This is a genomic window from Sinorhizobium sp. FG01, from assembly GCF_002531875.1.
Taxonomy (GTDB): Bacteria; Pseudomonadota; Alphaproteobacteria; order Rhizobiales; family Rhizobiaceae; genus Sinorhizobium; species Sinorhizobium fredii_C.
In genome coordinates, this window is record NZ_NWTB01000004.1 from 1 (window position 1) to 113,561 (window position 113,561).

The following is a 113,561-nucleotide window of genomic DNA, read 5'->3' on the forward strand; positions in this document are numbered from 1 at the left end:
GCCCAGGCCCAGCATGCGCTGCGCGAGATGGGCGACCAGCTGAAGGCGGCCGGCGTCGAGGTCAAATACGCCATCCACCCGGTCGCCGGCCGCATGCCCGGCCACATGAACGTGCTTCTCGCCGAGGCCAACGTCCCCTATGACGAGGTGTTCGAGCTCGAGGACATCAATTCGGAATTCGCCCAGGCCGACGTCGCCTATGTCATCGGCGCCAACGACGTCACCAATCCGGCGGCGCGCGACGACCAGACCTCGCCGATCTACGGCATGCCGATACTCGACGTCGACAAGGCCAAGACCTGCCTGTTCGTCAAGCGCTCGCTCGGCTCCGGCTATGCCGGCATCGACAATACGCTGTTCTACAAGGACGGCACGATGATGCTCTTGGGCGACGCCAAGAAGGTCACCGAGGAAATCGTCAAGGCCATCAATCACTGAGGCGTGACGCCGGCGCTTCGATGCCGAATGCCCGCCTCACTCAGGCGGGCATTCGCTTTTGTAGGACTGAAAGACCACGGCCCCGGTTCCGTTGCGAGGTAGGCGGCCGCATTCGAAGTCATGGGAGCCGGCGGCGGCGGCCTTCCGGCCGCTCCGGCGCTGCCTTGCTGGAGTCGGAGCCTCACATAGGTCCCCGCCGCCGCGGAAGCCTCATGCACCGTCGAGTTGCACGTTGGAGAGCTGCAGCCAGGGCGGGTTGTCGGCGTACATTTCGCGAATGAGCTGCTTGATCTCTTCGACCCGGCCTTTCGCGTCGTCGCGCCTGAAGCTCATGATGATCGGCGAGGTGGCGTTCTCGTCCTTTATGGTGCGATAGCACACGTCGTCGGGCCTTTGCCGCTGCGACGCCGCGGGAATGACGCACAGGCTCATTCCGGCCGCCACAATGCCCAATGCGGTCTGAATTTCGCGAACCTCTTCCACGCTGCCAGGCGAAATGCCCTGTTCGGACAACATGTTGAGGACCTCGTCGGCAAAGCTCGGGCGCGGAGCCGAGGGATAGACGATGAGCGGTTCCCCCTCCAGTTCGGCGAGCGCGATCGGCTCGGTCGATACCGATTTCGGATGCCCCTTCGGAAAGGCGACGACCAGTCGTTCCTCCCGCAGCGTCAGCCTCTCGACCTCCCTGTCGTTGAAGCGAACCCGGCCGAAGCCGAGATCGATCCGCCTCTCCTTGAGGGCCGTGACCTGCTCGGTCGACATCATTTCCCGGATTTCGATGTCGAGATCCGGCCAGCGCCGGCGCATGCGGCGGACCAGGTCCGGCATGCCGCCATAAAGGGTCGAGCCGACGCAGCCGATGACGTAACGCTCGCGTTTCGACAGGCCGATCTTGCGCGTCTGCTCGCGCATATGCTCGGTCCGGGCAATGATCTGTCCGGCCTGCTCGTAGAAGAAGCGACCGGCCTCGGTCAGATCGAGCGGCCGGCTCGACCGGTCGATCAGCAGAACGCCGAGTTCGTCTTCCAATTGCTGGATCTGCCGACTGAGAGGCGGCTGCGCGATATGCAGGATTCCCGCCGCACGCGAGAAGTTCCGCTCGCGCGCGACGGCAAGAAAATAGCGCAGCTGCCTCAGCTCCATAGCTATACCTTTCAGGTATCAAATCCAACTTATATAGTTTTGGACTGATTTTACAGTGGGCGCTAATTTCCTTGCGATCAAGGGAGGAAAGCCGGGTGTCTACCGAAATCCGCATCAGCGCGATCGAAACCATTATACTCGATCTGCCCACCATCCGGCCGCATCGCCTGTCGATGGTGACGATGAACCGGCAGAGCATGACCATCGTCCGCGTTCGCTGCTCCGACGGTTTCGAGGGGTTCGGGGAGGGGACGACGATCGGCGGTCTCGCCTATGGGCCGGAAAGCCCGGAAGGCATGAAGCTGACGATCGACGAATATATCGCGCCGCTGCTCATCGGCCGCGATGCGTCGCGCATCCAGGCTGCCATGGACGTCGTCGTCAAGGCGGTCAAGGGCAATCACTTCGCCAAATGCGCGGTGGAGGCGGCCCTGCTCGATTGCCACGCACGCCGCCTCGGTCTGCCGATGTCGGAACTGCTCGGCGGGCGGCGGCGCGACAGCCTGCCCATCGCCTGGACGCTGGCCTCCGGAGACACCGCCCGGGACATCGACGAGGCGCAAGCCATGCTCGACCGGCGGCGCCACAGGGATTTCAAGCTGAAGATCGGCGTCAAGTCGATCGAGGAAGACATCCATCACGTGGCCGCTATCCGCAAGGCGCTGCCGGACATGGCCTCCATCCGCGTCGACGTGAACATGGCGTGGCGCGAGCGGGAGGCGCGCAACGCGATCGCGGCTCTGGCCGACGCCGGCTGCGTGCTGGTCGAGCAGCCGGTAGAGGGGATCGGATCGCTCGCCCGCCTGCGGCGGACTTCACCGATCGCCATCATGGCGGACGAGGTTCTGGTCGGGCCAGAAAGTGCGCTGGAGGCGGCGACTGCAAGGGCTGCCGACGTGTTCTCGATCAAGATCGAGCAGGCGGGAGGATTGTTTGCCGCCGCCCGGGTGATCGCGATCGCGGAAGCCGCAGGCATCAGCATCTATGGCGGCACCATGCTGGAGGGGCCGATCGGCACGATCGCTGCCTCTCAGTTGATGGCAAGCGTCAAGGAGCTGGAATGGGGCACCGAGTTCTTCGGTCCCCTGCTTCTGACCGAGGAGATCCTGGAAGAGCCGCTTCGCTTCGAGAACTTCCAACTGCAATTGCCGAAAGGTCCCGGGCTCGGCGTGGCTCTTTCAATGGAAGCCGTCGATCGTTTCCGCAGGGACGGCAAGCACGCTTCGACCCTGCGCGTGGTGGGGTGAGATCATGCTGTTTCATGTCGAGATGACCGTCAGTCTGCCGCACGATCTGCCCTCGGGCGTCGCTGCGGAGCTCAAGGCCACGGAACGCGAGCGGGCACAGGAACTGCAGCGTTCCGGCAAATGGCGCCACCTGTGGCGCGTGGCCGGCCGCTACGCGAATGTGAGCATTTTCGATGTGAGCGGGCCGGGAGAACTGCACGAGGTCCTGGCCACCTTGCCGCTCTTTCCCTTCATGGACGTCAAGGTCGTGCCGCTCTGTCGGCACCCTTCGTCGATCCGCGAGGACGATACCTAGACCCTTCGTCGGCGGCACTCCCGGGGGGATGGAGCCGCTGCAGTTCAAGACAATCCAAGTGGAGGAACGAACATGAACGTGAAGATTTTCGACAGGCCTGACATTCGGGACTTTCTCAAGACCCTCAGCGGTCTCGACAAGGAAGGCGGCAATCCGCGCGTCAAAGAGATCGTTCATCGGATCATGTCGGACCTGTTCAAGGCCATCGACGATCTCGACATCACCCCCGACGAATACTGGACCGGCATCGCCTGGCTCAACGAGATCGGCGCGGCCGGCCAGGCCGGCCTGATCTCGCCCGGTCTCGGCCTCGACCACTTCCTCGACGAGCGTCTCGACGCCATCGACGAGGCGCTCGGGATCGACAATCCCACCCCGCGCACGATCGAGGGGCCGCTCTATGTCGCCGGCGCGCCGGTTTCGGAAGGCTTTGCGCGACTGGACGACGGCACCGATGCCGACGGTCACACGCTCATCGTGCACGGCACCGTCCATGATGCCGACGGCAAGCCGCTGCCGGGCGCGACCGTCGAAGTCTGGCACTGTGACACCCGCGGCTTCTACTCGCACTTCGATCCGACGGGAAAGCAGGCGCCGTTCAACATGCGCCGCACCATCGTCACCGACGAAAGCGGCCGCTACAAGTTCCAGAGCATCGTGCCGCACGGTTACGGCGTGCCGCCCGGCAGCCCGACGGAGCAGCTTCTTTCCGCGCTCGGCCGACACGGCCAGCGCCCGGCACATATCCACTTCTTCATCAGCGCCGACGGTCATCGCAAGCTGACGACCCAAATCAACATCGAAGGCGATCCGCTGGTCAACGACGATTTCGCCTATGCGACCCGTGAGGGGCTTGTGCCATCCGTTGTCGAAAGGACCGACGAGGTCAGCATCAGGGCGAACGGCTTGAACGGCCCGTTTGCGGAGATCAAGTTCGACATTCACCTGACGGCCCTGGTGAACGGTGTCGACAATCAGATAAACGAGCAGCGCAAGCGCGCGGCCGCATGAGGCTCGGCGGCCGAACGGCCGCCACGTGAGTAACCAACGTCACCACCGACATTGTTGCAAAGGCTGTGCCAAGGACAGCGCGCCCTTTGCGGGAGATAGGTCATGTCTGCGATCATCGACAAAGCCCGGGATCTCGATCATCTGCTCGCCACCGCCGTGCAGGACGACAAGGAGGCCGGCATTTTCCGTTGCCGCCGCGACATCTTCACCAATGAAGACCTGTTCGAGCTGGAGATGAAGCACATCTTCGAGAGCAACTGGGTGTACTTGGCACATGAGAGCCAGATCCCGGAAAACAACGACTACTACACGACCTATATGGGCCGTCAGCCGGTGGTCGTCACCCGCGACAAGAACGGCGAACTCAATGCGATCATCAATGCCTGCGCGCATCGCGGGGCAATGCTTTGCCGGCGCAAGCACGGCAACAAGGGCAGCTTCACCTGTCCCTTCCACGGCTGGACCTTTTCCAACACGGGCAAGCTGCTCAAGGTCAAGGACGAGAAGTCCACCCAATATCCGGAGCAGTTCGCCAAGGACGGCTCGCACGACCTGAAGCGCCTGCCCCGCTTCGAAAGCTATCGCGGCTTCCTATTCGGCAGCCTGAAGGAGGACGTCGCGTCGCTCGAGGCGTTCCTCGGCGAGACGAAGGTCATCATCGACCAGATCGTCGACCAGGCTTCGAACGGGCTCGAAGTGCTGCGAGGCAACTCGTCCTACATCTATGACGGCAATTGGAAGCTGCAGATGGAGAACGGCTGCGACGGCTATCACGTCAGCTCGGTCCACTGGAACTACGCCGCCACCATGGGCCGGCGCAAGGAGGAGGGCACGAAGGCGGTCGATGCCAACAGTTGGAGCCGATCCGTCGCCGGCGTCTACGGTTTCGAGAACGGCCATATCCTCTTGTGGACGAACACGATGAACCCGGAAGTGCGTCCGGTCTACGACCAACGCGACGAGATCAGGGCACGCGTCGGCGAGGTGAAGGCGGATTTCATCGTCAACCAGACGCGCAATCTCTGCATCTACCCCAATGTCTTCCTGATGGATCAGTTCTCGACGCAAATTCGCGTGACCCGGCCGATCAGCGTCGACAAGACCGAGATCAGCATCTTCTGCTTCGCGCCGAAAGGAGAAAGCGCTGCGGACCGAGCGCTGCGCATCCGGCAATACGAGGACTTCTTCAACGTGTCCGGAATGGGCACGGCCGACGATCTGGAAGAATTCCGCGCCTGCCAGGCCGGCTATGCCGGCACCGCCGCGCTCTGGAACGACCTGTCGCGGGGCGCACCGCTCTGGATCGACGGTCCTGATGAGAACGCGAAGCGAATGGGCATCGAGCCGCTCCTGTCCGGCGAGCGCAGCGAAGACGAGGGCCTGTTCGTGCGCCAGCACGAATATTGGGCCAAGGTGATGCGCGAGGCGCTGACGGCCGAGAAGAGCGGAGTCGTCGCATGAGCATTTTCTACGAAGCCATCTGCGCGTTTCTTTACCGGGAAGCCCGTCTGCTGGACGATCGCGAGTGGGACGAATGGCTGACCTGCTATGCGCCAGACGTGACCTACTGGATGCCGGCCTGGGACGACGACGATCAGATCACCGATGACCCGCAGTCGCAGATCTCGCTGATCTACTACCCGAACCGCGACGGTCTGGAAGACCGGGTGTTCCGCATCAAGACCGAGCGCTCCGGCGCCTCCACGCCGGAGCCGCGCACCAGCCACAGCGTGACCAATGTCGAAGTCTTGGAAGTCCGCGGTGATGAAGTCGACGTGCGCTACAACTTCCACACGTTGAATCATCGTTACAAGGTCACCGACCAGTTCTTCGGCACGATGTTCGTGACGCTGCGCAAGAGCGACGACGAGCTGCTGATCTCCAACAAGAAGATCGTGCTGAAGAACGACTACATCCGCCAGGTCATCGACGTCTATCACATCTGACGGGCGTTGCCGGCCGGCACAGGAATTGATGAGGAGGGTTCTATGGCCTGCTACAGAATTGCGTTGAACTTCGAGGACGGGGTGACCCGCTTCATCGAGTGCAAGGACGGCGAGAAGGTTCTCGATGCGGCCTTCCGCAACAAGATCAACCTGCCGATGGACTGTTCCGACGGCGTGTGCGGCACCTGCAAGTGTCGCGCCGAGAGCGGCAGCTACGACCTAGGCAACGATTTCATCGACGATGCGCTGACGGCGGAGGAGGCCAAAAGCGGGCTTGTGCTGACCTGCCAGATGAAGCCGGCTTCGGATTGCGTGATCGCGGTGCCGACGACATCCGTGGCCTGCAAGACCGGGCAGCAGAGATTCTCGGCCACAGTGGCGCGCGTCAGCCTGCACAACGACGCGGCGACCGTGCTGGAGCTTGAGGCGGAGGCCGCGCCTGCCTTCCTGCCTGGCCAGTATGTCAATATCGAGGTGCCGGGCAGCGGTCAGAGCCGCTCCTATTCGTTCAGCACAGCGCCCTGCGAAGGCCGCATCGGCTTCCTCATCAAGAAGATACCCGGCGGCCTGATGAGCAACTGGCTGGAGCGCGCCGAAGTCGGCGCGAAGCTGGAGCTGACAGGACCGGTGGGGAGCTTTTATCTCCGCCACGTCCAGAGGCCACTCTTGTTCCTGGCCGGCGGCACGGGGCTCGCGCCGTTCCTGTCGATGCTGGAAGTGCTCGCCCGCGAGAGTTCTGGGCAGAAGATCCACCTAATCTATGGCGTGACGCGCGATCTCGATTTGGTTCTCGTCGACGAAATCGAAGCCTATGCGGCGCGCCTGCCCAACTTCAGCTTCGCGACGGTGGTGGCCGAGGATTCCTCCGGCCACCCGCGCAAGGGCTGGGTGACACAGCATATGCCCACCGAGGTGCTGCACGGCGGCGACGTCGACGTCTATCTCTGCGGCCCGCCGCCGATGGTCGATGCTGTTCGCAGGCATTTCGACGACAGCGGCGTTAAGCCGAACAGTTTTCACTATGAGAAGTTCACGCCCAATGCGGTCGTGAAGGAGGCTGCGTGAGCAGGGTGCGCTTCGCGGATCGTTTTGCCGGCAAGGTGCTGGTGGTGACCGGCGCGGCGCAGGGCATTGGCCGCGCCGTGGCGATCCGCGCCGCGGAGGAGGGCGGACGGGTCGTCTTCGTCGATCGTGCCGATTTCGTCGCCGATGTGGCGACCGAGGCCCGCGACGCTGAAGCCGCGGCTTTCAGGACCGACCTAGAAACCTATGAAGGTGCGGCTGCCGCGATGCGCTTCGCCGAAGAACGCTTCGGCGGCATCGACATCCTCATCAACAATGTCGGCGGGGCGATCCGCATGCGCCCCTACGGTGAATTCGAGCCGCAGCAGATCGATGCCGAGATCCGCCGCTCGCTGATGCCGACGCTCTACTGCTGCCACGCCGTGCTGCCGCATCTCGTCGCGCGCGGCGGCGGCACCATCGTCAATGTGTCGTCGAATGCGACGCGCGGCATCCATCGGGTGCCCTATTCGGCGGCCAAGGGCGGGGTGAATGCAATCACCCAGTCGCTGGCGATGGAGTTGGCGGAGCGCAACATCCGCGTGGTCGCTACCGCCCCGGGCGGCACGGAAGCGCCGCCGCGGCGCGTTCCGCGCAATGCCGGCGGCGACACGGAGGCGGAGAAGGGCTGGATGGCCGAGGTCGTTCACCAGGTGAAGCAATCCAGCTTCGTGAAGCGCTACGGGACCATCGAGGAACAGGTGGCGCCGATCCTGTTCCTGGCCTCGGACGAGGCGTCCTACATCACCGGCAGCGTGCTGCCCGTGGCCGGGGGCGATACCGGCTGACATTTCAAGACTGACTGCGTAGCAACTCGGGGAGGAGCGATGATGCGCACTATCGATGTGAATGAAGCAATAGACAACAATCCGTTCGGGGGATTCCAGTGGCTGGTGGTGGGGCTCTGCGCCCTGCTGCTGATCGTCGACGGCTACGACGTCTTCGTCGCCGGCACCGTCCTGCCGACGCTGATGGACGAATGGGGTCTGAGCAAACCCCAGGCCGGCGCGCTGCAGGCCTGGGCGCTGTTCGGCATGATGTTCGGCGCCCTGTTCTTCGGGCCGCTGGCCGACAGGATCGGCCGGAAGAAGGGCATCGCGATCAGCTTTCTGCTGTTCACCGTCTCGACCCTTCTCACCGGCTTTGCAGGTTCGCCGGAACAGTTCAAGGTCTTCCGCTTCTTCGCCGGGCTCGGCTGCGGCGGGCTGATGCCGAATGCCGTGGCGCTGATGAACGAATATGCGCCGAAGCGCCTGCGCGGCACCATGGTGGCGCTGATGTTCTCCGGCTATTCGGTCGGCGGCATGGTCGCGGCGGGCCTCGGCATCGGTCTCATCCCGCAATTCGGCTGGAAGCCGATGTTCTTCGTCGCCGCGCTGCCGCTGGTGCTGTTGCCGGTCATCCTGTGGAAGCTGCCGGAATCGCTCGGCTTCCTCATTCGCCAGGGCGAGCAGGAAAAGACTAGACAAATCTATGCGAAGATCGTCCCGTCCGCGCGCCTCGTCAGTGAAGACAGGCTGGTCTTCTCCGAAGCCAAGGGCGCGTCTGCGTCGGTCGCCGAACTGTTCCGGCACCAGCGGACGCTGCGCACGCTGATGCTGTGGGTCGCCTTTTTCTGCTGCCTGTTGCTCGTCTATCTGCTCTCGTCCTGGCTGCCGAAAGTTCTCCAGGAAGCCGGCTATGCCGAAAAGGCGAGCCTGCTCAGCCTCTTCTCGCTCAACTTCGGCGGCATGGCGGGCGCGATCGCCGGCGGCTGGCTCGGCGACCGCTTCGGCCTGCCGAAAGTGGTGGTCGCCTTCTTCGTTGCAGCGACTGCCTCGATCGCGCTGATCGGCTTCAACCTGCCGGCGGGACTGCTGTTCCTGATGGTCTTTATTGCCGGCGCCACGACGATCGGCACGCAGATCCTGCTCTATGCCAGCGTCGCGCAGCTCTACAATCTCTCCGTCCGGTCGACCGGGTTGGGTTGGGCCTCGGGCGTGGGCCGCATCGGCGCCATCGTCGGCCCGACGCTCGGCGGCGTGCTCCTCGCGCAGCAACTTCCGCTCCAGCAGAACTTCCTGATTTTCGCCATCCCCGCGGCGGTCTCGGCGCTCGCCATGCTGGTCTTCGCGGTCAGCAACGCCCGCCGCGCCGGCACCGTCCAACTCGCTGCCGCGTAGGGCGGTGGTACGATGAGCGGTGGCCCGAGCCGCTCATTACGCTTCTGCCGACGGCCGATCGTAACCCGGCCGTCGGCGCCTTTCTCGCGGCGAGCACGGTCGACACTACGTCATAGGATGAGTGTTCGTCCGAATCGCCCGTAAGCCTCTTCAAAAAAACCGAAGCCCTCGAGCCGTGCCCTATCTAGATCTCGAAAGTCACCGCCTTCATTACCGTATCGACGGCGATACGGCCGCTTCCGGCAAGCCTTGGCTCATGTTCTGCAATTCGGTCGGTACCGACCTGCACATGTGGGCTGCGCAGGTGGCCGCGCTCTCGCACCAATATCGCCTGCTGCGTTACGATCGCCGCGGTCATGGCCTGTCTTCGGCACCGCCGCCGCCCTATGCACTGTCCGATCTTGGTCACGACGTCATCGCGCTGCTCGATGCGCTTGAGATAGAGCGGGCGCATTTCTGCGGCCTCTCCATCGGCGGTCTGACCGGACAGTGGCTGGCCATTCATGCCGGAGAACGGCTGGACAAGCTTGTTGTGTGCGCGACGTCCGCCAAGATCGGCACCGCGGAAAGCTGGGTCGCGCGCATTGCCGCCGTGCGGGAAAACGGCATTGGGGAGCTCGCCGCCGCCACCGCCGAGCGCTGGTTCACGCCGGAGTTCAGAACCGCTGAAGGCGGCACCGTCCGCGAGATGCGTGACACGTTCGCCGCGACCAAGGTCGACGGCTATATCGGCTGTTGCGCAGCTCTGGCCGGGGCGGATCTGCGGGAGGAAGTCGGCCGGATCGCAAACCCCGTGCTTGCCGTCTCCGGCGAAGACGATCCGGTGTGTCCGCCGGCCGATTTGGAGGGCATCGCCGTTGGTGTGCACTGGGGTCGCCACGTCTCATTGCCGGGCCGCCATATGGTCAATGTCGAGTCGGCTTCGACATTCAATGCTGCGCTTATCGAGTTTCTCGACAGCGATTGGTGACTCGGCGGCAAGGCGAACGGCTTGCGGTGTAACTGCACGATCATCATATTGCGGTCAATAAAGGCGAGCGCGAGGTTTCGACGATGGTCATTCTGACAATTCGGAATGTGCCCGATGAAGTGCATCGCGCCCTGCGCGTGCGGGCTGCGCTACACGGCCGCAGCACGGAGGCGGAAGTCCGCGACATTCTGGAAAGTGTCGTGAAGCCGGAGCAGCGCGTCCGCATGGGAGACATCCTCGCTGAGCTCAGCCGGCGGCAGGGGCTGACCAATGATGATTTCGCGGTACTCGACCAGCGTCGTGACGAGGCAGCAGAGCCAATAAGGTTCGAATGATCGTCTTGGATACGAATGTCGTTTCCGAGGCGATGAGACCAGAGCCCAACCCGGCCGTCCGTTCCTGGCTGAACGCGCAGGTCGCCGAAACCCTGTATTTGTCGAATGTAATGCTGGCCGAAATGCTGTTCGGCATCGCTGCGTTGCCGGACGGTCGGCGAAAGCAGCACTGACCGAAACGCTTGATGGCATGCTCGGCCTGTTCGGCGATCGCATATTGCCGTTCGACACCGGCGCTGCTCGGCACTACGCCGCCTTGGCTGTGAAAGCCAGAACGGCCGGCAAGGGGTTTCCGACCCCCGACGGATATATTGCCGCCATTGCCTCCTCTAACGGGTTCATCATAGCGACACGCGACATCGGCCCCTTTGAAGCGGCAGGGCTAACCGTTGTAAATCCTTGGAAATGCATAGTCCAAAGGCACTGAACCGCAGGCTCTTGCCCTCCTCTTTGGTCGAATCGGCGCAAGCGAGACATGGACTGGTCGGCTCGGGGCCTTAAGCTGCCATTGGCAGCGCACCTCTTTAGTCCGGGCAACGACCACGCAGCGATCTTCCGCCACTCGGCGCCGCTCCCGGCGACCGCGCTCCTACGTGGCGACCGTACAAGCTGTGGCCGAAATCCGCGCCGAAGGCTGCCTTTACGGTCAGCGTAGGGGGCTCGCCCGGCGGCTCGCCGCCATTCCGGCGAGCCAAGTCGCGCTCCAGTACCGCCTGCGCCCCTCGAAGACATGGCCCCGCACCGGCCGCCACCTCCCACCGCCAGCTCCCCCGACATGTCACAAAAAAATCCATAATCGCCGTTGCGGCGTGACATAACTTGCGCTATATATCTGACCGATCGGTCGGTTAATGAAAATTACCGATCCAGTGGGAGGAGTCACATGCCTGAGGCTTTCAGCCTGCGTCCTTTATGGACCCCAGCACCAGCCGACGCTTCGCGGGCCCGAAGCTCCGGGCGGCCTTCTGTGTTGATTCCCTGCCGGAGACGGCCGACAATATGGGCGAGGACTTCGGCGTCAGCTACGACGATCAGGATGCAGTCGCCGAACGCAACGAAGCGCGCGGGACCGCGGCACAAAGTGCGGGTTCGTCCGCTCAGCATAAGCGGCGCACGGCTGGTGACGACCGCCACCCATCAGCTTCACCGCCAGGGCGGTCGCGCGTGCGCTGTGCAGGATGTGCATCGGCGTCGGCCAGGCCTTTGCCATCATTCTCTGACGGAGGAGTAGGACCATGTATGCGCAAATGGTGAAAACCGACGCTGCCCGCGTCAAGGGTCTCGGCGAGATGGATGCGCAAGAGCGCGCCTTCCAGCAGCGCATCGATGCGGGCCAAAAGATCGAGCCGAAGGAATGGATGCCGGAAGGCTACCGTAAGACGCTCATCCGCCAGATCAGCCAGCACGCCCATTCCGAAATCGTCGGTCAGTTGCCGGAAGGCAACTGGATCACCCGTGCGCCGACGCTGGAGCGCAAGGCGATACTGCTTGCCAAGGTCCAGGATGAGGCCGGCCACGGCCTGTATCTCTACTGCGCCGCCGAGACGCTGGGGATCAGCCGCGATCAGATGTATGACCAGTTGCACAGCGGCAAGGCAAAATATTCCTCGATCTTCAACTATCCGACGCTCTCCTGGGCGGACATCGGTGCCATCGGCTGGCTGGTCGACGGCGCGGCGATCATGAACCAGGTGCCGCTGCAGCGCTGTTCCTACGGGCCCTATGCGCGCGCCATGGTGAGGATCTGCAAGGAGGAAAGCTTCCATCAGCGCCAAGGCTTCGACATTCTGGCGAAGATGGTGAAGGGCACGCGGGCCCAAAAAGCGATGGTTCAGGATGCGCTGGACCGCTGGTGGTGGCCGTCGCTGATGATGTTCGGCCCCTCCGACGATGCCTCCGTCCACTCGGCCCAGTCGATGGCCTGGAAGATCAAGCAGAACTCGAATGATGAGCTCCGTCAAAAGTTCGTCGATCAGACGGTGCCCCAGGCCGAGTATCTAGGACTCACCGTTCCAGATCCGGACCTCAAGTGGAACGACGAAAAGGGCGGCTACGATTTCGGCGAGCCGGACTGGAGCGAGTTCTTCGAGGTGATCGCCGGCAACGGCCCCTGCAATGCTGAACGCCTCGGGGCGCGCAGGAAGGCCTGGGAGGATGGCACCTGGTTCCGCGACGGCCTGACGGCGCATGCGGAGAAGGTCGCGGCTCGACGCGCCAAGTCGATCGCTGCCGAGTAGAGATAGGGAGAGAGCAGCATGTCCAGCGAATGGCCCCTCTGGGAGGTTTTCATCCGCGGCCAGCACGGGCTGAACCACCGACACGTGGGCAGCCTGCATGCGCCGGACGCGGAAATGGCAATCAACAACGCCCGCGACGTCTACACGCGCCGCAATGAGGGCGTCAGCATCTGGGTGGTGCGTTCGAGCGACATCGTCGCCAGCGCGCCCTCTGAAAAGGGGCCGCTTTTCGAGCCTTCGAATTCGAAGGTCTACCGCCATCCGACCTTCTTCGACATTCCCGACGAAGTGGGGCACATGTGATGGGTAGAGCAACCGTGACGGACACGGCCGTCGACCGCGCCGCACTTTTCGAGTTCCTGCTGCGCATGGGCGACAGCACCCTTGTCCTCGGCCATCGCCTTTCGGAATGGTGCGGCCACGGCCCGGCGCTCGAGGAAGACATCGCGCTCGCTAACACGGCGCTCGACTTTATCGGCCAGACGCAGTTGTGGCTGGGTCTCGCGAGCGAGGTCGAAGGCGAGGGCCGCAGCGCCGACGATCTCGCCTATCTCCGGGACGCGCGCGATTTCCGTAATCTGTTGCTTACAGAACGTCCGAACGGCGATTTCGGCAAGACGCTGATGCGCCAGTTCCTTTTCGACGCGTGGCACTACCTCTGTCTGAGGGCGCTGTTAGGCTCTTCCGATGCGCGCGTTGCCGCGATCGCCGAGAAGGCGTCCAAGGAGGTGGCCTACCATCTCCAGCGCAGCCGCGACCTCGTCATCCGGCTCGGTGACGGAACGGCGGAAAGCCATGCCCGCATGCAGGGAGCGCTTGATGATCTCTGGCCCTATACCGGCGAGATGTTCGTGAACGAAGCCTCCGACGCGGCCCTTGTCGCCGCCGGTGTGGCGCCCGAGCCCGCAAGCCTCAAGGCGGAATGGGATGCGCTGGTTGCGGAAGCGCTCTCAGAGGCGACGCTGAAGAAGCCCGCCGACGGCTATATGCACAGGGGCGGCAAGCGCGGCATTCATACAGAGCATCTCGGCTACGTGCTCGCCGAGCTGCAGTTCCTGCAGCGCGCCTATCCGGGCGCCACCTGGTAGGAGGCTTTGATGGCAACCGCGACGCTTCCGTCGATCAAGGATGTCTGGGACTGGCTTGCGCAAGTGCCCGACCCGGAGATTCCGGTCATTTCGGTTACGGATCTCGGCATCGTTCGTGATGTCGCCTGGGACGGCGGCACGGTGGTGGTGACGGTGACGCCGACCTATTCGGGCTGTCCCGCCACGACGGTGATCAACCTGGATATCGAACGGGCGCTCCATGAAAAGGGGCTCAAACGCGTCAGGCTCGAACGCCGGCTCTCGCCGGCCTGGACCACCGACTGGATCAGCGCCGAGGGCCGCGACAAGCTCAAGACCTATGGGATCGCGCCGCCGGTCGACGGTACGGCCGCGGACGGAACGCTGCTCAAGCGGATCGACCGTCTCTCCGGTCGCCCGAGTCTGACGGTCGGCTGTCCCCGCTGCGGATCCTCACGGACCGAAAAGGTCAGCCAGTTCGGGTCGACTCCGTGCAAGGCGAGCTATCGCTGCTCCGACTGCCTAGAACCCTTCGATTATTTCAAGTGCATCTGACGCGATCCAGAGTGAGGCCCGCTTAAATGGCACGTTTCCACCCCCTGCAAGTCACCGAAGTCCGGCGCGAAACGCGCGATGCCGTGGTCGTGACGCTCATGCCGCGGGAAGAAGACCGCGCCGCCTTCGATTTCACGCAAGGCCAGTACCTGACGTTTCGCCGGATGTTCGACGGCGAGGAGCTGCGCCGCTCCTATTCGATCTGCGCCGGAAAGGACGAAGGTGTGCTGAGGGTCGGCATCAAGCGCGTCGACGGCGGCTGCTTCTCCACCTGGGCGAACGAGGAGCTCAAGCGCGGCGAGATGCTGGAAGCGATGCCGCCGATGGGGGGCTTCTTCACGCCGATTGAGCCGGATGCGGCAAAACACTATCTCGGCTTTGCCGGCGGCAGCGGCATCACGCCGCTCCTCTCGATCATCAAGACGACGCTTGCGCGCGAGCCGCGGTCCCAGTTCACGCTGGTCTATGCCAACCGACACGTCAGCTCGATCATGTTTCGCGAGGAGCTCGAAGACCTCAAGAACCTCTATCTCGGGCGGTTTGCGGCATTGCATGTCCTCGAAAGCGAAGCCCAGGATATCGACCTTTTTACCGGACGGGTCGACGCGGAGAAATGCGAGGCGCTGTTCCGCAGCTGGATCGATCTGAAATCGGTCGACACCGTCTTCATCTGCGGCCCGGAACCGATGATGCTGGCGATCGCCGCGGCGCTGCGCGCGCACGGACTTGGCGACGAGCAGATCAAGTTCGAGCTGTTCGCGTCCTCGCAGCCCGGCCGTGCACGGCGCAAGGTCGCAAGTGCTGCCGGTGCCGACAGGCAATCGAGTTGCGAGGCGACCGTCACCCTCGATGGTACGACCCGCAACTTCAGCTTTCCGAAACAGGGGCAGAGCCTCCTCGAAGCCGCACTCGAAAACAGGCTGGATGCGCCATACGCCTGCAAGGCGGGCGTCTGTTCTACCTGCCGCGCCAAAGTGGTCGAGGGCGAGGTGGAGATGGAGACCAACCATGCGCTGGAGGACTACGAGGTCGAGCAGGGCTATGTGCTGACCTGCCAATGCTATCCGCTGAGCGACCGCATCGTCGTCAGCTACGACCAGTGATGCTCCCAGGGAGAAGTTCCATGTCCGATGAAACGATGCCGATCGAGGACTATCTTGCCCAGGGCGGCCTGCTCACCTCGCCGGACAACGTGCCGCCGCGCTATCGCGGCGAACTTCTCCGGCTGATGGCGAGCTTCGTCGACAGCGAACTCGCCGGTTCTGCCGGCTTCGCCGATGTCATCAACGATGCTCCGGGGATCAAGGAGCGCATCGCGGCGGCGCGGATCGTGTTGGAAAAGGCGGACCATGCGGGGCGGGTGCTCGAGATCATGGGCGATTTTGGTGCCGATACGGTGCGTTATGCGGTCCATCACCCGTGGTCGGCGCGGCTTCCCCGCAATGCCGATATCGGTGCGGAGCGCCGCGGCGGCGACATGCGGCTTTCGGTCCTCCACTACCCGCTCGAAGGCTGGATCGATGCGGTCGTCATGAACGTGCTGATGGGCAAGGCGGTCGTCATTCAGCTCGGCGAACTGGCGCGCGTCTCCTACCAGCCGCTTGCCGAAGTCCTCCGGGCGATTTTGCCGCGCGAAACCCGCCACGCCGAACTCGGCATCGACGGGCTGAAACGAATTGCCGAGACGGAGGAGGGGCGCCGTGCTGCCCGGGAAGCGGTCGCCTATTGGCGTCCGCGGGTTGCCGCGAGCTTCGGCCTTTCCGGCTCGACCCGCTACGACATGCTCGCCCGACTCGGGTTGCGCCACACGCCCAATGAGGCGCTGCTCGCCGCGTGGCAGAAGGCCACCGACGCCGAGCTTGCCGCGCTGAACCTGAACTGACGGAAGGAATATTCGATGAACATACTGGCAGATCGTGCCCGTCGGCTTGAAAGCTATGTCGGCGGCGCCTGGATGAGGGGTGCCAGCGACGGCGCGGCGCTGCTCGACGCCGCGACCGGCGCGCCGGTGGCGATGATCGATTCCACCGGCATCGACTTTGCCGCCGCACTCGCCTATGGGCGCGAAAAGGCCGGTCCGGCGCTCCGTCGCATGTCGTTCCATGAACGGGCGGCGATGCTGAAGGCGCTCGCTGAGGCGTTGATGGATCGAAAGGAGGAGTTCTACGCGCTCTCGACCCCCACCGGCGCCACCAGGACAGACAGCTGGATCGACATCGAGGGCGGCATCGGCACGCTGTTCTCCTATGCCTCCAAGGGCAAACGGGAATTGCCGAACACCCGGGTGCTGGTCGATGGTGAGGTCGAGACGCTGTCGCGAGACGGCACGTTTTCGGCCCGGCACATCCTGACGCCGCTCGAAGGCGTGGCGATCCACATCAACGCCTTCAACTTTCCCTGTTGGGGGATGCTCGAGAAGCTGGCGCCGACGCTGCTTGCAGGCATGCCTGCGATCGTGAAGCCGGCAAGCCAGACAGCCTATCTCACGGAGCTCGTGGTGCGGCGAATGGTGGAGACCGGATTGCTTCCGGAAGGAGCCGTGCAGCTCGTCTGCGGTTCGGTCGGCGATCTTCTCGATCACCTCGACGGACAGGACGTAGTCACCTTCACGGGCTCGGCCGCGACCGGGCGCAAGCTGAAGACGCATCCCGCGATCATCGAGAATTCCGTGCGCTTCACCATGGAGGCCGATAGTCTCAACGCGGCCGTTCTCGGTCTCGACGCAGGCCCCGGGACGGAGGAATTCGATCTCTTCGTCAAGGAGGTCGCTCGCGAGATGACCGCCAAGGCCGGGCAGAAATGCACCGCCATTCGCCGCGTCATCGCACCGCGTGCCCATTGCGATGCGCTTATCGCGGCACTGGGCGAACGACTTGCCAAGGTTCCGCTCGGCAACCCCGCTGCCGAGAGCGTGCGGATGGGGCCGCTCGCAAGCCTCGGGCAGCGCGAGGAGGTCAGGGCGCGCATCCGCGATCTTGCCGCCGATGCGGAGATCGTCGCCGGCGATCCCACGAACCCCCAGGTGGTTTCCGGCGACGCGGAAGCGGGCGCCTTTCTCAATCCGGTCCTGCTTTATTGCGGCAAGCCCGGCGCCGCGCGGGCCGTGCACGATGTCGAGGCTTTTGGTCCGGTCAGCACCGTCATGCCTTACGATACCGCGGAAGAAGCTGTGGATCTTGTGAAGCGCGGCAAGGGCAGCCTCGTCACCTCCGTCTTCACCAATGATCCTCGTATTGCAGAGGAGCTGGTGCTCGGCATCGCGTCATTCAATGGCCGGGTGATGATCGGCAACCGCTTGAGCGCCAAGACCTCGACCGGGCACGGTTCGCCGCTGCCGGGCCTCGTCCATGGCGGCCCGGGAAGGGCCGGCGGCGGCGAGGAGCTCGGCGGCATCCGGGGCGTCAAGCACTACATGCAGCGTACGGCCGTCCAGGGAGCACCGGGGCTGCTCTCGGCGGTCACCGGCCGATGGATCGAGGGTGCCCCGGTGCGCGCCGACGGCGAACATCCGTTCCGCAAGTCGCTTGCCGAGCTCCGGATCGGCGACCAGCTGGTGACGGCGACCCGCACGGTGACGCTCGAGGACATCGAGCATTTCGCCAATTTCACCGGCGACACCTTCTACGCCCACATGGACGAGGAGGCGGCGCGGGCGAATCCGTTCTTCGACGGACGCGTCGCGCATGGCTACCTGATCGTCTCCTTCGCCGCCGGGCTCTTCGTCGATCCGGCCCCCGGGCCGGTGCTCGCGAATTACGGCGTCGACAATTTGCGCCTCCTGACGCCGGTCTATCCCGGCGACACGCTGCAGGTCGCGCTCACCTGCAAGGAGATCAATCCCCGGATCAATGCCGAGCATGGCGAGGTCCGCTGGGACTGCCGCGTCACCAACCAGACGGGCGCGACCGTGGCGCAGTACGATGTACTGACGATGGTGGCGAAGACGAGAGGATAGCGACGTCGCGCCTACAGCGCCGCGCGTCTTATCAGAGGGGATGCGGTCCACGCACGAGGGCGCGAAAAGTCAGCGCACCGCCTTGACGCCCTCCAGGATCAGGGTCGTGGCGATCTCGGCATATTCGTCCCGGCTGATCGGGCCGTCGGGGCGGAACCACATATAGACCCAGTTCATCATGCCGAACAGCGACATCGTCACCGGCATCAGCAGTGGACGATCATTATTGAGATCCGGATTGATGTCGTTGAGCACGCTCGAGAAGCGCTTGACGATGCGTCGCTCGATGGCGCGAATCTCGGCCATCTGCTCGGGCGAGAGCGCGCTCGTGCCGTTCAGCTGCACCTTGTGCTGGTCGTCGGCGTCGCGATAGTTTTCGAGCACCTGGCGCACGAGCAGCCGCAACCGTTCCCCCGGAGCGAGATCCGGCCGGTCGGCAGCTTCTATGGCCGCGTCGAGCTCGGCAAGGTGCGTGCGAACGATATCGAAGATCAGCGCGTCCTTGCTCGGATAATAGTGATAAAGCAGTGCTTTCGAGACGTTGCTGTGAGCAGCGATCTGCGCCATCGAGGCCTTTTCCATCCCCATTTCGGCGAACACTGCGGCGGCGCTCGTCAGAATGCCGCGCTGCTTCTCCTCGAAATCGACTGCGCGTGTTCGTGCCATGTTGATCCTGCTCTCACTCTCTACCTGCTCAATCCCACGAATAAGGGAGAACCGTAAAGTCCTCCCGTCTCTATGGTCTACGCGTGCCGTCGCTCCTGTCATTCCTTCGGGCGGTTGTCGACGACCCTTTTTGCCTTTCCTTCCGAGCGGGCGATGCCGCCCGGATCATGTACCTCGATCCTGGTGCTGACACCGACGACGCTCTTGATGTGGTGGGCGAGTTCGCGCGCCGATCCGGCTCGCGCGGTTTCGTCCGCCGCCTCGATCGTGCATTCGACGTGGACGGTCATGTTGTCCATCCGGCCCGTGCGCGTCAGCTCGATCTGGAAGTGCGGCGCCAGGCCGCGGCATTTCAGGATCTGCTCCTCGATCTGGGTCGGGAAGACATTGACGCCGCGCAGGATCATCATGTCGTCCGAGCGGCCGGTGATCTTCTCGATGCGGCGCATCGAACGCGCCGTGCCGGGCAGCAACCGCGTCAGATCGCGGGTGCGGTATCGGATCATCGGCAGGCCTTCCTTGGTCAGCGTCGTGAAGACGAGTTCGCCCATCTCGCCGTCCGGCAGCACCTCGTCGGTCACCGGATCGATGATCTCGGGATAGAAATGGTCTTCCCAGATATGCAGTCCGTCCTTGGTCTCCACGCATTCGTTGGCAACGCCGGGCCCCATGACCTCCGAAAGGCCGTAAATGTCGACGGCATGCATGTCGAAGGCATGCTCGATCTCCTCGCGCATGGCATTCGTCCATGGCTCCGCGCCGAAGATGCCGACGGCGAGCGAACTCTCGCGCGGGTCCCGCCCTTGACGGCGGAACTCGTCGAGGATGGAGAGCATGTAGGAGGGGGTGACCATGATGATGCGCGGCTTAAAGTCCGCCATCAGCGTCACCTGCCGCTCGGTCATGCCGCCGGAGATCGGCACGACGGTGCAACCGAGCCTTTCCGCGCCGTAATGGGCCCCAAGCCCTCCGGTGAAGAGGCCGTAGCCATAGGCGACATGGACGATGTCGCCGGGCCTGCCGCCGGAGGCGCGGATCGAGCGCGCCACGACGTTCGCCCAGCTATCGATGTCCTTCAGCGTATAGCCGACGACAGTCGGCTTGCCGGTCGTTCCCGAAGAAGCGTGGATGCGGCAGAGCTTCTCGCGCGGAACGGCGAACATGCCGAAGGGATAGCTTTCGCGAAGGTCCTGCTTGGTGGTGAAGGGGAATTTTGCGAGATCGGCGAGCGTCTTCAGATCGGACGGATGGACGCCGGCCGCGTCGAAGCGCGCGCGGTAGAAGGGCGAGTTCTCATAGGCATGGGCGAGCGACCATTTCATCCGCTCCAATTGAAGCGCGGCGATCTCGTCGCGCGACGCGGTTTCGATCGGCTCGAGATCGCCGGGGCGGGGTGAAAGGTCTTCCATGAATCTCTCCTCCGGGAATTGTCCTCCCGCATGATACCCGCATTGCCATTGGCCCGCGGAATCATGCAGCTTTCAAAGTATGGCGGCGCTCACGCCTCCGGTGCGCCGTCTGCTTGCGGCAGGTGCGTGCCCTTGACGGTGCGCGAATGGCCGCGGAACTCGGCGATGTGTTCGCCGAGCTGGTTGGTGATGCGGATGTCGTAGATGCCGCCGCGGCCGCGCCGCGAAATCTCGCTGGCCGCCGCCGTCAGCCGGTCGCCCTCGAAGGCCGGCGCGATATAGGTGACCGAGCAGTGCTGGGCGACGGCGCGCTGGTTGTAGCTGTTGCAGGCAAAGGCAAAGGCGGAATCGGCGAGGGTGAAGATGTAGCCGCCGTGGCAGGTGCCGTGACCGTTGGTCATCTCCGACGTAATCGTCATCGAGATTGTTGCCGTACCCGGCGTAACGCGATCGAGCGCCATGCCGAGCCGCTGCGACGCCTGGTCGTCGTCCCACATGACACGGGCGCAGGCGCTGGCGAGCTCCTCGGCGTTCATTCTTGCCGCGTCCATCATCGCCCCTTGAACTCCGGCTTGCGCTTTTCCAGGAAGGCTGTCACGCCCTCGGCATAGTCGCCGCTGCGGCCCGCTTCGCGCTGCAGGTCGCGTTCGAGCTCGAGCTGCTCGTCGAAGGAATTGACGGCGGCAGCCTGGATCGCCCGCTTGGTCATGCCAAGCCCCTTGGTCGGGCCGGCGGCGAGACGGGCGGCAAGCGCCGAGGCCTCGTCCATCAGCGCCGCGTCGTCGACGGCGCGCCAGATAAGCCCCCAGTTCGCCGCCGTCTCCGCATCGAGCGGCTCTGCCGTCAGCGCCAGCGCCTTGGCGCGGGCCTCGCCGATCAGCCGCGGCAGGCTCCAGGTGCCGCCGGAGTCGGGCACCAGGCCGATCTTCGCAAAGGCCTGGACAAAGCGGGCCGAGCGGGCCGCAAGGGTGATGTCGCAGGCGAAAGCGATGTTGGCGCCGGCGCCGGCGGCTACGCCGTTGACGGCGCAGATGATGGGCTTTTCGAGGCTGCGGATCAGCCTGAGGAGCGGATTGTAAAAGGTCTCGATCGTGTGGCCGAGGTCGGGCGTACCGCCCTTGCGCGGGTCACGATCGCCGAGATCCTGGCCGGCGGAGAAGCCGCGCCCGGCGCCCGTCAGCAGCACGGCCCGCACCGTGTCATCCGAGTGAGCGCGCCCGAAACCAGCGCGCAGCGCCAGATGCATTTCCTCGTTGAAGGCGTTCAGCTTGTCGGGGCGGTTGAGCGTCAGGCGCAGCACGCCGGCGTCAAGCGCCGACAGGACGGTGTCGGATTCGGCCATGATTCCTCCCTGCCGCCAGCTGGATGGGCGGCCTGAAAAAAACACTTGCATAAACCGACCGGTCAGTCAATGATAATCCCAGCAGCAGGGAGGAATGGACATGAGCGACCTATTCGACCGGCACCGCACGGTGCTCGGCGCGGCCTTGCAGGCGGCGCAGGATCGCGGCTATTGGTCCGCCTTTCCGGAAATACCGAGCGGCAAGATCTATGGAGAGACCGCCAAGGACGGTGGCCTCTCCGCCTACCAGGCACGTCTCGGCAAGGCGTTCAACCTGCCCGGGCATCCCGGTGCAAAGAGGGTCGGCAAGGAAGTCTCGCCCTACGGACCGTCGCTCGGCATCACCTATCCGGCGGCCGACGCGGATGCCCTCATGGCCGCCTCCAAAGGCGCGGCAGCCGCATGGGGCAATGCCTCGCCGGAGGCGCGGGTCGGTGTCTGCCTGGAAATTCTGGCGCGCCTCAACCGCATGAGCTTTGAGATGGCCAATGCGGTGATGCACACGACGGGGCAGGCCTTCGCCATGGCCTTCCAGGCGGGCGGCCCGCATGCGCAGGATCGCGGCCTGGAAGCCGTCGCCTATGCCTGGGCCGAGATGACGCGCACGCCTCGGAGTGCGACCTGGGCGAAGCCGCAGGGCAAGGGTGAGCCGATCGTGCTTGAGAAGCACTGGCGCATCGTGCCGCGCGGCGTGTCGCTGGTGGTCGCTTGCCAGACCTTCCCGACCTGGAACAGCTATCCCGGCCTGTTCGCGAGCCTTGCGACCGGCAATACGGTGATCGTCAAGCCGCATCCGGGCGCCATCCTGCCGCTCGCTCTCACGGTCCTGGTGGCCCGCGAGGTCCTTGCCGAAGAAGGCCATCCCGCCGACGTGGTCCTGCTTGCGGCCGACGAGCCCGGCGCGGAAATCACCCGCGATCTTGTCGCGCACCCTGCGGTCGCCATCGTCGACTACACCGGCTCCAGTCTTTTCGGCGACTGGGTGCGCAACAATGCAGCGACGCGGCAGGTCTACTCCGAGGAGACCGGCGTCAACTCCATCGTGATCGGCGCGACCGACGACTTTGCCGACATGTGCGCCAATATCGCCTTCTCGCTGTCGCTCTATAGCGGCCAGATGTGCACCGCGCCGCAGAACATCTACATGCCGCGCGGCGGTATCAAAACCGATGAGGGGCCGAAGAGCTTCGAAGCGGTCGCGGCGGGCATTGCTGCGGCGGTCGACGCGCTCATCGCCGATCCGGCGCGCGCCGCCGGCGTCTGCGGCGCCATCGCCAATCCGGCAACGCTCGGGCGGATCGAGGCGGCGCGCAGTCTCGGCCGCATCGTCCGCGACTCTGCGCCGCTCCCGGGCGCCGAAGGCGCGCGCACTGCGACGCCGCTGATTCTCGCGGTGAACGCCGATCAAACATCCGCCCATGAGAAGGAGCGCTTCGGTCCGATTTCCTTCGTGGTGGCCGTGGAGAACGCCGCGGAGGGCGTCGCGCGCGCAGCAGATCTTGCCCGCAGCAAGGGCGCCATTACCGCAGCGTTCTACGATACCGACGAGGCACGCATTGCCGCGGCGGCCGACGCCTTTGCGGGGGCGGGCGTGAACCTGTCCGTCAATCTGACCGGCGGGATATTCGTCAACCAGAGCGCCGCGTTCAGTGATTTCCACGTCACCGGCGCCAACCCGGCCGGCAATGCCAGCCTGACGGACACGGCCTTCGTCGCCAACCGCTTCCGCGTCGTGATGTGGCGCCGTCCAGTGGCGGCATAGGCGGCGAACTTAAGCAATAGTCTTGACACCTGCACTCTGGGAGGAGATGCCGACATGAGACTGCACACCACGACTGCGCTAACAACGCTGGCGCTTGGCTTCAACCTCGCGGCTCCGGCGATGGCCGATATCCGCATCGGTGCGACGCTTTCGGAGACCGGCCCCGCCGCCTTCCTCGGCGATCCCGAGGCCAAGACGCTGAAGCTGCTCGTCGACGAGATCAATGCCGCGGGCGGCGTCAACGGCGAGAAGATCGAACTGATCGTCTATGACGATGGCGGCGACCCGAACAAGGCGCGTACCTTCGCCACCCGTCTCGTCGAAGACGATGAAGTCGTTGCCGTGATCGGCGGCACGACGACCGGTACCTCCATGGCAGTCCTGCAGGTCTTCGAGGATGCGGAGATTCCCTTCATTTCGCTTGCCGGCGCCATCGAGATCATCGATCCCGTCCGTCCCTTCACCTTCAAGACGCCCCACACCGATCGCATGGCCTGCGCCAAGATCTTCGAGGACATGAAGGCGCGCGGCCTGACCAAGATCGGCATGATTTCGGGTTCCGACGGTTTCGGCGCGTCGATGCACAAGCAGTGCCTCCAGATCGTCGGCGACTACGGCATCGAGGTCATCGCCGACGAGACCTACGGTCCGAGCGACGCCGACATGACGCCGCAGCTTACCAACATCAAGGGCAAGGAAGGCGTGCAGGCGGTCCTGAACGCCGGTTTCGGACAGGGGCCGGCGATCGTCACGCGCAACTATCAGCAGCTCGCAGTCGGCCTGCCGCTCTACCAGTCGCATGGTGTGGCCTCGGACGGCTTCATCGAGCTTGCCGGCGCGCCCGCCGCCGAGGGCATCCGCCTGCCTGGCACGGCGCTGCTGGTGGCGAAGCTGCTGCCCGAGAACGATCCGCAGCGCCCGGTCGTCACCGCCTACAAGGCGAGCTACGAGGCGGCGACCGGCAAGCCGGTCTCGACCTTTGGCGGCTATGCGCACGACGCGCTGCGCATCCTCGTCGATGCGATCAACCGGGCCGGCAAGGCGGAGCCGCAGGCGATCCGCGACGCGATCGAAGCCACATCCGGTCTCGTCGGCACCACCGGCGTCGTGACCATGTCGGAGGAGGACCATCTCGGCCTCGACCTCAGCGCCTTTCGGATGCTCGAGATCAAGGACGGCGGCTGGAAGCTCGTCGAATAGGTCGGCAATCGTGGGATACCGGACGCGCGGCGCGCGTCCGGTCGACAGATCGTCGCGTGCCGTAGCGGAGGCATCCATGCCCGAACTCATGCAATTCATCCTGTCCGGGGTGACCGTCGGCGCGGTCTATGCGCTGGTCGCCCTGGGCTTCACCATCATCTATAACGCCTCCGACGTCGTGAACTTTGCCCAAGGCGAATTCGTGATGCTCGGCGGCATGTTCACCGTCTTCTCCTTCGAAGCGGGGATCCCGCTGCCGCTCGCGGCGGCGATCGCCATCCTGGCGACGGCGGCGATCGGTGTGGCGCTGAACAAGCTCGCCATCGAGCCTGCGCGGGGCGCGCCGGTCGTCTCGCTGATCATCATCACCATCGGTGCGTCGATTCTCATCCGCGGTCTGACGCAGATCGCCTTCGACAAGCAGCTCCACCGCTTCCCGGCCTTCTCCGGCGACACGCCCATTCAGATCATGGGCGCGACGGTCCTGCCGCAGAGCGTCTGGGTGATCGCGGGGGCGCTGGCGGTCTTTGTCGGCCTGTGGCTGTTCTTCACCCGGACCCTCACCGGCCGGGCGGTTCTCGCCACCGCCAACAATCGCATTGCCGCGCAGCTCGTCGGCATCAACACCAGATACGTGATGACGCTCAGTTTCGCGCTGTCGGCGGCGATCGGCGCGCTTGCCGGCGTGCTCGTCACGCCGATTACGCTCACCGGCTACGACATCGGCATCGCCCTTGCCCTGAAAGGGTTCGCGGCAGCGATGCTGGGCGGGATGGGCAATCCCAAGGGTGCGCTGGTCGGAGGGCTGCTGCTCGGCGTCGTCGAGGCGCTGACCGCCGGCTATCTCAGCTCGCAATACAAGGATGCCGCCGCCTTCGTGATCATCCTCGCCGTGCTCTTTGCCATGCCTCAGGGGCTGTTCGGCCGGCAAGCAACGGATCGGGTGTAGCCATGCGGCTCTCGTCGAAGACAAACACTTTGCTCGCGCTCGCCGCACTGATTGCGCTGGCGCCGCTGTTCTTCCCGTCCTCCTACTATTTTCGGGTCGGCTCGCTGATCTTCGTCAACGGGCTGGCGGTGACCGGTCTCGTCGTTCTGATCGGCTATGCCGGCCAGATCAGCCTCGGCCACGCCGGCTTCGTCGGCATCGGCGCCTATGCCTGTGCCTTGGCGCCGGTTCATCTCGGGCTCAATCCGCTCGTTGCTGCCGGCCTCGGCGCCGCGCTGTCGGGCGCGATCGCCTGGCTGGTCGGCCGGCCGATCCTGCGGCTGAAGGGCTATTATCTGGCGGTGGCAAGCCTCGGTTTCGGCGCCCTGGTGTCGATGGTGCTCGCCAACGAGGCGGGGCTCACCGGCGGCCCGGACGGGATGACGGTGCCCGATCCGGGATTGCGGGCCCTGCTCAAGTCGGTCGGCATCGATCTCTCCAACGCCGCCTTCTGGTATGCCTTCTCAGCTGTCGTGCTCGTCATCGGCGCCTGGCTCGCTTTGAACCTCTATTATAGCCCCACCGGACGGGCCTTGCGCGCGCTCCATGGATCGGAGGTCGCGGCCCGGACGGTCGGCGTCGACGTGGCCCGGTCCAAGCTGCAGGCCTTCGTGATCTCGGCCGTTTATGCCTCGATCTCAGGCTCGCTGCTGGCGCTGCAGAACAAGTTCATCACGCCGGACGTGGCGGGCTACATGCATTCGATCGAACTCGTCACCATGACGGTGCTTGGCGGCGCCGGCTCGGTCATCGGCGCGATCAGCGGTGCGGTGATCCTGACGACGCTGCCGCAGGTCCTGACGGTCTTCCAGGAGTACGAGCAGGTGATGCTCGGTCTCGTCATGATGCTGGTGATGATCTTCATGCGTGATGGCCTGCTGCCGAGTCTTTCGCGCAACATCCGGGGGAGGGGTCAATGAATCTGCTTCAGGTCGAAGGGCTGGGCATCGAATTCGGCGGCTTGCGTGCCGTCCGCGATGTCAGTTTTTCCCTCAATGCCGGCGAGATCGTCTCGGTGATCGGCCCGAACGGCGCCGGCAAGACGACCCTCTTCAACATGGTCTCCGGCATCTACCGGCCCGGGCACGGTCGCGTGAAGCTTGCCGGCGAGGACGTGACCGGCATGGAGCCGCACCTGCTGGCGCGGCGGGGCCTTTCCCGCACCTTCCAGAACCTGCAGATATTCCAGGCGATGACGGTGCTGGAGAATGCAATTGCCGGGCATCATCTGCACGAAAAGGGGTCGGTGCTCGCCGATCTCTTCGGCCTGCCGTCATCCCGCCGCCGTGCCCGCGAGGCCGAGGCGAGCTCACGCAGGCTGCTCGACCAGGTTGGCCTCGGCCGTGCGGAGGCCCAGGAGGCCGGGTCGCTCTCCTATGGGGCGCTGAAGCGGCTCGAGATCGCTCGCGCGCTGGCGCTGAAACCGCGTGTCCTTCTCCTCGATGAGCCGGCCGCGGGCTGCAATGCCGTGGAGACGGAGGAGATCGATCGGCTGATCGCCGAAGTCGCGGCTGAAGGTGTCGCGATCCTGCTGGTGGAGCACGACATGAAGATGGTGATGCGCATCTCGAACCATATCGTCGTCCTGGACCACGGCGAAAAGATTGCCGAAGGTGAACCGGCGAAAGTGTCGCGCGATCCGCGCGTCATCGAAGCCTATCTCGGGCCGCAGGCGAGGGAGGCGGCCGATGCTCACCGTTGAGGGATTGCGCTCGCGCTACGGGCGCATCGAGGTCCTGCACGGCATCGATCTCGAAATCGGCTCGGGCGAGATCGTCGCGGTGGTCGGCGCCAACGGCGCCGGCAAGACGACGCTGCTGCGCTGTCTCTCCGGCATCCAGCCCGTCTCCGGCGGAGCGATCCACTTCCGAGGCGAGGCGTTGATGGCGGTTCCAGCCTATCGCCGCCTCGAGCGCGGTCTGGCACAATCGCCGGAAGGACGGCAGATCTTCACCAATCTGACGGTCGAGGAAAATCTCCGCCTCGGCGCCTACCTGTTCTCCGACGACCGGGTGGCGCGCGACATGGAGGATGCCTTCGCGATGTTCCCGGTCTTGAGAGAAAAGCGCAATCTCGCCGCCGGCGGCCTCTCGGGCGGGCAGCAGCAGATGCTGGCTATCGCGCGGGCGCTGATGGGGCGGCCGTCCTGCCTGCTGCTCGATGAGCCGAGCATGGGTCTCGCGCCAATCCTGGTGCGGCAGATCTTCGACGTCGTCAAAGGCCTGCGCGGGCTCGGCGTCACCGTGCTCCTCGTGGAGCAGAACGCCTTCGGTGCCCTGTCGATCGCCGACCGCGGCTATGTGATGGAGACCGGCCGCATCACCATGACCGGCCCGGCCGCCGAACTCATCGCCGACCAGCGTATCCGTGAAGCCTATCTAGGAATCTAAGCCATGGCCGTTAGCATTGAACACCGTGGCGAGATCGCCGTCGTCATCGTAGACAATCCTCCGGTCAACGCGCTGTCGCAGGTCGTGCGCCAGGCTCTTCTTGAGGCGGCGGAGGCGCTCGATGCCGATCCGTCGGTGAAGGCGGTGGTGCTCACCTGCGCCGGGCGCACCTTCATTGCCGGGGCCGATGTCGGTGAATTCGGCAAGCCGCCGATGCCGCCGCACCTGCCCGATCTCGTGTCGCGGATCGAGCGGGCGGCAAAGCCATGGCTCGCCGCCATCCACGGCAGCGCGCTTGGCGGCGGCTTCGAAGTCGCCCTCGGCTGCCGCTTCCGCGTCGCGGTTCCTTCGGCAAGTGTAGGCTTGCCGGAGGTCCGCCTCGGCATCGTGCCGGGCGCCGGCGGAACGGTGCGTCTGCCGCGGATCGCCGAGGTGGAGACGGCGGTCGACATGGTCACGACGGGGAAGCCGCTCGGGGCGCGCAAGGCCCACGAGGCCGGATTGCTCGACGCGTTGATCGAGGACGATCTCGTCGCCGGTGCCGCGGCCTTCGCCCGCGCTGTTCTCGACAGGCCGCTGCCCCCCGCGCTTTGCGATCGCCCCGTCGCGCCACCGCCTGCGGGTTTCTGGGAGGCAGCGGAAAGGACCGTTTCGGCCCGCGCCAAACGGGAAGATGCGCCTCTCAGAGCGCTGGCCTGTATGCGGCGCGCCGCCGAGACGGACTTCGACACGGCGATCGCCTTCGAGCGCGAAACGTTCCTGGCGCTGCGCGGCTCGGCGCAGGCCGCCGCACTCCGTCACGTTTTCTTCGCCGAGCGGGCAGCGACCCGGCCGCCGGAGCTTGCCGGTGTGGCGCCGCGCATGATCCGTTCGACGGCGGTGATCGGCGGCGGCACCATGGGCGCCGGCATTGCCGCGGCGCTGCGCGATTCCGGCCTGCCGGTCATCCTGATCGAGCGCGATGGTGCGGCAATCGAACGAGGGCTCGCCAGCTTGCGGGCGATCTTCGACGGCGCGGCAAAGCGCGGCCGCATTTCCGCTGACGTGGCAACCGAGCGGATGGCGGGCATCACCGCCACCACGGATTACGCGGCGCTCGCCGATGTCGATCTCGCTATCGAGGCGGTCTTCGAGGACATGGACGTGAAGCGGGACGTCTTTGCGCGTCTTGCCGACAGCTGCGGTGACGATGCCATCCTCGCGACGAACACCTCCTATCTCGATCCCGAGCGGATCGCCGAGGGCGTTCGCCGGCCGGAGCGCTTCCTGGGCCTGCATTTCTTCAGCCCGGCACATGTGATGAAGCTATTGGAAATCGTGCCGACCAAGGCGACGGCGCCGGAGGTGCTGGCGACCGGCTTCGCGCTGGCGCGGATGCTGAACAAGATCCCGGTGCGCGCCGGCATATGCGACGGGTTCATCGGCAACCGTATCCTGAAGGTCACCAGGGCGCAGGCCGAGCGACTGCTGCTCTCCGGCGCCACGCCCGCGGCCGTCGACGCCGCCATGCGTGCCTTCGGACTTCCCATGGGACCCTTCGAGGCGCAGGACCTTGGCGGGCTCGACATCGCGGCATTCCAGCGCAAGGCCGCGCGTGCGCGCGGCGAGACGCCCTTCGCGCCGATCGCCGATCGCCTTTGCGCGATCGAGCGCTTCGGCCAGAAGAGCGGCGGCGGCTGGTATGACTACGAGCCAGGCGACCGCACGCCGCGGCCTTCGGATGCGGTCGCGGCGGTCATCGCCGAGGAGGCGAAGGGCCGGCCTCGGCGGGACTGGAACGAGGACGCCATTGCCGACTGCATTCTCTGGCCGATGGTCAACGAGGGAGCACGCATCCTTGCGGACGGCACGGCGCTACGGCCGTCCGATATCGACCTGGTGAAGATCCACGGCTACGGCTTTCCGCGCTGGCGCGGCGGGCCGATGCACTGTGCAGAGGCCCATGGACTCGGTAACGTCGTCGATGCACTGCGCGCGCTTGCCGGCGAGGGGCTGGCCGAGCCGCCTTGCGACCTCTTGCTCGAGGCCGCCCGGCGCGGCGGGTTCCCGACGCCTCTCGTTGAGGCATTGTAGTCCAAAAATGTGCAGGTGGTCTGGGGGGAGCACGACCTCCATAGAACGGCGGGACGAGGAGGGAGTGCGCGGACGCCGGATCGGCATGGAATTTGCGTGATGAGGTCACAACAAACGCGTCGCGACGGAGGGGAGCATGCAGGCGCTTACAGTTCCGGTCTACAGGCCGTTGCCGGTCGAGATCTTGCAAGGCGAGATCCGAAATGTTTGCGGCGCCTTCGATCTGGAGCCGATGCGGGGCACAGGCCTAGTGGCCGGTGATGTCTCGCTGCGGCGCATGGAATACTTCGATGCCGCGGTCGTGGCGCTCGATGCCCGATATGTGCAGCGCGGCGTCCGATCGATCCGCCAGGATCCGGGCGAACATCTCTTTCTGCTGGTCCAGGACGAGGGCCATTGCAGCGTCACGCAGGGAGACCAGTCGCTCGAGCTCGCACCCGGAGACATGTTCCTCGTCGATTCCGTCGAACCCTCGTCCTTCGTTTACGAGGGAAGGCGCTCGAACCAGATCTCGGTGCATATGCCGCGCGACGAGATGCTGCATCGTTTTGGCCAGTCCTGCATGGGCGGCGTTGCGATCGACCGGCACGACCCTCTCTGGGTCGCCATGCGAGCGGTGCTGACGAAAATGCTGACCAGTCGCGATGTTCAGGTGCAGCTCCGGGAAGCCTTCCTGTGCCTGATGGGCGCCTATCTTCAGGCGGGCCGGACCGGCAGCCGCGGGTTCGAGACCCTGTTGTCGCGGGCACTCGCCTTGATCGACCGCCATCGCGAGGATCCCGGCTTCGGCCCGCGCGAGCTCGCCACACGGCTGAACGTCTCGGAGCGCATGCTGCAGCGGCACTTCCAAGCTCTGGGCGAGAGCCCGGGCCACCGGCTGCTCAATCGCCGCCTCGAGCTTGCGCATGCGCGGCTCTCCGGCCGCCTGCCGGAACAGGCGAAGGAAGGGGTCGCGGGCATTGCCTACGATTCCGGCTTCAACGACCTTTCCTATTTCTATCGCGAGTTCCGCAAGAGATACGGCACCACGCCGGGCGCGGTCGCCCGCCACTGACGGATTTGTCCAATCGAAGGGACGTTCCCGTCCAAGCGGGACATGCGTCGCCCTCCTAGTCTTCCATGATGGGCTTGCCGGCATGGCAGGACACAATGGGAGGACGAGGATCATGACGCAGCACTTTGCGACGGTAAACGGAAAGCCCGTCTCCGGAGGGGCGAGCTTTGCCGTCCTCAATCCGGCGACCGGCGGCGAGATCGGTCGCGCGCCGGACATGAATGCGACGGAGCTCAACGCGGCGGTCGCGGCCGCGCAGGCGGCATTTCCGGAATGGTCCGCCCGTAGCGACGAGGCTCTGCAGGCGGCCTGCGCCGCGGTGACCGCCAGGATCGAGGCGCAGGCCGACGAACTCGCGCGGATGGTCACGCTGGAGCAGGGCAAGCCGCTCAACGGCCTCGGGTCGCGCTGGGAAATCGGCGGGGCAATCGCCTGGGCCGGCTATACGACCGGTTTGTCGCTGCCGGTCAAAGTGCTGCAGGACAATGAACGGGGCCGCGTCGAACTGCACCGCAAGCCGCTCGGCGTCGTCGGTTCTATCACGCCCTGGAACTTCCCGGTGATGATCGCCATCTGGCACATCATGCCGGCACTGCGGACCGGCAACACGGTGGTGATCAAGCCGTCGCCGTATACGCCGCTTTCCACTCTGCGGCTCGTCGAGATCATCAACGAGGTGCTGCCGCCCGGTGTCGTCAATGTCGTCACCGGCGACGACAAGGCCTTCAACATCGGCGCGGCGATGTCGGCACATCGGGATATCCGCAAGATCGTCTTCACCGGCTCCTGCGCGACCGGGCAAAAGATCATGGCGTCGGCGGCGCCGACGATGAAGCGGCTGACGCTGGAGATGGGCGGCAACGATGCCGGCATCGTCCTTCCCGATGCCGATCCCGAAGAGATCGCCGAGGGCCTGTTCTGGGGCGCCTTCATCAACAATGGCCAGACCTGTGCGGCGATGAAGCGCCTTTATGTCCATGAATCGGTCCACGACGCCGTCTGCGATGCGCTCGTCGCCTTCGCCCGCAATATCGCCGTCGGGGACGGCATGGATGAGACCAGCATTCTTGGCCCGATCCAGAATCGCATGCAGTTCGACAAGGTGGCGGCGCTCGTCGCCGACGCGAAGACCCGTGGCAGGGTTCTGCTCGGCGGCGAGCGGGGCGCTGGGCTGTTCTTCCCGCCGACGATCATTGCCGGACTGAAGAACGGTGATCCGCTCGTCGACGAGGAGCAATTCGGTCCGGCTTTGCCCGTTGTTTCCTACAGCGACGTCGAGGATGCGATCGCCATGGCAAATGACAGTTCGAACGGGCTCGGAGGATCTGTCTGGTCGTCGGACATCGATGCCGCTCGCAACGTTGCCGGCCGAATGCAGTGCGGCTCGGTCTGGATCAACAAGCATGGGGCGATTCAGCCGAACGCTCCGTTCGGCGGCATCAAGGCATCCGGGCTCGGCGTGGAATTCGCAGAGGAGGGCCTGCAGGAATACACTGACATTCAGGTCGTTTTTGCCTGATCGCGAAGAAAAAACGAAAGACGAAGGGAACAAAGAGATGAAACATTTCAGAGGAGCAACGCTCGTCGCTCTGATCGCCTGCGCGGCAACGCCGGCGGCGATCGCCCATCCGCTCGATGGGCTGACGGCGGAGGAATACCAGAACATCAACCGGATCCTGCGGAACGAGAAGATCGTCGACGCCGAAACGCTTTTCCCGCTGATCGAGCTCAAGGAGCCCGCCAAGGCCGATGTGCTCTCCTGGAAGGAGGGTGACGCGCTCGACCGCAAGGCCATGGTGCAGTTCACCAGCCCGGATGGGTTCAAGGAGGCGGTCGTCAACATCACTCAGGGCAAGGTCGAGAGCACCGCGGCCATCAAGGGCCAGCCGATGGTCCTCTTCGCCGAGTTCATGAATGCGCTCGAAGGCGCGCTCGGCCATCCCGAGATGATTGCCGGTCTCGCCAAACGCGGGCTGAAACCGGAAGAGGCCTTTTGCCTGCCGTTGACGGCCGGCAACTTTTTCACCCAGGACTACGAGAACAGCCGGCTGATGAAGGTGCCCTGCTATCGGGTTCCGGAGGGGTCGAACTTCTATGCGAAGCCGATCGAGGGCCTTTTCGCCGTCTACGACATCGGCAAGAAGAGCGTGATCAAGGTCATCGATAGCGGAGCGGTCGATCTACCGAAGCACAATTGGGGCTATACCGAGGATGAGGTCGCCGCCCGCACGCCGCTGAGGCCGAAGACGAACAAGGTCGCCCTCACCCAGGAGGGCGGCCCCAACTACAAAATCAACGGCAGCCATCTGGAATGGGATATCTGGCGGCTCAATCTGAGAGTGGACAAGCGTCCGGGCCTCGTCGTTTCAAACCTAGACGTGAACGACGGCGACACCTGGCGGTCGGTGATCTATCAGGCGCACCTCTCGGAGGTATTCGTGCCCTATATGGACCCAACCGAAGGCTGGTACTGGCGCACCTACATGGACAGCGGGGAGTATGGTTTCGGCCTCTTCCTGAGCCCGTTGACCGCAGGGATCGACTGCCCGGACAATGCGACGTTTCTGCCTGCCACGATCGCCGATGACAAGGGCAATCCGCTCGTCATCCCGAACGCGATCTGCATCTTCGAACGCAGCATCGGCGATCCGGCCTGGCGGCACTTCGAGGTCTTCGCCCAGACGCCGGAAAAGCCGGTTCCGGCGGAAGGCCGGCCGGCGACGGAGCTCGTGGTCCGCACCGCATCGGAAGTCGGCAATTACGACTACCTCATCGACTACCGTTTGCAGCAGAATGGCCAGATCAACATCTACATCGGCGCGAGCGGCCTGGACGCGGTGAAGGGTGTCGCATCGACCTCGATGAAGGATCCGACGGCCAAGGCCGACACCGCCTATGGCACGCTGATCGCGCCCAATCTCGTCGCCGCCAACCACGACCACTATTTCAACTTCCGCATCGATTTCGACGTCGACCAGCCCGCCAATCACTTCTCGACCATGGACATCGTGCCGGCGGACGTCGAGCCGAACAGCCCGCGCAAGTCGATGTGGACGGTCAAGCACTCGATGCCGCATTCGGAAATGGAGGCGCGCTATAAGCTTTCGGCGGCCGAGCCGCGCTACTTCCATGTCTCTAACCCGAACCGCGAAGGCTATCTCGGCCACGAGCCGGGCTGGATGATTCACCACGGCAACGTTGCCTACGGCCCGTTCGATTATGCCAACGATCCGCCGATGAAGCGCAATGCCTATATCGAGGTACTCGGTCTGGAACACCGTCTACGATCAGGACCAGCGTTATGCCGGCGGCAAGTACGCGATGCAGAGCGACGGCAGCGATACGCTGGCGGAGTGGGTGAAGGCCGATCGTCCGCTGATGGGCAAGGACATCGTCACCTGGTTCTCGGCAGGCTTCCACCACATTCCGCGCATGGAAGACTGGCCGGTCATGTCGACCGAATGGAAGACCGTGCACATCATGCCGCACAACTTCTTCGCCCATAATCCGGCGCTCTCCATCCGGAAATGACCGCCTGTCGTCAAAGGCGCCTTGGGGGGCGCCTTTGATACTCTCGACCTCCAAGGTCGGCTGCCGACAAGCGCGACAGGAGTCCTATCTTCCGATGGAACGCTCCTGCATCTCTTCGCCTATAAAGCAATTGTAGGACTGTGCATATTCGGCAGGCTCCGGACGGGGCTGCCTGGCGCCGCTGACTTTCAGTCCCGAAATCTCGGCCGTGAGCTTGGCCAGAATAGCGGCTGAGAATTGGCTGGCCTCCGACACTTTCATCACGAACGCCCCTTCTCCGCCGACGACGCACTGCCTGTAATAGGCATCGAGATCCGGGATCGAGGCCGAATCCGGCGTGTCTCTCAACATGATCGCCAGCCCGTCGATGACGATCCCTTGGGCAACGGTGCTGTTGCGGGCAACCGGCGCCGGTACCCCGGCATTGTTGGGTCCATCGCCCGATATGTCGATGACGCGCCGGCTTCCCCGATAGGGGCTCAAGTGAACAAGCCTGCGCGCGAAGGCAAGCACATTGGAGATGGAGGTGAACGAGATCCGTCGGATCGGCTGGCGGCGCAAGGCCTCGGCAAACTGTGCCGCACTCTGCCGGTCCTCGATCAGCGTCCAGGGCAGCACCTGGACGGCCTTGCCGCCCCACTCAACATAGGTCACGGCAATCCTGCCGAGCCGCCCCGTCCCTATCGCCCTCATTATCTCTGGCCTGCGAAACGCCTCCACATAGCCCGTCCGTTGAAGCTGCAGTTCGTCCAATCCAATCGAATAGGATACGTCGACGGCGAGGACCAGTTGGAGGTCCACGGCAACAGGATCCTGTGTCGCGGCGGTGCTGGCGCCGAGAAGAAAAGCCGCAGCCAAATGCGTCCAACGTGGTCCCATGGAGCCGATCGCCATCTGGAGACGGGGACCCGCGCGAGGTGCCTCTGCAGCGCCGCGCGTCCTATCAGATGCCACAGTACGCGACAGTAGCGCAAATTGGACCTTGTTGGATGCTTCTCGTCCTCGTCCCTGTGCTTGTCACAGCGATGAAGCAGCGCCGCGTCTGCGGCGCGAAGGCTCTTTTCAGCCTTCGTGCTGATCGGCGCTGAAACCCGGTAGACGCGGCTCAGCCAAACCGCGGGGAACAGCACAGTAAAAAAGCGAGCCTCCGGCTGGAGAGGCTCGCTTGTTCGCTATTAGGCCCTTCGGAAACGCTAGCTGCGCGGCTTGAGGTTTTCCGGGTCGTAGAGCGGCTTGTAGCCGACACCTGCGACCTCGACCGGATAGGTCTCGGCGAAATATTCGACGTTCAGCTTGCGACCTTCCTGGCAATAGGCCCAGGGCAGATAGGCGAGCGCGATGTTCTTGCCGATCGTCGGGCCGTAGGCGATGGAGGTGGTGTAGGAGCGGCGGCCGAGTTCGTCGATCAGCACCTCACCGGTTTCCGGGTCCATGACCGGCAGGTTGCCGACCGGGTAGCGCTTGATGCCGTTCCTGTCGGTGTTCTCGGTCATGACGAGCGTGCAGAGCATGGCGGGCTGATGCTCGCGCGCCTTGTACTCCAGATGCTTCGCCTTGCCGCGGAAGTCCGCTTCCTTGACCTTCGGACGGGCAAGGTCGGCCTCGATGAGATTGTACTGGGTGAGAAGATCCGCGTTCTGCAGGCGCAGGCTCTTTTCCATGCGCCGCGAGTTCGCATAGGTCTCGACGCCGAAGGCCATGACGCCGGTGGTGCGCAGCGCATCCCAGACCGCCAGGCCGTCCTCATACTTCATGTGCAATTCCCAGCCTTGCTCGCCGACATAGGAGATGCGGAAGGCCGAAACCGGCTTGCCGGCGATCTCGATCGGCTTGATCGCGGCGAAGGGGAAGTTCTCAGGATCGAGGCCGGCCGGATCGGCAACCACCTTCTTCAGCGTCTGGCGGGCATTGGGGCCCCAGATGCCGATGGTGACGAACTTCTCCGAAACGTCGGTAATGGTGACGTCGAGGCCCCGGTCTTCCGCGACACGGCGCATGTAGTGGAAGTCGCGCGGGCCGGCATCGGCGCCGTTCACGAGACGGCAGCGGTCGGCCATGCGGAAGACCGTGAAGTCGGCCCTGACCATCCCCTCGTCATCGAGGAAGTGGGTGTAGATGCCCTTGCCGATATTGCTGTCTCCGCCGATCTTGGCGGCGCAAAGCCACTCGAGAAGCTCCACATGGTCCGGACCTTCGATGTCGACCATGTGGAAGTGCGAGAGGTTGACGATGCCGCAATCCTCGCTCATCGCCAGATGCTCGGCATTGGAGACGCGCCAGAAATGGCGGTTGTCCCACTCGTTCTCGCGCACTGGAACCCGGTTGCCGTATCTTTCCAGGAGGTGCTCGTTGGCGGCATAGCCGTGGGCGCGCTCCCAGCCGCCGAGCTCCATGAAGTAACCGCCGAGCTCCTTCTCGCGCTCGTAGAAGGGCGAGCGCTTGACGTTGCGGCCGCTCGCATAGGGCTCGCGCGTATGCACGGCCGGGAAATAGATCTTCTGTGCCGCCTCGAAGCAGCGGCCCTCGATGAATTTCTCCTCGAGCTGGTGCGGGTAGAAGCGTGCATAGTCGATCGAGGCATGGTCGATCTCGGTGCGCCCGTCCGTCATCCAGTCGGCGATCAGCTTGCCGTAGCCCGGTCCGTCCTTCACCCAGATGGCGACGCAATACCAGAGGCCGCGCACCTTCTGGCTCTCGCCGCAGGAGGGGCCGCCGGCGGCCGATACCTGCAGCAGGCCGTTGAAGGAGTGGCCCTCGTTATAGCCAAGCTCGCCGAGGATCGGCGTCAGTTCCATGGCGCGCTCGAGCGGTTCGATGATCTGCTCCATCTCGAGATCGCGCTGCGAGGGCGACAGGCGTGCCTCGTGCTTCTCGAGAATGTCGCGCGGATGGCAGAGGCGCGGATTGGTGGCCTCGTAGTAGCCCCACTCGATCTGGCCGCCTTCGGTGGTCTTCGGGTCGCCGGTGTCGCGCATATAGGCGGAGTTGCCCTGGTCGCGCAGCAGCGGGAAGCCGATTTCCTTGCCGGTGCCTTCGAATTCGTTATAGGGGCCGAAGAAGGTCAGCGGATGGTCGACCGGCATGACCGGCAGGTCTTCGCCGACCATTTCGGCGATCAGGCGACCCCAGATGCCGGCGCAGACGATGACATGGTCGGCCATGATCGTGCCGCGATGCGTGACCACGCCCTTGATGCGGCCGTTCTCGACGAGGAGCGACGTTGCCGGCGTATTGCCGAAGACCTGCAGCTTGCCGGACTTTTCCGCCGCATCGACCAGCTTGCCGGCAACCGTCTGCGAGCGCGGGACGACGAGGCCGGCATCCGGATCGAACATGCCGCCCATGACCTGATCTTCCTCGATCAACGGGAACATTTTCTTGATTTCGGCCGGCGAGACATAGTGCGCGCGAGTGCCGAAGGCCTTGGCAGAGGAAAGCTTGCGCTTGATCTCCTCCATCCAGATGTCGTCGCCGGTGCGTGCGACTTCCAGGCCGCCGATGCGGGCGTAGTGGCCCATCTTCTCGAAGAAGTCGATCGAATACTGCGTCGTCCAAACCGAGAGAAAGTCGTGGCTCGTCGTGTAGCAGAAGTCGGAGGCATGCGCCGTCGAGCCGATGTCGGTCGGGATGCCCGACTTGTCGATGCCGACGATATCGTCCCAGCCACGCTCGATCAGGTGATGGGCGATCGACGCGCCAACGATGCCACCCAGACCGATGATTACGACCTTCGCCCTTTGCGGAAACTCTGCCATTGCTTGCGACCCTAGTTGGTATGGAAGCCGGATATTAGATTTTGCAGCGACGCGAGTTGCGCCTGTCTACGACATAATCATCGTGCTGCACGACCAGAGCCATGCCGTAGCGAATGGCAACGCTGGTGGCTAGGGGGGATGCAGCCGCTCAGCTTGGTGCTCAAGTGGGCGGTTTGCGCCACAAGGCTGCCGTTCGTCTTCTGGAGTTGCAGCAATCCATTCGCGTCTTGCGTCCGGGAGTAACGATAATCTCCACCGGCGAGGGACTTTTTGGAACAAGTTTCCTTAGTAAATTTATAGACTATCTTATCATTCTCCCGAACTGCATTGTTCCTCAGCGACCAGACAGAGGTGGAAAATGATCACTCGCAGGCAGACCCTCGCGCTCATCGGCGCAACCGCCGCGGCCTTGAGCGCGCCGAACATCCGGCAGGCAAGGGCGGCAAAGGAGTTTCGTATCGGCTGGCAGAAAAACGGCGTGCTCGCCTTGGCGAAGCGTACCGGCGCGCTGGAGAAGCGGCTTGCTGAACGCGGCCTGACGGTGAGCTGGGCCGAGTTCACTTCGGGCCCGCCGCTCCTCGAGGCACTCGGCGCCGGCTCGCTCGACTTCGGTCCGACCGGCGACGTTCCGCCGCTTTTCGCCCAGGCTGCCGGGGCCAATCTTCTTTACGTCGGGAGCTACAAGGGCACGCCATCGGGCTCCGCCATCCTCGTGCCGAAGGATTCGCCGATCACTGCGCTCGAGGAGCTGAAGGGGAAGAAGATCGCTTTCAAGCGCGGTTCCAGCGCCCATAATTTCACAGTCAAGGCGCTGCGCAAAGTCGGCCTGACGACCGACGACATCGAAGCGGCCGATCTCGCCCCGCCAGACGCGGCGGCCGCCTTCAAGACCGGAGGTATCGACGCCTGGGCGATATGGGACCCCTATTTTGCCGTTGCCGAGGCGGATCCGCGGACACGGGTCCTGACCACGGCGGAAGGCATCGTCGACAACTGGAGCTTCTTCTTCGGCAATGGCGATTTCACCGCCTCCGAGCCGGAGGTCATCGCCGAGGTGATTGATGAACTGGCCAAGGTCGGAGCCTGGGCGCAGGCCAATCTCGATGAGACCGTTCCGGCGCTCGCGGAGATCACCGGCATTCCAACCGAGGTGACCCGAACGATCCTGACGCGAAAGGGGGCCGACCTCAGCAAGGTGGCGCCCCTGTCGGATGACGCGCTGACCTACCAGCAGGCGCTCGCGGACGAATTCCATGGCCTCGGCATCCTGCCGAAGACCCTGACGATCGCCGACGTCGCCTGGCGACCGAAGGCAAGCTGAAACGCCGCACGCTGAAAGGATCAGGCCATGACAAAGACAGACAAACCACTCGATTTCCTCTGGTTCATCCCGACCTCCGGCGATGGCGCCTATCTCGGCTCCGATGATCTGAGCCGCCCTGCGGACATCGGCTATTTTCGCGAGATCGCCACGGCGGCGGACCGGCTGGGTTACTCCGGCGTGCTCATTCCGACCGGGGTCGCCTGCGAGGAATCCTTCATCCTTGCAGCACACCTCGCGGCCTCCACGGAGAACCTGAAGTTTCTCGTGGCCATACGACCCGGCATCGCTTCGCCCGCCTACTACGCGCGGCTCGCCGCGACGCTCGACCGCGTCTCGAGGGGGCGGCTGCTCCTCAATATCGTCGCGGGCGGAAGTGCCAAGGAGCTTGCCGGCGACGGCATCTTCCTGCCGCATGACGAACGCTATGCGCATGCCGAGGAGTTCTTCCAGGTCTTCAACCAGCTCCTCGAGACAGGCAAGGCGCATCTCGACGGCAAATACATAAAGGCGCACGAAGCACAGCTTGGCTTCCCGTCGGTACAGCAGCCGCGCCCGCCGCTCTATTTCGGCGGATCGTCGGATGCCGCGATCGAATTCTCGACGGGCGTGGTCGACAAATACCTGACCTGGGGCGAGACGCCGGCACAGGTCGCGGAAAAGATTGCCACGGTCCGCAAGGCCGCGTTCGACAAGGGGCGGGAGGTGACCTTCGGCATTCGCCTGCACTTCATCGTCCGCGAGACCGACGAGGAGGCCTGGGCTGCCGCCGACCGGCTGATCTCCAAGCTCTCGGACGAGACGATTGCCGCTGCCCAGGAAGGATTTGCCCGGAACTCCGATTCCGTCGGCCAGGCTCGCATGCGGGCGCTGCACGGCGGCCGTCGAGACAGGCTCGAAGTGTCGCCCAACCTTTGGGCCGGCATCGGCCTCGTCCGCTCGGGCGCCGGGACCGCGCTTGTCGGCTCGCCAAAGACGGTGGCCGCCCGCCTCCGGGAATACCAGGAAATCGGCATCGATACGGTGATCGCCTCCGGTTATCCCCATCTCGAGGAGGTCTATCGGGTTTCCGAACTGCTCTTTCCGGAAATCGGCCTTGCTGGTCCGCGCAACCAGGTCCGCTCGTCCTTCGGAGAACAGCCGCTTTTCGCTGGCGGTGGCCATGGAGGCAATCTGCGAGTCGTCGCCGGCTCCTGATCCCGAACGGGAATCCGTGCGGGCCGCGCTCGCCAATCGAGAAGGAGAAGAATATGACCGCATACGACGTTGCAAGCGATCGCCCGCGGCAAAGACGGAGCTGGGTCTTGCCGGCCCTACCGGCGCGGCTGATCCGTCTGGAGGGGCTCTTGCCCTATGCCGTGCCGATCGTCCTGGTTCTGGTGTGGCAGTTATTTTCGTCGCTCGGCTGGATTTCGACGCGGATCATGCCGGCGCCGACGGATGTGGCAGCCGCCTTCGTCGAGCAATTGCTCTCCGGCGCGCTGCTTCATAACGTGGCAGTTTCGGGCGCGCGCGCCCTGGCCGGACTTATCGTCGGCGGGACGATCGGTCTGCTGCTTGGCATTGCGAACGGCGTCTCCAAGCTTTCCGAGCAATTGACGGACACCTCGCTGCAGATGCTCAGGACCATTCCGCATCTGGCCATGATCCCGCTGGTAATCCTCTGGTTCGGGATCGGCGAGGAATCGAAGCTGTTCCTCACGTCTTTGGGCGTGCTTTTTCCGATCTATCTCAACACCTTTCACGGCGTCAGGAACGTCGACCGCGAGCTGATCGAGATGGGCCGGATCTACGGAATGAGCGGCTGGACACTGTTCAGGAAGGTCATCCTGCCCGGCGCCCTGCCTTCGATATTCGTCGGACTACGTTATGCGCTCGGCATCATGTGGCTGACGCTCATCGTCTCGGAGTCGATCGCCGCATCATCCGGGATCGGCCACATGGCGAACCAGGCGCGAGAATTCATGATGACGGACGTGGTGGTTCTGTCACTGCTCATCTACGCGGCGCTTGGCAAGCTCGCCGACGTGATTGCGAGGGCCCTGGAGCGTAATGCCCTGTCCTGGAACCCGGTCTATCAGAAATAGGAGGCCAGCATGAGCGGCTATGTCAGCAGGTTCGAGGGGCGCCAAGGCACTGTCGAACCCTTGGGAGAACAGGGGCGAACGGTCTCCGCCGCAGCGACCGAAGCGGTCTCGATCGAGCTGCGGCGGGTCGAGCAATCCTTCGGTCAAAACCGGGTCCTTCGTGGCATCGACCTTGACGTCCTGGCCGGGCAGTTCCTGGCGATCGTCGGCAAGAGCGGCTGCGGCAAAAGTACCTTGTTGCGCCTGCTCGTCGGGCTGGACCGCCCGACCGCCGGCTCGCTTCGCTTCGCCGACCGATCGGGAAACACGGTGGAGGCCAATGCGCGCATCGTCTTCCAGGAGCCTCGGCTGCTTCCCTGGGCGAGGGTGGTCGACAATGTGGCGGTTGGCCTCGGCCAGGATATCGACAAGGATACGGCGCGCGTGAAAGCGCTAATGGCGCTGGACGACGTACAATTGACCGACAAGGCGGATCAATGGCCGGCGCGGCTCTCCGGCGGCCAGCGGCAACGGGTGGCGCTCGCTCGCTCGCTCGTCAGTCGCCCCGGTCTGCTGGTTTTCGACGAACCGCTCGGTGCGCTCGACGCATTGACGCGCATCACGATGCAGGAACTCGTCAGCCGGGTCTGGCGGGAGTTGGGATTCACGGCGGTCCTGGTGACCCATGATGTCAGCGAGGCGGTGCATCTGGCCGACCGGGTGATTGTCCTCGACGGCGGCAAGGTGGCGCTCGATCTCGAAATTCCGACGGAGCATCCGCGGCGCCATGGCGATCCGGGTCTCGCCGTGTTCGAGCGCCGCCTGCTGGACGCCATCCTCGGCTGACGACGCCCGGGCCTTGCCGCTACAGCGATCGGATCGTGATCGTCCGCGTCGTGGCGAAGCGCATCGCCAAGATTTTCTGGACGATCCTTTCCGCCTGGGCGGCGATCTCCGGCACCCCTGTGAGTTCGCCGAAGGCGCCGCGCGCCAGCGGTCCGGCGATGAACAGATCCTCCACCGGGTAGCCGTCCCGCGCCACGGCCCGGCTGTCTTGATCGCATGCGATGCCGAGACCGCGCGGGTCCTTCCTCAGGAGGCCGGAGCCTTTCAGATCGGCAAGACAGCTTTGGCGACCGATCACGTTGCCGTGGTCGGGTCCGGTCGCCGCGATGATCCATTGTGCAGCGTGGCGCACCACAATCCCATGTGGCTTCGTCGCAATATCGACGGCGATTTCAGCGTGGCCCGGGCGGACCGCGACGATCCGACCCGCACGGCTTCGCAGGCGTCCCGCCGCTCTTTCGCGCTCGACAAGTTCGGCGATCTGCGGCGACATGCGAAAGCGATGCGCTTCGAAGCGTCGGCGAAGGTGGCGCAGGATGCGGCGCTGTTCGACGAGCGGCAATGCCTGCCAGATGGTTTGGCCCTGGTGACGCAAGGCGTCGAAGACGCTCTGCCAGGGCAGGCCGGCTTCGGTCACCTCTTCAAGGGCGAAGCGCACCCGCTCGAGAAGCGAAAGGGCGGTGTTCGGGAGACCGATAAGGAAGTCGCCATGCGGCGCGAAATCGCCGGATGCCTGTGGCTGCGGCAGCTGTCCCGTTCGTGAAAGGAGCGTCACCTCCGAGCGATGGCCTTGCGCGTGCAAGGCACCCACGGCGTCGAGCGCCGTCAGGCCGGCACCGACGACGAGGACCTTATCGTCCTGTCCTATCGGCCGGAGGGCGCCGGACCGCAAAGGGTCCGGTATGAAGCGAGCGTCGCAGCCAAGATGGTAGGAAAGCACGTCCGGCGGCGTCGGCGGCGGATGGCCGGTCGCGATCACGACGATATCGGCCTGCACCGCTGCGCCGCCATTTCCCTCGATCTGCCAGCGGCCGTGCCGGCGGCAGATTCGCTCAGCGCGCTCGCGGACATGCCTGACGCTTCCCCTGTCGAGGAAGGGCTGAATCTGCTCGGCCATGAACGCTGCGAAATCGGCCCGGCGCGCATAGATCCCGCCATCTGCCACGGCATCGGGGTCCAGATCGAAACGCCCGGAGCCCGACAGCCATTGGACGAAGGCTTGCGGGTCGCCGGGCACGGCGCGCATACGGTGAGCCGCGACGTTTAGGCGGAGCGAGGGATCATCGGTATCATAGGCCAAGCCGGCGCCGAGGCCGGCGCGGGGCTCGAAGACGATGATGTCGTCAGGCCCGTATTGACCATTCACGGCAAGAAGGCGGGCAAGGCTTGCTCCGGTGAAGCCTCCGCCGATGATTGCTACTCTGCTGGTGGTCGGAGCCGGCGCGATGTCCTTCGGCAATGGCAGCGTTATTCTCAGCATTCCGATCTCCCTTCGGTTGGAGCGGCGGCCTTGAAGTGCCTCGTACGAGAGGATAGTTATATTTTCTATAAAATATATAGACTAAAGAACCGGATGTCTACCGGGGGCGCGCCGTCGCTGTTACCAATCGGGAAATCGTGGATCTGCCGAATAGAGGAGCGGAAAAATGTCGGTTCAGCCTTCAGTACGAGCCTTCGAGATCGAGGAGAACGCCAGCCGGTCCACGAATCGGCCGGCCGATGCCGACAGTCTGAAGGCGGCATTGCGCGCCTTGGGCGGCGGCGTCAGCATCATAACCGCGGGAGAAGGGGAGGCGCGGACCGGGGCGACCGTCACCTCGGCCACCGCCCTCTCGGTCGAGCCGCCGCGTATGCTCGTCTCCCTCAATCGTGCGTCATCGACGTGGCCGGTCGTCGAGCGGTTCGGTCATTTCTGCGTCAACATCGTCGGCGAACAGCACGAGTTCCTCGCCAACCAGTTCGCCGGCCGTGGCGGGCTCAAGGGGCCGGACCGCTACCGTGGCGGCGAATGGACCCGCCTTGCCAGCGGCGCGCCGGTGCTTCAGGATGCGGTGGCGGCGATCGACTGCGAGGTGGAAGAGGCAATCGAAAGGCACAGCCACGCAATCGTGCTCGGCCGTGTAGTCGGCATCCGTATTGGCGGGGGTGAAACCCTAATCTATCGGGAGGGCCGGTACTTTGCACTGTCCCGATAGGGCATTCGTCGAGCGATGTGGCCGAGCACTTGTAATGCACAGTTTACATCGAAATTATTGACGAACGAGCAGAATGCGGCGACACTGCGCGCCGACCCATGAAGGGCTCAACGGGAGGAACGCCGAAATGCCGCTCGGTATTGTGAACTTCTCCTTCGACCTGTTCGCACCTTGGCGCGAGCAGTTTCGTATCCGCTCCGAAAGCGCACCGAGGAAAGCTGCCGACGAGACAAGGACCGACACGGTCGACCGCAGCGACGAGGAGCAGGAGCGCCGCCAGGCCCTGTTCTGGGGACTGTTCCCGGTTCTCTGAGGCGGAATGGCGAGCAATGTATGCGGCCTCTGTGCAGATCGCAGTCCGGCCAATGGAATGGAGCCTCGCCGCGAGCCATCATCCTACGATGCCGCGCCTAATGTCGGACGCGCCGCCTTTGCGATCGACCCGCCGGTTCCAGCTGAGCCCGCATCAGTAAGGATGCACGAGATGGGGTCCATTACACATCTGCATGAGCGTCTTCGGCCGGTGCCGCTTCGCATAGCGTCCGACGAGGAGGTATTGACGGCGGCCGGCGAGCTCGTGGCGCTTGGCGCCGAGGCTCCCGCCATTGTCCTGGCGGACGCGCTGGTGCGCTCCGGCCTGCTCGCGATCTCCATCCCCTCCGATTTCGACGGTGCGGACGTTTCGAACGGGCTGATAGCCGACGCCGTGTCGAAGATCGCCGAAGTGCAACCCGCTGCGGCCGGTGCCCTCGTTCATCATTATCGCGCCCTAGAATTGGTTCGTAACGCCGGCAGCGAAGAGCAGCGGCGCAGCATCTATTCGCATGTGGCGTCCGGTGAGAGGCTGTCGGCCGCAGCCCCGAGCGATCAGGGCACGCCACGCTACGTGCCCGATGGCATCGGCTTCAAGTTGACCGATGCGCTCGAGGCCGCCTGTCTCGGCGAACCGGATTGGTTCGCCGTCCTGGCACTGAACGACGCCGAGGCGTCGAGCCTGTTGCTCGTCCAGCGTGGCCGCACGGAAACCCGTGTCGTGCACACCGGCGAGCCGGCACTTTATCGGCTCGGCGAGGCGCATGTGCCGGCCGACGCGGTGCTTGCCCTCAATCGCGATGCGCTTCTGCTTGCCCGATCGCTCGGAACGATCCTGCAGGCCGCGGTCGTCCTTGGCGAGAAGCGCCGGCAACTGGCCGGCAATCTGAACATGTGGCGCGACGGCCGGCCTTCCAGCGACCGGCCCTGGGACGAACGGATCGGGCGGTTCCAAGTTGAGATCGAGACCTTAGCGGCGTTGATCGACCGAGCTTCGACCGCCCTCGACCTCGCGCAGGTGAACTCCACGCCCGCCGCAGTCGCGGCCGTGGGTAGGCTAGCGACGACGATCGAAATCGCCTTTCCGTTGGAAGTCACGCGCGGCACCGGGCACCTGCTTGCGGAGCTCGGGCGCATGCTGTTCACCTGAGTGAACGCGGGATCACTCGCCGGCGATGAGCGCTTCCTCGACCGTCTTCGTCCGGTCCTTTGAGACGAACTGCGCAAGCGTCATGTTGTCGAGGATGGTGGCGATTGCGTCGCGAACCTCCGTCATCGACAGGCGAACCTGACAGCCGACCGGATCGTTGCAATCGTCGCAGGCCTCGAAGGCCGTTCTGCTCGCACAGCGGATCGGGGCAAGCGGACCGTCAAGCGCGCGGATGACCTGGCCGATCATGATCTCCGTGGCGGGCTTCGACAGCGAATAGCCGCCGTTGGGGCCCTTCTTCGAGCGCAGGATGCCGGTGTTGCGCAGTTCCAGGAGGATGGTGTCGAGGAACTTCTTCGGAATATTGTTGCGCGTCGCAATCTCCGTCACGAACGCGGTTTCTCCAGGACCAAGGCGCGCCAGATCAACAAGCGCCTTCAATCCGTACTTGCCTTTTTTCGTAAGCATCGTGGCACTCGGATGGTGTCGATCGCGCACGCGCCGGATGGCGCGCGGGCACGTCCATTATTTCTCACTAAGTAAATAGTTTTTGGTGAATTAATCTGCAAGCCAGTTTCACTGAAACTGCTACTCCACGGCGATGAATTTTAGGTCACTCCCGTAAGAATCCTTGATTTGACCTGTGTCGCAGGCGGCGTGTGCAAAAAAAGCGGATATTGCGCCCTCATTTGCTCGCCTCGACTGTCAGGGCCCTGTGCCGAAGAAGGCGAGGCGGGTGAACAGGACGTAGTTCGACTCCGACGCCATCAGCGCCACGAAGACCAGGACCAAGAGCGGCGGCAGCAGGATGGCATAGGTGAGCGCGAGCCGCTCCCAGGCCATGTGCATGAACACCGCCACGATCAATCCGGCCTTCAGCATCATGAAGATCAGGATCAGCGACCAGCGGAGATAGCCCTGCAGGCCGAAATAATCGACCAGGTAGGAAAAGGCGCTGAGCACGAAGAGCAGGCCCCAGACCAGCAGGTAGAGCTTGATCGGGTGCTGCTGCTGTTCCGTATGTGCCGTATGTTGCGCGGCTTGAGCCTCTGCATGCGCCATGGTGCCCTCCTCACCAGAGATAGAAGAACGCGAAGATGAAGACCCAGACGAGGTCGACGAAGTGCCAGTAGAGGCCGGTGATCTCGACGATCTCGTAGCGGCCCTTGCGGCTGGTGAAGAAGCCGGGCCGCTCCGTGTCGAAATCGCCGCGCCAGACCTTGCGGGCGACGATCAGCAGGAAGATCACGCCGAAGGTGACATGGGTGCCGTGGAAGCCGGTGATCATGAAGAAGGAGGAGCCGAACTGCGCCGCTCCCCAGGGGTTGCCCCAGGGCCGCACGCCTTCGGCGATCAGTTTCGACCACTCGAATGCCTGCATGCCGACGAAAGTGGCGCCGAACAGGGCGGTCACCAGCATGAGAATTGCGGTCTTCCTGCGGTCGCGGCGATAACCGCAATTGACCGCCATCGCCATGGTGCCGCTCGAGGAGATCAGCACGAAGGTCATGATCGCGATCAGGATCAGCGGCATATGCGTTCCGCCGATCTCCAGCGCGAAGACTTCGCTCGGGTTCGGCCAGGGGACGGTGGTGGACATGCGCGCCGCCATATAAGCGAGCAGGAAGCAGCCGAAGACGAAGGTGTCGCTGAGGAGGAAGATCCACATCATGGCCTTCCCCCAGGAGACGTTCTTGAACGTCCGCTGGTCCGAGGCCCAGTCCGACGCCAGCCCGGCCAGGCCGGCCGGGCGGGGAAGCGTTTCTGCGGCGGGGGTCTTGATCGGGGCAGACATTGTCAGCGGTTCCTATGTCAGGAGTTGGCGGCAGAAATCGACGACGTCGCTGGCCCAGCCGGAAAAGAGGCCGAAGAGCACCAGCCAGACGAACAGCATGAAATGCCAGTAGATGGCGCAGAGCTCGACTGTCAGGCGTATTCTGCGGTCGAGCGGTCCGCCCCAGGCGCGGACAGTGAGCCGGCCGAGCGCGGCAAGTCCGCCGACGATGTGCAGGCCGTGCATGCCGGTCAGCAGGTAGAAGAAGCTGTTGGCGGGATTTCCGGCCAGGAAATAGCCGGCAGCCGTCAGTTCGCGCCAGGCGAATAGCTGTCCGACGAGGAAAGCGAGGCCGGCGGCCAGCGCTGCAAGCAGGGCGGTTCTGGTCGCCTCGTCGTGGCACTTCTGGGCCTCGACCTTTGCCCGGTGCAGCGTGATGCTGCCGGCGGCCAGAATGCCGGTATTGACCCAGAGCAGAGCGGGCAGGGGAAGGGAGCCCCAGTCGGACGAGGCCATCCGCATGAAATAGGCGCTGATGGCGAGCGAGAACAGCGCGCCGACGACACCGAGGAAGACGCCGAGCCCGATCTTTGCCGCTGGCAGCGGCGCGCCGCTCCGGCGGTCGTAGACGTGGCCGACTTCGAGCCAGGGGCGCGAAGCGAGCCGTTGCCGGGCAAGCCACCAGACGATGACGGCGGCGACCAGCGTGAGGAAGATGACAGCGACGCTCATGAAGCCGCCTCATGTCCGACGCGGCTCGGCGTCGGCTGGTTCTGCGGGATGAAATCCTCCGGTGCCCCCGGAACGCTGTAATCGTAAGCCCAGCGATAGACGACCGGCAGCTGATGACCCCAATTGCCGTGCGGCGGCGGCGTCTCCGGCGTCTGCCACTCGAGCGTTGTCGCCCGCCACGGATTGCCGCCGGCTTCGCGGCCGTGGCGCAGGCTCCAGACGAGATTGAACAGGAAGACGATCTGGGCGGCGCCGACGATCAGCGCCATGACGCTGATGAAGGCGTTGAGGCTGTGGACCGAGTCCTGCACGAAAGCCATCTCGCCGAGGTCGTAGTAGCGGCGCGGCACGCCGACGAGGCCGACATAGTGCATCGGGAAAAAGATCAAATACGCGCCGATGAAGGTGACCCAGAAGTGGATCTGGCCAAGCGCTTCATTGAGCATGCGGCCGGTGATCTTCGGATACCAATGATAGATCGCACCGAAGATGACCATGATCGGCGCCACGCCCATCACCATGTGGAAATGCGCGACGACGAACATCGTGTCGGAGAGCGGCACGTCGACGACGACATTGCCGAGGAAGAGGCCCGTCAGCCCGCCATTGACGAAGGTGACGATGAAGGCCAGCGAAAACAGCATCGGCAAGGTCAGGTGGATATTGCCGCGCCAGAGGGTCAGTACCCAATTGTACACCTTGATCGCCGTCGGCACGGCGATGATCAGCGTCGTGGTGGCGAAGAAGAAGCCGAAATAGGGATTCATCCCGCTCACATACATGTGGTGCGCCCAGACGATGAAGGAGAGGCCGCCGATGATGACGATCGCCCAGACCATCATCCGGTAGCCGAAGATGTTCTTGCGCGCGTGGGTGCTGATCAGATCGGAAACGATGCCGAAGGCGGGGAGCGCGACGATGTAGACCTCCGGGTGCCCGAAGAACCAGAAGAGATGCTGGAACAGGATCGGGCTGCCGCCGCCATGCTGCAGCTGCTCGCCCATTTCGACGATCGCCGGCATGAAGAAGCTGGTGCCGAGCAGCCGGTCGAACAGCATCATCACGCAGGCGACGAATAGCGCGGGAAAGGCAAGCAGCGCCATCACCGTCGCCGTGAAGATGCCCCAGACGGTCAGCGGCAGGCGCATCAGCGTCATGCCGCGGGCGCGGCCCTGGAGTACCGTTACGACATAGTTGAGGCCGCCCATGGTGAAGCCGATGATGAAGATGATCAGCGACGCGAGCATCAGGATGATGCCCCAATCCTTGCCGCCCGGCGTGCCGGAAAGCACGGCCTGCGGCGGATAGAGCGTCCAGCCGGCGCCCGTCGGTCCGCCGGGTGCGAAGAAACTCGCGACCAGCACCAGCACGGCGAGCAAATAGATCCAATAGCTCAGCATGTTGGCGTAGGGGAACACCATGTCGCGGGCGCCGACCATCAGCGGAATGAGATAATTTCCGAAGCCGCCGAGGAAGAGCGCGGTCAAGAGGTAGATCACCATGATCATGCCGTGCATGGTGATGAACTGGTAATAGGCATCGGCATCGATAAAGTCGAACGTGCCGGGAAAGCCGAGCTGCAGGCGCATAAGCCAGGACAGCACCAGCGCCACCATGCCGATGGCGATCGCGGTCGTCGCATATTGGATGGCGATGATCTTCGCATCCTGGCTGAAGACGTAGCGCGTCCACCAGCTGTGCGGATGGTAGAGCTCAACATCCTCGACTTCGGGAGGCGGAAGCGCCTCGCCAATACCGGACCGGACATCGACCATCATAATCCTCCCAGGTCGCTACGCCACGGCGCCTCCTACTGCGCCGCTGCGGCGGCAACCGTTGCCGCCGGGCTAGTTTCGGACGATGCGGATAGTTGCGAAAAACTCTGCTGCTCGGCGAGCCAGGTCCGATAGTCTTCCTCGGTATCGACCACGACGGTGCCGCGCATCTGCGGATGGCCGACGCCGCAGAGCTCGGCGCAGAGGATTTCGAAGGTGCCGGTGCGCGTCGGGGTGAACCAGAAATAGGTCACCATGCCCGGCACCATGTCCATTTTGGCGCGGAATTCCGGTACGTAGAAATCGTGCAGCACATCGACGGAGCGGAGCAGCACCTTCACCGGCTTGCCGACGGGAAGGTGAAGCTCGCCGCCCTCGATGATCAGGTCGTCGAGGCTGGCGGCGTCGTTCCGGTTGAGGCCGAGCGTGTTTTCCGGGGTGATGTCGCGGGTTTCGCTGGTGCCGAGCCGCCCGTCCGCGCCGGGAAGCCGGAAGCTCCAGAGCCATTGCGCTCCGATCACCTCCACTTCCGAAGCACCCTGCGGGACGGTGATGTACTGGTTCCAGACGAACAGGCCGGGCGCCAGCATCGCCGCCACGCCCAGCGTCGTGCTCGTCGCCAGCCAGCCTTCGAGCTTCCTGTTCTCGGGCTCATAGGCGGCGGTGTTGCCGGGACGATGGCGGAAGCGCAGAACGCAATAGGCCATGAACAGGACCACGGCGGTAAAGGCAATGCCGGTGATCCAGAAGGTGATGATGATGGTATTGTCTATGTAATTCCAGTTGGAGGCGATCGGCGTCCACCACCAAGGACTGAGCAAATGGAACAACACTGATCCGGCGGCCAACACAACCAGAATCACTACCACCGCCATTTTCTGTCCCTCCCCGCCGCGATTGGCCGTGAGACGAATACGCAATCCGCGGCGTTCCGATCAGAATTATTGCACGAACGGATAATACTGGCAAATCCTCGGTAAGGCGGAGAATTCTGCCTACCCGGGAGATGCTCCTATTTGGGGTGTTGCTTGAGATAGGCGATCACATTGGCGATCTCATCGTCCTTCTTGAGGCCGGGGAAGACCATCTTGGTGCCTTTGACCTTGGCTTTGGGATCTCGGAGATACTCATTCAGCGCCGCCTCGTCCCAGACGAGCCCGTTCTTGCCCGCATCGACCATGGCTTTCGAATATTTGAAGTTCGCATGAGTTCCGGCGGTTCGGCCGATGACGCCCATGAGCGATGGCCCGACCCTATTCTGATCCTTGTCCACGACGTGGCAGGCGGAGCATTTCTTGAAGACGGTGGCGCCGGCCTCGGCGTCGCCCTCCTGCGCCTGTCCGGCGGTCGGACAGAGAAGGAGTGCCGAAAAAGACAGGGCAACAACTGCAATTCGCATGATACTTCCCCATTTTCGCCCGGCGCGGGCAAAGAAGAGTATCGTCAATCGTGGCTTTGGACGGTGCTTGCTCTCTAAGAATGCGCGCCGGAGCGGTTGATACTTGCGACAAAAAGAAGCTAGTCCACACCGGGGAGAAGTCAATTGCTCCTTCGGGATAGAGACGGATAGGGCGCCCGTCAGACGCGGGTCCCCTCGCTGTCGAAGAAGTGCAGGCTGTGCGCCGGGAAGTGGACGGGGATGGTGCCGGAGGCGGTCAGGAAGGAGCGATCGTTGGTGAAGACCTTAAAGCCCGCCCGCCCGAGCGAGAGGTGCAGGATGATGCCGAAGCCGGTCGGCTCGACGAGGTCGACGGCGGCGAGCAGCGTCTCCGGTCCATGGCCGGCAAGCACGATGTGCTCCGGGCGGATGCCGAGCGTCGCCCTGGCGTTGTTCGCAAGCGGGGGAGATGCGTCGAGGGGAATTCCGATGTCTCCGGCGATTTCGAACAGCGGCCCGTCGGCAGCGCGACAGGTGCCCTCGAAAAAGTTCATGCCGGGCGATCCGATGAAGCCGGCAACGAAGAGATTGGCGGGACGGTCGTAGAGGTCCAGCGGACTGCCGACCTGCTGGACGACGCCGGCATTCATGGCGACGATCCGGTCGGCGAGCGTCATCGCCTCGATCTGGTCATGCGTCACGTAGATCGAGGTGGCGCCGAGATCCTTGTGCAGCTTCTTGATTTCGGCGCGCATCTGCTCGCGCAGCCGTGCGTCGAGATTGGAGAGCGGCTCGTCGAAGAGGAAGGCCTTCGGCTGGCGCACGATGGCGCGGCCCATGGCGACGCGCTGGCGCTGACCGCCGGAAAGCGCTTTCGGCCGACGCTCCAGCAGCGGCTCGAGGCCAAGCTTGGCGGCGGCACCGGTCACCACGGTTGCGATCCTCTCCTTCGGCGTCTTGCGAAGCCTGAGGCTGTAACTCATGTTCCGGGCGACCGACATGTGCGGATAGAGCGCGTAGGACTGAAACACCATGGCAATGTCGCGGTCCTTTGGTGCGAGCTCGTTCACCCGCTTGCCGGCGATGCGGATCTCGCCGCCGGTGACGCTTTCAAGCCCGGCGATCATCCGCAGCAAGGTCGACTTGCCGCAGCCGGACGGGCCGACGAGGACGACGAATTCGCCGTCGCGGATCTTGAGGTCGACGTCGTGCAGCACCGGGTGGACGCCGTAGGATTTCTGGATATTGGCGATGTCGATGGAAGCCATGAGCAATCCTTAGCCTTTGACCGCGCCGGCCGTGAGGCCCTGGACGAGATAGCGTTGAATGAGCAGGAAGAAGAGGCAGGCCGGGATCAGCGCAAGCACGCCGGCAGCCATCATCTGGCCGAAATCGACCGAGAATTTCGAGACGAAGGAGAGGAGCCCGACCGGGAAGGTCGCCTGATCGTTGCCGGAGATCAGCATGAGCGAGAAGAGCAGTTCGCTCCAGGCGGCGGTGAAGACGAAGCCTAGCGTTGCGGCGATGCCGGGCAAGGTCAGCGGCAGGATGATCTGGCGGAAGGCGACGAATTGCGTGGCGCCGTCGATCATCGCCGCCTCTTCCAGATCCTTCGGAATGCCGTCGAAGAAGGACTGCATCAGGAAGGTGGCGAAGGGCACGTTGAAGGCGCTGTAGACGATGACGAGGCCCGTCAGGCTGTTGGTGAGCCCGAGCGGCGAGAGGATCTTGAAGATCGGCGCGACGAGCATGACCAGTGGGAACATCTGCGTCAAAAGCATCAGCGTCACCAGCCAGTATTTGCCGCGGAAGCGGAAACGCGACAGCGCATAGCCGGAAAGCGAGGCAAGGATCGTCACGACGACCGCCGTCGAGCCGGAGACGATCAGGCTGTTGCGAAAGAAAACCGGAAAGGCGCTGTGCCGCAGCACGAAGTCGAAGTGCTCGAGGCTGGCGCGCGACGGCCAGAGGCGGATGCCTTCGGAATAGAGCAGGTCGTTGGGCGTCACCGCGACCTTCAGCAGCCAGAAGAGTGGAAAGAGGGCAAAGGCAATATAGGTCAGGATCGCAAGGCGGTGCGCGACGGTGAGGAGGGCTGACTTGACGCGCATCGGTTCAATCCTTGCTCAGGAGCCATTGCCGCAGGATGACGATCAGCAGCGAATAGGCCAGCAGCAGCGCCAGGAGCACCAGCGCGATCGCCGAGGCGTAGCCGAAATCGAGCCGCTTGAAGGCCTGGGTGAAGATGTAGCTGGCGACGATCTGGGTCCGGTCGGCCGGACCGCCATTGGTCATGACGATGATCAAGTCGGCGAAGTTCGAGATCCAGACGGTGCGCAACAGAATGGTGATTGCGATCGTCGGCGCGAGGAAAGGCAGGGTGATCGACAGGAAGCGCTGAAAGGCGCCGGCGCCGTCTATGCTCGCCGCTTCGTAGAGGTCGCGCGGGATCGCCTGCAGGGCGGCAAGCAGGGTAATTGCGAAGAAGGGAATGCCCCACCAGATATTGGCGACGATCGGTCCCCACATGGCAAGCTGCGGATCCGACAAGATGTTCGCCGGCTGGCTCATGATCCCGAGCGCATAGAGCCAGTGCGGCAGCGGCCCGACGACCGGGTTGAAGAGCCAGGCCCAGTTGAGGCCGGCAAGGAAGCTCGGCACCGCCCAGGGCAGGAAGACGAGCGCCTGGGCGATGGCGCGGCCGCGAAACGGTTTGTCGAGCAGCAACGCCAGAATCAATCCAAAGGCAAACTGAAGAAGAACGGATGCACCGGTCCACCAGAGCGTGTTGCGCAGCGAGCGGAAAAAGGCCTGGTCTTGAGAGAGCGCCCGAAAATGATCGAGTCCAATGAAGGCGCCGGAGAAGGGATTGAGGAGCTGCACGTCGCGGAACGCATAGGAGACGCCGAGCACCAGCGGCACCAGCATCACCGTGACGATCAGGATCAGCGCAGGCGCACTGTAGAGATAGGGCGCCGATGCGTCCGCGATGCGCTTCATCAGCCGCCGGCGGCTTGCGGACTGGCGCTGTTGGCGTGCGGCATAATCCATCGATCGGAGTTCCTCCTGGCCGCCCCGCGGGCGGGCGCAGTCCATGTTGATGAAGGGCGGCAGGCGACCCTGTCGCCCTTCATGTCGGATCACTTCTTGTTGGCCAGATATTTCTGCTGTGCCTTGGTCAGGTAGTCCGCCCATTGATTGGCGAGCTCTTCCGGCGTGATGTCGCCGAGGAGCGCTTCCTGGCTCGTCTTGATGGCGAGTGAATCCTTGAAGTAGGCGAATTCCTCGAGGTAGGTCGGCATGACGGTCAGCACGACGTCTTTGTCGGCCAGTTCGTCGAACCAGCCCTTGAACTGCGGGCCCGAATAGAAGGGGTCCTTCTCTGCGGACTTGTGGACCGGCAGCGCGCCGGTGCGCTTGTTCCACTCGATGTTGCCTTCCGGCCCTTCGAGCGTCTCGATCAGCTTCCAGGAGAGGTCCTTGTTCTGGCTTGCCGAAAGCATCGACCAGCCGGCGAAGCCGATCGTCGTGAAGGCCTTGCCGCTCGGGCCCTTGGGCATGGTGGTGACGCCGAAATCCTCCGGCTTCATGCGCTGGGCGATGGCGATCAGCGCGTCCGGATCCTGGTCGAGGAAGGCGCAGGTGCCGCTATAGAAGCCGGCGACGATTTCGTTGAAGCCCCAGTTGACGCTGTCCTTCGGCGCCAGACCCTTTTTGTAGAGGTCGATCACCCAGGTGAGGCCCTTGATCCAGCCCTCGCTGTTCATCGTCGAGGTGCCGTCCTCCTTGAAGAAGGTGTTGTCGCCGGCCATGGTGGCGCCGAACATCACCCAACCATTGAGGCCGCCCGGGCCGCCGCGCAGGCAGTAGCCGGATTTGCCGGGCAGCTTGGAGATCGCTTCCGACGCCTTGACGAAGTCGTCCATGGTCTTCGGCGGCTCGGCAACGCCGGCTTCCGAGAGCAGTTTCTTGTTGTAGAACATCGCCCGGAGATAGAAGCCGTAGGGCAGCATATAGGCGGTATCGTTGACGTCGCGGCCGAGTTCCAGGGCCCGCTCGGTGAGGCCTGGCGTGTGCTCCCACTTGGCGAGGTAGGGTTCGAGGCTCTCCAGCATGCCGTTATTGGCGTAGAGCGACAGCCAGGTGTCCGGCATTTCCATGACGTCCGGGATTTCGCCCGCCGAGACCATCGTGGCGAATTTCTGGAAGGCTTCGCCCCAGGGCAGCGAGATGATCTCGACAGTGGTGCCGGGATTCGCCGCCTCGAATTTGGCGACGATCGACTTCAGCGTTTCGGTGCGCTCGGGGCTGGTGATGACCTCGACGAGCTTCAGCTTGGTATCAGCAAGCGCGCTGCCGGCCATCAGCGTGGCGAGCAGGGTGGCTGTGATCAGTTTCCTCATTTTTGTTCCCTTTGTTCTTGGCGTTGATCGATTTTTATTGGGGCGGGATGCGGAGAGCCGCCTTCCCGCTGGTCGTCAGCCTGGTGAAGCGGCGCCGAGCGCCGCTTCGAGATCGCTCCAGAGGGCCTCCGTTCCCTCCAGGCCGACATGGAGCCGTACCGACCGCGGAGAAATGCCGAAGGCGGCCGCGGAATTGGGTTGCGCTTTCTGCGCCAGGACGACCTCGCCCGGGACGATGAGGCTTTCGTGGCCACCCCAGGATACGCCGAGCTTGAACAGTTCGACATGATCGGCGAAGCGGCGGATGTCGACGCCCTCGCGGAAGATGAAGGAGAACAGGCCGGAGGTACCCGAAAGACCCGGCGGCAGGTGATTGCCGAGCCCGGGGTGGCAGACGGTCTCGACCAGCGGATGCTCGAGCAGGCGGCGCGCAAGGGCAAGCGCCGAGCGCTCATGCGCCTTCATCCGGATCGGCAGGGTACGCAGGCCGCGGATTAGCAGCCAGGCATCGAAGGGCGAGAGCTTGCCGCCGAGGTAGGGATAGGCTTCGGAGCGGATGCGGCCGACGAGTTCCCTGGAGCCGGCGACGACACCGGCGACGACATCGCTGTGGCCGCTCAAATATTTCGAGGCCGAGTGGATGACGAGATCGACGCCGAGCGAAATCGGCTGCTGGAACACCGGGCTCGCCCAGCTATTGTCGATGACGGTGACGATCCCTTGCGCCCTGGCAAGTGCGGCCAGGCCCGCCACGTCATGGGTATCCATCACCCAGCTCGTCGGGCTTTCCATGTAGAAGAGCTTGGCGCCGGGAAGTGCCTTGGCAACCGCTTCCTCATCGCGCCCGTCGACATAGGTGACCTCGATGCGCATGCGCTTCAGATGCGTGCCGAACAGCCGGAAGGCATCGGGATAGAGATGCTTGACCGCGACGATGCGGTCGCCCGGCTCGACGAAGGACAGAACCGTGGAGGAGATCGCCGACATGCCGCTGGCAAAGCCGATCGCATCCTCGGCACCCTCGAGCTTCGCCAGCATCTCCTCGAACAGCCTGACGGTCGGATTGAGGCCGCGGGTGTAGATCGGCCGGACGCGTTCGCCTCGGTACGAGGCGATCATCTCGTCATAGTCCTTGAAGGTGAAGAGGGAGGTCTGGACGATCGGCGGAACGACTGCGTCGAAGGCATGGGCCTCGTCATGGGCGGCAATCAGCGAGGCTCTGTCGAACGGGTCGAGGCCGTCATTCATTTGGACATTTCCTTGATGTCTTCCTCGACGATCGCGAGAATTTTCAGTGTCTCTTCCCGGGCGGCGTTCGGGTTCTGCGAGGCGATCGCGTCGAAGAGCGTCCGGTGATACGGAAACGACCGACGCGCGAAGTCCGGCCGGTCGAAGGGCTTTTCCCAGAAGCGCTCGAAGGCCTCGCGCATCTGCTCAAGCAATTGCCGGAAGAGCGGGTTGTGGGTCGCGTCGTAGATCGCCAGATGGAAGGCGAGGTCCTCGGGGCCGGACGTGCCCTTGGCAAGGTGAACGCGCTCCATCGCGTCGAGCTTCGTTTTGATGTTGATGAGGTCGGCCTCGGTGCGGCGCCGCGCAGCGACCATGCCGGCCTCGACCTCGATGCCGCGGCGAACTTCCAGCGTCTGCAGCAGCGCATCGCGAAGGTGCGCGGTGTCGAGGGTCAGCGGCATGTGGATGGTGGCGCCGGAAATGGCGCGCAACAGATAGGTGCCGCTGCCCTTGCGCGCCTCGACGACGCCGAGCGCCTGAAAATGGCTGATGACCTCGCGGATGGTGGAGCGCCCGACGGCGAGCGCCGCCATCAATTCGCGTTCGGCCGGAAGGCGATCGCCGGGCTTCAAGCCGGAGCGCTGGACATAGTCGGCGAGCGCGGAGATCACCTGCTGCACCCGATCGACCGGGGGCAGAGGCAGAAGCATCGCTTTCTCCGGCTCGGGCATGCAGTCGCTCTCAAATTGGTCTGACATCTGAGCAATATGACAGCCGTTGCGCCGCATGGTCAAGGGGCAAGATTTGCGATATGGCTCCTACCGACAAAGACCTGCGGCAGAGGGGAATCCTCGGGGTGAGCGTCACAAAGTCCTATGCCGGCGACGGCGGCTATCCGGCGAGCTACTACGCTGCCACCCGCAACATCATCCGCACGCCGGTCAAGCTGCAGGGGCGGGTCGAAACCGATATCTGCGTCGTCGGCGCCGGTTACACAGGTCTGGCGACGGCCATTCATCTCGCCGAGAAGGGCTACAAGGTTACAGTGGTGGAGGGCGCCCAGGTGGGCTGGGGCGCTTCCGGGCGCAATGGCGGCCAGATCGTCAATGGCCTCAACGCTAGCCTCTCGACGATCCGGAGTCGCTTCGGAGAGGACGCGGCGCGCTTCATCGGCGGCCTCGTCCAGGAAGGCGGGCGGATCATCCGCCGGCTCGTCAGCCGATACCGGATCGACTGCGACCTGAAATCCGGCAACATCTACGCCGCCTATACCGGCGCGCATATGAAGGAGCTCGAGGCCAAGCAGGCGCTCTGGCGCAAATATGGCATGGACGACCACTTGCTTCTCGACCGGGAGGCGCTGCGCAAGCTCGTCGATTCCGGGGCCTATTGCGGCGGCATGCTCGATATCAGCGGCGGCCATATGCATCCGCTCAATCTGGTGCTCGGAGAGGCCCGCGCCTTCGAGAGCCTCGGCGGCACCATCTACGAGATGTCTCCAGTGGCACGCGTCGACCATAAGCGGGCGCGGCCGACCGTCCATACCAGGGAAGGTGAAGTCTCAGCCCGCCTTGTGGTGCTCTGCGGCAATGCTTATCTCGGCGATGCGGTGCCCGAGCTCGTCTCGCGCGTCATGCCCGTCTCGACGCAGATGATCACCACGGCACCGCTCGGCGAGGAACTCGCGGACGCGCTGATCCCGAGCGACATGTGCGTCGAGGATGTGCGCTACATCCTCGACTATTTCCGGCTGTCGGCCGACAAGCGGATGATCTTCGGTGGCGGCACCGTCTATGGCGGAACCGATCCGGCCGATGTGGTGGCGAAGCTCCGGCCCAATCTTGAAAAGGTCTTTCCGCGCCTGAAGGGCGTGAAGATCGACTATGCCTGGAGCGGCAATTTCGCGCTGTCCTTCACGCGCATGCCGCAGATGGGCCGCATCGGCGCCAACACATATTTCGCCCACGGCTATAGCGGTCACGGGGTGACAGGCTCGCATCTCTTCGGCCGGACGCTCGCCGAGGCGATCGACGGCGACCAGACGCGCTTCGACATGTTCGAGAAACTGCCCTGGTATCCCTTTCCTGGCGGGCGGCTGTTCCGCGCGCAGTATTCGACGATCGGCTCCTGGTGGTATTCCTTCAAGGACGCCGTCGGCTGGTAGGCTTGCGGCTGCCGGCTTCTCGCCGAAATCGATACCGCTCGCTGCAACGATGCGCTAGTATTCCGGCCCGCGGGCGGGTCGCCCGCCGGCTTGACGCGGACATCAAGGGAACTTCAGGGAAGAGCTTCGAACGGGTTGCAAACCCGGGCTGCCACCGGCGTTTAGGCGTGCGGGAGCAAGTGTCGGTAAATCACCGTGCGGAGGTCGAACATGTTCATCCGCTTCGGTTATGAGATTGGCATCGATTGTCCGCAACCCACGCCGATGATGACGTTTCTGTCCGTCGCCAAGGAACGGCGCGATGCAGTCGTGACGGAGCGCGGGCGGGTCGCGTCACCGCTCATCCCGATGGAAGAAATCACCGACCCGCATCACAATATCTGTTTGCGCATGGTTCTCTCTCAGGGTGAAACCCGGCTCGGCTACGACGCGGTGATCAGCGACGACGGGCGGCTCGACGCGTCGGATCCGCTGGCGGAGGCGGTGCCCGTCGAAAAGCTGCCTCCCTCTCTGCTACCCCACCTTTGCGCCAGCCGCTATTGCGAGACCGATCGGCTGAGCGCGCTTGCCTGGCGGCTCTTCGGCAGCATTCCGGCAGGCTGGCAACGGGTGCAGGCGATCTCAGACTATGTGCATGATCGGCTGATCTTCAGCTACGGCTATGCGCCGGCGATGCGTACGGCGCTCGAAGCGCACGAGGACCGGCTTGGGGTCAGCCGCGACTATGCCCATCTCGCCGTCGCTGTCTGCCGCTGCATGAACATGCCGGCCCGCTACGTTCACGGCTATATGGCCGACATTGGCGCTCCAAACAGCCCGGCGCCGATGGATTTCAACGCCTGGTTCGAGGTGTTCCTCGGCGACCGATGGTACACGTTCGACGCCAAGAACAATGGCGGGCGGGCCGGCCGCATTCCTGTCGCCCGCGGCCGGGATGCGGCAGACATTCCGCTGATCCAGACCTTCGGCAAGCATCGGCTGACGCACTTCACCGTCTGGACGTCGGTGGAGCCCGACAGCCGGCTCAGCCGCTCGCACAGTTCCGCCGACGTTTCGCTGCTGACCCCGTGGTTCAGCGAGACCTGGTCGCGCCACCTTCGGGAGCGCGAACGCAACAACAGCCACTGAAGTCGGGAAACGGATTTTTCATCCCCCGCACGTTCCGGGGAAAATAATATAAACTCAATGGAGAATATAGGAGAACATAGCCACAGTCGAAGGTCAGCAGCGGAGAGAAAAATGAACCCGACAAAGGCGATGACCCACTCCCGCTACGCTTTTCATGTGGCGCAGCCGACGAGGCGGCTGCCGGTCAACCTCGTTCCCCACACGATCGCCATCGTCGCAGCGTTCAGCTTCGTCTCGGCCCTCATCATCGGCGCCATCTGACGGTTCCCACCACAGCACTCTTCAGGACGCGTCGCGAACGCCGCGCTTGACGCTCGACACCGCGGCCGCGCCATCGACCCCTTGCGGGCCACGCCGCCTGCGTCGTAGCGTGCCTTGGCACGCGGGACTGCACTCGCGGCGGCAAACCAATCATCCGCGCTCAAAGCCGTCGCAAATGCGCGGAAGTCGCTTGCCGGCAGGTGACGATGTCCTGTCTGCCGCAAAACAAGAGACACCTTGACGGGAAGGAGGAGCGGCATGCTCGACAAACGCAAGTTCTACATCAACGGCGAATGGGTCGAACCGGCAGCACAGAACGACCTCTATGTGCTCAATCCTGCCACCGAAAAGCCGATCGCGGTTATCTCCCTCGGTACTGCAGTCGACGTCGACCGGGCCGTTGCGGCCGCCAAGAAGGCCTTCGAGACCTACAGCCGGACCAGCCTGGAGGAACGGCTGGCGCTTCTTGAAAAGCTGCTGGCGATCTATGAACGCCGCTACGACGAGATGGCCGACACGATCACCGCGGAACTCGGCGCGCCGAAGACCATGAGCCGCGAGCAACAGGCCGATGTCGGCGTCGGCCACCTCAAGGGTTACATCGACGCGCTGAAGCGGCTGAAGCTGCGCGAAAAACTTCCGAACGGCGACACGCTGATGCGCGAGCCGATCGGGGTTTGCGGGCTGATCACGCCGTGGAACTGGCCGGTCAACCAGATTGCGCTCAAGGTCGTGCCAGCGCTTGCGACCGGCTGCACCTGCGTGTTGAAGCCGAGCGAGTTCACGCCGCTCAATGCCATGCTCTATGCGGAGATGATCGAAGAGGCTGGCTTCCCGCCCGGCGTCTTCAACCTCGTCAATGGCGACGGCCTTCACGCCGGCGCCGCACTGTCGAAGCACAAGGACATCGACATGATGTCCTTCACCGGTTCGACGCGGGCCGGCATCGCCGTCAGCAAGGACGCCGCCGATACGGTCAAGCGCGTCACGCTGGAGCTCGGCGGCAAGTCGCCGAACATCGTCTTCGCCGATGCCGATCTCGAGCAGCGGGTGACGGCCAGCATCCTCGAATGCTTCAATAATTCCGGCCAGTCCTGCGATGCGCCGACCCGCATGCTGGTGGAGCGCAGCGTCTATGACGACGTGGTGGCGATCGCAAGGCGCGTGGGCCGGGAGGCGACCGTCGGCGATCCGAGCAAGGAAGGCGCGCATATCGGTCCGCTGGTGAGCCACATCCAGTTCGAGCGGGTGCAGGCGCTGATCGAGGCGGGCGTCGGCGAAGGGGCGCGGCTCCTCGTCGGCGGCCCCGGCAAGCCGGAGGGCTTCGAGACCGGATATTTCGTCAAACCGACGATCTTCGCGGACGTCGACAATTCGATGCGGATCGCACGCGAGGAAGTGTTCGGGCCGGTGCTGGCGATCATTCCCTTCGACACGGAGGAGGAAGCGATCGCGCTTGCCAACGACACGAACTATGGTCTCGCGGCTTATGTCCAGACGGGCGATCGGCAGCGCGCCGAGCGGGTCGCGGCGCGATTGCGGGCCGGCATGGTGCATATCAATGGCGGGCCGCACCGCTACGGCAGCCCCTTCGGCGGCTACAAGCAGTCCGGCAACGGCCGTGAGGGCGGTACCTTCGGCCTCGAGGATTTTCTCGAGGTGAAGACGGTGCATCTGCCGGACGCGGCTTGATCGGCGGCTGGAGCTCACCGGCTGCGACGTTGTCTGCGGCTGCCAACGATTGCCTACCGGCGATTTTTCAGGGCTGTTGCCTGACCCGCAGTTCTGATAGCTGGCGGGGGCGCCTTTTGGCGCTCCCTCCCAGTACCCGGACATCACCGTGAGTCAAGCCGTCAGTTCCGCCTCCCCGCAACAGTCGCTCGCCATGGCCGCGCTGCTCATGGGCGGTGTCGCCATTGCCGGATCGCCGATCTTTGTCAGGCTCTCGGAAGTGGGGCCGATGGCAACGGCCTTCTGGCGCGTGGCGCTGGCGCTGATCCCGCTCCTTGCCTGGTCGTGGCTCGCCAAGGATACAGGCGCAGACCGGCGCCCGGAGCGCTTGTCCGACTATGCGCTGCTCGTCCTGCCGGGCGTGTTCCTCGCCATCGACCTCGGGGCGTGGCACCTCTCGCTCACCATGACCTCCGTGGCCAATGCGACGCTGCTTGCCAATCTCGCTCCGGTCTTCGTGACGCTTGCCAGTTGGGCACTGTTCCGCTCGCCGGTGAGCCGCATTTTCCTGGCCGGTCTCGTCACGGCCGTCGCCGGCGTCGTGGTGTTGAAAGGCGGCCCGGGTGCGCTTGGCGGCGGCGATCTCATCGGGGACGGCATCGCGATCGTCGCCGCGATGTTCTATGCCGGCTATATTCTTGCCATCGGGCAATTGCGCAGCCGCTTCGGCACCAACCGCATCATGATCTGGAGCACCGCCTCGGCCGCCGTCTGCACGCTCCCGATGGCAGTGTTCGCCGAGCCCGCGCTCCTGCCGCCGACGGGCTTCGGCTGGGCGATCCTTTTCGGACTCGCCTTCGTCAGTCATGCCGGCGGGCAGGTGGCGATCACCTATGCGCTCGCCTTCCTGGCGCCCGCCTTTTCATCGCTGACGCTGCTCGTGCAGCCGGTCGTGGCTGCGGTGCTCGCCTGGGTCCTGCTGAGCGAGCCCGTCGGTGTCATGCAGGCAACGGGCGGGGCGATCGTGCTCATCGGCATCCTGATCGCCCGCCGCGGCTAAGGCATGTCGCCGAAAAAGTGTGCAGCGGTTTTTGGGATGACGACATGCACAAAAACAAAGAGCTAAAGCGCGCCGCGTGAATACGTTTGAACGCGACGCGGTTTAGCGCTCCTCAAATGCCCGGCAGCGCAAATCCCGCCAGCCGCTCCTCCAATTTCCGGATCGTGGGCACGTCGGCATTGGCGAAGGCAAAGCGCAGATAGCTTTCCTGGCCTTCACCGAAATAGTCACCCGGCAGACAGACGATGCCGGCGAGCTTTGCCAGCTTCTCGGCGACGAACTGCGAGTCGATATCGCGGAAGGGGTGGCGGACATAGGCGAAATAGGCGCCGACGGCCTGCAGCTTCCACTGCGGCAGGCGGCCCATGACGTCCTTCAGCGCGTCGGCGCGGGCAGTGATTTCGGCGCGGTTGGCGAGCCGCCAGTGGGCGAGTGCCGGGATCGCCCTGGCGACGGCGGCCTGGGCCGAACGCGGGGCGCAGATCTGCAGGTTGTCCATGATCTTGGTTACCTGCTCGATCAGCGCGGGTCCGGCGGTGATCGCGCCGAGGCGGTGGCCGGGGATGCAGAAGGACTTGGAGAAGCTGTAAAGGCCTATGAAGCCGTCCTGCCAGCCCTTGGTCTGAAGGAGGCGATGGGGTGCCACCGCGGCCTCGGGCAGGAAGTCGCGATAGGTCTCGTCGAGGATGAGCCAGGTGCCGTTTGCGCGGCAGACCTCATAGATGCGCTGCAGCAGGTCGGCCGGATAGACGGCGCCGGTCGGGTTGTTCGGCGAAACGAGGGCGAGGGCGCGAATGCCGGGCCGAAGGGCCGAGGCGATGGTCTCGACCTCGGGCAGGAAGCCGGCGCCGGCATCGCAGGGTGCGAGTTCGACATTGATGCCGAGCATCGCCAGGGTGGTTTCCTGGTTGAAATAATAGGGATTGGTCATCAGCACCGTGTCGCCGGCGCCGGCAACCGCCATGGCGGCACAGATGAAGGCCTGGTTGCAGCCGGAGGTGACGTGAATGTTTTCCGGGCCAATGGGAGCGCCATAGAGTTTTGCCACCTCATCGGCATAGGCGCTGCGCAGTTCAGGCTCGCCCTCGATCGCGCCGTAGCCGGTATAGGCGGGCGACGCTGCGGCTTCGCCAAGCCATTTGAGCATATCCGGATGGGCAGGATAGCCGGGCACCGCCTGGGAGAGATCGATCAGCGGTCCCTTTGCCCCGTCATAGGCCTTCGCCCACGCAAGCACGGAGGGGACCGGCGGCGGCGAGAGCTTTGCGACGAGCGGATTGAGATGAGGCATCGGGCGTTCCTGTGGTTGGGCGAGTGGCATGGGCGAGGGTCCGGCACTACGGCTTGGTCTTGCGCTTTTGCGGGGTTTCCAAGCGCCGCTTGCGGGGTGACGAAACCGGCCGGAAGCTCTCCGCTACCGATTTCGGATCTTCCGGCCTGCGGGACCGAATGATCGTCCGGGCGGAGGTCTGCAGCTCTGGCATCGGATCGCCTTCGAGTGCCGCAAACAGCCAGTCGATGAAGACGCGGACGATTGGCGCGGCGCGGATCTCGTTACGGCAGGCAACGAAAAAAGCGTCGTTGGCCGGCACCGTCAGATCGAAAGGCGCGATCAGCTCGCCGCGGGCGATCAGGCTGCCGGCGGTGATCGTATCGCCGAGCGCCACGCCCTGGTTGTGCAGGGCGCCTTCGGTCGAAAGCCGCGCGTCGCTCATGAAATGCTGGCGGCCGCGCTGAAGGTCGGCCGCGTCGGCTGCGGCAAGCCAGGTGTTCCATTCGCGGCCGTCGTCGCCATGCAGCATCACATGATCGCGCAGATCCCGGATCGAGCGCAGCGGCCGCATGTTGAGAAGGGTTGGGCTGACCACGGGAAACAGCTCGAGCCGACTCCAGAGCTTGGCCCAGCAGTCTCCCCAATTGCCGTCGCCATAGAGGAGGCAGACGTCGACTTCGGGCGAGTGGAGATGCAGCGCGTCATTGGAGGCGATCAGTGTCAGCTGCACGTCGGGAAACTGCTCGGTGAACTGATGCAGGCGCGGGATCATCCAGAAGGAGAGCAGCGCCGGCACGCAGGTGATCCGGAGTTCGCCGCTGGTGGCGGGCCGGGTCATCGCCGCCGTTGCGGCGGCGATTTCCGCGAAGGCGTGGGTGACGGCCGGCAGCAGCAGCGCGCCCTGCGGGGTCAGCCTCAGGCGTTTGCCGCCGCGCTCGAAAAGGGTCGCGTTGAAGGAGAGTTCGAGCGCACGGATCTGATGGCTGATCGCCCCATGCGTGACGTTGAGCTCGCGGGCCGCCGCGGAAACCGAGCCGCGCCGGGCGGTCGCCTCAAAGGCGCGCAGCGGGTTCAAGGGGGGCAGGCGGCTCGACAACGGGAACTCCGACGGGTTCGATTATGTGAATTTTTCTCACACGAAATGCTATAACAATGTCAATTGATTTTCTAGAGGATTTGTCACCTAATAGGTTCCAACAAGGGCAAAAGCCTGGGGAACACGATTGCGCCTGTATTGCTCGGCAACGCCGCCGGTTGCGATCGGCGTTGCGATGCTTTCTTCCCCCGGCGACAGACATGGAGGCTCCGGCACATGGCCTGGGACGAGAAGAAGCTCGGCGAACTGAGGGCGAAGTATGGCGAAAGCCATGGCGGCGAACTTTTCGATCCGACCTTCCGCAAGGTGGCGGACAAGATCTTCACCAAGAGCGGCACGCGGCTGGCGCCCTATTCCGGCATCCCCACCTTCCTGACCGCACCCTATATGCCGGTCGATCCCGAGCAGCCGGACTTCGGCAATCTTCAGGTGGCGATCGTCGGCATCCCAATGGACCTCGGCGTAACCAACCGCCCGGGCTCCCGCTTCGGACCGCGGGCGCTGCGCGCCATCGAGCGGATCGGGCCGTATAACCACGTTCTCGGCTGCGCACCAGTGCATGATTTGCGCGTGGCGGACATCGGAGACGTGCCTTTCCGCAGCCGCTACCGGCTGGAACTCAGCCATGAGGACATCGAGAAGCGCCTCAACCAGATCGTCGATGCCGGTGTCGTGCCGCTCTCGGTCGGTGGCGACCATTCGATGACCCATCCGATCCTCAAGGCCGTCGGCAAACGAGAGCCCGTCGGCATGATCCATATCGATGCGCATTGCGATACCGGCGGCGCCTACGACCTCACCAAGTTCCATCACGGCGGCCCGTTCCGCAATGCCGTCCTCGACGGCGTTCTCGATCCGACCCGGGTCATCCAGATCGGCATTCGCGGCTCGGCCGAATATCTCTGGGAGTTCTCCTACGAGTCCGGCATGACCGTGATCCACGCGGAGGAGGTCTCCGGTCTCGGCATCCCGGCGATCATTGACAAGGCGAAGAAGATCGTCGGCGATGGTCCGACCTACCTTTCCTTTGACATCGACAGCCTCGACCCGAGCTTTGCTCCTGGCACCGGAACGCCCGAGATCGGCGGCCTGACGACGCGCGAGGTGCTGGAACTGATCCGCGGCCTCAAGGGCGTCAATCTCGTCGGCGGCGATGTCGTCGAGGTCGCCCCACAATACGACGCGACGACCAACACGGCCCATGCCGGTGCGCAGGTGCTGTTCGAAATCCTGAGCCTGATGGTTTTCAGTCCGACGATCACCGGCAAGGCGGGCTGATCCTTGAAACCGGTTCTGCCGCCGAACTGGAAGCGGTGGCAGGACCATCCTGAGCAGACAAACTTCCAGATTGGGGAACAAAGATGACAATCCAAACCAAGCTGAAAGCAGTATTTGCCGCCGCATTGATGATCGGTGCCGCGGCTGGAATGGCGCATGCCGATGCCGTCGACGACATCAAGGCCGCAGGCCAGATCAATGTCGGCATCTTCTCGGATTTCCCGCCGTTCTCGTCGGCCAGCGCCGATATGAGCATCAAAGGCTATGACGTCGACGTGGCGCAGCAGATCGCCGATGCGCTCGGCGTGAAGCTCAATCTCGTCAGCGTGACCGGCCAGAACCGCATTCCCTATCTCAATGACAAGCGCGTCGATATCCTGATGAGCGTCGGCTACTCGAAGGAGCGTGCCGAGGTTATCGACTTCGCGGCCGCTTACGCGCCCTACTACATTGCCGTCATCGGTCCGGCCGAACTCAAGGTCGCCGGCAAGGACGATCTCGCCGACAAGACGATCGCCGTCAATCGCGGAACGCTGGAGGACACGTCGCTGACCGAGGCTGCACCGGCCTCTGCCAACATTCAACGCTTCGACAACTACAATGCGGTTATTCAGGCCTTCATCTCCGGCCAGACGCAGCTGATGGTCGTCGGTAATGACGTCGGCGCACAGGTTCTCGCGCGGCAGGAGGCCTTGAAGCCGGAACAGAAGTTTCAGCTGCTGACCTCACCCTCGCATATCGGCCTCAACAAGAACGAGGAACGTCTGAAGCAATCGGTCAACGAGACAGTCGCCAAGATGCTCGCGAACGGCAAATTGGACGAAAGCTCGCAGACATGGCTGAAAACGCCGCTCAACCCCGACAACCTAAAGGACTAAGCCGCTCACGCTAAGGCACGGGCGGCCTGCGGAGGCCTTTTCCGCAGGCTCGCCCTGGAAGGGTTGCAACGATGGGCTACAGCCTCGATTTCGGTTGGCTAAATGGTGCAATGGGCGCGATCGCTCACGGCGCTGCCATGACGTTGCTGCTAATCGCCTGCACGACGGTGCTCGGCATTCTCATCAGCGTTCTCCTGGCGGCTGCACGCCGCAGCCGCTATGACCTTCTGAGCAAGGCTGTGGCGACCTATGTCGAAGTGATCCGCAATACGCCCTTCCTGGTACAGCTTTTCTTCATCTTTTTTGGCTTGCCGAGCATTGGCATTCGCCTCGATCCGGTCATCGCGGCGATCCTGGCGATGACCCTCAACATGGCCGCCTACACGACCGAGATCGTCGGCGCGGGTCTCGATGCCGTGCCAAAGGGACAGAGCGAGGCGGCTTTGGCACTCGGCCTGAAGCAGCGGCAGGTTTTCATCAAGATCATCCTGCCTCAGGCACTCAAGGTGATCTTCCCGGCACTGACCAGCCAGGTCGTCATCATGATGTTGGAATCGGCGGTCGTTTCGCAGATCGCCGTGCGCGAACTCGCCCACGAGGCAGACCTGCTGCAGGCGCGGACTTTCCGCTCCTTCGAGACCTATCTTGTGGTCACCATGATCTATCTCGGCCTGTCGATGGCGATCAGACGGTTTCTTGTCGCCGGCGGCCGGCGGGTGTTAGGGGCGGGTGTGTCGTGATCGAATTCACCTTTTGGGACATTCTGCGCAATCTGGTTTTCGCAACGCGCTGGACACTCTTGCTCTCAATCGTGGCCTTCGCAGGCGGGGCGGCGGTCGGGCTGCTGATCCTCTTTGCGCGTATATCGAAGCGGCCGTGGCTGCGCCGCTTCGGTGCCGGCTACATCGCGCTCTTCCAGGGCACGCCGCTGCTGATGCAGCTCTTCCTGATGTTCTTCGGCCTGCCGATGCTCGGCTTCCGCATCGAGCCCTGGACGGCCGCAGCCCTTGGACTCACTTTCTACGCAAGCGCTTATCTTGCAGAAATCTGGCGAGGGGGCGTCGAAGCGTTGCCTCGCGGCCAGTGGGACGCCGGTGCGAGCCTTGGCCTCCACTATCTCCAGGAGTTGCGTCTCGTCATCCTGCCGCAGGCCTTCGCGATCACCCGTCCGCCGGTGGTTGGGTTCCTGGTGCAACTCATCAAGAGTACGGCACTGACCTCGATCATCGGATTCGAGGAGCTTCTCAGGACGGCCAATGCGATCAATAATGCCACTTTCGAACCTTTCACGGTCTATGGGTTGGTCGCGGTGATTTTCTTCGTGCTGTGCTACCCTCTGACGCAATATGCGCGAATGCTCGAGCGACGTACGCCAGCACATTGAGACCAAGAAGATGTAAGCAATCAACGACAACAGGGAACGCGGCGACTGCCGTCAAAACAAAGGAGACATGCAATGAACATCAGTTCCATCAAGCGCCGCACGCTGCTGGGGGCGGGGCTTGCCGGTGCATCGATGCTGGCAATGCCGGCGGTGCTGAGGGCCCAGGACAAGTCGCTGAAGGTCGGCGTCTATGGCGGCTACTTCAAGGACTCCTTCGACAAGAACATCTTCCCGGAGTTTACTAAGGCAACCGGGATTGCCGTGGAGTCGATCGCCGAGCCGACCGGCGAGGCCTGGCTGGTTCAGCTCGAGCAGGCTGCCCGTGCCGGTCAGGCGCCGGCAGACGTTTCGATGATGTCGCAGGTCGCGATGCTCAAGGGTCAGGCGACCGAGCTGTGGACGCCGATCGATATGGCGAAGATCAAGCATGCGTCGGACCTTCTCGACCGCTTCGTCAACAAATATCCGGATGGCCGCGTTGCCGGCGTCGGGGCGGTCTCCTGGTACATTACGCTCGTCACCAACACCAATGTCTACAAGGAGGCGCCGACCTCCTGGACAGCCCTCTGGGATCCGGCGAACGCCGACAAGCTCGGCCTGCTGGCGCTGGTTTCGAACTCCTTCCTGCTGGAAGTGACCGCCAAGACCCACATGGGCGGCACGAATGCGCTCGACACGGAAGAGGGCATCCTGAAGGCGTTCGAGAAGCTCGCCGAAGTGAAGCCGAATGTCCGCCTCTGGTACCGTGACGAGGCGCAGTTCGAGCAGGCGCTGAAGTCGGGCGAAATCCCAATGGGCCAGTACTATCACGACGTCACCGGCCTTGCCGCTGCAGACGGCCACCCGGTTCGCTCGACCTTCCCGAAGGAAGGCGGCATCCAGGATTCCGGTTGCTGGGCCCTGTCGCGCGCCTCGCAGAAGTCGGCGGAGGCGCACATCTTCATCGACTACATGTGCCAGCCCGCCATCCAGGCGACGCTGTCGCGCAAGGTCGGCACCTCACCGACCGTCAAGCGCGAGTCGACCGACCTGACGGACAAGGAATTTGCCGCGGTGTCGTCCGATATCGAGCCGATCGTCCCGCGCTACGATCTCTATCAGACGAAGTCCGATTGGCTGAACCAGAAGTGGACGGAACTGATCGTCGGCTGAAACAGGCAACGAGACTCCGCCCGCCCTGAAGATCCGGGGCGGGCTTGGATGGCTCGATGCATGATCCCTTAAACCGCAAGCGTTTTGGGGATAACCTATGCGGAAATTGAAGATGCTGCTGTGCCGTATCGCCCGCGTCTGGACGGGGGCGCGGCCGGCATCCGCGCATGAGGCGCGAGAGCAGGGGAACTTATGTCGGGACTTGCCCTTCAGAACGTCGTCAAGGAATTCGGGGCCTTCCGGGCCGTCAACGACGTCGACCTCACCGTGCCGCACGGCACCTTCGTCTGCATGCTCGGCCCTTCCGGCTGCGGCAAGACGACCCTTCTGCGGATGATTGCCGGGCTCGACCTGCCGACCGCGGGCGCCATCCGGCTCGACGGCGAGGACATCACCCGCGTGCCGACCCACAAGCGCAACCTCGGCATGGTGTTCCAGTCGCTGGCGCTTTTTCCGCATCTGACGGTCGGCGAGAACATCGCCTACCCCTTGCGCATCCGCGGTGCGCCGAAGGAGGAGCAGAAGAAGCGGGTCGACGAACTCCTGTCGATGATCCATCTTCCCGGTTACTCGGACCGGCCGGTTTCCAAGCTCTCGGGCGGCCAGCGCCAGCGTGTCGCGATCGCCCGGGCGCTGGCGATCTCGCCGAAGCTCTTCCTGCTCGACGAGCCGCTCTCGGCACTCGACGCGAAGCTGCGCGAGGCGATGCAGGTGGAGCTCCGGCAATTGCAGCAGAAGCTCGGCATCACCACGATTGTCGTCACCCATGACCAGCGCGAGGCGATGACCATGGCCGATACAGTGGTTGTCATGAGCGGCGGCGAAATCCGCCAGGCGGCGTCGCCGATCGAAATCTATCGCCGGCCGGCCGACAGCTTCGTCGCCGACTTCATCGGCCAGACCAATCTCATCGAAGCGGAAGCGGATAGCCGCAATCATGTGACCGTGCTCGGCCAGCCGGTGCCGGGCCTGCAACTGCCGACCGGGGCCGCCAAGGCGACGATCTCGATCCGGCCGGAGGACGTTCATCTGACCGCACCAGGGGCCGGGGCGCTGACCGGCACCGTCACTTTCGTGCGCGACCTCGGCGGCACGATCGAGACCTTCGTCGATGTCGCCGGCCGCCAGATCGTCGCGGTCTCGACCCCGCGCGAGCGTCCGGAGGTCTCGGTCGGCCAGCAGGTGGGCGTAGCCCTCACGCCGGATGTCTGCGTGGTGCTGCGCAAATGAGACGCGAACCGCCCCAGACCCTTGGCGACTACTCGCCGCTGCTCTTCCCCGCGGCGATGCTCACCATCTTCTTCGTCGTGCCCTTCGGCACGATGATCGCCGTCAGCTTTTTCCAGCGCCAGCAGGGCGGTTTCTATACAACGGCCTTCGTCTTCGACAATTACCAGCGATTCCTTTCGGCCTTCTTCGGCGGGGTGCTCGGCTTCTCGCTGATGATGGCGATCGCGGTCGCCATTTGCTGCGTGGTGCTGGCGCTGCCGTTCACCTATCTGCTGACGCGCATGGCACGTCGTGTGCAGATCGTCTGGCTGGTCGCGCTGCTCTCGATCCTCTCGCTTTCCGAGGTCATCATCGGCTTTGCCTGGTCGACGCTCTTCTCGCGCACCGCCGGCATCACCAACATCCTCGTCGCCCTCGGTCTGATGGGCGAGGCCAAGGCCTTGACGCCGAGTTTCGCAGCGGTGCTGACCGGAATGGTCTATCAGGCCTTCCCCTATACGGTGCTCGTCCTGTTCCCGGCGCTCGTCCGGCTCGATCCGACCCTGACCGAAGCCGCCCGCACACTCGGCGCCTCGCCGCTCAGGGCCTTCTTCACCGTCGTCGTGCCGGCACTCAGGAACACCATCGTCGCAACGCTGATCATGGTGTTCATCTTCGCCCTCGGCTCCTATCTGTTGCCGCAACTTCTCGGTCGGCCGCAGCACTGGACGCTCTCGGTGTTGATCACCGATCAGGCGATCTATCAGTCGAACATGCCCTTTGCCGCCGCGATGGCCGTATTCCTCGTGCTGGTGACGCTCGGCCTGGTGGCGCTCACGGTGATTGCCGGACGGAAAGGAGAGGCGGCATGACGTCCGTTTTCCGCAAGTTCTATTTCTTCCTGATCGCCCTTTTCCTGGCGCTGCCGCTGATCGTCGTCGCCGGCGTCTCGGTCAACCAGAAGCAGACCCTCGCCTTTCCGCCCGAAGGCTTTTCGACCTCCTGGTATGGGGAGATCTTCCTGAACACGGAATGGCGAAACGCGCTTTTCGCCTCGGTGACGCTTGCGGTCCTTTCGGCGGCACTTGCCGTCGCGATCGCCCTGCCGCTCGCCTGGTTCCTGTGGCGGCGGGTGGCGCCCTGGGCGAATATTTTCCAGCTCCTCGGTGTCGCCCCCTTCACGCTGCCGCCGGTGATCACGGCGCTCGGCCTCTTGACCTTCTGGGCGACCGCCGGCTTCTACGGTCAGCCGTGGACGGCGGTGGTCAGCCACGGGATCTTCTTCGTGACCTTGCCGCTGGTGACGTTGTCGCTCGGCTTCACCTCGATCGATCGCTCGCTGGTCGAGGCCGCCGCGACGATGGGTGCCGACGAACGCACCATTTTCCGTACCGTAGTGCTGCCGCTGATCCTGCCCTATATCGTCTCGGGCTACGCCTTCGCCTTCGTGCTGTCGCTCAACGAATATATCGTCGCCTATATGACAGTTGGGTTCACGATGGAGACGCTGCCGATCAAGATCTTCAACGCGCTGCGCTATGGCTACACGCCGACCATGGCTTCGGTGACGGTGCTCTTCGTTTCGACGGCGGCGCTCATCTTCGGTCTCGTCGCCCGCTTCGGCGATCTACCGAAGCTGCTCGGCGCCATGGCATCCGATCAAAAATGATGAAGCTCGCGGCCCTGCAGATGAAAAGCGTCGGCGGCGATATCGCCGCCAATCTCGCCCGTATCGAAGGCGCGGCTTCCGAGTCTGCGGCCAAGGGGGCGACATTGCTGGTGACGCCCGAACTCGGGATTACCGGTTACGGCGCGGGTGAGGATATCCGGGCGCTCGCCGAGCCTGCCGACGGATCGACCGTTGAAGCCTTGCGGCGGATCTCGCGTGACGCCGGGATCGCCATCATCGCCGGCTTTGCCGAGCGCGAAGGCGCGGCCGTCTACAACAGCGCCGTCCATGTAGACGGGGACGCCGCGCCGACGGTTTACCGGAAATCGCATCTCTATGGTGACTACGAGCGATCGCTGTTTACGCCGGCGGAGCCCTCGACGCGCCTCTTCGAGCATCGCGGCGTCACCTGCGGCATGCTGATCTGCTACGATGTCGAATTCCCGGAAAATGTCCGGCGCCTGGCAGCGGCCGGGACCGATGCCGTGTTGGTGCCGACGGCGCTGCCGGCCGGCTGGTCGGGCACCTTCATAACCGATCACATGATTCAGACCCGGGCCTTCGAGAACCAGGTCTTCGTCGCCTATGTCAACCATTGCGGCTCGGACGCGATGTTCTCCTTCGCCGGTCTTTCCTGCATCGCATCGCCCGACGGACAGGTCATGGCGAAAGCCAATTCCGCCGACGAAACGGTGATCTTCGCGGAAATCGACCCGCAGGCCTTTGCCATTTCGCGGGCGGAGAATACCTACCTCAAGGATCTCAGACGGGTCTGATTTCGATCGGAACAATCCGTTCGAGCCGTCCCACTTGCAGAACGCATGGCCGGAGGCCGATATTCGGGTCAACGGAAGGCCTCAGGAGGGCAATCATGAGCTTGCAACTGACAGGTATTCACCACTTGACGGCGATTACCGCGAATGCGCCGGAAAATTTGCGCTTCTACACGAAAGTGCTGGGGCTGCGGCTCGTCAAGAAGACCGTCAACCAGGACGACACCTCGGCCTACCATCTCTTCTACGCCGACGGTAAGGCAACGCCGGGCTCGGATCTGACCTTTTTCGACTGGCCGGTCGGACCGGAAGGGCGCGGGACGCACAGCATCTCGCGCACCGGGCTGCGCGTCGGTGGTGCGCAAAGCGTCGAATGGTGGAAGCGGCGCTTCGACGAGCTCGAAGTGTCGTCAGGCGAAATCGGCGAAATCGATGGCCGGATGTCTCTCGATTTCGAGGACGGCGAGGGCCAGCGGTTCCGGCTGGTGGACGACGGCGGAGTCACGCCTTCGCATCCGTGGGAAAGGAGTCCGGTCACGGCCGAGCACCAGATCAGGGGTCTCGGGCCGATCACCATCAGCGTACCGGATATCACCAATACGGCGCTCGTGCTCACCCATGTCATGAACATGCGCGAGGTGCGCCACTATCCCTCGCCGGACGGAAACGGCAAGGTGCATGTGTTCTCGATGGGCGAGGGCGGGGCGGGTGCCGAACTCCATGTCGCGGTCCAGCCGGACCTGCCGATCGCCCGGCAGGGAGCCGGCGCCGTCCACCACGTCGCGTTCCGCGCGCCGGATGTCGCCCATCTGCACCAGTGGACGGAGAGGCTGAAGGCCTTCCATCTGCCCTCGAGCGGCGAGGTGGAGCGCTTTTATTTCCGTTCGCTCTATTTCCGCGAGCCGAACGGCATCCTGTTCGAGATCGCCACGGACGGCCCCGGCTTTGCCGTCGACGAGCCCTTGGAGTCGCTCGGGGAGAGGCTATCTCTGCCGCCCTTCCTGGAGCCGAAGCGGGCGCAGATCGAGGCGCGGCTTAAGCCGCTGGAATAGCGTGGCGCGCCCGTTTTGACATCCGTCGCCCCACAATTGAAGCGGGTGCGATCGCGGGCTTTCCTTTCATCTCATCGCTCCTAGTTTTCCTGGCAACCAGGAATTCGCGACCGAACAGACCGGAGGATGCACATATCGATGACGAAACTACTCGGCATATCGGGAAGCCTGCGCAAGGCTTCCTTCAACACCGGACTGCTTACGGCCGCGAAGGCGGTCGCACCAGAGGAGGTCGAGTTCGAGGCCGCAACGCTGCACGGCATTCCGCTGTATGACGGGGATGTCGAGGCGGAGAGCGGCGTGCCGGCTCCGGTAGAGGCGCTGAAACAGCGGATCATCGCGGCGGACGGCGTCATTCTCTTCACGCCGGAATACAACAACTCCGTGCCCGGCGTTCTCAAAAATGCCGTCGATTGGCTGAGCCGCCCGGCCGCCGACATTGGCAAGGTGTTCGGCGGACGTCCCTTCGCGCTCGCCGGCGCCTCGCCGGGGAATTTCGGAACCATTCTCAGCCAGAATGCCTGGCTCCCGGTGATTCGGACGCTCGGTGCCGAGCTTTGGTCGGGCAAGCGGCTGATGGTGCCGAAAGCCCGCACCGTTTTCGACAGTGAAGCGCAATTGACAGATGAGGAAACCCGCGAGCGACTGCGCGCCTTCGTTCAGGCCTTTGCGGAATATGCGGCGACGGTGAAGGCGCATCGGTAGCTGCGCCCGCTGGGATTATAGCCCTCGTTCCGCGAGCCAAGGACGAATGACGGCAACGTCTTCCGGGCCGATGCCGTGTCCGGTGTCGAGGTCGACCGCCTCGAAATTCGCGCCGCTTTCCCGCAGTTCCGCCTTCAACTGCGGCGCGTGTCTGCCGTAGATGTCGTCCTTGCCGGTCAGCATCAAGACGTTCGTGCCCGCGAGGTCGGCCCTCGGTGCATCCTCGAGGGCCGCCATGGCCCGCATCAGCACCGCATTCCTGATGGCGCCCGGGTGAAGGAGCATGACGGCCGCGAGCAGATTGGCGCCGTTCGAATAGCCGATGAACACGGTCCTTGCGAGATCAAGCCCGTAGGCCTCGCGCGCCTCGTCGACGAAAGCGGCGAAGGCTTCCGCTTCCGAGCGGATGTCGCGCTGGTCGAAGGTGGTCATCGACAGGCGGCGAAACCAGCGGGGAAACCCTTCCTCGGTGCTGCGGCCGCGCACGCCGATCAGCGTCGCGCGCGGATCGAGCTGATGGCCGAAGGGGAGCATGTCGGTCTCGTTACCGCCGCTGCCATGCAGCAGCACAAAGGTCCGCTCGTTCATCCGCTCCGGATGATGAAAGCGGTGGATAAAGGGCAGGTCACGGAGCGTCAGCCGCGGCTCATCGGGAAGCGCGAATTGCGGCAGCCGGACCAGCGTCGCGGCGGGATCGCTGCTCAAATGCGGCGGCAGGAAGAGTTTTGAACCGAGCGCGTCAGGAAGTTCATCGACCGCAAAGCCGGGGCCGTCGGTGGCAAGCTCGTAAAGCGAGCCGCCGGGCTCGCGCACATAGAGCGAGAAGAAATATTTCCGATCATGGGCGTTGGTGGCGCCGGCGTGTTCCTGTTCGAGATCGGCGCGCACGGCGAGCACGGTCGCCTCGTCCGGGGCGCGAAAGGCGATGTGATCGATCGTCCCGGTCCCGGGTGCCGCAGCCCAGAAGCCGGTTGCGTCACGCACGTCGATGACATCGCCGGATGAGGAGACGAGGCGATGTATCGTCTCCGTCGCGGCGGCCTCCCGATAGCCGAAATGGCTCTGGAGAAAATGCGCCGTTTCCTTCGGCTTTTCGGTCAGCACGGTGGCTCCGCGCAGGCGCCGGATCGAATCCGACTCCGGGATGTCGCGGCTTGCCCAGGGGGCGGGCTCGGCGAGCGCGTCGGTGCCGACCAGCTTGACGATCACCCCGTCCGGATCCTTGAGCCGCAGCACCGGTTCGCCGAACTCCTGCGCCGGACCGGTCGCCTGGATGTTGAACCGCAGGGCGCGCGTCAGCCAAAAGCCGATGCTCTGCGTTGGGACGGCGAAGGCGATCTCGCTCGGTTGGCCGGAGCCGACGCGCCCCGGCGAGCCATCCTCCCATATCAGGAAGGAGACGAGCGAGCCGGGCGAGCCCGACGCATCGCCGTAGAAGAGGTGCAACTGATTGGGATCCTCGAAGCCGCCGGTTCGCTTGACGAGGTGCAGGCCGAGGAATCCGACATAGAAGTCGACATTCGCCTGAACCCTGCGGCTGATCAGCGTGATGTGGTGAATGCCGCTGGTCACAGTATTAGCCCTCCTTGCCACCGTTGGGGCGCTTCATTGCCCAAGGATCGATCAAGCCGGGATGCGGATCAATCCCGATTTCCGGTGAGGAAGGAGCGGAACGCCTCGCCGTGGTCCGGGTGCCAACGGGAAAGGGGAGGGCGGTTCTCGACGATGTCGCCGGCCGCCCACAGGATGCGCTTTTCGTCGGTGGACCTTTCGACTTCATTGTCGGGGCAGAGGATGTAGAAATCGCCGCGGGCGAGGCTCTCCAGCATGAAATCGACTGTCTGTTCCGGCGTCCAGGCGCCGGCCGGCTTTTCGGTGCGGCCATGCGCCGTCAGCGCCGTGTAGACGAAGCCGGGGATCAGCAGATGCGCGTTGACCTGGCAGTTCTCGGTGTTGCGCAACTCGTGCTGCAGCGCCTCGGTGAAGACCTTCACGCCCGCCTTCGAGACATTGTAGGCCGGGTCTCCGGGCGGCGTGGTGATTCCCTGTTTGGAGCCGGTATTGATGATCAGCGCCGGCTCGCCGTGGGCGATCATGGCGGGTGCGAAAATGCGCGAGCCGTTGATCACGCCCCACAGATTGACGCCGAGCACCGATTCCCAGTTCTCCAACGGGCCGAACATCGAGCTGCCGGGCTGAATGCCGGCATTGTTCATCAGCACATGCACATGGCCGAACCGCTCATGCGTCGCCCGCGCCAGGGCGACGAGCTCGTCGGCCCGAGAGACGTCCGTGGCAATTGCAGCGACGTCCGCCGCCCCGCCCGGGGCAAGCTTCGCCACTTCCGCCGCGGCCGCCTGCAGCCGTTCGCCGGCGAGATCGGCAAGCACGACCTTCATGCCGCGATCGGCGAAACGTCTTGCGACGGCAAGCCCGATACCGGAGGCGGAGCCGGTGATAACGGCGACGTTGTTTTTGGCGATGGCGGAAAAGGACAACATGGTTCACAATCCTGCTTGCGACGGACGATCGACGAGAGATAGGGCCTGGCGGCGCACAAGTCCATGAGGGATGGCTGCCGACACTTTTTCGAAACAACCTCCCGCCTGGCCGGTCGCTGAGTGCGTGCGTTCATCCTCCCCGCGAGATTTCCATGGCTGTTGAAGGCAAGTTCGGCAAAGGCATACCCTGTCAGGACTGTCCCCTGCGGCCGCTCGACGCGTTCCGCCCTTTCACGCCTGAGGAACTCGCCTTCGTGTCCGACTTCAAGATGGGCGAGCAAACGGTCGAAAGCGGCGGGACGATCCTTTCCGAGGGCGAGACGAGCGCGCATCTCTTCACCGTGCTTTCCGGCTGGGGGTTCCGCTACAAAATGCTCGACGACGGCCGCCGCCAGATCCTGAACTATGTGATGCCGGGCGACATCGTCGGATTGCAGGGCAGCCTCATGGGCGAGATGCAGCACTCGATCGAGGCGCTCTCGCCGGTCACCCTGTGCGTGTTCAAGCGAAGCAGGCTCGGCGAGCTCTACCGGGGCTATCCCGAACTCGCCTATGACCTAACCTGGATCGCGGCCCGCGAGGAGCGCATTCTGGACGAGAACCTCTTGAGCATCGGCCGGCGTTCCGCGCTCGAACGGGCGGCCTATCTCGTTGCTTTTCTCTATCAGAGGGCTGAGACGCTGGAGCTTTTCCGTGGCGGCCGCGGCGTCATTCCCATCACCCAGCAACATCTTGCCGACACGCTCGGCCTGTCGATCGTCCACACCAACAAGACCCTCAGGAAACTAGCCGCGCTCAAGCTTATCCGTTGGGCCGAGGGAGGGTGCAATGTCCTGGAGATCGACGGCCTGTTGTCACTAGCGGGATGGGAGGGACTGAGGGAACTGAAGAGGCCGCTGATTTGACGCGGAATAATTCGTGCGAAGAGCGCGATATGTCTTTTTTAAATGCCACGTCTGTCCGTCTGGCCTAGCGTGCGCGAAGTGGTCGGTTCTCGGCAGAACGAGGAGACCGAGGGATGCTAGTAGATGACAAGTCAGATTTCGCCGGCCATCGAATCGGTCCTCGTTCTCGAGGATAATTTCCTCATCGCCATGGATATGGGAGAAATCCTCAGTGCGCTCGGCGTCAAGAGCGTGCACATCGCCAACAGCGTCGAAAAGGCGATGGAGATCGTCTCGGCACATCCGGTCGACTTCGCCATTCTCGATATCAATCTCGGCGACGAGACAAGCTTCGCCGTTGCCGAATCGCTGATGGCGCGGGGGATCCATTTCGGGTTTACCAGCGGCTACGGTGATTTGCTGGCTCTGCCCGGCCATCTCCGCGATATTCCGCGGATCGAAAAACCCTTCAGCGAAGGCAGTCTCAGCAGTCTCATTGCGGCCGCTTTCCGCCCGGAAAGTCCTTAAGCGGAGAATCACACCCTGCCGCGCGCGACGAACCAGGGATTGGCGAAGTCGCAGTCGTTCGGCTGGTTGCGCTTCCCATAGGCGAGCGGCCGGCCGTCGATGACCAGCGTTTCGCCGCCCGCCGCCCGGAGAATCGCATCGCCGGCGGCCGTATCCCACTCCATCGTGCGGCTGAAGCGAGGATAGACATCGGCCTTGCCCTCGGCGAGCAGGCAGAATTTCAGCGACGAGCCGACAGCCTCGTAATCACGGATGCCGTTTTCAGCGAGGTGGGCGAGCGTTTCGGCGCTGTTGTGCCAGCGGCTGATCAGCGCGACCGGTCGGCCGCCGCAGGGGCGGCAGCCGATAGGCTGCCAGTGTCCAATCCGGCCGTCTTCGACCGGCGCCTTTCGTGCCATTCCGCCACTTGCTGCATGGATCACCCCAAGGGCAGGCGCATGGACGACACCCGCGGCGGGAAGCCCATTTTCAATGAGCGCGATGTTGACTGTGAAATGATCATTGTGCTCGACGAATTCCTTGGTGCCATCGAGCGGGTCGACGAGAAAGAACCGCTTGCCGGCAATGTCCGGGACGTGCCCGGCGGCGACGGCTTCCTCGGCGATGACCGGTATGTCTGGAAAGGCGGCGGCAAGCTCGTCGAGGATGATGCGCTCGGCGCGGTGATCCGCGTCGGTCACCGGCGAGGTGTCCGGCTTGTAGGTCACGGCCGGTCCGGCATTGTAGATTTCCATGATCGCCCGCCCGGCCGCAAGCGCCGATCGTTCCAAAATCTCCAGCATCGTTCCCCTGCTCCAAGGTCAAATAGGGCGGCAATCCTTGCGAGTGGCCGTCGGTTCTAAACCACGATCTGTTGGGCCACATCAACTGTAAACTACCGCCCATAAAGTCATGCTCTTTCGTCATGGGTTAATACCGCCGGCGTTCGCGTTTTTCCGGTTTCCGGGCGAAAATTGATTGTTTTCGCAGCGAGAGCTGCAAATTTTTTGATTTTTCTGGCAGGAAAAACGTCAAATCGATTTTATAGCGGAAGAATCTGCGGGCCACGCAATTTTTGACTTTCATTTTCGCTTGAAAGAGGTATGAAATCCTCTGAGAGCACGCTCATGAAGGAAAACTAATAAAAAGAGATCGGACCAACAGGATCCGGTCCAGGGGAAGATTGATGGAGTATTTCATCCAGCAGCTCGTCAACGGGCTGACGCTTGGGTCTATTTATGGTATGATCGCGATCGGTTATACCATGGTCTACGGCATCATCGGCATGATCAACTTCGCCCACGGCGATATATTCATGCTGGGCGGCTTTGCCGCTTTGATTGTGTTCTTGCTTCTCACGACTTTCATGGCAGGCATACCGGTTGTACTGGCGCTTTTGCTTATGATGATCGTCGGCATGCTGACGGCGGCGCTTTGGAACTGGACGATCGAGCGGGTAGCTTACCGGCCGCTGCGCGGTTCGTTCCGACTGGCGCCGCTGATCACCGCGATCGGCATGTCGATCGTGCTGTCGAACTTCATCCAGGTGACACAGGGTCCGCGCAACAAGCCGATCCCGCCGCTCGTCTCGTCGGTCTACGACCTGTTCGGGATCACCGTCTCGCTGAAGCAGATCATCATCGTCGTCATCACCGCGATCCTGCTTTCCGTCTTCTGGTATATCGTCAACCGGACGCCGCTCGGCCGGGCCCAGCGGGCCACCGAGCAGGATAGCAAGATGGCGGCGCTGCTCGGCGTCGACGTCGACCGCACCATTTCGGTGACCTTCATCATGGGCGCAGCGCTCGCTGCCGTCGCCGGCACCATGTATCTCATGTATTACGGCGTCGTCGTCTTCACCGACGGTTTCGCTCCGGGCGTCAAGGCGTTTACCGCCGCCGTCCTCGGAGGCATCGGCTCGCTGCCGGGCGCCGTTCTCGGCGGACTGCTGATCGGCCTCATCGAGTCACTGTGGTCGGCCTATTTCACAATCGACTACAAGGATGTCGCGACCTTCTCCATTCTCGCGATCGTCCTGATCTTCAAGCCGTCGGGTATTCTCGGACGACCGGAAGTCGAGAAGGTATAGTTCCATGGCAAATGTTGCATCTACTACTGCAAGCGCCGGCAGTGAACTGACGGCGCGGGCCCTGCGCGAGGCTGTCTTCTCGGGGCTCATCACGCTCGGGCTGTTCGTGCTGTTCGTCGGCCTCAAGACCGACCAGAACATCCGCAACGAGCTGATCCTCAACCAGCGCTGGGGCCTCTTGGCGATCTTCGTGGTCGTCGCCATGGTCGGCCGCTTCCTGATGGTTGCCTATGTGCAGCCCTGGTTCGCCCAGCGCAAGGCAGCGAAAGCCGCCGTTCCGGAAGTGGCGAAGGAGGAGAGCTTCTTCAGCCGCAACTTTTCGAAGATCGCTATCGTTGCGCTCATCCTCTATCCGCCGGTCATCATGGCGCTCTTCGGCGTCCAGGGTTCGCTTAAATGGGTGGACAATTTCGGCATCCAGATCCTGATCTATGTGATGCTCGCCTGGGGCCTCAACATCGTCGTCGGCCTCGCCGGGCTGCTCGATCTCGGCTATGTGGCCTTCTACGCGGTCGGTGCCTATTCCTACGCGCTGCTTTCCAGCTATTTCGGCCTGTCCTTCTGGGTGCTGCTGCCGGTCGCCGGCATCCTCGCCGCCTGCTGGGGCGTGATCCTCGGCTTTCCGGTGCTGCGCCTGCGCGGCGACTACCTGGCGATCGTGACGCTTGCCTTCGGTGAGATCATCCGCCTCGTGCTGATCAACTGGACCGAGGTCACCAAGGGAACGTTCGGCGTGTCGGGTATCGCCAAGGCGACGCTGTTCGGCATCAAGTTCGATGCTTCGAAGGACGGCTTCGCGGCGCTGATGGGGCTGCCGATTTCCTCGGCCTACTACAAGATCTTCCTCTTCTACCTGATCCTCGGCCTGGCGCTGTTGACGGCCTTCGTCACCATCCGGCTGCGCCGCATGCCGATCGGCCGGGCCTGGGAGGCGCTTCGCGAGGACGAGATCGCCTGCCGTTCGCTCGGCATCAACACCGTCACGACCAAGCTGACGGCGTTCGCCACGGGTGCCATGTTCGGCGGGTTTGCAGGCTCGTTCTTCGCGGTGCGCCAGGGCTTCGTCTCGCCGGAATCCTTCGTCTTCCTGGAGTCGGCCGTCATCCTCGCCATCGTCGTGCTTGGAGGCATGGGTTCGTTGACCGGTATCTTCGTCGCTGCGGTCGTGATGATCGGCGGTACGGAGATCCTGCGCGAACTCACCTTCCTGAAGATGATCTTCGGGCCGAACTTCACGCCTGAACTCTATCGCATGCTGATCTTCGGGCTTGCCATGGTGGTCGTCATGGTCTGGAAGCCACGCGGCTTCGTCGGATCGCGCGAACCGACCGCCTTCCTGCGCGAACGCAGAGCGGTCTCCGGCAGCTTCACCAAGGAAGGGCACGGCTGATGACCTTCGAGACAAATACAATGACAAAAGACCCCATTCTCAAGGTCGAGCGCCTGTCGATGCGCTTCGGCGGTCTCATGGCCATCAACGACTTCTCCTTCGAGGCCGAGCGCGGCGAGATCACGGCGCTCATCGGCCCCAACGGAGCGGGCAAGACGACGGTGTTCAACTGCATCACCGGCTTCTACAAGCCGACCATGGGCATGATCACCCTGCGGCAGAAGTCCGGCAATGAGTTCCTGCTGGAGCGTCTTCCGGATTTCGAGATCACCAAGCGCGCCAAGGTGGCGCGCACCTTCCAGAACATCCGGATGTTCTCCGGCCTGACGGTGCTCGAAAATCTCCTGGTGGCGCAGCACAACAAGCTGATGCAGGCTTCCGGCTACACCCTGCTCGGCCTGCTCGGCTTTCCGGCCTACCGCCAGGCTTCCAAGGAGTCGATTGATCTCGCCCGCCACTGGCTCGAGATGGCGTCGCTCATCGATCGTGCCGACGATCCGGCTGGCGATCTTCCCTATGGTGCGCAGCGGCGCCTCGAAATCGCTCGCGCCATGTGCACCGGACCGGAACTGCTTTGCCTCGACGAGCCGGCTGCGGGCCTCAATCCGCGTGAATCGGCCGCTCTCAACAACCTGTTGCAGACCATCCGCCGCGACACCGGTACCTCCATTCTGTTGATCGAGCACGACATGTCGGTGGTGATGGAGATTTCCGACCATGTGGTGGTGCTCGAATACGGACAGAAGATTTCCGACGGCAATCCGGATTTCGTGAAGCATGATCCACGGGTCATCGCGGCTTATCTGGGCGTCGAGGACGAAGAGGTTGAAGAGGTGATCGAACAGATCGAGGAAATCGGAAGCGAGCAGGGAGGCGCCCCGCAATGACTGCTCCGCTGCTGAATGTGAGAGGCGTCGAGACCTATTACGGCAATATCCGGGCGCTGAACGGCGTCGATGTCGAGGTCCATCGTGGGGAAATCGTTTCGCTGATCGGCGCCAACGGCGCGGGGAAATCGACGCTGATGATGACCATCTGCGGCAAGCCGCAGGCGCGCACCGGTTCGGTCTTCTTCGAAGGGCAGGACATCACGCGCATGCCGACCCATGAGATTGCCCGTCTCAGGATCGCCCAGTCCCCGGAAGGCCGCCGCATCTTCCCGCGCATGACGGTGCTCGAAAATCTGCAGATGGGCGCCAGCCTCGACAATCTGAAGCACTTCAAGGAGGACGTGGAAAAGGTCTTCACGCTGTTCCCGCGGCTCAAGGAGCGGCAGGCGCAGCGCGGCGGAACGCTCTCGGGCGGCGAACAGCAGATGCTGTCGATCGGCCGGGCGCTGATGGCGCGGCCGAAGCTGCTGCTGCTCGACGAACCTTCGCTCGGCCTTGCGCCACTGATTGTCAAGGGCATTTTCGAGGCGATCAAGAAGCTCAACAAGCAGGAGGGTCTCACGGTGTTCCTAGTCGAGCAGAACGCTTTTGGGGCGCTGAAGCTTTCAGACCGGGGCTACGTCATGGTGAACGGCCGGGTTACGATGAGCGGAACGGGCAAGGACCTGCTCGCCAATCCGGAGGTCCGTGCGGCCTATCTCGAAGGCGGCCGGCATTGATGCACGCTGGAGTTAAGTGACATGCAGGGAATTCTTTACGAAGAAGCCTCCATCTGGCAGTTTCTGTTCATCACCTGCGTCCTCGGCGGCTGGACCGCCTGGCGCACCGGCAAGAGCGTTGCCGAGAGCTGGGGGGAGTTTCCGCGGCTCATCGTCTACGTGGCGCTTCTGGGACTTGCTATCCGCTTCGTGCACCACGCGCTTTTCGAAGGCACGATGTTCAGCCTGCAGTACTATATCGTAGACACGCTCGTACTTTTGTTGTTTGCTACCGCCGGTTACCGGTACTACCGGACCAAGCAGATGGCGAACAACTACTACTGGCTCTATGAGAAGACCTCACCTTTCTCCTGGAAGGCCAAATAAGGGAACAGCGCGTGCCGGTCGGGTGCGGCCGGTGCGAAGAAACACCGGCGCAATGATAGTGGGCATTGCGCAGGGTTCTGAAACGAGACCCGCTCGAATATTTGGGAGTAACAAAATGAAAAAGTCTCTTCTGTCGGCTGTGGCGCTGACAGCAATGGTCGCCTTCAGCGGCACCGCATGGGCTGATCTCCTGGTCGGCGTCGCTGGTCCGCTGACCGGCCCGAATGCCGCTTTCGGCGCCCAGCTCCAGAAAGGTGCGGAGCAGGCGGCCGCTGACATCAACGCGGCAGGCGGCATCAACGGCGAACAGATCAAGCTCGTCCTCGGCGACGACGTCTCGGACCCGAAGCAGGGTATTTCGGTCGCCAACAAGTTCGTTGCTGACGGCGTGAAGTTCGTGATTGGCCACTTCAACTCCGGCGTGTCCATTCCGGCATCGGAAGTCTATGCCGAGAACGGCATCCTGGAAATCACGCCGTCCGCGACCAACCCGCAGTTCACCGAGCGCGGCATGTGGAACACGTTCCGCACCTGCGGCCGTGACGACCAGCAGGGTGCAGTTGCCGGCGCTTACCTCGCTGCCAACTTCAAGGACGCGAAGATCGCCGTCATCCACGACAAGACGCCGTACGGCCAGGGTCTTGCCGATGAGACCAAGAAGTCGATGAACGAAGCGGGCCTCAACGAAGCTCTCTACGAAGGTATCAACATCGGCGACAAGGATTTCTCGGCGCTGATCGCCAAGATGAAGGAAGCCGGCGTTTCGGTCGTCTACTACGGCGGCCTGCACACGGAAGCGGGCCTCATCATGCGTCAGATGAAGGACCAGGGCCTGAAGGCAACCTTCATGTCGGGCGACGGCATCGTTTCGAACGAACTGGCTTCGATCGCCGGTGACGCCGTCGACGGCACGCTGATGACCTTCGCGCCGGATCCGCGCAAGAACCCGGCTTCGAAGGAACTCGTCGAGAAGTTCCGCACCGCTGGCTTCGAACCGGAGGCCTACACGCTCTATTCCTACGCAGCGCTGCAGGTGATTGCGGATGCCGCCAAGGCTGCCGGCGGCAACGACCCGCAGGCGGTTGCCGAAGCGATCAAGGCGAAGGGTCCGTTCAAGACCGCGATCGGCGAACTCGGCTATGACGAAAAGGGCGACATCACCCGCCCGGACTACGTCATGTACACCTGGAAGAAGGGTGAAGACGGCAAGTACAGCTACTTCCAGAACGAATAGTCTCGTTCTAACGCTTTAACAGCGAAGCAGGGCCCGGCGTGGAAGCGCCGGGCCCTTGCTTTGTGAGCATCCCTGACGCGGGAGATTTGCCGCAGCCCAGTCCGGCGCGGCTGAATTACGGCATGGAAGGATCGATAGGCAGTTGCGTCCCTCTCAACAGCCGAACTATAGATAAAATCCGATTCTATCTATATCGATGGCAGTAGGCAGAGGGGGACAGCCGCGAATGCAGGATGCGTTGGTAACGAGCGGAGCGGATTCGATGAGCTCCGGCTCCGATGTAACAGCTTGGACTCTCGCTGCGGCGACAAAAATCTATAATTTACCTTTCAACGACCTTCTGTTCCGTGCGCAGTCCATCCATCGCACGCATTTCGATCCGAATGCGGTGCAGATGAGCCGGCTCCTGTCGATCAAGACCGGGGGATGCGCCGAGGATTGCGGCTATTGCAGCCAGTCGGCGCATTACCCAACCGGCCTCAAGGCGTCGAAGCTGATGGAAGTCGAGCGTGTGATCGCGGAGGCGCGCAAAGCCCAGGACGGCGGCGCGACGCGCTATTGCATGGGAGCGGCCTGGCGCAGCCCGAAGGAGCGCGACATGGAGGCCATCGTCGCCATGGTGCGCGGCGTCAGGGCGCTCGGGATGGAAACCTGCATGACCCTCGGGATGCTGTCGCCCGCCCAGACGGAGCGGCTCGCAGAGGCCGGTCTCGATTACTACAACCACAATGTCGACACCTCGGAGCGCTTTTACAACGAGATCATCACCACGCGAACCTTCGCCGACCGGCTGGAAACGCTTGCCAATGTCCGCGAGGCGGGCATCAAGGTCTGCGCGGGCGGCATCTTGGGCATGGGCGAAGGGGTTGATGATCGCATTTCGATGCTGGTGACGCTCGCCAACCTTCCGGCCGCGCCGGAAAGCGTGCCGATCAACATGCTGATCCCCATCCCCGGGTCGAAGCTTGCGGATTCGCTGCCGGTCGATCCGATCGACTTCGTCCGGATGATCGCGCTCGCCCGCATCCTGATGCCGAAATCGCATGTTCGCCTTTCGGCCGGCCGGACCGACATGAGCGACGAAATGCAGGCGCTCTGTTTCTTCGCCGGGGCGAATTCGATCTTCGTCGGCGAGACGCTGTTGACGGCGGACAACCCGGGCGAGCATCACGATGCGGCGCTGTTCCGCCGCCTGGGGCTGAAGCCGATGGCACTGGAGCCGATGGAGCCGGCCGAATGATCGCCGTGCGTCTGGGCCGCTACGAGAAGATCCTGGCAGGACTGGAGCGAAAGGGGCGGCGGCGTGCGCTTGTCGCCCGGGCGGGCATTGATTTCACCTCGAACGACTATCTGGGCCTCGCAGGCTCTCCGCGGCTGAAGGAGGCGATCGCCTCCGCCCTCGACCGGGACGTAGCGGTCGGCGCCGGCGGATCGCGACTGCTGCGTGGCAATCATCCCGAGCATGAGGCGCTGGAGGCGGAGGCGGCCGAGTTCTTCGGTTCGCAACGAGTGCTCTTTTTCGGCAGCGGCTATATGGCCAATGTTGCGCTGTTTTCGACCCTGCCGCAGCGCGACGACATCATCATCCACGACGCGTTGATCCATGCGAGCGCCCATGAGGGCATCGCGGCAAGCCGTGCGCAGGCGGTCGCCGTCCGCCACAATGATGTCGGCGCCTTCGCCGACGCCATTCGGGAATGGCGTGGTGCTGGCGGAACGGGACGCCCGTGGATCGCCGTTGAAAGCCTCTATTCGATGGACGGAGATCGGGCGCCGCTCCAGGAGCTTGCGGCGCTCGCCGAAGAGCATGACGCCTTTCTGGTCATCGACGAGGCGCATGCCACCGGCGTTTTCGGTCCCGGCGGCCGCGGCCTTTCGGCGGCGCTCGAGGGCCGGGAGAACGTGATCGTCCTGCATACCTGCGGCAAGGCGCTCGGCGTCTCCGGCGCGTTGCTCTGCGCCAGCGGAACACTTTGCGACTATCTCGTCAATCGCGCCCGCGGCTTCATCTATTCGACCGCGCCGTCGCCCTTGACAGCAGCCGCGGTTCGCGCGGCCTTGCGGATCGCCGCGGACGAGCCGCAGCGTCGCGCCAAGTTCGACACGCTCAGCGCTTTTGCCAATGCGGCGCTTGCCGCGACAACCGGGATCGAAGGCAGCGGATCGCAGATCCTGCCGGTGATGATCGGCGACAATGGCCGTGCCGTGAAGATCGCCGATCGCCTGCGCGAGGAAGGATTCGACATCCGCGCGATCCGGCCACCAACCGTTCCCGAAGGCACGGCCCGGCTTCGGATCGCGATCACGCTGAACGTCGACAGGCAGGCGATCGCGCAGATGCTGGCTCGGCTGAAGATGGCGATGGCGGAGGAACAATGATGGCAGTTCGCGTCGTGATCACCGGAACGGATACGGGCATCGGCAAGACCGTCTTTGCCGCCGCGCTCACCGATGCGCTTTCGGGCCATTACTGGAAGCCGGTCCAATCCGGGCTCGACGGCGAAACCGACAGCGAAGCCGTCCAGCGGCTTGGCCGGTTAGAGCCTCGCCGCATCCTGCCGGAGGCCTACAGGCTCGCCACACCCGCCTCGCCGCATCTCTCGGCCAAGCTCGACGGCGTGACGATCCGGCCGGAAACCCTCTTGCCACCCCCGGTCGCGGCGCCGCTCGTCATCGAAGGGGCGGGCGGGCTTATGGTGCCGCTGACGGAGCGGACGGTCTTCGCCGACGTCTTTCAGCGCTGGCAAATTCCCGTCGTCCTCTGCGCCCGCACGGCACTCGGCACGATCAATCACACGCTGCTGTCGCTCGAAGCGCTGCGGGCCCGCTCGATCCCGGTTCTCGGCGTCGCCTTCATCGGCGACGAGCAGGCGGACACGGAAAGGACGATCGCGGAACTGGGTCATGTTCGGGTGCTCGGTCGGCTGCCGCACCTCGCGCCGCTGACGCCGGATAGTCTTCGCCGGAACTTTTGCGAAGGCTTCAATATGGACGATTTCCGCGAGGCGCTGGCATGAGCGCCTCTCCGGTCTGGCACCCCTTCACCCAGCATGCGCTGGAGCCGGCGATGAAGCGCATCGTCCGCACCGAGGGCGCCTATCTGATCGACGAGGAGGACTCGCACATTGTCGATGCGATCTCGTCCTGGTGGGTGATCACCCACGGCCATCGGCACCCGGCGATCATGGAGGCGATCCGGCGCGCCGTTGAAAGCTACGACCAGGTGATCTTTGCCGAGTACACTCATGCGCCGGCGGAGGAACTGGCGAGCGGCCTGATCGAGATCGCGCCCGCCGGCTTGAAGCACGTCTTTTATTCCGACAGCGGCTCGACCGCCGTGGAGGTAGCGCTGAAGATGGCGATCGGCTATTTCCACAATATCGGCGCGCCGCGTAGCCGCATCTCAGTGATGGAGCACAGCTATCACGGCGACACGATCGGCACGATGTCGGCCGGCGAGCGCGGCGTTTTCAATTCGGCCTACGAGCCGCTTCTTTTCGCCGTCGACCGCCTGCCGTTTCCGGAGCCCGGCCGCGAACAGGAGACGCTCGACGCTTTCGAGCACTTTTGCGCTTCCGGCCAGGTGGCGGCGCTCATCGTCGAGCCGCTGGTTCTCGGGGCCGGCGGGATGAAGATCTATCCGGCCTTCGTGCTGACCGAACTGAAGCGGATCGCCGAACAGCACGGCATTCTGCTGATTGCCGACGAGGTGATGACCGGCTGGGGCCGCACCGGAACTCTCTTTGCCTGCGAGCAGGCGGGGATCGCGCCCGACATCCTGTGCACGTCAAAGGGCTTGACCGGGGGTGCGCTTCCGCTCGCGGCAACCCTTTGCACGGCGGAGATATTCGACGCGCATCTTTCACCGGACCGGCGCCGAACATTCTTTCATTCGAGCTCCTATACCGCCAATCCGATCGCCTGCGCCGCGGCCGTCGCCAATCTCGCTGTGTGGAAGGAGGAGCCGGTCGGCGGGCGCATCGAAGCGCTTGCCGCGAAGCAACGGCGACATCTGAAGCGCTTCGCGGCCGATCCGCGCTTCCGCAATGTACGTCAGGCAGGTACGATCGCCGCGCTCGACCTTTGCGTGCCGGCGGGGGGCTACCTGGCCGATGTCGGGCCGCGGCTCAGGGCTTTCTTCCGCCAGCGCAGGCTGCTCATCCGGCCGCTCGGCAATGTCATCTATCTGATACCGCCCTATTGCATCGCCGATGCGGATCTCGATCGGGCCTATGACGCAATCGACGAGGCTGCGTTTGCCTTCGCGACGGGGCGGCTATGAGCATCGTCCGGTCATCCCGCCTTGCCGGATTTGGCCACGCCGTGCCGACGCGGCGCGTCGAGAACGCCGAAATCGAAGCGAAACTCGGCCTTGAATCGGGCTGGATCGAACGGCGGACAGGCATCCGGGCACGACGCTGGGTCGAGCCCGGAGAGACGCTGACCGGTCTTGCGGCGAAGGCCGGGGAGGCGGCACTCGAGGATGCGGCTACCGCGCGCGGCGACATCGCCTTGACGCTGCTCGCCACATCAACGCCCGATCACCTGCTGCCGCCCTCGGCACCGTTGCTCGCCCATCGCCTCAGGCTTGGCAATTCCGGTGCGATCGATCTGGCCGGCGCCTGCTCGGGCTTCCTCTACGCGCTGACGCTCGCCGACGGGTTCGTCCGCACGCAGGGCAAGCCGGTCCTTGTCGTTGCCGCCAACATCCTGAGCCGGCGCATCAACCCGGCTGAGCGGGCAAGTGCCGTTCTCTTCGCGGACGCTGCCGGCGCAGTCGTCGTCGCGCCCTCGCACGATCCCCAGAAGGGCGTGCTCGGCATCGACCTCGCGTCTGACGGAAGCCGCTACGATCTGATCACCATTGCCGTCGGCGGCAGCAGCCGGCCCTTTGCGCCGGATATGCCGGCGGAGGACGTGCTGATGACCATGCGCGACGGGCGGGAGGTGTTCGTCCGTGCGGTGGAGATGATGACGGCCTGCGCCGCTCGCGCGCTCGCCGCCGCGGGCATCGACCCCGCGGAGGTCGGCCGCTTCGTGCCGCATCAGGCGAATGTCCGGATCTTCGATGCGGTTTGCGCCAATCTCGGCATCGATCCGTCCAGGACCGTGCGCACCCTCGAGGAGTACGGGAACTCGTCGGCCGCGACGATTCCGCTGTCGCTTTCACTTGCACACAGGGCCAAGGCCTTCGTTCCCGGAGAAAGGCTGTTGCTCACCGGGGCGGGCGCGGGGCTGACCGGAGCGGCCGTGCTACTCGGTATCTAAGAAACTGCGGTCTGCTGCACCCCGCTCCAAGCATGCCTACCGCAGCAGCGATGCCCGGAGCGCTGCGATTTCCCCCTTTAGGCGCCCGATCTCCGCGGGCTCCATTCCGGTCGCTTCGATGATGCCGCACGGGACGGTGCTGGCCTTTTCCTTGAGCGCCTCGCCGGTTTCGGTCAGGCGCACGCGCACCTGCCGCTCGTCGGCGCGGTCGCGGACTCTCGAAATATAGCCCATGGCCTCCAGGCGCTTCAGCATAGGCGTGAGGGTGCTCGATTCGAGAAAGAGCTTGTCTCCCAGGCTGCCGACGGTTTGATCATCTTTTTCCCACAGGACAACCATTACGAGATATTGTGGATAGGTAAGATCCAGCTCGTCGAGTAGTGGCTTGTAGACGCGCGTAAACGCGTGGTTCGCGGAATAGATTGCAAAGCACAGGAAATTATCGATTTTCATCAACTCTTCGGGAGAGGGGATATTTGCCTTCGCCATCGCTGTCTTTCCGTATTCGCCGAGGCAGCACAGTAAATCGTTCGCGATATAATCGCAAGGTATTGACATCGATGTGCTGGCGCAATAAAGATCGTGCACGATTTAATCGTTGACTAATTAAGAGGGGACGGGCGTCTTATCGCATAGGTTACATCGCAACGATCCCATTTGCCGCCACGAAGCGAAGGAGCAATTCCATGACAAAGGTTCAAGACAGCGCGACCGCCGTTTCCAGAAGGGAGATGCTGGCGGGAGCACTCGGCGCCGCCAGCGCGGCCGCCGCATTCGCAGCCGCCCGGCCAGCCGCAGCGGACACAGCAAAGCCATCAACAACGGAAGGAGCAAGGACCATGGGAAGCAGGATCACCACGCGCGACGGCGTTGAAATCTATTACAAGGACTGGGGTCCGAAGGACGGGCCGGTCGTCATCCTCAGCCACGGCTGGCCGCTCTCGTCCGACAGTTGGGAAGCCCAGGCCTTCCATCTCGCCAATAACGGTTTCCGCGTCGTCACTCATGATCGCCGCGGCCACGGCCGGTCCAGCCAGCCCTGGGACGGCAACGACATGGATCACTATGCCGACGACCTTGCCGACCTGATCGAGCAACTGGACCTGAAAGGTATCTTTCTAGCCGGATTCTCGACCGGCGGCGGCGAGATTACCCGCTATATCGGTCGTCACGGCACCAGCCGCGTTGCCAAGGCCGGGTTGATTTCGGCGGTGCCGCCGCTGATGGTAAAGACCGACAAGAATCCGGGCGGCCTTCCGAAAGAGGTGTTCGATGGCTTGCAGGCGGCGAGCCTCGCCGACCGCTCGCAGCTCTACAAGGACATCGCTTCCGGTCCCTTCTTCGGCTTCAACCGTCCGGGTGCGAAGCCGTCGCAGGGGATGATCGACAGCTTCTGGCTGCAGGGCATGGCGGGGGGCCACAAAAATACCTATGACTCGATCGTCGCCTTCTCGCAGACCGACTTCACCGAGGACCTGAAGAAGTTCGACGTGCCGACGCTCATCATCCATGGAGACGACGACCAGATCGTGCCGATCGACGCCGCCGCCCGGGCCTCGAAGACGCTCATTCCGCACGCGGATCTGAAGGTCTATCCGGGTGCGCCGCATGGCATCACGGACACCCACAAGGATCAGTTGAACAAGGACCTGCTGGAGTTCGCCCGCTCCTAGGATGGCGCGTGCCAAAATTGTTGTTCGGAGGGCGCCGCAAACCGGCGCCCTCTTTTTTGGTGGGCCCTCAGCCTCTTCAAAGTTGGCCGGTCCGACGAGTTTCTTTCGGCGGACCCGATTGTGCTTGTGAAACAGTGACTTGACATTGATCATGCCATTTCGGACGATGCCGCATGACGATGCACGTCGCAGGGGCGTGCCGGCTGGGGATATCTGAACACCTTGAATGACGCGGCGATCATCGCTCCGCAAAGGGCGTGGGGAAAAGGGCGGCTTGTTGCCAAGTCCGAACGCGGACGCACGCGCATCGCCGAACTCTATCAGGAAGGTTGCGCCAAGATCCGCTTGCCGAAGACCTTCGATGCCTCGATGGAGGCGGTGCTCATCAACTCCTCGGGCGGCGTAACCGGCGGCGACCGGCTCGAATGGGATTTCGAAGCCGGCGAGGGGACCGAGCTCACGCTGACGACGCAGGCCTGCGAGAAGATCTACAAGGCGAGCGCCGGTACGGCCTCAATCGCCACGTGCATATCCGTCGCCGCCGGAGCGCGGGTCGATTGGCTTCCGCAGGAAACGATCCTCTTCGACCGCGCCTCGCTGTCGCGCTCGCTCGAGGTAGAACTGGCGCCCGATGCAAGCTTTCTCGCGGTCGAGGCGGTGCTTCTCGGCCGCAAGGCGATGGGCGAGGCGGTGCATGCCGGGCTGTTTCGCGATCGTTGGCGCGTGCGGAGCGGCGGCAGATTTGTCCATGCCGAGGATCTGGCCCTTGCCGACGACATCGCAGGGCTTGCCGCCCGGCCAGCGACGCTCGGCGGTGCGGCTGCCTTCGCAACCTTGCTTTATGCCGCGCCCGATTGTGAAGCGATGCTTTCGAAGCTGCGTGCAATGCTCGCGCCGGTGGTAATGGCTGGTGCCAGCCACTACAAGGTCGGCGGCTGCGACAAGCTCGTTGCCCGTGTCGCCGCGGTCGATGGATTTGCGCTCAGAAAAATCCTGATCCCGCTCATTTCGCACTTGCGTGAGGACGCATCTGTGCCGAAAGTCTGGACTCTCTGATCCCGCAATCAATCCGGATAGCGACGCATGAATCTCACTCCGCGCGAAAAAGACAAGCTGTTGATTTCCATGGCGGCAATGGTCGCGCGCCGACGACTGGAGCGAGGCGTCAAGCTCAACCATCCGGAGGCCATCGCCCTCATCACTGATTTCGTCGTCGAGGGTGCGCGCGACGGCCGGTCCGTCGCTGAGTTGATGGAGGCGGGCGCCCATGTGCTGACCCGCGACCAGGTCATGGAAGGCATCCCCGAGATGATCCACGACATCCAGATCGAGGCGACTTTCCCGGATGGGACGAAGCTCGTCACCGTTCACGAACCCATCCGCTAGGAGACTATGATGCTGAGCCTGCGCCCGAACTGCGAATGCTGCGATCGCGACCTGCCGCCCGAAAGCCGGGAGGCCGTGATCTGCACTTTCGAATGCACCTTTTGCACTGATTGCGCCGAGGGGAAGCTCGGCGGGACCTGCCCAAACTGCAGCGGCGAACTGGTCCGCCGTCCCGTCCGGCCGGCGGCGATGCTCAAGAAATATCCGGCTTCGAGCGAGCGCGTGCTGAAGCCGCAAGGCTGCGCGCCGGAAAAGGCCGCGTAAGGAGAGACGAGCATGATTCCAGGCGAGATCATCGCAGCCGCGGGCGACATCGAACTCAATGTCGGTCTTCCGACGATCACCATCGAAGTCTCCAATTCCGGCGACCGGCCGGTTCAGGTCGGCAGCCATTATCATTTCGCGGAAACGAACGCCGGCCTGATCTTCGACCGTGGTGCGGCGCGCGGCAAGCGGCTCGATATCCCGGCGGGCACGGCGGTGCGTTTCGAACCGGGGCAGACGCGGCAGGTGACGCTGATCCCGCTTTCCGGCAAGCGCGAGGTTTTCGGGTTCCGTCAACAGGTCATGGGCAAGCTATGAGAGTAGCCGCATCCGCCCTTGGCCTGCTTTTCATTCTCACGACCTTTGCGCTCGCTCAGGAACAGCCTGAGGTGAATTGCCAAGAGGCGGTAGCGCAGATGGATTTGAACATTTGCGCCGATCGGGAATACCAGGCCGCGGATGCGGACCTGAACAAGATCTACAAGCAGGCGATGACCGCGATGCAGCAAACCGACAAGGAGCTCGGTGATATCGACGCGGCTTATATCGGTGCCATCGCGGCATTGAAAAAGGCGCAGCGGGCCTGGATCGGCTACCGCGACGGCCAGTGCGAACTCGCCGGCTTCGAGGCTCGGGGCGGTTCGATGGAGCCCATGCTCGTCTCGGGCTGCCTCGCAGAGCTGACCCGAAAGCGCACCGCCGAACTCAAGGAACTTCTCGAGGCGCAAGGAAACTGAGTGTTGCTGGGCCGGCGCGTCATGATCGTGGGAAATGGCGAGGTGCCGGAGGGTGCTGCCGCGACGATCGACGCAGCCGACCTGGTAGTCCGCTTCAACGATTGCCGCTCGGTCGGCCGGGGCGGCGCCCGGACCGACATCGTCGCCGTCTGCAACACGGGCCGCCCGGCGCTTGCAATGCTCGGCGGTGGCCGCTGGAAGACGAGCGAGCCGGTGCGCCAGGCACGTGAAATCTGGAGCGTGCGTTCCGCTGCTAAGTTCGCGGCGATGCGGGCAGCGCTCGCCAAGACCCATCCGGACCTCGACGATTTCTGCGACGACTACACCGCCGGCTTCGAGGCCTTCGCGCGTGCGACCGGCCGACGGCACCGGGTCGTCCCGATCGAAGCGCACGAGCGGCTGGAGCAAGATCTCGCCCGTTTCGCGCCGCCGCCTTACGTCGCTCCATCGAGCGGTCTGGTGGTGATCGCCGACATCCTGTCCGACGTCGCTTCCGCCGGCGACGAGATCGTGCTCGCCGGCTTCGGTCACAGCGGCTGGGAGTGGCATCCCTTCGCCGCCGAGCGGCGTTATGTCGATGCGCATGCCGCCGCATGCCGCCTCCGCCGCCTCAATCCATTGCCTTCGTCAGACTTGTCCCAAGGAGCCTGAACCATGTCCTACAAAATGTCGCGCGCGGCCTATGCCAACATGTTCGGTCCGACGGTCGGCGACAGGGTGCGGCTTGCCGACACGGAGCTCTTCATTGAGGTTGAGAAGGACTTCACCACCTATGGCGAAGAGGTGAAGTTCGGCGGCGGCAAGGTCATCCGCGACGGCATGGGCCAGAGCCAGGTGACGCGCGAGGGCGGCGCGGTCGATACGGTCATCACCAACGCGCTGATCGTCGACCACTGGGGCATCGTCAAGGCGGATATCGGCCTGAAGGACGGGCGGATCGCGGCAATAGGAAAGGCCGGCAATCCCGATACGCAGCCGGGCGTGAACATCATCGTCGGACCGGGCACCGAGGCGATCGCCGGCGAGGGCAAGATCGTCACGGCCGGCGGCATGGATAGCCATATCCATTTCATCTGCCCGCAGCAGATCGAAGAGGCGCTGATGAGCGGGCTCACCTGCATGCTCGGTGGCGGCACGGGCCCCGCACATGGCACGCTGGCGACGACGTGCACGCCGGGGCCGTGGCATATCGCGCGTATGATCGAGGCCGCCGATGCCTTCCCGATGAACCTTGCCTTCGCCGGCAAGGGCAACGCCTCGCTGCCGGGCGCGCTCGTTGAAATGGTGCTCGGCGGCGCCACCTCGCTGAAGCTGCACGAGGACTGGGGAACGACACCGGGAGCGATCGACTGCTGCCTGTCGGTGGCGGACGAATACGACGTTCAGGTGATGATCCACACCGACACGCTAAACGAGAGCGGCTTCGTCGAGGACACGATTGCGGCGATCAAGGGCCGGACCATTCACGCCTTCCATACGGAAGGGGCGGGCGGCGGCCACGCACCGGACATCATCAAGATCTGCGGCCAGCCGAACGTCATTCCGTCCTCGACCAACCCGACGCGGCCCTACACCCAGAACACGCTGGCCGAGCATCTCGACATGCTCATGGTCTGCCACCACCTGTCGCCGTCGATCCCCGAGGACATCGCCTTTGCCGAAAGCCGCATCCGCAAGGAGACGATCGCCGCGGAGGACATTCTCCACGATATCGGCGCCTTCTCGATCATCTCCTCCGACAGCCAGGCCATGGGCCGTGTCGGCGAGGTGGCGATCCGCACCTGGCAGACGGCCGACAAGATGAAGCGCCAGCGCGGCCGGCTGAAGGAGGAGACCGGCGACAACGACAATTTCCGCGTCAAGCGCTATGTCGCCAAATACACGATCAACCCGGCGATCGCCCATGGCCTCAGCCATGAGATCGGTTCGCTCGAAGTCGGCAAGCGCGCCGACCTCGTCATCTGGAACCCTGCCTTTTTCGGCGTGAAGCCGGATATGGTGCTGCTCGGCGGAACGATCGCGGCCGCGCCGATGGGCGACCCGAATGCTTCGATCCCGACGCCACAGCCGGTCCATTACCGGCCGATGTTCGGCGCCTATGGCCGAAGCCGGACCAATTCCTCCGTCACCTTCGTCTCGCAGGCTTCGCTCGACGCCGGCCTCGCGGGAAGGCTCGGCGTCGCCAAGGAGCTCGTCGCCGTCCAGAATACCCGCGGCGGCATCGGCAAGGCCTCGATGATCCACAACGGCCTCACACCGCATGTCGAGGTCGACCCGGAAACCTATGAGGTGCGCGCCGACGGCGTGCTGTTGACGTGCGAGCCGGCGACCGTGCTGCCGATGGCGCAGCGGTATTTCCTGTTCTAGACATTCCGGACGAACTGGCAGCCATGCGGCAGTCGCATGCCTGCCATGCGCCGCCGCCCGATCGGCGCTTTGATGCTGCACTGCAGCGGAATCTTCGATAGAAGGGGCCTTCCCTTTCGCCGGCTGCTCTTCCTCCCAAGACTTGACGGCCGGCTGCCCACTCGAAGGAGATGATGATGCTCGGCAGAAAAGTTCCCGTTGTAACCTTCCGCACCCGCGTCCGCGACGAATCCGTTGGCGGTTCCAATCCGTTCCGCTGGCAGGATGTCTCGTCGAACGACTATTTCGTCGGCAAGCGCGTCGTCTTGTTCTCGCTGCCGGGCGCCTTCACCCCGACCTGCTCGACCTACCAGCTGCCGGATTTCGAGAAGCTGACGCCCGAGTTCCGCGCGCTCGGCATCGACGAGATCTATTGCATCTCGGTCAACGACGCCTTCGTCATGAACGCCTGGGGCAAATCGCAGGGGCTGGAAAACGTCAAGCTCATTCCGGACGGTTCGGGCGAGTTCACCCGCAAGATGGGCATGCTGGTCGCCAAGGACAATCTCGGCTTCGGCATGCGCTCCTGGCGCTACGCCGCCATCGTCAATAACGGCACGGTCGAGCAGTGGTTCGAAGAGGAAGGCTATTCCGACAATTGCGATAGCGACCCCTATGGCGTTTCCTCGCCGCAGAACATTCTCGAGGCGCTGAAGTCGCAGAAGATCGCTGCCTGATCCGGCATTGTGATCATATAAGCCCCGCTGCCGCACGCAGGTTGGAAAGCCGTTTGGATTTTCCTCTTGCTGCTGGCGCCGGGGCTTTTTCTTGTTAATGTGAAGCCCGTTGGAGGTACGCATTTCAATGGTTTACGTCATCGCATATCTTAAGGCGCATGCAAGCAAGGGCGACGACGTCGTGGCCCGTGCCGCACCGCTGATCGAGGCCACCCGCAAGGAGGAGGGCTGCATCAGCTACGATCTCTATCGAAAGCCCGCCGAACCGGACGCGCTCGTCTTCGTCGAGACCTGGAAGAGCCGGGCGGCCCTCGATGCGCACTTCGGCGAACCGCATCTGAAATCCTTCAAGGCGGCGATGGCCGACCTGCTCGTCGAAGCGCGTGTCGAGGTCGTGCATCCGGAAAAGGTCGAGGTCATCTGACGTGCCCTATCGTTCGACGGAGATCCTCTCTCCGGGTGCCGCCGACAAGGCGCCGCTTCACCGGGTGACGCTGACCCACGACCAGCGGCATCTGCGCCGCAAGCTCCTGCATCTCGAAAATGACGATGTGGTGATGCTCGACCTCAAGGAGCCGGTAATGCTCGCCGACGGCGACCTGCTGGTGCTGGAAGGCGGCGGCTATGTCGAAGTGAAAGCGGCCGAGGAGGTGCTCTACGAAATCCTTCCGCGCGACGGGCTGCATCTGATCGAAATCGCCTGGCATCTCGGCAACCGGCATCTGCCGGCGGCGGTCGAGGAGGGGCGGATCTTGATCGCCCGCGATCCCGTCATCCGCGTCATGCTTGAAGGGCTCAGAGCGACGGTAAGCGAAGTGGTCGAGCCGTTCCAACCCTTGCGCGGCGCCTATCACGGCACCGGCCATCACCACCATGGGCACGGTCACCACCACGACCATGGCTGACGAGGCCGCCACGCAGGCTCTGCTGCGCCTCGTCACCTGGCTCTCGCCTGCCTTTCCGGTCGGCGCCTTTTCCTATTCCGGCGGATTGGAGCAGGCCGTTCATGACGGCCTCGTTACAAGTGCCGGCGATCTGCGGCAGTGGCTGGAAACGCTGGTGAACCGCGGCCCGATCTGGAACGACGCGCTGCTTCTGGCGGAAAGCTATCGCGGCCATGACGATCCAGCCCGGCTACGGGCGGTCGGCGAACTTGCCGAGGCGCTTGCCGGCTCGCGCGAGCGGCACATGGAAACCATGCTTCTTGGCGAGGCGTTCCTTGCCGCCGCCGGCCACTGGCCGCACCCGGTGCTGGAGACGCTCGGATCGACGGCCGCCTATCCGGTGGCGGTCGGTGCCGTCGCCGGTGCGCATCGGACCGGACTTGAGCCGACGATCGCGGCCTTTCTCAACGCAACGACCTCCAATGCCGTATCGGTCGCCATCCGTTGCGGCGTCATCGGCCAGCGCGACGGCGTCGGCTTGCTTGCCGGGCTGGAGGCGGCGATGGCGGCGATTGCCGCTCGCGCCGCGCGCGGCTCGCTCGACGATCTTGGCTCGGCCGCGATCATGGCCGATATTGCATCGCTCAGACATGAAACCCTGCATTCGCGCCTGTTTCGTTCGTGATGCATGTCGCCCAAAAGTGGCAACGGTTTTGGGCCAACGACATGCATGGAAAACAAAGACTCAGGCGCCCGGAAAGGACATAGAAAATGCCATCGAAAAACGGTCCCCTTCGCGTCGGCATCGGCGGCCCGGTCGGGTCCGGCAAGACGGCGCTGACCGACAAGCTGTGCAAGGCGATGCGCGAGAAATATTCGGTCGCCGTCGTCACCAATGATATCTACACGAAAGAGGACGCCGAGGCGCTGGTGCGGATGCAGGCGCTGCCTTCGGAGCGAATCGTCGGCGTCGAGACCGGCGGCTGCCCGCACACGGCGATTCGCGAGGACGCCTCGATCAATCTTCAGGCGATTGCCGACCTCAACCGCCGCATCCCCGATCTCGACGTGGTCTTCATCGAATCGGGCGGCGACAACCTCGCTGCGACCTTTTCGCCCGACCTGGCGGACCTGACCATCTATGTGATCTCCGTCTGCCAGGGGGAGGAAATCCCGCGCAAAGGTGGCCCGGGGATCACCAGGTCAGATCTGCTGGTGATCAACAAGAAGGATCTCGCTCCTTATGTGGGCGCCGATCTCGAAGTTATGGAGCGCGATGCGACACGTATGCGCGCCGAAAAGCCCTTCGTCTTTTCCGACATGAAGCGCGGCGACGGCATCGACCGGATCGTCGAGTTCCTGACGGTGCAGGGCGGGCTCTAAACTCGGGACCTTAGAACTGTTCGAGCGCCTGACGGTCGCGAATTTCGATCACCCGGCCCTTCACCACGACGCCCGATTGACGAAGCGTGGAGAAGGCGCGCGACAGTGCCTCGGGGGCGAGGCCGAGTTTGCCGGCGAGCACGCTCTTCTGAAACGGCAGGCGGAAGGAGAAGCTCTGGGAACCGTTCGGGCAATGGCTCAGAATGTAGTTCGCGACGCGCTGAGGCGCGGTGAGAAGCCGGTCTTCGGCAAGGCAGTCCTCGGCCAGCTTGCCGTGGTGACAAAGAATTTCGAGAAGCGCCTGGGCAACGGCCGGGTCTTCGGCGGCCAGCCGGCGCAGCTTGCCGCCTTCCAGCCGGGCGATGATCGAGTGTTCGGCGGCCTGGGCATCGGCGGTCGCGCGGCGATCCAGGAACATGGCGTTGACGCCGATCAATTCGCCTTTCGGGAAGACTGCGACACCGGCTTCGCGCCCGTACCTTGCCCAGGCGATAGAGGCGGACGAGCCCCGAGAGGACGACCAGCACATCGTCGAGCGGCTCGTTCTGGCGAAATAGCGTGACGTACGCTTCGTGCGTCGAAACTGTCGCGCCCTCGACAATCGCCTCTATCGCGGATCGCGGCAGCCGCGAAAAGAATCGCGCATTGAGGAGGATGGCCCGGTCGCTGGAGGTCAATCGCAAGGTCTTCATACCGCTCGTCCGAAAAATCGTGACTAAGCTAGCGGTTTCGCGCCGGTCCTAACTTGACCCGTATTAAACAACTTGGCGAAAAGAGGCGCTGCTGCTTGTCCCTGCTCGGAACGGGTGCAGCAGTAGTTCTTAGAAAATACGGCTTACTCGGCGGCGAGTGCCGGATGGCTGATGACCTTGCGGTCGGACTTGCCGCGCCGCTCGGCCTCCAGCGCCTTGACACGCTCCTCCAGGCTTTCGATCGTCGTGCCCTGTTCTGCGGCAAGCTTGCTGAGCGCCTCGCGGTCGAGCGGCAGGTCTTCTTCCTCCTTCTTGCCGACCATGCGGCCGAAGGTCCAGGCGAGAAGACGCGACAGGTCGTCCATGATCAGGAAGAAGGAGGGGACGACGACGAGGCTGAGCACCGTCGAGACGATGATGCCGCCGATGACCGCGATCGCCATCGGCGCCCGGAACGAGCCGCCTTCGCCGACGCCGAGTGCAGAGGGGAGCATACCGGCGGACATAGCGATGGAGGTCATGACGATCGGCCGGGCGCGCTTGCGGCCAGCCTCGATCATCGACAGCGTCCGGTCCATGCCGTGATGCATCATCTCGATGCCGAAATCGACGAGCAGGATGGCGTTCTTGGTGACGATGCCCATCAGCATGAGGATGCCGATCAGGACGGGCATGGAGAGCGCATTCTGCGTGAGGATCAAAGCGGCTGCCACGCCGCCGATCGCCAGCGGCAGCGAGAACAGGATAGTGAATGGCTGGATGACGTCCTTGAACAAGAGGATGAGCACGACCAGCACCATCATCAGGCCCAGCAGCATCGCATTGCCGAAGCTCTGCTGCATTTCCGCCTGCACTTCGGCGTCGCCACTTTCGAGGAACTCGACGGTCCCCGGCAGCTTCGCTTCGGAGGCGATCTGCTTGAAGCGGGCCGACGCGGTGTCGAGGGCGACGCCTACGGGCAGATCGGCGCCGAGCTTCACAACGCGGTTGCGGTCATAGCGTTTGATGGAACTCGGCCCTTCTCCATAGTTGATGTCGGCGACGCTCGCGAGCGGGACTGTCGCACCGGACGCCGTCTGTACCCTGAGATTGCGGATCGCAGCCAGATCTGTCCGGAAATCGCGGTTGAGCTGGACCCGGATCGGGATCAGCCGCCCGTCGAGCGCAATCTTCGTCAGTTGTGCGTCGATATCGCCGATCGTGGCGACGCGGATAACTTCCGAGATCTCCGCCGTGGTGATGCCGAGGCGGGACATCTGCTCATCGCGCGGACGAATCTGCAGTTCCGGCCGCGGCAGGGCACCGTCGGGGCTGACATTGGCGAGCAGCGGATCCCTGCGGAGCTTCGCTTCGAGCGTGGCGATGGCCGTCTCCAGATCCGCCTCGTTGTTGGAAAGCAGGTTGAACGACAGGTCGCGCTCGCCGCGATCGTTCAACTTGGTAACGCGGAGATCCGGGATCGATTGCAGCCGCGCGAAGATTTCCTTCTCGATCTGAGATTGCGGCTTGGTGCGGCCAGCCGGCGGCAGCTTCGGCAGATACTCACCGATCAGCGGCGTGCGCCCGATAACGTCGTTGACGACCTTGTTGACAAGCGAGTGATCGAGCTTCTTGAGCAGCACGGTGACGGCGGCGCGGCGCAGTTCGAGATCGCCCTTCGGCGAGGCGCCCCCGAGGACGAAGACGTTCTCGACTCCCTCGATATCCTTGATGCGGTTGTAGATTTCCGTGGTCGTCCGGTCCGTGTCCTCGAGCATCGCATCGGGCGGCAGTTCAATCGACAGGCTGACGCGCGAATTGTCCTCCGGCGGCAGGAAACTACCGGGCACGAAGGCGATGAGCGCGGCGACGGAGCCGATAGTGAGCAGGATTGCCACGACCAGCGTGGAATAGCGCGTATACCAGCGTTTCGTGGTGAAGTGCACGACCCGCGTGTACTGCCGCATCATGAAGCCGTCATCATCGTGGTGACCGCCGCCGACATCCGTCGGCTTCATCAGATAGGCCGCCATCACCGGCGTGATCAGGCGGGCGACGAGCAGCGAGAAGAAGACCGAGACAGCGACCGTCAGCCCGAACTGGATGAAGTATTGCCCCGGAATGCCTGGCATGAAGGAAACGGGCACGAAGACCGCGATGATGGTGAAGGTGGTGGCGATGACCGCAAGGCCGATCTCGTCGGCTGCCTCGATCGCCGCCTTGTAGGGCGACTTGCCCATGCGGATATGGCGCTCGATATTCTCGATCTCGACGATTGCATCGTCGACGAGAATGCCGGTTGCGAGCGTCATCGCCAGGAAGCTCACGAGGTTCAGCGAGAAGCCAAGGAGCTCCATGACCCAGAAAGTCGGGATGGCTGAAAGCGGCAGGGCAACCGCTGAGATCAAGGTGGCGCGCCAGTTGCGCAGGAACAGCATAACGACGATGACGGCGAGCAGAGCACCCTCGATCAGCGTATGTATCGCCGCCTCGTAGTTGCCATAGGTGAAGTAGACCAGATCGTCGACCATCTCGATGGTGACGTCCGGATGCTTGGCGCGGATCTCGTCGAGGGTCTTGGCGACTGTTTCGGCGACGCTCACCTCGCTCGCCCCCTTGGCACGGAACACCGCGAAGGTAACGCCCGGGTGGCCGTTGAAGCGCGAGAAGGACTTCGGCTCCTCGTAGGTATCGGTAACCTTGCCGAGCTCCGACAGACGCACGAAGCGTCCGTTCGGCAGCGAGATCATCGTGTTGGCGAGCTGGGAAACGTCGCGCGCGTCGCCGAGCGTACGGATCGCCTGTTCGCTGCCGCCGACCTGACCGCGGCCCGAGCCGAGATCCATGTTCATGCGGCGGAGCTGGCCGTTGACGTCAGCCGCGGTGATCCCGAAGGAATTCAGCCGGTCGTCATCGAGCTCGATGCGCACTTCGCGGTCGGACCCGCCATAGCGGTCGACCCGACCGATGCCGCTTTGGCCCTGGATGGCGCGCTTGATCGTGTCGTCGACGAACCAGGACAGCTCCTCGAGCGTCATGCCGGGCGAGGAGACGGCAAAGGTCTGGATGGCCTGGCCTTCCACGTCAACCTTGGAGACGATCGGCTCCTCGATCGAGGTCGGCAGGTCGCCGCGGATGCGGTCGATCGCGTCCTTGACATCCTGAACGGCCTGTTGCGTGGGCACTTCCATGCGGAAGATGACTGCGGTGGTGGATGTCCCGTCGGTAATCGTCGACTCGATATGGTCGACGCCGGAGATGCCGGCTACCGCGTCCTCGATTTCCTTGGTCACCTGGGTCTCGAGTTCGGCGGGGGCGGCTCCGCTCTGCGCCACGACGATCGAGACGATCGGGACGTCGATGTTCGGGAAGCGGGTGATCGGCAGCGAATTGAAGGACTGCCAGCCGAGCACGACGAGCACGAAAAACGCCAGAATCGGCGCGACCGGATTGCGGATGGACCAGGCGGAGAAGTTCATGGTCTCTGTTCCCGTCAATTGGTTATCGGCTGGTCGGACTTGACCGGATTGATCCGGTCGCCGTCACGCACGTAGGCGCCGGCCTTGGCCACGGCCTGCTCGCCCGGCTTGAGGCCGGAAAGGATCTCGACAAACTGCCCGTCCTGGATGCCGGTCTCAACCGGAACCAGCCGAACGATGCCGTCTTCGACCTTGCGAACGATGGTCTTGCCGTCTTCCGATGTAACGGCGGTTTGCGGCAGGACGACCGTCTGCTTTTCTTCGACCGTAATGACCGCGCTCGCGTACATGCCGGCGCGCGCCTCGGTCGTGTCGGTGAGGCTGATGTGAACCTTGCCGAGCCGCGTGTCTTGATCGATCGTCGGCGCGATCAGGCGGATCTTGCCCGCGACGGTCGCATTGCTTCCGGCGAGCTTCACCGTTGCGGGTTGCCCGACGGCAAGCTTGACGATATCGGACTCGGCGACATCGGCCTTCATCTCGATCGCACCGTCGCGGATCATTGCGAAGAGCGGTTCCCCATTGCCGCTGGCGATCGCGCCGACCTTGGCGTTCTTTGCCGAGATCACGCCGCTGACCGGGGCCTTTACCTCGGTACGGGCAAGCCTGAGGTCGATATCGTCGATCTGCGCCTGGACAACCTTGATGTCCGCTCTGGCGACGCCCACCGATTGCTCGGCCGAGCGAAGGCGGGCGCGCGTGGCGGCGGCGAGTGCCTTCAGGCGGTCCGCCTCGGCGGTCGAGACCGTGCCGTTCTCCGAAAGCCGTACGGCGCGATCGGCGACGCGCGTCGCCTCTTCGGAATTCGCCGTCGCCTCGGCAAGCTGGGCTTTGAGCTGCGCGAGCGAGGCTTCCGCCTTGGCGAGATTGGCCTCCAGCTGACTTTTCTGCAGAAGCAGCGCGTCGTCGTTGAGGACGACAAGGATGCTACCCTCTTCGACGCGATCGCCGACATCGACATTCAACGAGCGGATGGAAAGCCCGTCGACGAGCGGTGCAACATAGGTTTCCTCGACCGCCTGGATCGACCCGGTGGCAAGGACGCGGTCGCTGATCTTGCGTTCTGCCGCTTCCGTCACGACGATCGATGGCAGTGCCTGCGACGGCTGCGGCTTTGCGGCCTCCTCGGCCGAGACGCCCGAAAACGTGCCGAGCGTGATTGCTGCACATGCGCCGAGAAGAGGAAGGAGTTTCTGAGCCATCGGCATATTGTCCTGACAGAAGTAAATCATGCTGCCTCGCCGCTCATCAAGGGCGAAGCTCCGCGTGCAATCATGCTATTTCCCGCGTGTTCCGCCGGCATTGCCGACCGGTGCGATCCACGCGTTCAAAATGCCCGACCCAGAGCATCAAATCGAAGGTACCGACGCGGGAGAAATTACTCAAGGAAGCGAAACCAGAGAAAACCGGTTCCTCCCTGCGCCTCGTCTCCAGTCAATCGTTCCGGGCTATGTAAGCGCGGTAGCAAATGCTTACAAGAGGCCGGAAACGATGGTGCCTCAGTATTTCTCCCTGGTGATCTGCCGGGAGGCTATAGTGGAGCGAGTTAAATGCAAGCTTAACAACTGGGGCGGGTTGCCCAAAAGCGCGCGGCATACCGCCGCGCGCTTCTCGGTCTGACGCAAGCCGCGGCCTATTTCAGCGCTGCGTCGGTGATCTCGTGGGTCCAGGCGCCTTCCGGCTCCTTGGAGATGACCGGATCGGACCCGCCGGAGAGCAGCGACTGGACCGTGCGCTTGTAGTCGGCCTCGTCGAGCGCGCCGTTCGAACCTGCCGTCAGCTTGGCGATTTCGCCCATCATGCGCTTCTGGTGCTTCTCCGTCTGGGCGCCGGTCGAGTCGTTTTCGAGCACGATATCCGCGGCCTCGTCCGGGTTCTCCTCGGCATATTTCCAGCCCTTCATCGAGGCGCGGACGAACTTCACCATCTTCTCCTTGAAGGCCGCGTCCTTGAGCTTGTCCTCGAGGACATAGAGGCCGTCCTCGAGGGTGGCGACGCCCTGGTCCTCGTATTTGAAGGTGACGAGATCCTCCGCCTTGATGCCCGCGTCGATGACCTGCCAGTATTCATTGTAGGTCATCGTCGAAATGCAGGCCGCCTGCTTCTGGATCAGCGGGTCGACGTTGAAGCCCTGCTTCAGGACGGTGACACCGTTCGGGCCGCCATCCGTCGGGATTTTCAACTGCGACATCCAGGAGAGGAACGGGTACTCGTTGCCGAAGAACCAGACGCCGAGCGTCTTGCCTTTGAAATCCTCGGGGGTCTTCACGCCCGATTCCTTGAGACAGGTGAGCATCATGCCGGATTTCTTGAAGGGCTGGGCGATGTTGACGAGCGGCACGCCCTTTTCGCGGGTGGCGAGAGCGGACGGCATCCAGTCGACGATGACATCGGCGCCGCCGCCGGCGATCACCTGCGGCGGAGCGATGTCCGGACCGCCCGGCTTGATGTCGACGTCGAGGCCCTCTTCCTCGTAAAACCCCTTGTCCTTGGCGACGTAGTAGCCGGCGAACTGGGCCTGCGTCACCCATTTCAATTGCAGCGTGACCTTGTCGGCGGCATTGGCATGGAAGGCGGCAAGCGAAAAGGCGCCCGCTGCCAGCAGAGATGCAAGTTTTTTGTTCATGTCAGTTCCCTCTTATCATTGCTTGATTGTCAGGCTCGGCCACTGCGGATGGACGGATGCCAGAAGGTGACGGCGCGCTCGATGAGCGCGACCACCCCGTAGAAGGCGGAGCCAGCCACCGCCGCAACGGCGATTTCGGCCCAGACCATGTCGACGTTCATGCGCCCCACTTCCGTGGAGATCCGGAAACCCATGCCGACAATGGGCGTTCCGAAAAACTCGGCCACAATCGCGCCGATCAGCGCCAGCGTCGAGTTAATCTTGAGTGCGTTGAAAATGAAAGGCCAGGCGGCGGGCAGCCTCAGCTTGACGAGCGTCTGCCACCAAGTCGCCGCATAGGTGCGCATCAGGTCGCGCTCCATCTGGCTGGCGACAGCAAGGCCGGAGACGGTGTTCACCAGCATCGGAAAGAAGGTCATGATGACGACGACGGCCACCTTCGATTGCCAGTCGAAGCCGAACCACATGACCATGATCGGGGCGACGCCGATGACGGGGAGGGCGGAGACGAAATTGCCGAGCGGCAGCAGGCCTTTCTGGAGGAAGGGAGAGCGGTCGATGAGGATTGCCACCAGGAAACCGAGGCCGCAGCCGAGTGCATAGCCGGTCAGCACGGATTTCAGGAAGGTCTGGCGGAAATCGGCAGTCAGCGTCGGTACCGAATTGACGAGCCGCGCCCAGATCATCGACGGCGCCGGCAGCAGCACAGACGGGATGGCAAAGCCGCGAACGATGCCCTCCCACAGGACCAGGATCGTGACGCCGAAAAGGAGCGGCACGGCGGAGCGCGCCGCATTGTTGGCCGCTTCGCTCTCAAAGCGCTGGCGGACCAGCCATTCGTTGACGGCCCAGGCGACCAGCCAGAAGAAAACAGCGCCGGCGAGAGCGGTAAAATTCATGGCTTGGCTCCCATGCGCTTGAGGACGGCCGTGTGCGCGAAGCCGACGATCATCACGAGAACTGCCGCTAGGGCAGCCGCCATGAACAGCGCCGCCCAGATTTGCACGGTCTGGCCGTAATAGGAGCCTGCAAGCAGTCGCGCACCGAGCCCCGCCACGGCCCCGGTCGGCAGTTCGCCGACAATGGCGCCGACGAGCGAGATGGCGACGGCGACCTTCAGCGAGGTGAAGAGATAGGGCATGGAGGAGGGCCAGCGCAGCTTCCAGAAAGTCTGCGCCGCCGAGGCATTGTAGGTGTGCATCAGGTCGAGCTGGATCGTTTCGGGACTGCGCAGGCCCTTGACCATGCCGACCACCACCGGGAAGAACGACAGATAGGTGGAGATCAGCGCCTTCGGTAAGAGGCCGGCGATGCCGATCGCATTCAAGACGACGATGATCATCGGCGCGATCGCCAGGATCGGTATCGTCTGGCTGGCGATCACCCAGGGCATCAGCGAGCGGTCCATGGCGCGATTGTGAACGATGCCGACGGCGAGAAGCACGCCGAGCGCTGCGCCGATGCCGAAGCCGAGCAGGGTGGCCGAAAGCGTGATCCAGGCATGGTAGACGAGGCTGCGCTTCGAGGTGATCGCCTTGTTTACTGTCGTGTCCCAGATTTCGGCGATGACCTGGTGCGGTGCGGGCAGCACCGGCCTTTCCTGCACCATCGTGTTCCTGACGAGGTCGGAAAACGCGATCTCGGTGCCGGCACGCGCCGCCGTGTCGCGCTCGAAGGGCGCGTTGAGGAAGATGGCGGCGACGTACCAGACGGCGATAAGAACCAGGACGACGGTGCCGATCGGCAGCAGTTTGTCGCGGGGGAAGCTCGGCTTATGCATCGGCGCCTCCGCCGCTCAACGGCTCGGCGCGCCAAAGATAGAGAATATCGGGCAAGCCTTCCTCGTTGTCGCCGCTCGTTCGGCGTATCGGCACGAAGCCCTGGCGTTCGTAAAAGCGCTGGGCGCGGGCATTTTCTGCAAAGGTCCAAAGCTTGAGCTCGCCCTTTGCTCGCCTCTTCGCTTCGCTGAGTAGCGCGGCCCCAATTCCCGCGCCCCTGTAGGATGGATCGAGATAGAGCGCCGACACAAATTGCTCCTCGGCGAGGGCGAGAAAGCCTGCAATTTCGCCTCGAGACTCGGCAATGATGATGACCGTGCCCTTCGCAAAGAGCGTTTCCCGGTAATAGCGCTCTACATCGGCGGGCCCGTGGATCCTCGGCATCCAGACCGTAGCATCTACCCAGCGATTGAAGATGTCGGCGCAGGCTTTCATGTCCGCCAAGGTTGCATCCCGACAGCGAACCTGGGCGGCGCAGGCACTATTCATCATAGCTGTGCCCCGCTCTCAGGCCTTCCCGCACCCGGTGGGCAATCTCCAAGAACTCCGGCGTTTCGCGGATGCCGAGCGGCCGTTCCCTCGGCAGCGTCGATTCGATGATGTCGGTCACCCGGCCGGGGCGCGGGCTCATCACGACGATTTTGGTCGAGAGATAGACGGCCTCCGGGATCGAGTGGGTGACGAAACAGATCGTCTTGTTCGTCTGCGCCCAGAGCTTCAGGAGCTGCTCGTTCAAGTGATCGCGGACGATCTCGTCGAGGGCGCCGAAGGGTTCGTCCATCAGCAAGAGGTCAGCGTCGAAGGCGAGCGCGCGGGCAATCGAGGCGCGCTGCTGCATGCCGCCGGAAAGCTGCCAGGGATATTTCTTGCCGAAGCCGGTAAGGTTGACGAGCTCCAGCGTCCGTTCGATCCGCGCCTTCTGCTCGTGCCCGGAATGGCCCATGATCTCGAGCGGCAGGGCGATGTTCTTCTCGATCGTCCGCCAGGGATAGAGCGCGGCCGCCTGGAACACGTAGCCATAGGCGCGATTGTGGCGAGCCTCCTCCGGCGTCATGCCGTTGACGGCGATAGTGCCGGCGGTCGGCTTCTCGAGATCGGCGATGATGCGCAGGAATGTCGTCTTGCCGCAGCCGGAAGGGCCGATGAAGGAGACGAAGTCCCCCTTGGCGACGTCGAGGTTGACGCCCGTCAGCGCATTGACCGGCCCGTCGCTGGTCTGAAACGTCAGGCCGAGATTTCGGGCCGAGACCACGGAGGCGGGATTGGATGTCATGGATGGATTCTCATTATGTCTTGCCTGTGCCAGACTGCTATCCGGGCCAGCAACTTGCAATCGCGGATTTGCCGCGGAAGGCTCCTGTTCAAGGTTTTTCAGCGAATTCTGGAGAACGGTCATGTCTCGATCATCCCATCCTGGCTGTCGCGTCGTGCGGCCGGGCAGCGGCTATGCCGGCAAGCAGGGGCTCAACTATTTCGAAGGCATCGCCGCCGAGACGGTGGGCTCCACCGGCATCTGCATGCATTTGTTGACCATGCCGCCCGGTGCGCGCGCCAAGGCGCATCTCCACGAGAGCCATGAGACGGCGATCTACGTGCTTGCCGGCGAGGCGCATACCTGGTTCGGCGAGCGGCTCGAGGAGCATGTGATCGTCAGGGCCGGCGAGATGTTCTACATCCCGGCCGGCGTGCCGCATCTGCCGGCCAATCTTTCCGACAGTCCCTGCACGGCGGTCATCGCCCGGACAGATCCGAAGGAGCAGGAGAGCGTCGTGCTGCTGCCGGAACTCGATGGACTGGTTCCGGCCGATCCTCTCACACGTGGCGGATGACGAACGCAGCATCCGAAATCCGTCACACGCCGGTCGCCGGAATGCCCGTGCGCTGCACGGCGCGCGGTGCGGTCACTTCCTTCCAGGTCGACAGCGCCGTGCTGACCGCCGGGAAGGGGTCGCGCCGGACGAATTCGCCGTGGCCTTCCTGCGTTTTCACCGCCCCTTCCTCGATCGCCACGACGCCGCGCGTCAGCGTGAAGCGCGGCAGGCCGGTGACCGTCTTGCCCTCGAAGACATTGTAGTCGATCGACGATTGCTGATTGTTCGCCGAGATCGTCTTCGAGCGCTTCGGGTCCCAAACGACGAGGTCGGCATCGGCGCCGACGAGGATCGCGCCCTTCTTCGGATAGATGTTGAGGATCTTGGCGATGTTGGTGGACGTCACCGCAACGAATTCGTTCATGGTGATGCGGCCAGTATTGACTCCGTAGGTCCAGAGCATCGGCATGCGGTCCTCAAGACCGCCGGTGCCGTTCGGGATCTTGGTGAAATCGCCGACGCCGAAGCGCTTCTGCGCCGTCGTGAAGGCGCAATGATCGGTCGCCACCACCTGCAGCGAACCGGAGGCAAGGCCGGCCCACAGGCTATCCTGATGCTGCTTGTTGCGGAAGGGTGGCGACATCACCCGGCGGGCCGCATGATCCCAGTCTTTGTTGAAATACTCCGTCTCGTCGAGCGTCAGATGCTGGATCAGCGGCTCGCCGAAGACGCGCATGCCCTTGGCGCGGGCCCGCCGGATCGCCTCATGCGCCTGCTCGCAGGAGGTGTGGACGATATAGACGGGACAGCCGGCCATGTCGGCGATCATGATGGCGCGGTTGGTGGCCTCGCCCTCGACCTCGGCCGGCCGCGAATAGGCGTGCGCCTCGGGGCCGCTATTGCCCTCGGCAAGCAGCTTCGCCTGGAGCTGGGCGACGACGTCGCCGTTTTCGGCGTGGACCAGTGGCAGGGCGCCGAGCGCGGTGCAGCGCTGGAAGGACGAGAACATCTCGTCGTCGTCCACCATCAGCGCGCCCTTATAGGCCATGAAGTGCTTGAAGGTGTTGATGCCCTTGTCCTTGACGATCGCCTCCATCTCGTTGAAGACCTGCTCGCTCCACCAGGTGATCGCCATGTGGAAGGAATAGTCGCAATTGGCGCGGGTCGACTTGTTGTCCCACATGGTCAGCGCCTCGAGCAGCGACTGGCCGGGCGAGGGAAGCGCGAAATCGACGACCATGGTCGTGCCGCCGGCAAGCGCCGCACGGGTGCCGCTCTCGAAATCGTCGGAGGAGTAGGTGCCCATGAAGGGCATTTCGAGATGCGTGTGCGGATCGATGCCGCCCGGCATGATGTAGCAGCCGGTCGCATCCAGCGTGTCGGTGCCGGTGAGATTGGGGCCGATTTCGA

At 63.6% G+C, this 113,561-nt stretch carries 112 protein-coding genes and 3 pseudogenes (1 of these 115 running past the window's edge); 79 read left to right on the forward strand and 36 right to left on the reverse strand.

The features are described from left to right. Positions 1-438, forward strand: a 438-nt coding sequence (locus CO656_RS05425) for an NAD(P)(+) transhydrogenase (Re/Si-specific) subunit beta (protein ID WP_143557029.1), incomplete at its 5' end; no start/stop codon positions are given. A 210-nt stretch (positions 439-648) separates the two neighbouring features. On the opposite strand, the gene CO656_RS05430 is transcribed toward CO656_RS05425, so the two are convergent. Beyond that, positions 649-1,581: a LysR family transcriptional regulator gene (locus CO656_RS05430; protein WP_037414415.1), complete on the reverse strand. Its 933-nt coding sequence runs from the start codon at positions 1,579-1,581 to the stop codon at positions 649-651. 95 nt (positions 1,582-1,676) lie between these two features. Here CO656_RS05430 and CO656_RS05435 point away from each other — a divergent pair, with 95 nt between their 5' ends. From CO656_RS05435 to paaZ, 18 genes and pseudogenes are all read left to right on the forward strand, one after another. After that, complete coding sequence (locus CO656_RS05435) at positions 1,677-2,828, forward strand: muconate/chloromuconate family cycloisomerase (protein ID WP_097525084.1); 1,152 nt, start codon at positions 1,677-1,679, stop codon at positions 2,826-2,828. Between the two features lie 4 nt (positions 2,829-2,832). After that, positions 2,833-3,123, forward strand: coding sequence for a muconolactone Delta-isomerase (gene catC / locus CO656_RS05440; RefSeq protein WP_037414419.1), 291 nt, complete (start codon positions 2,833-2,835; stop codon positions 3,121-3,123). Positions 3,124-3,195: 72 nt separating this feature from the next. Further along, positions 3,196-4,134, forward strand: a complete 939-nt coding sequence (gene catA / locus CO656_RS05445) for a catechol 1,2-dioxygenase (RefSeq protein WP_037414421.1) — start codon at positions 3,196-3,198, stop codon at positions 4,132-4,134. A 102-nt stretch (positions 4,135-4,236) separates the two neighbouring features. Next, positions 4,237-5,595 (forward strand): Rieske 2Fe-2S domain-containing protein, encoded by a 1,359-nt coding sequence (locus CO656_RS05450; protein WP_097525085.1) that lies wholly within the window; start codon positions 4,237-4,239, stop codon positions 5,593-5,595. After that, positions 5,592-6,080 carry a benzoate 1,2-dioxygenase small subunit gene (gene benB / locus CO656_RS05455; protein WP_037414425.1) on the forward strand — a complete coding sequence of 163 codons (489 nt, stop codon included), beginning with the start codon at positions 5,592-5,594 and terminating at the stop codon, positions 6,078-6,080. Before CO656_RS05450 ends, benB begins: the two co-directional genes overlap by 4 nt. A gap of 42 nt (positions 6,081-6,122) precedes the next feature. Beyond that, a complete protein-coding gene (gene benC / locus CO656_RS05460) occupies positions 6,123-7,145 on the forward strand; it encodes a benzoate 1,2-dioxygenase electron transfer component BenC (RefSeq protein ID WP_097525086.1) in 1,023 nt (340 codons plus the stop codon). Further along, on the forward strand, positions 7,142-7,930 hold the full coding sequence (benD, locus tag CO656_RS05465) for a benzoate diol dehydrogenase BenD (RefSeq protein ID WP_097525087.1): 789 nt from the start codon (positions 7,142-7,144) through the stop codon (positions 7,928-7,930). Before benC ends, benD begins: the two co-directional genes overlap by 4 nt. Positions 7,931-7,969: 39 nt before the next feature. After that, on the forward strand, positions 7,970-9,304 hold the full coding sequence (locus CO656_RS05470) for an MFS transporter (protein ID WP_202862280.1): 1,335 nt from the start codon (positions 7,970-7,972) through the stop codon (positions 9,302-9,304). 175 nt (positions 9,305-9,479) lie between these two features. Then, a complete protein-coding gene (gene pcaD, locus CO656_RS05475) occupies positions 9,480-10,274 on the forward strand; it encodes a 3-oxoadipate enol-lactonase (RefSeq protein ID WP_097525088.1) in 795 nt (264 codons plus the stop codon). Positions 10,275-10,357: 83 nt separating this feature from the next. Then, positions 10,358-10,609: a plasmid stabilization protein gene (locus CO656_RS05480; RefSeq protein ID WP_097525089.1), complete on the forward strand. Its 252-nt coding sequence runs from the start codon at positions 10,358-10,360 to the stop codon at positions 10,607-10,609. Further along, positions 10,606-11,036: pseudogene (locus CO656_RS05485) on the forward strand (type II toxin-antitoxin system VapC family toxin). The gene CO656_RS05480 and the pseudogene CO656_RS05485 overlap by 4 nt, the downstream one beginning before the upstream one ends. A gap of 808 nt (positions 11,037-11,844) precedes the next feature. Continuing rightward, positions 11,845-12,846, forward strand: a complete 1,002-nt coding sequence (gene paaA / locus CO656_RS05490) for a 1,2-phenylacetyl-CoA epoxidase subunit PaaA (protein ID WP_037414433.1) — start codon at positions 11,845-11,847, stop codon at positions 12,844-12,846. A gap of 18 nt (positions 12,847-12,864) precedes the next feature. Continuing rightward, positions 12,865-13,149, forward strand: a complete 285-nt coding sequence (gene paaB / locus CO656_RS05495; RefSeq protein WP_026614670.1) for a 1,2-phenylacetyl-CoA epoxidase subunit PaaB — start codon at positions 12,865-12,867, stop codon at positions 13,147-13,149. Next, on the forward strand, positions 13,149-13,934 hold the full coding sequence (gene paaC, locus CO656_RS05500) for a 1,2-phenylacetyl-CoA epoxidase subunit PaaC (protein WP_097525090.1): 786 nt from the start codon (positions 13,149-13,151) through the stop codon (positions 13,932-13,934). The genes paaB and paaC overlap by 1 nt, the downstream gene beginning before the upstream one ends. 9 nt (positions 13,935-13,943) lie before the next feature. Continuing rightward, positions 13,944-14,468, forward strand: a complete 525-nt coding sequence (gene paaD / locus CO656_RS05505) for a 1,2-phenylacetyl-CoA epoxidase subunit PaaD (protein ID WP_037414438.1) — start codon at positions 13,944-13,946, stop codon at positions 14,466-14,468. A gap of 26 nt (positions 14,469-14,494) precedes the next feature. Beyond that, a complete protein-coding gene (gene paaE / locus CO656_RS05510; protein WP_097525091.1) occupies positions 14,495-15,571 on the forward strand; it encodes a 1,2-phenylacetyl-CoA epoxidase subunit PaaE in 1,077 nt (358 codons plus the stop codon). A 20-nt stretch (positions 15,572-15,591) separates the two neighbouring features. Continuing rightward, on the forward strand, positions 15,592-16,350 hold the full coding sequence (locus tag CO656_RS05515; protein WP_037414442.1) for a Phenylacetic acid catabolic protein: 759 nt from the start codon (positions 15,592-15,594) through the stop codon (positions 16,348-16,350). A 15-nt stretch (positions 16,351-16,365) separates the two neighbouring features. Next, on the forward strand, positions 16,366-18,423 hold the full coding sequence (gene paaZ, locus CO656_RS05520) for a phenylacetic acid degradation bifunctional protein PaaZ (protein ID WP_097525092.1): 2,058 nt from the start codon (positions 16,366-16,368) through the stop codon (positions 18,421-18,423). Positions 18,424-18,492: 69 nt separating this feature from the next. On the opposite strand, the gene CO656_RS05525 is transcribed toward paaZ, so the two are convergent. The 4 genes from CO656_RS05525 to paaG form a co-directional block, all read right to left on the reverse strand. Then, complete coding sequence (locus tag CO656_RS05525; protein ID WP_037414445.1) at positions 18,493-19,089, reverse strand: TetR/AcrR family transcriptional regulator; 597 nt, start codon at positions 19,087-19,089, stop codon at positions 18,493-18,495. Positions 19,090-19,187: 98 nt separating this feature from the next. Further along, positions 19,188-20,498: a phenylacetate--CoA ligase PaaK gene (gene paaK, locus CO656_RS05530; protein ID WP_097525093.1), complete on the reverse strand. Its 1,311-nt coding sequence runs from the start codon at positions 20,496-20,498 to the stop codon at positions 19,188-19,190. An 89-nt stretch (positions 20,499-20,587) separates the two neighbouring features. Then, positions 20,588-21,052, reverse strand: coding sequence for a hydroxyphenylacetyl-CoA thioesterase PaaI (gene paaI, locus CO656_RS05535; RefSeq protein ID WP_179864712.1), 465 nt, complete (start codon positions 21,050-21,052; stop codon positions 20,588-20,590). Further along, positions 21,049-21,840, reverse strand: coding sequence for a 2-(1,2-epoxy-1,2-dihydrophenyl)acetyl-CoA isomerase PaaG (gene paaG / locus CO656_RS05540; RefSeq protein WP_097525095.1), 792 nt, complete (start codon positions 21,838-21,840; stop codon positions 21,049-21,051). Before paaG ends, paaI begins: the two co-directional genes overlap by 4 nt. A gap of 100 nt (positions 21,841-21,940) precedes the next feature. Here paaG and paaN point away from each other — a divergent pair, with 100 nt between their 5' ends. From paaN to CO656_RS05590, 10 genes and pseudogenes are all read left to right on the forward strand, one after another. Then, on the forward strand, positions 21,941-23,602 hold the full coding sequence (gene paaN / locus CO656_RS05545) for a phenylacetic acid degradation protein PaaN (protein ID WP_097525096.1): 1,662 nt from the start codon (positions 21,941-21,943) through the stop codon (positions 23,600-23,602). 54 nt (positions 23,603-23,656) lie between these two features. Next, positions 23,657-24,802, forward strand: a complete 1,146-nt coding sequence (locus CO656_RS05550) for an ABC transporter substrate-binding protein (protein WP_097525097.1) — start codon at positions 23,657-23,659, stop codon at positions 24,800-24,802. 76 nt (positions 24,803-24,878) lie between these two features. Continuing rightward, entirely contained in the window at positions 24,879-25,751 is an 873-nt protein-coding gene (locus CO656_RS05555; RefSeq protein ID WP_097525098.1) for a branched-chain amino acid ABC transporter permease, read from the forward strand. Between the two features lie 2 nt (positions 25,752-25,753). After that, complete coding sequence (locus CO656_RS05560) at positions 25,754-26,710, forward strand: branched-chain amino acid ABC transporter permease (RefSeq protein WP_097525099.1); 957 nt, start codon at positions 25,754-25,756, stop codon at positions 26,708-26,710. Next, positions 26,707-27,492 carry an ABC transporter ATP-binding protein gene (locus CO656_RS05565; protein WP_097525100.1) on the forward strand — a complete coding sequence of 262 codons (786 nt, stop codon included), beginning with the start codon at positions 26,707-26,709 and terminating at the stop codon, positions 27,490-27,492. Before CO656_RS05560 ends, CO656_RS05565 begins: the two co-directional genes overlap by 4 nt. After that, entirely contained in the window at positions 27,479-28,180 is a 702-nt protein-coding gene (locus CO656_RS05570) for an ABC transporter ATP-binding protein (protein ID WP_097525101.1), read from the forward strand. The genes CO656_RS05565 and CO656_RS05570 overlap by 14 nt, the downstream gene beginning before the upstream one ends. A gap of 3 nt (positions 28,181-28,183) precedes the next feature. Beyond that, positions 28,184-30,253, forward strand: a complete 2,070-nt coding sequence (locus CO656_RS05575) for a 3-hydroxyacyl-CoA dehydrogenase NAD-binding domain-containing protein (RefSeq protein ID WP_097525102.1) — start codon at positions 28,184-28,186, stop codon at positions 30,251-30,253. 136 nt (positions 30,254-30,389) lie between these two features. Continuing rightward, entirely contained in the window at positions 30,390-31,307 is a 918-nt protein-coding gene (locus CO656_RS05580) for a helix-turn-helix domain-containing protein (RefSeq protein WP_097525103.1), read from the forward strand. Between the two features lie 112 nt (positions 31,308-31,419). Further along, a complete protein-coding gene (locus tag CO656_RS05585; protein WP_037414467.1) occupies positions 31,420-32,826 on the forward strand; it encodes an aldehyde dehydrogenase family protein in 1,407 nt (468 codons plus the stop codon). 37 nt (positions 32,827-32,863) lie between these two features. Continuing rightward, positions 32,864-34,838 (forward strand): annotated as a pseudogene (locus tag CO656_RS05590) (tyramine oxidase). 84 nt (positions 34,839-34,922) lie between these two features. Here the strand turns inward: CO656_RS05590 and CO656_RS05595 are convergent. Beyond that, on the reverse strand, positions 34,923-35,639 hold the full coding sequence (locus CO656_RS05595) for a DUF1194 domain-containing protein (protein WP_234819723.1): 717 nt from the start codon (positions 35,637-35,639) through the stop codon (positions 34,923-34,925). A 392-nt stretch (positions 35,640-36,031) separates the two neighbouring features. Then, positions 36,032-38,593 (reverse strand): FAD-dependent oxidoreductase, encoded by a 2,562-nt coding sequence (locus CO656_RS05600; protein ID WP_097525104.1) that lies wholly within the window; start codon positions 38,591-38,593, stop codon positions 36,032-36,034. Between the two features lie 358 nt (positions 38,594-38,951). Here CO656_RS05600 and CO656_RS05605 point away from each other — a divergent pair, with 358 nt between their 5' ends. From CO656_RS05605 to CO656_RS05620, 4 genes are read left to right on the forward strand one after another with little or no spacing between them, the layout of a single operon-like run. Then, positions 38,952-39,914, forward strand: a complete 963-nt coding sequence (locus tag CO656_RS05605; RefSeq protein WP_097525105.1) for an aliphatic sulfonate ABC transporter substrate-binding protein — start codon at positions 38,952-38,954, stop codon at positions 39,912-39,914. Between the two features lie 27 nt (positions 39,915-39,941). Then, positions 39,942-41,111, forward strand: coding sequence for an FMNH2-dependent alkanesulfonate monooxygenase (gene ssuD / locus CO656_RS05610; protein ID WP_097525106.1), 1,170 nt, complete (start codon positions 39,942-39,944; stop codon positions 41,109-41,111). Positions 41,112-41,164: 53 nt separating this feature from the next. Further along, positions 41,165-42,001: an ABC transporter permease subunit gene (locus CO656_RS05615; RefSeq protein ID WP_097525107.1), complete on the forward strand. Its 837-nt coding sequence runs from the start codon at positions 41,165-41,167 to the stop codon at positions 41,999-42,001. Between the two features lie 9 nt (positions 42,002-42,010). Continuing rightward, positions 42,011-42,826, forward strand: coding sequence for an ATP-binding cassette domain-containing protein (locus CO656_RS05620; protein WP_097525108.1), 816 nt, complete (start codon positions 42,011-42,013; stop codon positions 42,824-42,826). A gap of 19 nt (positions 42,827-42,845) precedes the next feature. On the opposite strand, the gene CO656_RS05625 is transcribed toward CO656_RS05620, so the two are convergent. Beyond that, positions 42,846-44,306 (reverse strand): FAD/NAD(P)-binding protein, encoded by a 1,461-nt coding sequence (locus CO656_RS05625; RefSeq protein ID WP_097525109.1) that lies wholly within the window; start codon positions 44,304-44,306, stop codon positions 42,846-42,848. Between the two features lie 166 nt (positions 44,307-44,472). On the opposite strand from CO656_RS05625, the gene CO656_RS05630 reads away from it, so the two are divergent. The 3 genes from CO656_RS05630 (at position 44,473) to CO656_RS05640 (ending at position 46,483) form a co-directional block, all read left to right on the forward strand. Next, positions 44,473-45,021, forward strand: a complete 549-nt coding sequence (locus CO656_RS05630; protein WP_083853871.1) for a flavin reductase family protein — start codon at positions 44,473-44,475, stop codon at positions 45,019-45,021. Between the two features lie 127 nt (positions 45,022-45,148). Continuing rightward, complete coding sequence (locus CO656_RS05635; RefSeq protein WP_037414480.1) at positions 45,149-45,334, forward strand: hypothetical protein; 186 nt, start codon at positions 45,149-45,151, stop codon at positions 45,332-45,334. 171 nt (positions 45,335-45,505) lie between these two features. After that, positions 45,506-46,483, forward strand: a complete 978-nt coding sequence (locus tag CO656_RS05640; protein ID WP_097525110.1) for an acyl-CoA dehydrogenase family protein — start codon at positions 45,506-45,508, stop codon at positions 46,481-46,483. Positions 46,484-46,495: 12 nt separating this feature from the next. On the opposite strand, the gene CO656_RS05645 is transcribed toward CO656_RS05640, so the two are convergent. The 13 genes from CO656_RS05645 to CO656_RS05705 all read right to left on the reverse strand — a co-directional run bounded on the left by CO656_RS05645 (position 46,496) and on the right by CO656_RS05705 (position 58,506). Beyond that, the gene (locus tag CO656_RS05645; RefSeq protein WP_037387763.1) at positions 46,496-46,951 is read right to left on the reverse strand and encodes an Rrf2 family transcriptional regulator; all 456 of its coding nucleotides are present in this window, start codon (positions 46,949-46,951) and stop codon (positions 46,496-46,498) included. Between the two features lie 237 nt (positions 46,952-47,188). Then, the gene (locus CO656_RS05650) at positions 47,189-47,545 is read right to left on the reverse strand and encodes a cytochrome C oxidase subunit IV family protein (protein WP_037414483.1); all 357 of its coding nucleotides are present in this window, start codon (positions 47,543-47,545) and stop codon (positions 47,189-47,191) included. 10 nt (positions 47,546-47,555) lie between these two features. Next, entirely contained in the window at positions 47,556-48,278 is a 723-nt protein-coding gene (locus CO656_RS05655) for a heme-copper oxidase subunit III family protein (RefSeq protein ID WP_037414485.1), read from the reverse strand. Positions 48,279-48,290: 12 nt separating this feature from the next. Continuing rightward, complete coding sequence (locus tag CO656_RS05660) at positions 48,291-48,989, reverse strand: cytochrome c oxidase subunit 3 (protein ID WP_097525111.1); 699 nt, start codon at positions 48,987-48,989, stop codon at positions 48,291-48,293. Next, positions 48,986-50,767 carry a cytochrome c oxidase subunit I gene (ctaD, locus tag CO656_RS05665; RefSeq protein WP_083853872.1) on the reverse strand — a complete coding sequence of 594 codons (1,782 nt, stop codon included), beginning with the start codon at positions 50,765-50,767 and terminating at the stop codon, positions 48,986-48,988. The genes CO656_RS05660 and ctaD overlap by 4 nt, the downstream gene beginning before the upstream one ends. A gap of 32 nt (positions 50,768-50,799) precedes the next feature. Next, positions 50,800-51,639 (reverse strand): cytochrome c oxidase subunit II, encoded by an 840-nt coding sequence (locus CO656_RS05670; RefSeq protein WP_037414488.1) that lies wholly within the window; start codon positions 51,637-51,639, stop codon positions 50,800-50,802. Between the two features lie 137 nt (positions 51,640-51,776). Beyond that, the gene (locus CO656_RS05675; protein WP_037414489.1) at positions 51,777-52,163 is read right to left on the reverse strand and encodes a cytochrome c family protein; all 387 of its coding nucleotides are present in this window, start codon (positions 52,161-52,163) and stop codon (positions 51,777-51,779) included. 179 nt (positions 52,164-52,342) lie between these two features. Next, entirely contained in the window at positions 52,343-53,410 is a 1,068-nt protein-coding gene (gene ugpC / locus CO656_RS05680; protein WP_037414490.1) for a sn-glycerol-3-phosphate ABC transporter ATP-binding protein UgpC, read from the reverse strand. Positions 53,411-53,419: 9 nt separating this feature from the next. Continuing rightward, entirely contained in the window at positions 53,420-54,253 is an 834-nt protein-coding gene (locus tag CO656_RS05685; RefSeq protein WP_037414491.1) for a carbohydrate ABC transporter permease, read from the reverse strand. A gap of 4 nt (positions 54,254-54,257) precedes the next feature. Further along, a complete protein-coding gene (locus CO656_RS05690; protein WP_097525112.1) occupies positions 54,258-55,193 on the reverse strand; it encodes a sugar ABC transporter permease in 936 nt (311 codons plus the stop codon). Positions 55,194-55,282: 89 nt separating this feature from the next. Beyond that, positions 55,283-56,545, reverse strand: a complete 1,263-nt coding sequence (locus CO656_RS05695; RefSeq protein WP_097525113.1) for a sugar ABC transporter substrate-binding protein — start codon at positions 56,543-56,545, stop codon at positions 55,283-55,285. 75 nt (positions 56,546-56,620) lie between these two features. Further along, positions 56,621-57,793, reverse strand: coding sequence for a PLP-dependent transferase (locus CO656_RS05700; RefSeq protein ID WP_097525114.1), 1,173 nt, complete (start codon positions 57,791-57,793; stop codon positions 56,621-56,623). Further along, a complete protein-coding gene (locus CO656_RS05705) occupies positions 57,790-58,506 on the reverse strand; it encodes a FadR/GntR family transcriptional regulator (RefSeq protein WP_097525115.1) in 717 nt (238 codons plus the stop codon). Before CO656_RS05705 ends, CO656_RS05700 begins: the two co-directional genes overlap by 4 nt. A gap of 80 nt (positions 58,507-58,586) precedes the next feature. On the opposite strand from CO656_RS05705, the gene CO656_RS05710 reads away from it, so the two are divergent. The 5 genes from CO656_RS05710 to CO656_RS05730 all read left to right on the forward strand — a co-directional run bounded on the left by CO656_RS05710 (position 58,587) and on the right by CO656_RS05730 (position 64,059). After that, the gene (locus tag CO656_RS05710; protein WP_097525116.1) at positions 58,587-59,939 is read left to right on the forward strand and encodes an FAD-binding oxidoreductase; all 1,353 of its coding nucleotides are present in this window, start codon (positions 58,587-58,589) and stop codon (positions 59,937-59,939) included. A gap of 210 nt (positions 59,940-60,149) precedes the next feature. Next, positions 60,150-61,067 (forward strand): transglutaminase family protein, encoded by a 918-nt coding sequence (locus CO656_RS05715; protein WP_097525117.1) that lies wholly within the window; start codon positions 60,150-60,152, stop codon positions 61,065-61,067. A gap of 111 nt (positions 61,068-61,178) precedes the next feature. Then, positions 61,179-61,328, forward strand: a complete 150-nt coding sequence (locus CO656_RS05720) for a hypothetical protein (RefSeq protein ID WP_097525118.1) — start codon at positions 61,179-61,181, stop codon at positions 61,326-61,328. A gap of 258 nt (positions 61,329-61,586) precedes the next feature. After that, entirely contained in the window at positions 61,587-63,020 is a 1,434-nt protein-coding gene (locus tag CO656_RS05725; RefSeq protein ID WP_097525119.1) for an aldehyde dehydrogenase family protein, read from the forward strand. Between the two features lie 193 nt (positions 63,021-63,213). Then, positions 63,214-64,059 (forward strand): DMT family transporter, encoded by an 846-nt coding sequence (locus tag CO656_RS05730; protein WP_097525120.1) that lies wholly within the window; start codon positions 63,214-63,216, stop codon positions 64,057-64,059. Between the two features lie 112 nt (positions 64,060-64,171). Here CO656_RS05730 and CO656_RS05735 read toward each other — a convergent pair whose 3' ends face one another. Together CO656_RS05735 and CO656_RS05740 are read right to left on the reverse strand one after the other, a co-directional pair. Continuing rightward, positions 64,172-65,350, reverse strand: coding sequence for an aminotransferase (locus CO656_RS05735; protein WP_097525121.1), 1,179 nt, complete (start codon positions 65,348-65,350; stop codon positions 64,172-64,174). A 46-nt stretch (positions 65,351-65,396) separates the two neighbouring features. Continuing rightward, complete coding sequence (locus CO656_RS05740) at positions 65,397-66,428, reverse strand: LysR substrate-binding domain-containing protein (protein ID WP_097525122.1); 1,032 nt, start codon at positions 66,426-66,428, stop codon at positions 65,397-65,399. 216 nt (positions 66,429-66,644) lie between these two features. Between CO656_RS05740 and speB the strand changes: the two genes are divergently transcribed. The 11 genes from speB (at position 66,645) to CO656_RS05795 (ending at position 76,528) form a co-directional block, all read left to right on the forward strand. After that, positions 66,645-67,706, forward strand: a complete 1,062-nt coding sequence (gene speB, locus CO656_RS05745) for an agmatinase (RefSeq protein ID WP_095677987.1) — start codon at positions 66,645-66,647, stop codon at positions 67,704-67,706. 83 nt (positions 67,707-67,789) lie between these two features. Continuing rightward, a complete protein-coding gene (locus CO656_RS05750) occupies positions 67,790-68,584 on the forward strand; it encodes a transporter substrate-binding domain-containing protein (RefSeq protein ID WP_097525123.1) in 795 nt (264 codons plus the stop codon). A 71-nt stretch (positions 68,585-68,655) separates the two neighbouring features. Continuing rightward, positions 68,656-69,324: an amino acid ABC transporter permease gene (locus CO656_RS05755; protein WP_037414525.1), complete on the forward strand. Its 669-nt coding sequence runs from the start codon at positions 68,656-68,658 to the stop codon at positions 69,322-69,324. After that, positions 69,321-69,968 (forward strand): amino acid ABC transporter permease, encoded by a 648-nt coding sequence (locus CO656_RS05760; protein WP_037414527.1) that lies wholly within the window; start codon positions 69,321-69,323, stop codon positions 69,966-69,968. Before CO656_RS05755 ends, CO656_RS05760 begins: the two co-directional genes overlap by 4 nt. 72 nt (positions 69,969-70,040) lie before the next feature. Further along, complete coding sequence (locus tag CO656_RS05765; RefSeq protein WP_037414529.1) at positions 70,041-71,120, forward strand: ABC transporter substrate-binding protein; 1,080 nt, start codon at positions 70,041-70,043, stop codon at positions 71,118-71,120. Positions 71,121-71,312: 192 nt separating this feature from the next. After that, a complete protein-coding gene (locus CO656_RS05770; RefSeq protein ID WP_097525124.1) occupies positions 71,313-72,350 on the forward strand; it encodes an ABC transporter ATP-binding protein in 1,038 nt (345 codons plus the stop codon). After that, positions 72,347-73,201, forward strand: coding sequence for an ABC transporter permease (locus CO656_RS05775; protein WP_097525125.1), 855 nt, complete (start codon positions 72,347-72,349; stop codon positions 73,199-73,201). The genes CO656_RS05770 and CO656_RS05775 overlap by 4 nt, the downstream gene beginning before the upstream one ends. After that, positions 73,198-73,998: an ABC transporter permease gene (locus CO656_RS05780; RefSeq protein ID WP_097525126.1), complete on the forward strand. Its 801-nt coding sequence runs from the start codon at positions 73,198-73,200 to the stop codon at positions 73,996-73,998. Before CO656_RS05775 ends, CO656_RS05780 begins: the two co-directional genes overlap by 4 nt. After that, positions 73,995-74,774, forward strand: coding sequence for a carbon-nitrogen hydrolase family protein (locus CO656_RS05785; protein ID WP_097525127.1), 780 nt, complete (start codon positions 73,995-73,997; stop codon positions 74,772-74,774). The genes CO656_RS05780 and CO656_RS05785 overlap by 4 nt, the downstream gene beginning before the upstream one ends. A gap of 95 nt (positions 74,775-74,869) precedes the next feature. After that, positions 74,870-75,823, forward strand: coding sequence for a ring-cleaving dioxygenase (locus CO656_RS05790; RefSeq protein WP_097525128.1), 954 nt, complete (start codon positions 74,870-74,872; stop codon positions 75,821-75,823). Positions 75,824-75,961: 138 nt separating this feature from the next. Continuing rightward, positions 75,962-76,528: an NADPH-dependent FMN reductase gene (locus tag CO656_RS05795; protein WP_037414541.1), complete on the forward strand. Its 567-nt coding sequence runs from the start codon at positions 75,962-75,964 to the stop codon at positions 76,526-76,528. A gap of 15 nt (positions 76,529-76,543) precedes the next feature. On the opposite strand, the gene CO656_RS05800 is transcribed toward CO656_RS05795, so the two are convergent. Both CO656_RS05800 and CO656_RS05805 read right to left on the reverse strand, forming a co-directional pair. Further along, complete coding sequence (locus CO656_RS05800) at positions 76,544-78,100, reverse strand: VOC family protein (RefSeq protein WP_097525129.1); 1,557 nt, start codon at positions 78,098-78,100, stop codon at positions 76,544-76,546. A gap of 68 nt (positions 78,101-78,168) precedes the next feature. Continuing rightward, positions 78,169-79,029 (reverse strand): SDR family NAD(P)-dependent oxidoreductase, encoded by an 861-nt coding sequence (locus tag CO656_RS05805; RefSeq protein WP_097525130.1) that lies wholly within the window; start codon positions 79,027-79,029, stop codon positions 78,169-78,171. A gap of 152 nt (positions 79,030-79,181) precedes the next feature. Here CO656_RS05805 and CO656_RS05810 point away from each other — a divergent pair, with 152 nt between their 5' ends. Together CO656_RS05810 and CO656_RS05815 are read left to right on the forward strand one after the other, a co-directional pair. Then, complete coding sequence (locus tag CO656_RS05810) at positions 79,182-79,934, forward strand: Crp/Fnr family transcriptional regulator (protein WP_037414546.1); 753 nt, start codon at positions 79,182-79,184, stop codon at positions 79,932-79,934. A gap of 123 nt (positions 79,935-80,057) precedes the next feature. Beyond that, entirely contained in the window at positions 80,058-80,441 is a 384-nt protein-coding gene (locus tag CO656_RS05815; RefSeq protein WP_037414548.1) for a response regulator, read from the forward strand. A gap of 8 nt (positions 80,442-80,449) precedes the next feature. Here the strand turns inward: CO656_RS05815 and cysQ are convergent, their stop codons facing one another. After that, positions 80,450-81,223 (reverse strand): 3'(2'),5'-bisphosphate nucleotidase CysQ, encoded by a 774-nt coding sequence (gene cysQ, locus CO656_RS05820; protein ID WP_097525131.1) that lies wholly within the window; start codon positions 81,221-81,223, stop codon positions 80,450-80,452. Positions 81,224-81,606: 383 nt separating this feature from the next. Between cysQ and CO656_RS05825 the strand changes: the two genes are divergently transcribed. The 11 genes from CO656_RS05825 to CO656_RS05875 all read left to right on the forward strand — a co-directional run bounded on the left by CO656_RS05825 (position 81,607) and on the right by CO656_RS05875 (position 92,376). Continuing rightward, positions 81,607-82,509 (forward strand): branched-chain amino acid ABC transporter permease, encoded by a 903-nt coding sequence (locus tag CO656_RS05825; protein ID WP_037414559.1) that lies wholly within the window; start codon positions 81,607-81,609, stop codon positions 82,507-82,509. A gap of 4 nt (positions 82,510-82,513) precedes the next feature. Beyond that, positions 82,514-83,899 (forward strand): high-affinity branched-chain amino acid ABC transporter permease LivM, encoded by a 1,386-nt coding sequence (gene livM / locus CO656_RS05830; protein ID WP_097525132.1) that lies wholly within the window; start codon positions 82,514-82,516, stop codon positions 83,897-83,899. After that, the gene (locus tag CO656_RS05835; protein ID WP_037414563.1) at positions 83,899-84,786 is read left to right on the forward strand and encodes an ABC transporter ATP-binding protein; all 888 of its coding nucleotides are present in this window, start codon (positions 83,899-83,901) and stop codon (positions 84,784-84,786) included. Before livM ends, CO656_RS05835 begins: the two co-directional genes overlap by 1 nt. After that, on the forward strand, positions 84,783-85,508 hold the full coding sequence (locus CO656_RS05840) for an ABC transporter ATP-binding protein (protein ID WP_097525133.1): 726 nt from the start codon (positions 84,783-84,785) through the stop codon (positions 85,506-85,508). The genes CO656_RS05835 and CO656_RS05840 overlap by 4 nt, the downstream gene beginning before the upstream one ends. A gap of 21 nt (positions 85,509-85,529) precedes the next feature. Beyond that, a complete protein-coding gene (locus tag CO656_RS05845) occupies positions 85,530-85,874 on the forward strand; it encodes a DUF6867 family protein (RefSeq protein WP_097525134.1) in 345 nt (114 codons plus the stop codon). A 115-nt stretch (positions 85,875-85,989) separates the two neighbouring features. Beyond that, positions 85,990-87,108, forward strand: a complete 1,119-nt coding sequence (locus CO656_RS05850) for a branched-chain amino acid ABC transporter substrate-binding protein (RefSeq protein WP_097525135.1) — start codon at positions 85,990-85,992, stop codon at positions 87,106-87,108. 262 nt (positions 87,109-87,370) lie between these two features. Then, complete coding sequence (gene bioB / locus CO656_RS05855; RefSeq protein WP_234819724.1) at positions 87,371-88,348, forward strand: biotin synthase BioB; 978 nt, start codon at positions 87,371-87,373, stop codon at positions 88,346-88,348. Beyond that, positions 88,345-89,487 (forward strand): 8-amino-7-oxononanoate synthase, encoded by a 1,143-nt coding sequence (locus CO656_RS05860; protein ID WP_097525137.1) that lies wholly within the window; start codon positions 88,345-88,347, stop codon positions 89,485-89,487. Before bioB ends, CO656_RS05860 begins: the two co-directional genes overlap by 4 nt. Next, a complete protein-coding gene (bioD, locus tag CO656_RS05865) occupies positions 89,487-90,125 on the forward strand; it encodes a dethiobiotin synthase (RefSeq protein ID WP_179864713.1) in 639 nt (212 codons plus the stop codon). The genes CO656_RS05860 and bioD overlap by 1 nt, the downstream gene beginning before the upstream one ends. Continuing rightward, positions 90,122-91,390 carry an adenosylmethionine--8-amino-7-oxononanoate transaminase gene (locus CO656_RS05870; protein WP_097525139.1) on the forward strand — a complete coding sequence of 423 codons (1,269 nt, stop codon included), beginning with the start codon at positions 90,122-90,124 and terminating at the stop codon, positions 91,388-91,390. Before bioD ends, CO656_RS05870 begins: the two co-directional genes overlap by 4 nt. Then, the gene (locus tag CO656_RS05875; RefSeq protein ID WP_097525140.1) at positions 91,387-92,376 is read left to right on the forward strand and encodes a beta-ketoacyl-ACP synthase III; all 990 of its coding nucleotides are present in this window, start codon (positions 91,387-91,389) and stop codon (positions 92,374-92,376) included. The genes CO656_RS05870 and CO656_RS05875 overlap by 4 nt, the downstream gene beginning before the upstream one ends. A 36-nt stretch (positions 92,377-92,412) precedes the next feature. Here the strand turns inward: CO656_RS05875 and CO656_RS05880 are convergent, their stop codons facing one another. Beyond that, on the reverse strand, positions 92,413-92,865 hold the full coding sequence (locus tag CO656_RS05880) for a MarR family transcriptional regulator (RefSeq protein ID WP_037414579.1): 453 nt from the start codon (positions 92,863-92,865) through the stop codon (positions 92,413-92,415). Between the two features lie 197 nt (positions 92,866-93,062). On the opposite strand from CO656_RS05880, the gene CO656_RS05885 reads away from it, so the two are divergent. The 13 genes from CO656_RS05885 to ureG all read left to right on the forward strand — a co-directional run bounded on the left by CO656_RS05885 (position 93,063) and on the right by ureG (position 101,786). Then, the gene (locus CO656_RS05885; RefSeq protein WP_097525141.1) at positions 93,063-94,049 is read left to right on the forward strand and encodes an alpha/beta hydrolase; all 987 of its coding nucleotides are present in this window, start codon (positions 93,063-93,065) and stop codon (positions 94,047-94,049) included. A 222-nt stretch (positions 94,050-94,271) separates the two neighbouring features. Continuing rightward, positions 94,272-95,105: an urease accessory protein UreD gene (locus CO656_RS05890; protein ID WP_097525142.1), complete on the forward strand. Its 834-nt coding sequence runs from the start codon at positions 94,272-94,274 to the stop codon at positions 95,103-95,105. A 27-nt stretch (positions 95,106-95,132) separates the two neighbouring features. Beyond that, the gene (locus CO656_RS05895; protein ID WP_026618115.1) at positions 95,133-95,435 is read left to right on the forward strand and encodes an urease subunit gamma; all 303 of its coding nucleotides are present in this window, start codon (positions 95,133-95,135) and stop codon (positions 95,433-95,435) included. Positions 95,436-95,444: 9 nt separating this feature from the next. Beyond that, positions 95,445-95,699: a DUF1272 domain-containing protein gene (locus CO656_RS05900; RefSeq protein WP_097525143.1), complete on the forward strand. Its 255-nt coding sequence runs from the start codon at positions 95,445-95,447 to the stop codon at positions 95,697-95,699. 12 nt (positions 95,700-95,711) lie between these two features. Further along, positions 95,712-96,017, forward strand: coding sequence for an urease subunit beta (locus CO656_RS05905; protein WP_037414588.1), 306 nt, complete (start codon positions 95,712-95,714; stop codon positions 96,015-96,017). Then, positions 96,014-96,436 (forward strand): lysozyme inhibitor LprI family protein, encoded by a 423-nt coding sequence (locus CO656_RS05910; protein WP_097525144.1) that lies wholly within the window; start codon positions 96,014-96,016, stop codon positions 96,434-96,436. The genes CO656_RS05905 and CO656_RS05910 overlap by 4 nt, the downstream gene beginning before the upstream one ends. Further along, positions 96,437-97,087: a Urease operon accessory protein gene (locus tag CO656_RS05915; RefSeq protein WP_097525145.1), complete on the forward strand. Its 651-nt coding sequence runs from the start codon at positions 96,437-96,439 to the stop codon at positions 97,085-97,087. It begins immediately after the preceding gene. A gap of 3 nt (positions 97,088-97,090) precedes the next feature. After that, the gene (gene ureC / locus CO656_RS05920; protein WP_097525146.1) at positions 97,091-98,803 is read left to right on the forward strand and encodes an urease subunit alpha; all 1,713 of its coding nucleotides are present in this window, start codon (positions 97,091-97,093) and stop codon (positions 98,801-98,803) included. 176 nt (positions 98,804-98,979) lie between these two features. Beyond that, positions 98,980-99,519: a peroxiredoxin gene (locus tag CO656_RS05925; RefSeq protein WP_037414593.1), complete on the forward strand. Its 540-nt coding sequence runs from the start codon at positions 98,980-98,982 to the stop codon at positions 99,517-99,519. 127 nt (positions 99,520-99,646) lie between these two features. Next, positions 99,647-99,943 carry a putative quinol monooxygenase gene (locus tag CO656_RS05930; RefSeq protein ID WP_097525147.1) on the forward strand — a complete coding sequence of 99 codons (297 nt, stop codon included), beginning with the start codon at positions 99,647-99,649 and terminating at the stop codon, positions 99,941-99,943. A gap of 1 nt (position 99,944) precedes the next feature. Further along, the gene (gene ureE / locus CO656_RS05935; protein WP_097525148.1) at positions 99,945-100,424 is read left to right on the forward strand and encodes an urease accessory protein UreE; all 480 of its coding nucleotides are present in this window, start codon (positions 99,945-99,947) and stop codon (positions 100,422-100,424) included. After that, complete coding sequence (locus CO656_RS05940) at positions 100,417-101,088, forward strand: urease accessory protein UreF (RefSeq protein WP_097525389.1); 672 nt, start codon at positions 100,417-100,419, stop codon at positions 101,086-101,088. The genes ureE and CO656_RS05940 overlap by 8 nt, the downstream gene beginning before the upstream one ends. A gap of 86 nt (positions 101,089-101,174) precedes the next feature. Then, positions 101,175-101,786 (forward strand): urease accessory protein UreG, encoded by a 612-nt coding sequence (gene ureG / locus CO656_RS05945; RefSeq protein ID WP_037414598.1) that lies wholly within the window; start codon positions 101,175-101,177, stop codon positions 101,784-101,786. Between the two features lie 10 nt (positions 101,787-101,796). Here the strand turns inward: ureG and CO656_RS05950 are convergent. The 8 genes and pseudogenes from CO656_RS05950 to CO656_RS05985 form a co-directional block, all read right to left on the reverse strand. Continuing rightward, positions 101,797-102,478 (reverse strand): annotated as a pseudogene (locus CO656_RS05950) (Crp/Fnr family transcriptional regulator). 143 nt (positions 102,479-102,621) lie between these two features. Further along, positions 102,622-105,936, reverse strand: coding sequence for an efflux RND transporter permease subunit (locus tag CO656_RS05955; RefSeq protein WP_097525149.1), 3,315 nt, complete (start codon positions 105,934-105,936; stop codon positions 102,622-102,624). A gap of 14 nt (positions 105,937-105,950) precedes the next feature. Continuing rightward, complete coding sequence (locus CO656_RS05960; protein ID WP_037414633.1) at positions 105,951-107,138, reverse strand: efflux RND transporter periplasmic adaptor subunit; 1,188 nt, start codon at positions 107,136-107,138, stop codon at positions 105,951-105,953. A gap of 431 nt (positions 107,139-107,569) precedes the next feature. After that, the gene (locus CO656_RS05965) at positions 107,570-108,562 is read right to left on the reverse strand and encodes an ABC transporter substrate-binding protein (RefSeq protein ID WP_037414602.1); all 993 of its coding nucleotides are present in this window, start codon (positions 108,560-108,562) and stop codon (positions 107,570-107,572) included. Between the two features lie 29 nt (positions 108,563-108,591). After that, a complete protein-coding gene (locus CO656_RS05970; protein WP_097525150.1) occupies positions 108,592-109,461 on the reverse strand; it encodes an ABC transporter permease in 870 nt (289 codons plus the stop codon). Next, positions 109,458-110,342, reverse strand: coding sequence for an ABC transporter permease (locus CO656_RS05975; RefSeq protein WP_097525151.1), 885 nt, complete (start codon positions 110,340-110,342; stop codon positions 109,458-109,460). Before CO656_RS05975 ends, CO656_RS05970 begins: the two co-directional genes overlap by 4 nt. Continuing rightward, positions 110,335-110,775, reverse strand: a complete 441-nt coding sequence (locus CO656_RS05980) for a GNAT family N-acetyltransferase (protein ID WP_234819732.1) — start codon at positions 110,773-110,775, stop codon at positions 110,335-110,337. The genes CO656_RS05975 and CO656_RS05980 overlap by 8 nt, the downstream gene beginning before the upstream one ends. A 46-nt stretch (positions 110,776-110,821) precedes the next feature. Then, complete coding sequence (locus CO656_RS05985; protein WP_037414608.1) at positions 110,822-111,613, reverse strand: ABC transporter ATP-binding protein; 792 nt, start codon at positions 111,611-111,613, stop codon at positions 110,822-110,824. A 121-nt stretch (positions 111,614-111,734) separates the two neighbouring features. Here CO656_RS05985 and CO656_RS05990 point away from each other — a divergent pair, with 121 nt between their 5' ends. Further along, positions 111,735-112,169, forward strand: a complete 435-nt coding sequence (locus CO656_RS05990) for a cupin domain-containing protein (RefSeq protein WP_176536488.1) — start codon at positions 111,735-111,737, stop codon at positions 112,167-112,169. A gap of 22 nt (positions 112,170-112,191) precedes the next feature. On the opposite strand, the gene hydA is transcribed toward CO656_RS05990, so the two are convergent. Next, positions 112,192-113,561, reverse strand: the 3' portion of a protein-coding gene (gene hydA, locus CO656_RS05995; RefSeq protein ID WP_097525153.1) for a dihydropyrimidinase. 85 nt of this gene lie beyond the right edge of the window; only the last 1,370 of its 1,455 coding nucleotides appear in the window; the start codon falls outside the window, past its right edge; the stop codon is at positions 112,192-112,194.

Coding starts and splice junctions, on each gene's coding strand:
- CO656_RS05430 (WP_037414415.1), bottom strand. CDS start 1,581: ATGGAGCTGAGGCAGCTGCGCTATTTTCTTGCCGTCGCGCGCGAGCGG.
- catC (WP_037414419.1), top strand. CDS start 2,833: ATGCTGTTTCATGTCGAGATGACCGTCAGTCTGCCGCACGATCTGCCC.
- catA (WP_037414421.1), top strand. CDS start 3,196: ATGAACGTGAAGATTTTCGACAGGCCTGACATTCGGGACTTTCTCAAG.
- CO656_RS05450 (WP_097525085.1), top strand. CDS start 4,237: ATGTCTGCGATCATCGACAAAGCCCGGGATCTCGATCATCTGCTCGCC.
- benB (WP_037414425.1), top strand. CDS start 5,592: ATGAGCATTTTCTACGAAGCCATCTGCGCGTTTCTTTACCGGGAAGCC.
- benC (WP_097525086.1), top strand. CDS start 6,123: ATGGCCTGCTACAGAATTGCGTTGAACTTCGAGGACGGGGTGACCCGC.
- CO656_RS05470 (WP_202862280.1), top strand. CDS start 7,970: ATGATGCGCACTATCGATGTGAATGAAGCAATAGACAACAATCCGTTC.
- CO656_RS05480 (WP_097525089.1), top strand. CDS start 10,358: ATGGTCATTCTGACAATTCGGAATGTGCCCGATGAAGTGCATCGCGCC.
- paaA (WP_037414433.1), top strand. CDS start 11,845: ATGTATGCGCAAATGGTGAAAACCGACGCTGCCCGCGTCAAGGGTCTC.
- paaB (WP_026614670.1), top strand. CDS start 12,865: ATGTCCAGCGAATGGCCCCTCTGGGAGGTTTTCATCCGCGGCCAGCAC.
- paaC (WP_097525090.1), top strand. CDS start 13,149: ATGGGTAGAGCAACCGTGACGGACACGGCCGTCGACCGCGCCGCACTT.
- paaD (WP_037414438.1), top strand. CDS start 13,944: ATGGCAACCGCGACGCTTCCGTCGATCAAGGATGTCTGGGACTGGCTT.
- paaE (WP_097525091.1), top strand. CDS start 14,495: ATGGCACGTTTCCACCCCCTGCAAGTCACCGAAGTCCGGCGCGAAACG.
- CO656_RS05515 (WP_037414442.1), top strand. CDS start 15,592: ATGTCCGATGAAACGATGCCGATCGAGGACTATCTTGCCCAGGGCGGC.
- paaZ (WP_097525092.1), top strand. CDS start 16,366: ATGAACATACTGGCAGATCGTGCCCGTCGGCTTGAAAGCTATGTCGGC.
- CO656_RS05525 (WP_037414445.1), bottom strand. CDS start 19,089: ATGGCACGAACACGCGCAGTCGATTTCGAGGAGAAGCAGCGCGGCATT.
- paaK (WP_097525093.1), bottom strand. CDS start 20,498: ATGGAAGACCTTTCACCCCGCCCCGGCGATCTCGAGCCGATCGAAACC.
- paaI (WP_179864712.1), bottom strand. CDS start 21,052: ATGATGGACGCGGCAAGAATGAACGCCGAGGAGCTCGCCAGCGCCTGC.
- paaG (WP_097525095.1), bottom strand. CDS start 21,840: ATGGCCGAATCCGACACCGTCCTGTCGGCGCTTGACGCCGGCGTGCTG.
- paaN (WP_097525096.1), top strand. CDS start 21,941: ATGAGCGACCTATTCGACCGGCACCGCACGGTGCTCGGCGCGGCCTTG.
- CO656_RS05550 (WP_097525097.1), top strand. CDS start 23,657: ATGAGACTGCACACCACGACTGCGCTAACAACGCTGGCGCTTGGCTTC.
- CO656_RS05555 (WP_097525098.1), top strand. CDS start 24,879: ATGCCCGAACTCATGCAATTCATCCTGTCCGGGGTGACCGTCGGCGCG.
- CO656_RS05560 (WP_097525099.1), top strand. CDS start 25,754: ATGCGGCTCTCGTCGAAGACAAACACTTTGCTCGCGCTCGCCGCACTG.
- CO656_RS05565 (WP_097525100.1), top strand. CDS start 26,707: ATGAATCTGCTTCAGGTCGAAGGGCTGGGCATCGAATTCGGCGGCTTG.
- CO656_RS05570 (WP_097525101.1), top strand. CDS start 27,479: ATGCTCACCGTTGAGGGATTGCGCTCGCGCTACGGGCGCATCGAGGTC.
- CO656_RS05575 (WP_097525102.1), top strand. CDS start 28,184: ATGGCCGTTAGCATTGAACACCGTGGCGAGATCGCCGTCGTCATCGTA.
- CO656_RS05580 (WP_097525103.1), top strand. CDS start 30,390: ATGCAGGCGCTTACAGTTCCGGTCTACAGGCCGTTGCCGGTCGAGATC.
- CO656_RS05585 (WP_037414467.1), top strand. CDS start 31,420: ATGACGCAGCACTTTGCGACGGTAAACGGAAAGCCCGTCTCCGGAGGG.
- CO656_RS05600 (WP_097525104.1), bottom strand. CDS start 38,593: ATGGCAGAGTTTCCGCAAAGGGCGAAGGTCGTAATCATCGGTCTGGGT.
- CO656_RS05605 (WP_097525105.1), top strand. CDS start 38,952: ATGATCACTCGCAGGCAGACCCTCGCGCTCATCGGCGCAACCGCCGCG.
- ssuD (WP_097525106.1), top strand. CDS start 39,942: ATGACAAAGACAGACAAACCACTCGATTTCCTCTGGTTCATCCCGACC.
- CO656_RS05615 (WP_097525107.1), top strand. CDS start 41,165: ATGACCGCATACGACGTTGCAAGCGATCGCCCGCGGCAAAGACGGAGC.
- CO656_RS05620 (WP_097525108.1), top strand. CDS start 42,011: ATGAGCGGCTATGTCAGCAGGTTCGAGGGGCGCCAAGGCACTGTCGAA.
- CO656_RS05625 (WP_097525109.1), bottom strand. CDS start 44,306: ATGCTGAGAATAACGCTGCCATTGCCGAAGGACATCGCGCCGGCTCCG.
- CO656_RS05630 (WP_083853871.1), top strand. CDS start 44,473: ATGTCGGTTCAGCCTTCAGTACGAGCCTTCGAGATCGAGGAGAACGCC.
- CO656_RS05635 (WP_037414480.1), top strand. CDS start 45,149: ATGCCGCTCGGTATTGTGAACTTCTCCTTCGACCTGTTCGCACCTTGG.
- CO656_RS05640 (WP_097525110.1), top strand. CDS start 45,506: ATGGGGTCCATTACACATCTGCATGAGCGTCTTCGGCCGGTGCCGCTT.
- CO656_RS05645 (WP_037387763.1), bottom strand. CDS start 46,951: ATGCTTACGAAAAAAGGCAAGTACGGATTGAAGGCGCTTGTTGATCTG.
- CO656_RS05650 (WP_037414483.1), bottom strand. CDS start 47,545: ATGGCGCATGCAGAGGCTCAAGCCGCGCAACATACGGCACATACGGAA.
- CO656_RS05655 (WP_037414485.1), bottom strand. CDS start 48,278: ATGTCTGCCCCGATCAAGACCCCCGCCGCAGAAACGCTTCCCCGCCCG.
- CO656_RS05660 (WP_097525111.1), bottom strand. CDS start 48,989: ATGAGCGTCGCTGTCATCTTCCTCACGCTGGTCGCCGCCGTCATCGTC.
- ctaD (WP_083853872.1), bottom strand. CDS start 50,767: ATGATGGTCGATGTCCGGTCCGGTATTGGCGAGGCGCTTCCGCCTCCC.
- CO656_RS05670 (WP_037414488.1), bottom strand. CDS start 51,639: ATGGCGGTGGTAGTGATTCTGGTTGTGTTGGCCGCCGGATCAGTGTTG.
- CO656_RS05675 (WP_037414489.1), bottom strand. CDS start 52,163: ATGCGAATTGCAGTTGTTGCCCTGTCTTTTTCGGCACTCCTTCTCTGT.
- ugpC (WP_037414490.1), bottom strand. CDS start 53,410: ATGGCTTCCATCGACATCGCCAATATCCAGAAATCCTACGGCGTCCAC.
- CO656_RS05685 (WP_037414491.1), bottom strand. CDS start 54,253: ATGCGCGTCAAGTCAGCCCTCCTCACCGTCGCGCACCGCCTTGCGATC.
- CO656_RS05690 (WP_097525112.1), bottom strand. CDS start 55,193: ATGGATTATGCCGCACGCCAACAGCGCCAGTCCGCAAGCCGCCGGCGG.
- CO656_RS05695 (WP_097525113.1), bottom strand. CDS start 56,545: ATGAGGAAACTGATCACAGCCACCCTGCTCGCCACGCTGATGGCCGGC.
- CO656_RS05700 (WP_097525114.1), bottom strand. CDS start 57,793: ATGAATGACGGCCTCGACCCGTTCGACAGAGCCTCGCTGATTGCCGCC.
- CO656_RS05705 (WP_097525115.1), bottom strand. CDS start 58,506: ATGCCCGAGCCGGAGAAAGCGATGCTTCTGCCTCTGCCCCCGGTCGAT.
- CO656_RS05710 (WP_097525116.1), top strand. CDS start 58,587: ATGGCTCCTACCGACAAAGACCTGCGGCAGAGGGGAATCCTCGGGGTG.
- CO656_RS05715 (WP_097525117.1), top strand. CDS start 60,150: ATGTTCATCCGCTTCGGTTATGAGATTGGCATCGATTGTCCGCAACCC.
- CO656_RS05720 (WP_097525118.1), top strand. CDS start 61,179: ATGAACCCGACAAAGGCGATGACCCACTCCCGCTACGCTTTTCATGTG.
- CO656_RS05725 (WP_097525119.1), top strand. CDS start 61,587: ATGCTCGACAAACGCAAGTTCTACATCAACGGCGAATGGGTCGAACCG.
- CO656_RS05730 (WP_097525120.1), top strand. CDS start 63,214: ATGGCCGCGCTGCTCATGGGCGGTGTCGCCATTGCCGGATCGCCGATC.
- CO656_RS05735 (WP_097525121.1), bottom strand. CDS start 65,350: ATGCCTCATCTCAATCCGCTCGTCGCAAAGCTCTCGCCGCCGCCGGTC.
- speB (WP_095677987.1), top strand. CDS start 66,645: ATGGCCTGGGACGAGAAGAAGCTCGGCGAACTGAGGGCGAAGTATGGC.
- CO656_RS05750 (WP_097525123.1), top strand. CDS start 67,790: ATGACAATCCAAACCAAGCTGAAAGCAGTATTTGCCGCCGCATTGATG.
- CO656_RS05755 (WP_037414525.1), top strand. CDS start 68,656: ATGGGCTACAGCCTCGATTTCGGTTGGCTAAATGGTGCAATGGGCGCG.
- CO656_RS05765 (WP_037414529.1), top strand. CDS start 70,041: ATGAACATCAGTTCCATCAAGCGCCGCACGCTGCTGGGGGCGGGGCTT.
- CO656_RS05770 (WP_097525124.1), top strand. CDS start 71,313: ATGTCGGGACTTGCCCTTCAGAACGTCGTCAAGGAATTCGGGGCCTTC.
- CO656_RS05775 (WP_097525125.1), top strand. CDS start 72,347: ATGAGACGCGAACCGCCCCAGACCCTTGGCGACTACTCGCCGCTGCTC.
- CO656_RS05780 (WP_097525126.1), top strand. CDS start 73,198: ATGACGTCCGTTTTCCGCAAGTTCTATTTCTTCCTGATCGCCCTTTTC.
- CO656_RS05785 (WP_097525127.1), top strand. CDS start 73,995: ATGATGAAGCTCGCGGCCCTGCAGATGAAAAGCGTCGGCGGCGATATC.
- CO656_RS05790 (WP_097525128.1), top strand. CDS start 74,870: ATGAGCTTGCAACTGACAGGTATTCACCACTTGACGGCGATTACCGCG.
- CO656_RS05795 (WP_037414541.1), top strand. CDS start 75,962: ATGACGAAACTACTCGGCATATCGGGAAGCCTGCGCAAGGCTTCCTTC.
- CO656_RS05805 (WP_097525130.1), bottom strand. CDS start 79,029: ATGTTGTCCTTTTCCGCCATCGCCAAAAACAACGTCGCCGTTATCACC.
- CO656_RS05810 (WP_037414546.1), top strand. CDS start 79,182: ATGGCTGTTGAAGGCAAGTTCGGCAAAGGCATACCCTGTCAGGACTGT.
- CO656_RS05815 (WP_037414548.1), top strand. CDS start 80,058: ATGACAAGTCAGATTTCGCCGGCCATCGAATCGGTCCTCGTTCTCGAG.
- cysQ (WP_097525131.1), bottom strand. CDS start 81,223: ATGCTGGAGATTTTGGAACGATCGGCGCTTGCGGCCGGGCGGGCGATC.
- CO656_RS05825 (WP_037414559.1), top strand. CDS start 81,607: ATGGAGTATTTCATCCAGCAGCTCGTCAACGGGCTGACGCTTGGGTCT.
- livM (WP_097525132.1), top strand. CDS start 82,514: ATGGCAAATGTTGCATCTACTACTGCAAGCGCCGGCAGTGAACTGACG.
- CO656_RS05835 (WP_037414563.1), top strand. CDS start 83,899: ATGACCTTCGAGACAAATACAATGACAAAAGACCCCATTCTCAAGGTC.
- CO656_RS05840 (WP_097525133.1), top strand. CDS start 84,783: ATGACTGCTCCGCTGCTGAATGTGAGAGGCGTCGAGACCTATTACGGC.
- CO656_RS05845 (WP_097525134.1), top strand. CDS start 85,530: ATGCAGGGAATTCTTTACGAAGAAGCCTCCATCTGGCAGTTTCTGTTC.
- CO656_RS05850 (WP_097525135.1), top strand. CDS start 85,990: ATGAAAAAGTCTCTTCTGTCGGCTGTGGCGCTGACAGCAATGGTCGCC.
- bioB (WP_234819724.1), top strand. CDS start 87,371: ATGAGCTCCGGCTCCGATGTAACAGCTTGGACTCTCGCTGCGGCGACA.
- CO656_RS05860 (WP_097525137.1), top strand. CDS start 88,345: ATGATCGCCGTGCGTCTGGGCCGCTACGAGAAGATCCTGGCAGGACTG.
- bioD (WP_179864713.1), top strand. CDS start 89,487: ATGGCAGTTCGCGTCGTGATCACCGGAACGGATACGGGCATCGGCAAG.
- CO656_RS05870 (WP_097525139.1), top strand. CDS start 90,122: ATGAGCGCCTCTCCGGTCTGGCACCCCTTCACCCAGCATGCGCTGGAG.
- CO656_RS05875 (WP_097525140.1), top strand. CDS start 91,387: ATGAGCATCGTCCGGTCATCCCGCCTTGCCGGATTTGGCCACGCCGTG.
- CO656_RS05880 (WP_037414579.1), bottom strand. CDS start 92,865: ATGGCGAAGGCAAATATCCCCTCTCCCGAAGAGTTGATGAAAATCGAT.
- CO656_RS05885 (WP_097525141.1), top strand. CDS start 93,063: ATGACAAAGGTTCAAGACAGCGCGACCGCCGTTTCCAGAAGGGAGATG.
- CO656_RS05895 (WP_026618115.1), top strand. CDS start 95,133: ATGAATCTCACTCCGCGCGAAAAAGACAAGCTGTTGATTTCCATGGCG.
- CO656_RS05900 (WP_097525143.1), top strand. CDS start 95,445: ATGCTGAGCCTGCGCCCGAACTGCGAATGCTGCGATCGCGACCTGCCG.
- CO656_RS05905 (WP_037414588.1), top strand. CDS start 95,712: ATGATTCCAGGCGAGATCATCGCAGCCGCGGGCGACATCGAACTCAAT.
- CO656_RS05910 (WP_097525144.1), top strand. CDS start 96,014: ATGAGAGTAGCCGCATCCGCCCTTGGCCTGCTTTTCATTCTCACGACC.
- ureC (WP_097525146.1), top strand. CDS start 97,091: ATGTCCTACAAAATGTCGCGCGCGGCCTATGCCAACATGTTCGGTCCG.
- CO656_RS05925 (WP_037414593.1), top strand. CDS start 98,980: ATGCTCGGCAGAAAAGTTCCCGTTGTAACCTTCCGCACCCGCGTCCGC.
- CO656_RS05930 (WP_097525147.1), top strand. CDS start 99,647: ATGGTTTACGTCATCGCATATCTTAAGGCGCATGCAAGCAAGGGCGAC.
- CO656_RS05940 (WP_097525389.1), top strand. CDS start 100,417: ATGGCTGACGAGGCCGCCACGCAGGCTCTGCTGCGCCTCGTCACCTGG.
- ureG (WP_037414598.1), top strand. CDS start 101,175: ATGCCATCGAAAAACGGTCCCCTTCGCGTCGGCATCGGCGGCCCGGTC.
- CO656_RS05955 (WP_097525149.1), bottom strand. CDS start 105,936: ATGAACTTCTCCGCCTGGTCCATCCGCAATCCGGTCGCGCCGATTCTG.
- CO656_RS05960 (WP_037414633.1), bottom strand. CDS start 107,138: ATGGCTCAGAAACTCCTTCCTCTTCTCGGCGCATGTGCAGCAATCACG.
- CO656_RS05965 (WP_037414602.1), bottom strand. CDS start 108,562: ATGAACAAAAAACTTGCATCTCTGCTGGCAGCGGGCGCCTTTTCGCTT.
- CO656_RS05970 (WP_097525150.1), bottom strand. CDS start 109,461: ATGAATTTTACCGCTCTCGCCGGCGCTGTTTTCTTCTGGCTGGTCGCC.
- CO656_RS05975 (WP_097525151.1), bottom strand. CDS start 110,342: ATGCATAAGCCGAGCTTCCCCCGCGACAAACTGCTGCCGATCGGCACC.
- CO656_RS05980 (WP_234819732.1), bottom strand. CDS start 110,775: ATGAAAGCCTGCGCCGACATCTTCAATCGCTGGGTAGATGCTACGGTC.
- CO656_RS05985 (WP_037414608.1), bottom strand. CDS start 111,613: ATGACATCCAATCCCGCCTCCGTGGTCTCGGCCCGAAATCTCGGCCTG.
- CO656_RS05990 (WP_176536488.1), top strand. CDS start 111,735: ATGTCTCGATCATCCCATCCTGGCTGTCGCGTCGTGCGGCCGGGCAGC.